General features: G+C 61.8%; 109 protein-coding genes, 4 tRNA genes and 2 pseudogenes (2 of these 115 only partly in view). 30 read left to right on the top strand and 85 right to left on the bottom strand.

Going from position 1 to position 112,856, the window contains the following annotated elements; translation table 11 throughout:
- The 4 genes and pseudogenes from HU737_RS02885 to HU737_RS02875 all read left to right on the top strand — a co-directional run.
- A protein-coding gene (locus tag HU737_RS02885; RefSeq protein WP_186555343.1) for an APC family permease crosses the window boundary here: on the top strand, positions 1–925 show its 3' portion. Its footprint begins 428 nt before the window's first position; only the last 925 of its 1,353 coding nucleotides appear in the window; its start codon lies beyond the left edge, outside the window; it ends in the stop codon at positions 923–925.
- A 61-nt stretch (positions 926–986) separates the two neighbouring features.
- Positions 987–2,255 (top strand): annotated as a pseudogene (locus HU737_RS26525) (methyl-accepting chemotaxis protein); the annotation flags it as partial.
- Between the two features lie 102 nt (positions 2,256–2,357).
- Positions 2,358–3,113, top strand: coding sequence for a methyl-accepting chemotaxis protein (locus tag HU737_RS26520; protein WP_372353331.1), 756 nt, complete (start codon positions 2,358–2,360; stop codon positions 3,111–3,113).
- 129 nt (positions 3,114–3,242) lie between these two features.
- Entirely contained in the window at positions 3,243–4,202 is a 960-nt protein-coding gene (locus HU737_RS02875; protein ID WP_186555345.1) for a cation diffusion facilitator family transporter, read from the top strand.
- A 6-nt stretch (positions 4,203–4,208) separates the two neighbouring features.
- Here the strand turns inward: HU737_RS02875 and HU737_RS02870 are convergent, their stop codons facing one another.
- The 3 genes from HU737_RS02870 to HU737_RS02860 are packed head-to-tail and all read right to left on the bottom strand — an operon-like array spanning position 4,209 to position 8,940.
- Entirely contained in the window at positions 4,209–5,558 is a 1,350-nt protein-coding gene (locus tag HU737_RS02870; protein ID WP_186555346.1) for a TolC family protein, read from the bottom strand.
- Positions 5,555–7,726, bottom strand: coding sequence for a peptidase domain-containing ABC transporter (locus HU737_RS02865; RefSeq protein ID WP_189661840.1), 2,172 nt, complete (start codon positions 7,724–7,726; stop codon positions 5,555–5,557). Before HU737_RS02865 ends, HU737_RS02870 begins: the two co-directional genes overlap by 4 nt.
- Positions 7,684–8,940 (bottom strand): HlyD family secretion protein, encoded by a 1,257-nt coding sequence (locus tag HU737_RS02860; RefSeq protein WP_186555348.1) that lies wholly within the window; start codon positions 8,938–8,940, stop codon positions 7,684–7,686. Before HU737_RS02860 ends, HU737_RS02865 begins: the two co-directional genes overlap by 43 nt.
- A gap of 290 nt (positions 8,941–9,230) precedes the next feature.
- On the opposite strand from HU737_RS02860, the gene HU737_RS02855 reads away from it, so the two are divergent.
- Entirely contained in the window at positions 9,231–9,425 is a 195-nt protein-coding gene (locus HU737_RS02855) for a hypothetical protein (RefSeq protein ID WP_186555349.1), read from the top strand.
- Between the two features lie 59 nt (positions 9,426–9,484).
- Here HU737_RS02855 and HU737_RS02850 read toward each other — a convergent pair.
- The 18 genes from HU737_RS02850 to HU737_RS02765 form a co-directional block, all read right to left on the bottom strand.
- Positions 9,485–9,560: transfer RNA gene (locus HU737_RS02850), tRNA-Lys, on the bottom strand.
- A gap of 62 nt (positions 9,561–9,622) precedes the next feature.
- Positions 9,623–10,297 (bottom strand): 7-cyano-7-deazaguanine synthase QueC, encoded by a 675-nt coding sequence (gene queC / locus HU737_RS02845; protein ID WP_186555350.1) that lies wholly within the window; start codon positions 10,295–10,297, stop codon positions 9,623–9,625.
- A gap of 11 nt (positions 10,298–10,308) precedes the next feature.
- Positions 10,309–10,956, bottom strand: a complete 648-nt coding sequence (gene queE / locus HU737_RS02840; protein WP_186555351.1) for a 7-carboxy-7-deazaguanine synthase QueE — start codon at positions 10,954–10,956, stop codon at positions 10,309–10,311.
- A gap of 159 nt (positions 10,957–11,115) precedes the next feature.
- Positions 11,116–11,925: a tol-pal system protein YbgF gene (ybgF, locus tag HU737_RS02835; RefSeq protein ID WP_186555352.1), complete on the bottom strand. Its 810-nt coding sequence runs from the start codon at positions 11,923–11,925 to the stop codon at positions 11,116–11,118.
- 5 nt (positions 11,926–11,930) lie between these two features.
- The gene (pal, locus tag HU737_RS02830; RefSeq protein ID WP_008090230.1) at positions 11,931–12,428 is read right to left on the bottom strand and encodes a peptidoglycan-associated lipoprotein Pal; all 498 of its coding nucleotides are present in this window, start codon (positions 12,426–12,428) and stop codon (positions 11,931–11,933) included.
- Between the two features lie 54 nt (positions 12,429–12,482).
- Positions 12,483–13,754, bottom strand: a complete 1,272-nt coding sequence (gene tolB / locus HU737_RS02825; RefSeq protein WP_189661848.1) for a Tol-Pal system beta propeller repeat protein TolB — start codon at positions 13,752–13,754, stop codon at positions 12,483–12,485.
- Positions 13,755–13,780: 26 nt separating this feature from the next.
- Positions 13,781–14,857, bottom strand: coding sequence for a cell envelope integrity protein TolA (gene tolA, locus HU737_RS02820; RefSeq protein WP_186555354.1), 1,077 nt, complete (start codon positions 14,855–14,857; stop codon positions 13,781–13,783).
- Complete coding sequence (tolR, locus tag HU737_RS02815; protein ID WP_008090221.1) at positions 14,857–15,309, bottom strand: protein TolR; 453 nt, start codon at positions 15,307–15,309, stop codon at positions 14,857–14,859. The genes tolA and tolR overlap by 1 nt, the downstream gene beginning before the upstream one ends.
- 14 nt (positions 15,310–15,323) lie before the next feature.
- On the bottom strand, positions 15,324–16,019 hold the full coding sequence (tolQ, locus tag HU737_RS02810) for a protein TolQ (protein WP_010952367.1): 696 nt from the start codon (positions 16,017–16,019) through the stop codon (positions 15,324–15,326).
- Positions 16,020–16,021: 2 nt separating this feature from the next.
- A complete protein-coding gene (ybgC, locus tag HU737_RS02805) occupies positions 16,022–16,474 on the bottom strand; it encodes a tol-pal system-associated acyl-CoA thioesterase (protein WP_186555355.1) in 453 nt (150 codons plus the stop codon).
- A 125-nt stretch (positions 16,475–16,599) separates the two neighbouring features.
- Complete coding sequence (ruvB, locus tag HU737_RS02800; protein WP_186555356.1) at positions 16,600–17,646, bottom strand: Holliday junction branch migration DNA helicase RuvB; 1,047 nt, start codon at positions 17,644–17,646, stop codon at positions 16,600–16,602.
- Positions 17,643–18,260 (bottom strand): Holliday junction branch migration protein RuvA, encoded by a 618-nt coding sequence (gene ruvA / locus HU737_RS02795; RefSeq protein WP_186555357.1) that lies wholly within the window; start codon positions 18,258–18,260, stop codon positions 17,643–17,645. Before ruvA ends, ruvB begins: the two co-directional genes overlap by 4 nt.
- Before the next feature lie 108 nt (positions 18,261–18,368).
- On the bottom strand, positions 18,369–18,893 hold the full coding sequence (gene ruvC / locus HU737_RS02790) for a crossover junction endodeoxyribonuclease RuvC (protein WP_186555358.1): 525 nt from the start codon (positions 18,891–18,893) through the stop codon (positions 18,369–18,371).
- Between the two features lie 107 nt (positions 18,894–19,000).
- The gene (locus HU737_RS02785) at positions 19,001–19,747 is read right to left on the bottom strand and encodes a YebC/PmpR family DNA-binding transcriptional regulator (protein WP_186555359.1); all 747 of its coding nucleotides are present in this window, start codon (positions 19,745–19,747) and stop codon (positions 19,001–19,003) included.
- A gap of 111 nt (positions 19,748–19,858) precedes the next feature.
- Entirely contained in the window at positions 19,859–21,634 is a 1,776-nt protein-coding gene (aspS, locus tag HU737_RS02780) for an aspartate--tRNA ligase (protein WP_186555360.1), read from the bottom strand.
- Between the two features lie 143 nt (positions 21,635–21,777).
- Positions 21,778–21,999 (bottom strand): FmdB family zinc ribbon protein, encoded by a 222-nt coding sequence (locus HU737_RS02775; RefSeq protein WP_186555361.1) that lies wholly within the window; start codon positions 21,997–21,999, stop codon positions 21,778–21,780.
- A 92-nt stretch (positions 22,000–22,091) separates the two neighbouring features.
- A complete protein-coding gene (locus HU737_RS02770) occupies positions 22,092–22,436 on the bottom strand; it encodes a ribbon-helix-helix domain-containing protein (RefSeq protein ID WP_405130235.1) in 345 nt (114 codons plus the stop codon).
- Positions 22,437–22,607: 171 nt separating this feature from the next.
- Positions 22,608–23,081: a Dps family protein gene (locus HU737_RS02765; protein WP_186555362.1), complete on the bottom strand. Its 474-nt coding sequence runs from the start codon at positions 23,079–23,081 to the stop codon at positions 22,608–22,610.
- A 280-nt stretch (positions 23,082–23,361) separates the two neighbouring features.
- Between HU737_RS02765 and HU737_RS26360 the strand changes: the two genes are divergently transcribed.
- The gene (locus tag HU737_RS26360; RefSeq protein WP_186555363.1) at positions 23,362–23,955 is read left to right on the top strand and encodes a cold-shock protein; all 594 of its coding nucleotides are present in this window, start codon (positions 23,362–23,364) and stop codon (positions 23,953–23,955) included.
- A 44-nt stretch (positions 23,956–23,999) separates the two neighbouring features.
- Here HU737_RS26360 and HU737_RS02755 read toward each other — a convergent pair whose 3' ends face one another.
- Together HU737_RS02755 and HU737_RS02750 are read right to left on the bottom strand one after the other, a co-directional pair.
- On the bottom strand, positions 24,000–24,206 hold the full coding sequence (locus HU737_RS02755; protein WP_186555364.1) for a SlyX family protein: 207 nt from the start codon (positions 24,204–24,206) through the stop codon (positions 24,000–24,002).
- Between the two features lie 4 nt (positions 24,207–24,210).
- Entirely contained in the window at positions 24,211–24,630 is a 420-nt protein-coding gene (locus tag HU737_RS02750; protein WP_186555365.1) for an HIT family protein, read from the bottom strand.
- Positions 24,631–25,397: 767 nt separating this feature from the next.
- Here HU737_RS02750 and HU737_RS02745 point away from each other — a divergent pair.
- The 3 genes from HU737_RS02745 (at position 25,398) to HU737_RS02735 (ending at position 29,565) form a co-directional block, all read left to right on the top strand.
- A complete protein-coding gene (locus tag HU737_RS02745; protein ID WP_186555366.1) occupies positions 25,398–26,714 on the top strand; it encodes an OprD family porin in 1,317 nt (438 codons plus the stop codon).
- 160 nt (positions 26,715–26,874) lie between these two features.
- Positions 26,875–28,590, top strand: coding sequence for a proline--tRNA ligase (locus tag HU737_RS02740; RefSeq protein WP_186555367.1), 1,716 nt, complete (start codon positions 26,875–26,877; stop codon positions 28,588–28,590).
- Positions 28,591–28,611: 21 nt separating this feature from the next.
- Entirely contained in the window at positions 28,612–29,565 is a 954-nt protein-coding gene (locus tag HU737_RS02735) for a hypothetical protein (RefSeq protein WP_186555368.1), read from the top strand.
- Between the two features lie 46 nt (positions 29,566–29,611).
- Here the strand turns inward: HU737_RS02735 and dinB are convergent, their stop codons facing one another.
- Positions 29,612–30,670, bottom strand: a complete 1,059-nt coding sequence (gene dinB, locus HU737_RS02730; RefSeq protein ID WP_186555482.1) for a DNA polymerase IV — start codon at positions 30,668–30,670, stop codon at positions 29,612–29,614.
- A gap of 219 nt (positions 30,671–30,889) precedes the next feature.
- Here dinB and HU737_RS02725 point away from each other — a divergent pair.
- The 5 genes from HU737_RS02725 to HU737_RS02705 all read left to right on the top strand — a co-directional run bounded on the left by HU737_RS02725 (position 30,890) and on the right by HU737_RS02705 (position 35,573).
- Positions 30,890–30,966: transfer RNA gene (locus HU737_RS02725), tRNA-Met, on the top strand.
- Positions 30,967–31,101: 135 nt separating this feature from the next.
- Positions 31,102–31,178: transfer RNA gene (locus HU737_RS02720), tRNA-Met, on the top strand.
- Positions 31,179–31,309: 131 nt separating this feature from the next.
- Positions 31,310–31,386, top strand: a tRNA-Met gene (locus tag HU737_RS02715).
- 252 nt (positions 31,387–31,638) lie between these two features.
- Entirely contained in the window at positions 31,639–34,281 is a 2,643-nt protein-coding gene (gene mprF, locus HU737_RS02710) for a bifunctional lysylphosphatidylglycerol flippase/synthetase MprF (RefSeq protein WP_186555369.1), read from the top strand.
- Positions 34,281–35,573 carry a virulence factor family protein gene (locus HU737_RS02705; RefSeq protein WP_186555370.1) on the top strand — a complete coding sequence of 431 codons (1,293 nt, stop codon included), beginning with the start codon at positions 34,281–34,283 and terminating at the stop codon, positions 35,571–35,573. Before mprF ends, HU737_RS02705 begins: the two co-directional genes overlap by 1 nt.
- A 131-nt stretch (positions 35,574–35,704) precedes the next feature.
- On the opposite strand, the gene HU737_RS02700 is transcribed toward HU737_RS02705, so the two are convergent.
- Entirely contained in the window at positions 35,705–37,603 is a 1,899-nt protein-coding gene (locus HU737_RS02700; protein WP_186555371.1) for a potassium transporter Kup, read from the bottom strand.
- A gap of 246 nt (positions 37,604–37,849) precedes the next feature.
- On the opposite strand from HU737_RS02700, the gene rimO reads away from it, so the two are divergent.
- From rimO to tsaA, 5 genes are all read left to right on the top strand, one after another.
- Positions 37,850–39,187, top strand: coding sequence for a 30S ribosomal protein S12 methylthiotransferase RimO (gene rimO / locus HU737_RS02695; protein WP_186555372.1), 1,338 nt, complete (start codon positions 37,850–37,852; stop codon positions 39,185–39,187).
- A gap of 320 nt (positions 39,188–39,507) precedes the next feature.
- On the top strand, positions 39,508–39,978 hold the full coding sequence (locus HU737_RS02690; RefSeq protein ID WP_186555373.1) for a GNAT family N-acetyltransferase: 471 nt from the start codon (positions 39,508–39,510) through the stop codon (positions 39,976–39,978).
- Between the two features lie 91 nt (positions 39,979–40,069).
- The gene (locus HU737_RS02685; RefSeq protein ID WP_186555374.1) at positions 40,070–40,780 is read left to right on the top strand and encodes an rRNA pseudouridine synthase; all 711 of its coding nucleotides are present in this window, start codon (positions 40,070–40,072) and stop codon (positions 40,778–40,780) included.
- A gap of 49 nt (positions 40,781–40,829) precedes the next feature.
- A complete protein-coding gene (locus HU737_RS02680) occupies positions 40,830–41,291 on the top strand; it encodes a YehS family protein (protein ID WP_186555375.1) in 462 nt (153 codons plus the stop codon).
- A 6-nt stretch (positions 41,292–41,297) separates the two neighbouring features.
- Entirely contained in the window at positions 41,298–41,993 is a 696-nt protein-coding gene (gene tsaA / locus HU737_RS02675; protein ID WP_186555376.1) for a tRNA (N6-threonylcarbamoyladenosine(37)-N6)-methyltransferase TrmO, read from the top strand.
- Between the two features lie 162 nt (positions 41,994–42,155).
- On the opposite strand, the gene fpr is transcribed toward tsaA, so the two are convergent.
- The gene (gene fpr, locus HU737_RS02670; protein ID WP_186555377.1) at positions 42,156–42,935 is read right to left on the bottom strand and encodes a ferredoxin-NADP reductase; all 780 of its coding nucleotides are present in this window, start codon (positions 42,933–42,935) and stop codon (positions 42,156–42,158) included.
- Positions 42,936–43,056: 121 nt separating this feature from the next.
- On the opposite strand from fpr, the gene finR reads away from it, so the two are divergent.
- Positions 43,057–43,983: a LysR family transcriptional regulator FinR gene (gene finR / locus HU737_RS02665; RefSeq protein ID WP_186555378.1), complete on the top strand. Its 927-nt coding sequence runs from the start codon at positions 43,057–43,059 to the stop codon at positions 43,981–43,983.
- Here the strand turns inward: finR and HU737_RS02660 are convergent.
- From HU737_RS02660 to HU737_RS02650, 3 genes are all read right to left on the bottom strand, one after another.
- Positions 43,980–44,342 carry a diacylglycerol kinase gene (locus HU737_RS02660; protein WP_186555379.1) on the bottom strand — a complete coding sequence of 121 codons (363 nt, stop codon included), beginning with the start codon at positions 44,340–44,342 and terminating at the stop codon, positions 43,980–43,982. The genes finR and HU737_RS02660 overlap by 4 nt on opposite strands.
- Before the next feature lie 73 nt (positions 44,343–44,415).
- Positions 44,416–45,066, bottom strand: a complete 651-nt coding sequence (erdR, locus tag HU737_RS02655; RefSeq protein ID WP_186555380.1) for a response regulator transcription factor ErdR — start codon at positions 45,064–45,066, stop codon at positions 44,416–44,418.
- A gap of 251 nt (positions 45,067–45,317) precedes the next feature.
- Positions 45,318–46,028 carry a tRNA-uridine aminocarboxypropyltransferase gene (locus HU737_RS02650; RefSeq protein WP_186555381.1) on the bottom strand — a complete coding sequence of 237 codons (711 nt, stop codon included), beginning with the start codon at positions 46,026–46,028 and terminating at the stop codon, positions 45,318–45,320.
- A gap of 222 nt (positions 46,029–46,250) precedes the next feature.
- On the opposite strand from HU737_RS02650, the gene HU737_RS02645 reads away from it, so the two are divergent.
- Entirely contained in the window at positions 46,251–46,673 is a 423-nt protein-coding gene (locus HU737_RS02645) for a quorum-sensing-regulated virulence factor family protein (RefSeq protein WP_186555382.1), read from the top strand.
- A 19-nt stretch (positions 46,674–46,692) separates the two neighbouring features.
- Here HU737_RS02645 and HU737_RS02640 read toward each other — a convergent pair whose 3' ends face one another.
- Positions 46,693–46,881 (bottom strand): hypothetical protein, encoded by a 189-nt coding sequence (locus tag HU737_RS02640; RefSeq protein WP_186555383.1) that lies wholly within the window; start codon positions 46,879–46,881, stop codon positions 46,693–46,695.
- A 352-nt stretch (positions 46,882–47,233) separates the two neighbouring features.
- Here HU737_RS02640 and HU737_RS02635 point away from each other — a divergent pair, with 352 nt between their 5' ends.
- A complete protein-coding gene (locus HU737_RS02635) occupies positions 47,234–48,364 on the top strand; it encodes an LOG family protein (RefSeq protein WP_186555384.1) in 1,131 nt (376 codons plus the stop codon).
- Here HU737_RS02635 and recX read toward each other — a convergent pair.
- From recX to HU737_RS02520, 23 genes and pseudogenes are all read right to left on the bottom strand, one after another.
- Positions 48,361–48,831, bottom strand: coding sequence for a recombination regulator RecX (gene recX, locus HU737_RS02630; RefSeq protein WP_186555385.1), 471 nt, complete (start codon positions 48,829–48,831; stop codon positions 48,361–48,363). The genes HU737_RS02635 and recX overlap by 4 nt on opposite strands.
- A 9-nt stretch (positions 48,832–48,840) precedes the next feature.
- Complete coding sequence (gene recA / locus HU737_RS02625) at positions 48,841–49,908, bottom strand: recombinase RecA (RefSeq protein ID WP_186555386.1); 1,068 nt, start codon at positions 49,906–49,908, stop codon at positions 48,841–48,843.
- A 103-nt stretch (positions 49,909–50,011) separates the two neighbouring features.
- The gene (locus HU737_RS02620) at positions 50,012–50,494 is read right to left on the bottom strand and encodes a CinA family protein (protein WP_186555387.1); all 483 of its coding nucleotides are present in this window, start codon (positions 50,492–50,494) and stop codon (positions 50,012–50,014) included.
- Between the two features lie 53 nt (positions 50,495–50,547).
- Positions 50,548–51,123, bottom strand: coding sequence for a hypothetical protein (locus HU737_RS02615; protein ID WP_186555388.1), 576 nt, complete (start codon positions 51,121–51,123; stop codon positions 50,548–50,550).
- Between the two features lie 159 nt (positions 51,124–51,282).
- Positions 51,283–51,783, bottom strand: coding sequence for a lysis system spanin subunit (locus HU737_RS02610; RefSeq protein WP_434726640.1), 501 nt, complete (start codon positions 51,781–51,783; stop codon positions 51,283–51,285).
- Positions 51,777–52,325 carry a glycoside hydrolase family 19 protein gene (locus tag HU737_RS02605; protein WP_186555390.1) on the bottom strand — a complete coding sequence of 183 codons (549 nt, stop codon included), beginning with the start codon at positions 52,323–52,325 and terminating at the stop codon, positions 51,777–51,779. The genes HU737_RS02610 and HU737_RS02605 overlap by 7 nt, the downstream gene beginning before the upstream one ends.
- Positions 52,326–52,456: 131 nt before the next feature.
- Positions 52,457–53,491 (bottom strand): phage late control D family protein, encoded by a 1,035-nt coding sequence (locus HU737_RS02600; RefSeq protein ID WP_186555391.1) that lies wholly within the window; start codon positions 53,489–53,491, stop codon positions 52,457–52,459.
- 15 nt (positions 53,492–53,506) lie between these two features.
- Positions 53,507–53,713: a tail protein X gene (locus HU737_RS02595; protein WP_186555392.1), complete on the bottom strand. Its 207-nt coding sequence runs from the start codon at positions 53,711–53,713 to the stop codon at positions 53,507–53,509.
- Complete coding sequence (locus HU737_RS02590) at positions 53,688–54,533, bottom strand: phage tail protein (protein ID WP_186555393.1); 846 nt, start codon at positions 54,531–54,533, stop codon at positions 53,688–53,690. The genes HU737_RS02595 and HU737_RS02590 overlap by 26 nt, the downstream gene beginning before the upstream one ends.
- 9 nt (positions 54,534–54,542) lie before the next feature.
- Positions 54,543–56,444, bottom strand: a complete 1,902-nt coding sequence (locus tag HU737_RS02585) for a hypothetical protein (protein ID WP_186555394.1) — start codon at positions 56,442–56,444, stop codon at positions 54,543–54,545.
- Positions 56,445–56,568: 124 nt separating this feature from the next.
- Positions 56,569–56,871: a phage tail assembly protein gene (locus tag HU737_RS02580; RefSeq protein ID WP_186555395.1), complete on the bottom strand. Its 303-nt coding sequence runs from the start codon at positions 56,869–56,871 to the stop codon at positions 56,569–56,571.
- An 11-nt stretch (positions 56,872–56,882) separates the two neighbouring features.
- Positions 56,883–57,392 carry a phage major tail tube protein gene (locus tag HU737_RS02575; protein WP_186555396.1) on the bottom strand — a complete coding sequence of 170 codons (510 nt, stop codon included), beginning with the start codon at positions 57,390–57,392 and terminating at the stop codon, positions 56,883–56,885.
- Between the two features lie 13 nt (positions 57,393–57,405).
- The gene (locus HU737_RS02570) at positions 57,406–58,572 is read right to left on the bottom strand and encodes a phage tail sheath subtilisin-like domain-containing protein (protein WP_186555397.1); all 1,167 of its coding nucleotides are present in this window, start codon (positions 58,570–58,572) and stop codon (positions 57,406–57,408) included.
- 86 nt (positions 58,573–58,658) lie between these two features.
- Positions 58,659–59,261, bottom strand: a complete 603-nt coding sequence (locus tag HU737_RS02565) for a tail fiber assembly protein (protein WP_186555398.1) — start codon at positions 59,259–59,261, stop codon at positions 58,659–58,661.
- A 10-nt stretch (positions 59,262–59,271) separates the two neighbouring features.
- Positions 59,272–60,240: a phage tail protein gene (locus HU737_RS02560; RefSeq protein WP_186555483.1), complete on the bottom strand. Its 969-nt coding sequence runs from the start codon at positions 60,238–60,240 to the stop codon at positions 59,272–59,274.
- A gap of 537 nt (positions 60,241–60,777) precedes the next feature.
- Positions 60,778–61,887, bottom strand: a pseudogene (locus HU737_RS02555) (phage tail protein); the annotation flags it as partial.
- Positions 61,880–62,488 carry a phage tail protein I gene (locus HU737_RS02550; protein ID WP_186555399.1) on the bottom strand — a complete coding sequence of 203 codons (609 nt, stop codon included), beginning with the start codon at positions 62,486–62,488 and terminating at the stop codon, positions 61,880–61,882. The gene HU737_RS02550 and the pseudogene HU737_RS02555, both read right to left, overlap by 8 nt.
- Before the next feature lies 1 nt (position 62,489).
- On the bottom strand, positions 62,490–63,371 hold the full coding sequence (locus tag HU737_RS02545) for a baseplate assembly protein (RefSeq protein WP_186555400.1): 882 nt from the start codon (positions 63,369–63,371) through the stop codon (positions 62,490–62,492).
- The gene (locus HU737_RS02540) at positions 63,368–63,694 is read right to left on the bottom strand and encodes a GPW/gp25 family protein (RefSeq protein WP_186555401.1); all 327 of its coding nucleotides are present in this window, start codon (positions 63,692–63,694) and stop codon (positions 63,368–63,370) included. The genes HU737_RS02545 and HU737_RS02540 overlap by 4 nt, the downstream gene beginning before the upstream one ends.
- 102 nt (positions 63,695–63,796) lie before the next feature.
- Positions 63,797–64,357, bottom strand: a complete 561-nt coding sequence (locus HU737_RS02535) for a phage baseplate assembly protein V (RefSeq protein WP_186555402.1) — start codon at positions 64,355–64,357, stop codon at positions 63,797–63,799.
- Positions 64,354–64,851, bottom strand: coding sequence for a hypothetical protein (locus tag HU737_RS02530; protein ID WP_186555403.1), 498 nt, complete (start codon positions 64,849–64,851; stop codon positions 64,354–64,356). Before HU737_RS02530 ends, HU737_RS02535 begins: the two co-directional genes overlap by 4 nt.
- A gap of 11 nt (positions 64,852–64,862) precedes the next feature.
- Complete coding sequence (locus tag HU737_RS02525; protein ID WP_186555404.1) at positions 64,863–65,201, bottom strand: phage holin family protein; 339 nt, start codon at positions 65,199–65,201, stop codon at positions 64,863–64,865.
- 463 nt (positions 65,202–65,664) lie between these two features.
- Positions 65,665–66,411, bottom strand: coding sequence for a LexA family transcriptional regulator (locus HU737_RS02520; protein WP_186555405.1), 747 nt, complete (start codon positions 66,409–66,411; stop codon positions 65,665–65,667).
- 187 nt (positions 66,412–66,598) lie between these two features.
- On the opposite strand from HU737_RS02520, the gene HU737_RS02515 reads away from it, so the two are divergent.
- From HU737_RS02515 to fdxA, 3 genes are all read left to right on the top strand, one after another.
- Positions 66,599–66,739, top strand: coding sequence for a hypothetical protein (locus tag HU737_RS02515; RefSeq protein WP_186555406.1), 141 nt, complete (start codon positions 66,599–66,601; stop codon positions 66,737–66,739).
- 111 nt (positions 66,740–66,850) lie between these two features.
- Positions 66,851–69,424, top strand: coding sequence for a DNA mismatch repair protein MutS (mutS, locus tag HU737_RS02510; RefSeq protein WP_186555407.1), 2,574 nt, complete (start codon positions 66,851–66,853; stop codon positions 69,422–69,424).
- A gap of 141 nt (positions 69,425–69,565) precedes the next feature.
- The gene (gene fdxA / locus HU737_RS02505; RefSeq protein WP_186555408.1) at positions 69,566–69,889 is read left to right on the top strand and encodes a ferredoxin FdxA; all 324 of its coding nucleotides are present in this window, start codon (positions 69,566–69,568) and stop codon (positions 69,887–69,889) included.
- 1,436 nt (positions 69,890–71,325) lie between these two features.
- On the opposite strand, the gene rpoS is transcribed toward fdxA, so the two are convergent.
- The 8 genes from rpoS to HU737_RS02465 form a co-directional block, all read right to left on the bottom strand.
- Positions 71,326–72,333, bottom strand: coding sequence for an RNA polymerase sigma factor RpoS (rpoS, locus tag HU737_RS02500; protein WP_186555409.1), 1,008 nt, complete (start codon positions 72,331–72,333; stop codon positions 71,326–71,328).
- Positions 72,334–72,441: 108 nt separating this feature from the next.
- Positions 72,442–73,299: a peptidoglycan DD-metalloendopeptidase family protein gene (locus tag HU737_RS02495; protein WP_186555410.1), complete on the bottom strand. Its 858-nt coding sequence runs from the start codon at positions 73,297–73,299 to the stop codon at positions 72,442–72,444.
- 193 nt (positions 73,300–73,492) lie between these two features.
- Positions 73,493–74,131, bottom strand: coding sequence for a protein-L-isoaspartate(D-aspartate) O-methyltransferase (locus HU737_RS02490; RefSeq protein WP_186555484.1), 639 nt, complete (start codon positions 74,129–74,131; stop codon positions 73,493–73,495).
- 38 nt (positions 74,132–74,169) lie between these two features.
- Entirely contained in the window at positions 74,170–74,919 is a 750-nt protein-coding gene (gene surE / locus HU737_RS02485; protein WP_186555411.1) for a 5'/3'-nucleotidase SurE, read from the bottom strand.
- The gene (gene truD / locus HU737_RS02480; protein ID WP_186555412.1) at positions 74,907–75,965 is read right to left on the bottom strand and encodes a tRNA pseudouridine(13) synthase TruD; all 1,059 of its coding nucleotides are present in this window, start codon (positions 75,963–75,965) and stop codon (positions 74,907–74,909) included. The genes surE and truD overlap by 13 nt, the downstream gene beginning before the upstream one ends.
- The gene (ispF, locus tag HU737_RS02475) at positions 75,962–76,435 is read right to left on the bottom strand and encodes a 2-C-methyl-D-erythritol 2,4-cyclodiphosphate synthase (protein WP_186555413.1); all 474 of its coding nucleotides are present in this window, start codon (positions 76,433–76,435) and stop codon (positions 75,962–75,964) included. Before ispF ends, truD begins: the two co-directional genes overlap by 4 nt.
- Positions 76,436–76,530: 95 nt before the next feature.
- Positions 76,531–77,385, bottom strand: a complete 855-nt coding sequence (gene fghA / locus HU737_RS02470; protein WP_186555414.1) for an S-formylglutathione hydrolase — start codon at positions 77,383–77,385, stop codon at positions 76,531–76,533.
- A gap of 8 nt (positions 77,386–77,393) precedes the next feature.
- A complete protein-coding gene (locus HU737_RS02465; protein WP_186555415.1) occupies positions 77,394–78,506 on the bottom strand; it encodes an S-(hydroxymethyl)glutathione dehydrogenase/class III alcohol dehydrogenase in 1,113 nt (370 codons plus the stop codon).
- 107 nt (positions 78,507–78,613) lie between these two features.
- On the opposite strand from HU737_RS02465, the gene HU737_RS02460 reads away from it, so the two are divergent.
- On the top strand, positions 78,614–79,510 hold the full coding sequence (locus tag HU737_RS02460) for a LysR substrate-binding domain-containing protein (protein ID WP_186555416.1): 897 nt from the start codon (positions 78,614–78,616) through the stop codon (positions 79,508–79,510).
- A 52-nt stretch (positions 79,511–79,562) separates the two neighbouring features.
- On the opposite strand, the gene ispD is transcribed toward HU737_RS02460, so the two are convergent.
- The 23 genes from ispD to rpsB form a co-directional block, all read right to left on the bottom strand.
- The gene (gene ispD, locus HU737_RS02455) at positions 79,563–80,270 is read right to left on the bottom strand and encodes a 2-C-methyl-D-erythritol 4-phosphate cytidylyltransferase (RefSeq protein ID WP_186555417.1); all 708 of its coding nucleotides are present in this window, start codon (positions 80,268–80,270) and stop codon (positions 79,563–79,565) included.
- Positions 80,267–80,548, bottom strand: a complete 282-nt coding sequence (gene ftsB, locus HU737_RS02450; RefSeq protein ID WP_186555418.1) for a cell division protein FtsB — start codon at positions 80,546–80,548, stop codon at positions 80,267–80,269. The genes ispD and ftsB overlap by 4 nt, the downstream gene beginning before the upstream one ends.
- 159 nt (positions 80,549–80,707) lie before the next feature.
- Complete coding sequence (eno, locus tag HU737_RS02445) at positions 80,708–81,997, bottom strand: phosphopyruvate hydratase (RefSeq protein WP_186555419.1); 1,290 nt, start codon at positions 81,995–81,997, stop codon at positions 80,708–80,710.
- A 155-nt stretch (positions 81,998–82,152) separates the two neighbouring features.
- Positions 82,153–82,998: a 3-deoxy-8-phosphooctulonate synthase gene (gene kdsA, locus HU737_RS02440; RefSeq protein WP_186555420.1), complete on the bottom strand. Its 846-nt coding sequence runs from the start codon at positions 82,996–82,998 to the stop codon at positions 82,153–82,155.
- 3 nt (positions 82,999–83,001) lie between these two features.
- On the bottom strand, positions 83,002–84,630 hold the full coding sequence (gene pyrG / locus HU737_RS02435) for a CTP synthase (protein WP_186555421.1): 1,629 nt from the start codon (positions 84,628–84,630) through the stop codon (positions 83,002–83,004).
- Positions 84,631–84,900: 270 nt separating this feature from the next.
- Complete coding sequence (gene tilS, locus HU737_RS02430) at positions 84,901–86,190, bottom strand: tRNA lysidine(34) synthetase TilS (protein WP_186555422.1); 1,290 nt, start codon at positions 86,188–86,190, stop codon at positions 84,901–84,903.
- Positions 86,191–86,384: 194 nt separating this feature from the next.
- A complete protein-coding gene (locus HU737_RS02425; RefSeq protein WP_186555423.1) occupies positions 86,385–87,332 on the bottom strand; it encodes an acetyl-CoA carboxylase carboxyl transferase subunit alpha in 948 nt (315 codons plus the stop codon).
- 105 nt (positions 87,333–87,437) lie between these two features.
- Positions 87,438–90,962, bottom strand: a complete 3,525-nt coding sequence (gene dnaE, locus HU737_RS02420; RefSeq protein ID WP_186555424.1) for a DNA polymerase III subunit alpha — start codon at positions 90,960–90,962, stop codon at positions 87,438–87,440.
- A gap of 111 nt (positions 90,963–91,073) precedes the next feature.
- Positions 91,074–91,697 (bottom strand): ribonuclease HII, encoded by a 624-nt coding sequence (gene rnhB / locus HU737_RS02415; RefSeq protein WP_186555425.1) that lies wholly within the window; start codon positions 91,695–91,697, stop codon positions 91,074–91,076.
- On the bottom strand, positions 91,698–92,825 hold the full coding sequence (lpxB, locus tag HU737_RS02410; RefSeq protein WP_186555426.1) for a lipid-A-disaccharide synthase: 1,128 nt from the start codon (positions 92,823–92,825) through the stop codon (positions 91,698–91,700).
- Between the two features lies 1 nt (position 92,826).
- Positions 92,827–93,603, bottom strand: coding sequence for an acyl-ACP--UDP-N-acetylglucosamine O-acyltransferase (gene lpxA / locus HU737_RS02405; RefSeq protein ID WP_186555427.1), 777 nt, complete (start codon positions 93,601–93,603; stop codon positions 92,827–92,829).
- Entirely contained in the window at positions 93,600–94,040 is a 441-nt protein-coding gene (gene fabZ / locus HU737_RS02400) for a 3-hydroxyacyl-ACP dehydratase FabZ (protein WP_011535269.1), read from the bottom strand. The genes lpxA and fabZ overlap by 4 nt, the downstream gene beginning before the upstream one ends.
- A gap of 113 nt (positions 94,041–94,153) precedes the next feature.
- A complete protein-coding gene (lpxD, locus tag HU737_RS02395; protein ID WP_186555428.1) occupies positions 94,154–95,209 on the bottom strand; it encodes a UDP-3-O-(3-hydroxymyristoyl)glucosamine N-acyltransferase in 1,056 nt (351 codons plus the stop codon).
- Between the two features lies 1 nt (position 95,210).
- Positions 95,211–95,714 carry an OmpH/Skp family outer membrane protein gene (locus HU737_RS02390; RefSeq protein ID WP_186555429.1) on the bottom strand — a complete coding sequence of 168 codons (504 nt, stop codon included), beginning with the start codon at positions 95,712–95,714 and terminating at the stop codon, positions 95,211–95,213.
- A gap of 44 nt (positions 95,715–95,758) precedes the next feature.
- Entirely contained in the window at positions 95,759–98,119 is a 2,361-nt protein-coding gene (gene bamA / locus HU737_RS02385) for an outer membrane protein assembly factor BamA (protein WP_186555430.1), read from the bottom strand.
- Positions 98,120–98,190: 71 nt separating this feature from the next.
- On the bottom strand, positions 98,191–99,543 hold the full coding sequence (rseP, locus tag HU737_RS02380) for an RIP metalloprotease RseP (RefSeq protein WP_186555431.1): 1,353 nt from the start codon (positions 99,541–99,543) through the stop codon (positions 98,191–98,193).
- Between the two features lie 46 nt (positions 99,544–99,589).
- Complete coding sequence (ispC, locus tag HU737_RS02375) at positions 99,590–100,780, bottom strand: 1-deoxy-D-xylulose-5-phosphate reductoisomerase (RefSeq protein WP_186555432.1); 1,191 nt, start codon at positions 100,778–100,780, stop codon at positions 99,590–99,592.
- On the bottom strand, positions 100,777–101,592 hold the full coding sequence (locus HU737_RS02370; protein WP_186555433.1) for a phosphatidate cytidylyltransferase: 816 nt from the start codon (positions 101,590–101,592) through the stop codon (positions 100,777–100,779). The genes ispC and HU737_RS02370 overlap by 4 nt, the downstream gene beginning before the upstream one ends.
- Positions 101,592–102,347 carry a polyprenyl diphosphate synthase gene (gene uppS / locus HU737_RS02365; protein ID WP_186555434.1) on the bottom strand — a complete coding sequence of 252 codons (756 nt, stop codon included), beginning with the start codon at positions 102,345–102,347 and terminating at the stop codon, positions 101,592–101,594. Before uppS ends, HU737_RS02370 begins: the two co-directional genes overlap by 1 nt.
- A gap of 16 nt (positions 102,348–102,363) precedes the next feature.
- Positions 102,364–102,921, bottom strand: a complete 558-nt coding sequence (gene frr / locus HU737_RS02360; protein ID WP_186555435.1) for a ribosome recycling factor — start codon at positions 102,919–102,921, stop codon at positions 102,364–102,366.
- A complete protein-coding gene (pyrH, locus tag HU737_RS02355; protein WP_084854362.1) occupies positions 102,918–103,661 on the bottom strand; it encodes a UMP kinase in 744 nt (247 codons plus the stop codon). The genes frr and pyrH overlap by 4 nt, the downstream gene beginning before the upstream one ends.
- A 181-nt stretch (positions 103,662–103,842) precedes the next feature.
- Positions 103,843–104,706, bottom strand: coding sequence for a translation elongation factor Ts (tsf, locus tag HU737_RS02350; protein WP_186555436.1), 864 nt, complete (start codon positions 104,704–104,706; stop codon positions 103,843–103,845).
- 186 nt (positions 104,707–104,892) lie between these two features.
- Positions 104,893–105,630, bottom strand: a complete 738-nt coding sequence (gene rpsB, locus HU737_RS02345; RefSeq protein ID WP_186555437.1) for a 30S ribosomal protein S2 — start codon at positions 105,628–105,630, stop codon at positions 104,893–104,895.
- Between the two features lie 346 nt (positions 105,631–105,976).
- On the opposite strand from rpsB, the gene map reads away from it, so the two are divergent.
- Genes map through dapC form a run of 3 tightly spaced genes read left to right on the top strand, consistent with a single transcriptional unit; the run spans position 105,977 to position 110,702 of the window.
- Complete coding sequence (gene map, locus HU737_RS02340; RefSeq protein WP_186555438.1) at positions 105,977–106,759, top strand: type I methionyl aminopeptidase; 783 nt, start codon at positions 105,977–105,979, stop codon at positions 106,757–106,759.
- Between the two features lie 21 nt (positions 106,760–106,780).
- Positions 106,781–109,483 carry a [protein-PII] uridylyltransferase gene (locus HU737_RS02335; RefSeq protein ID WP_186555439.1) on the top strand — a complete coding sequence of 901 codons (2,703 nt, stop codon included), beginning with the start codon at positions 106,781–106,783 and terminating at the stop codon, positions 109,481–109,483.
- A gap of 22 nt (positions 109,484–109,505) precedes the next feature.
- Complete coding sequence (gene dapC / locus HU737_RS02330) at positions 109,506–110,702, top strand: succinyldiaminopimelate transaminase (protein ID WP_186555440.1); 1,197 nt, start codon at positions 109,506–109,508, stop codon at positions 110,700–110,702.
- Positions 110,703–110,744: 42 nt separating this feature from the next.
- Here dapC and HU737_RS02325 read toward each other — a convergent pair whose 3' ends face one another.
- On the bottom strand, positions 110,745–112,391 hold the full coding sequence (locus HU737_RS02325; RefSeq protein ID WP_186555441.1) for a Na+/H+ antiporter: 1,647 nt from the start codon (positions 112,389–112,391) through the stop codon (positions 110,745–110,747).
- Between the two features lie 277 nt (positions 112,392–112,668).
- On the opposite strand from HU737_RS02325, the gene HU737_RS02320 reads away from it, so the two are divergent.
- Positions 112,669–112,856: the 5' portion of an ArsC family reductase gene (locus HU737_RS02320; RefSeq protein WP_186555442.1), read on the top strand. Its footprint extends 160 nt past the window's final position; only the first 188 of its 348 coding nucleotides appear in the window; its start codon is at positions 112,669–112,671; its stop codon lies off the right edge, out of view.

Below are 112,856 nucleotides of genomic sequence, written 5' to 3'. Positions count from 1 at the left end.
CAATATGCGCAGCATCAACCTGGTGGCGCACTTCAACGCCCTGTTCGTGGCGGTGCAGGTGGTGATCATCGCGGTGTTCATCTACCTGTGCGTGCGCGGCCTGGACCACGGCGAGGGCATGGGCACCGCCTGGAGCCTGGCGCCGTTCGCGGATGCGCAGACCCAGTTCAGTGCCCTGGCTGCCGGGGCGACGATCTTGTGCTTCTCGTTCCTGGGCTTCGATGCGGTGACCTGCCTGTCTGAAGAAACCCGCGACCCGGGCAAGACCATCCCACGGGCGATCTTCCTCACCGCGCTGATTGGTGGCGCGGTGTTCATCCTGGTGTCGTATTTCATCCAGGCGTACTTCCCGACCATGCAGCGCTTCCACGACCAGGAAGCAGCCCTGCCGGAGATTGCCCTGTACGTGGGCGGCAAGCTGTTCCAGTCGGTGTTCATCGCCTGCACGGTGATCAATACCATCGCCTCGGGCCTGGCCTCGCAGACCAGCGTGTCGCGCCTGCTGTATGTGATGGGTCGCGACAAGGTGATCCCCAGCGGGGTGTTCGCCCGCCTGCATGCGCGCTACCAGACCCCGGTACTGAACATTGCGGTAGTCGGCTTGATCGCGCTGTCGGCGATCTTCTTCGACCTGGTGACCGCCACCTCGGTGATCAACTTTGGCGCGCTGGTGGCGTTCAGCTTCGTCAACCTGTCGGTGATCAACCATTGCTACCTGCGCGAGAAGCGCAACAAGGGCCTGGCCAACCACCTCAAGTACCTGGTCCTGCCGACCATAGGTTTTTGCATCATCGTCTCGCTGTGGCTGGACCTCAACCAACACTCGCTACTGTTCGGTGGCGCCTGGGCGCTGGCCGGGCTGATCTACCTCGGTTGGCTGACCAAAGCCTTCCGGGTAGCACCGCCAAACTGCATCGCTGAATGACCACCCTGCCGACGCCCGCCTGATCGCGGGCGTTGCCCTTTTCTCGACAAGGAATGCTGCCATGCTGCTGCGCCGCCTCTCCATCCAGTGGAAGATCACCCTGCTCGCCGGCCTGTGCCTGCTGGTGATCGTCGCCCTGCTGGTGGCCACTTCGCTGACCCAGGCCCGACGCAGCGCGGCGCAGGTCTTCACGGCCAACACCGAATTGCTCGATCACAGCGCGCGCCTGCGCCTGCAAGCCCACGCTGAAACCCAAGCGCTGCGTATCCAGCGCTACTTCATGGATACTTATCAATACGGCAATGGCTTTGCCCGCCTGGTGCAGGTGCTCAAGCAGCGTGGCGACGCCGATCTGCGCGCCGAGCTGACCACTCAGGCCCGCGCTGCCTTGGCCGGCAACCCAGACCTGATCGGCCTGTACCTGGTGTTCGCGCCCAATGCGCTCGACCAGCGCGACGCCAGCTTCGTCAATCACGATGCCCAGGGCAGCAACGACAGCGGCCGCTTCTCGCTGTACTGGTCGCAGCCACGTCCCGGCACTCTGGAGTCAGAGGCCATGCCCGAATCGATGCTGGCCGACACCAGCGTCGGCGCCAATGGCTCGCCCTACAACCGCTGGCTGACCTGCCCGCAGGAAACCGCCAAGGCCTGCGTGCTCGATCCGTACTTCGATGAGGTCAATGGCCGCCAGGTACTGATGACCAGCATTGCCCTGCCCTTGCTGGAAAACGGCCAGGTAGTCGGCGTGGTTGGCCTGGATATCGGCTTGGACAACTTGCAGCAACTGAGCCTGGCGGGACGTCAGGAATTGTTCGACGGCCAGGGCCAGGTCAGCATCGTCAGCCCGGTCGGGTTGCTCGCCGGACACAGCCGCGACAGTGCCCAGCTGAGCAAGACCCTGGAACAGACCTTTGGCCCGCAGGCGCACGAATTGCTCGCCAGCATGCGCGCAGGCCAACCGGTACAGCGCCTGGATGACGGCCAGATGCGCATCTCCCACCCGTTCGCTCCGATCCCCGGCGCTGCGCCCTGGCAGGTGCTGCTGGAGCTGCCGGAAGCGGTGTTGCAAGCACCGGCGATTGCCCTCAACCAACGCCTGGACGCACACAATCAAGCCGCCAATGTCACCAGCCTGGTGATTGGCCTGGTGGCTGCGGTGCTGGGTCTGTTGCTGGTCTGGCTGACCGCCCGTGGCGTGACCCGGCCGATACTGGCCGTGGCCGAGCGCCTGCGCGACATCGCCAGTGGCGAAGGTGACCTGACCCGCCGCCTGGACTATGCCCGCCAGGACGAGCTGGGCCAATTGACTGGTTGGTTCAACCGCTTCCTGGACAAGCTGCAACCGGTGATCGCCCAGGTCAAAGGCTCGCTGCACGAAGCACGCGGCACTGCCGATCAGTCCGCCGCCATCGCCAGCCAGACCAGCAACGGCATGCAGCAACAACAACGCGAGATCGAACAGGTGGCCACCGCCGCCAACGAGATGAGCGCCACCGCCCAGGACGTCGCCCACAACGCAGCGCAGGCCGCGCAAGCGGCGCGCGGCGCTGATCAAGCCAGCCGTGAAGGCTTGCAGCGGATCTCCGGCACCCGCCAAACCATCGTCCGCCTGGCCAGCGATATGGACGCCGCCATGGACGAAGCGCGGGCACTGGAGAGCCGCAGCGAGCAGATCGGCTCGGTGCTGGAGGTGATTCGCGCGATAGCCGAACAGACCAACCTGTTGGCCCTGAACGCCGCCATCGAAGCCGCCCGCGCCGGCGAAGCGGGTCGCGGCTTTGCCGTGGTGGCCGATGAAGTACGCAACCTGGCCCAGCGCACCCAAGTGTCGGTGGAAGAGATTCGCCAGGTGATCGAAGGCCTGCAACAGGGGACTCGCGATGTGGTCGGGGCCATGCACGAGGGCCAGCGCCAGGCTCAGGACAGTGCCAGCCAGATGGAACAGGCCTTGCCTGCACTGCAGCGAATCGGTGAGGCTGTGGCGGTGATCACCGACATGAACCTGCAGATTGCCTCGGCTGCCGAGGAGCAGAGCGCAGTGGCTGAAGAGGTCAACCGCAACGTGGCGGGGATTCGTGATGTCACCGAGTCGCTGTCGGGCCAAGCCGATGAGTCGGCGCGGATCAGCCAGGCGTTGAACCGGCTGGCCAATCAGCAGCAAGCATTGATGGAACAGTTCCGCGTCTAGTCAGTGGCGGCCCTATCGCGGGGCAAGCCCGCTCCCACGCTCCCCCTGCCAAAGGGCTGCCCTGCCTTGGCCCCGCGATCGAGCTGCCACTGACACCCACAGCACTAGCGCCTTGAAAGAGTTTTAGTTATGGAAACACCAAGCAAACCGGCATTCTTCGACCTCACCAGCGAGCAAGGCCTGCTGCGCACTTCGATTGCCGTCACCCTGTTCATCGCCACTATCGGCATCGCCTTCGGCCTGGCCTCGGGCTCGTTCTCTATCGTCTTCGATGGCGTCTACTCGCTGGTCGACGCCAGCATGAGCGGCTTGTCGCTGGTGGTGGTCAAGCTGATCACTGCCCACGTCACTAGCAAACAAATGTCGCGCAAGCTGCGCGAGCGCTTCACCATGGGCTTCTGGCACCTGGAACCGATGGTACTGGCGCTCAACGGCATCCTGCTCAGTGGCGTTGCGGTCTATGCACTGATTAACGCCGTGAGCAGCCTGCTCGAAGGCGGGCGCCATCTGGAGTTCGGCATTGCCTTGATCTACGCGGTGCTGACGGTGATCGCCTGTCTCACCATCGCCGTGGTCGAAGCACGGGCCAACCGCACACTCAACTCAGACTTCGTGCGCATGGACGTCAAGGGCTGGGTGATGTCGGCCAGCATCACTGCCGCGCTGTTGATCGCCTTCTGCGTCGGTTTCGCCATCCAGGGCACTGAGTGGCAATGGATTTCGCCGTACATCGACCCGGCCGTGCTGGCCCTGGTGTGCCTGGTGATCATCCCGTTGCCGCTATCGGTGGTGCGCCAGGCCATGGCCGAGATCTTCCTGGTGACGCCAAGCGATCTGAAGCAACACGTCGACAGCGTGGCCCAGGCGTTCGTCGCCAAGCACGGCTTGCAGTCGTACCGCGCCTATGTGGCCAAGGTCGGGCGCTCGCGGGAAATCGAGCTGTACTTCATCGTGCCCACGACAATGGCCGCCAGAACCATCAGCGAGTGGGATGCCCTGCGCAACGAGATCGGCGACGCGGTCGGCGGCGAAGGGCCGGATCGCTGGATCACGGTCGTGTTCACTGGCGATCCGGAGTGGGCCGAATAGCCTTGCTCATTGCTGGCCCAATTGCCCAAGGTCGGCCGCCAGTTGCAGGCGGGCGGTGTACCAGTCGACCACCGCGGCAACCCGCCGCTGCCGCGCCGAGGCCAGATCGTTCTGGGCGTTGAGCAGCTCGATGATACTGCCGACCCCGGCCTTGTAGCGCCCCAGCGCAACCCGATGCGACTGGCTGGCGCTGCCAACCAAGCGGCGACTGATGGCCAGTGCGCGGGTTCGTGCATCGAGGGTCTGCCGGCTTCTCCATACACTTAGGGCAATCGCGCGCTCAGCCTGCTGCAAGTCCTGCTCGCGAGCGCCCGCTTCGTACTCGGCGGCGCGCGCCCGGCGCCGGGCGAGAAAGCCATCGAAGATCGGCACCGTTACTTGCAAGCCGACACTCCAGGTCTCGATCTGCTGGCGCGAGGCGACCTGCTCGACGGGCGTGTCGTCATGTCGGTAGCTGCTGTACAGGGCGATCCGCGGGCGGCCCTCGGCCCTTTGCGCTTCTGCCCTGGCCAGGGTTGAAGACCATTCGGCGCGCGCCCTTTCAACCGACGGGTGAGTCAGGCGGGCCTGCTCCATCAAGGCATCGACACTGACCATGAACGCCTCCTCCTGCCCTTCAGGATCGTTGAGCACCTCCAGCCGCAGCGGCGCTGAGGGCGACAGGTTCAGGGCACTGGCCAGCGCGCCCTGGGCGGTCGCCAGATCACCCTCGGCCAATACCCGCTCCAGCTGCGCCTGCTCGAAGGTGGTCTGCGCCTGCAATCGGTCGGCCTGCTCGCCTGCGCCGGCCTGGTGCTTGGCAGTGGTGACCTTGAGGCTATCGGCAGCCAGCGATTCGATGCTGCGACGGGCCTCCAGCAGCGCGCCAGTGGCCTGCACTTGGTAGAACGCCTTGCTGGTGTTGAGCACCACCTCCTGGATTTTCTCTACGCGGCTGCTGCTGGCGGCGTTGAGCAACTGGCGGGCGCTTTCGACCTTGGCCTTGCGCAGGCCGAAGTCATACAGCACCCAGCTCAGGTCCAGGCCATAGCTGCTGGTGCGCGCATCGAGGGTCGAATTGGCCTCGGGAAAGCCATCGTAACGAGTCTTGCGGTTGGCCCGGCCGCTACGGGCTACGCCTTGCACCGTCGGCCAGTACGCCGAACGCTCGGCATCCATGCTGGCCTGGCTGCTCAGCTGCGTGCGCCAGGCAGCCTCCACCTCGGGGTCGGCGCACAAGGCCATGGCCACTGCCTGCGACAGCGCCAGCGCCTGCCCAGCGCGCAGCGGCTCGGGGCAGGCCTGCACCGCCGCCGCTGCCGCTCCCGGCATACTCAACGAGGCCAGCATGCCCAGTAGCGCCCAGCGCCGATTCATGGGCTGCTGTCGGGCATCGGCCCGACGTGAGCAATGCGCCCGTTGTGCAACGCCAGCACCCGTTGCGCCGAGCGAATGGTCTCGGGCCGGTGGGCGACGATCACCCGGGTGATGTTCAGCGACTGCAAAGCCTGGTTGACTGCCGCCTCGCGGTGAATATCGAGGTGGCTGGTGGCCTCGTCGAGAAACAGCAGCTTCGGCCGCCGATACAGTGCGCGAGCGAGCAGGATGCGCTGCTTCTGCCCGCCAGAAAGCACCGTGCCCATATCACCGACCAGGGTGTTGTAGGCCATTGGCATGCGGGCGATGTCATCGTGTACTGCCGCCAGGCGTGCGCACTGCTCGACCCAGGCCTGGTCGGTATCGCTGGCGAAGAAACTGATGTTGTCGCCAATGGAGCCGGCAAACAGCACATCGTCCTGCAGCACCGTGCTGCTGATCTGGCGCAGGCGCTCGAGGTTGTTGGCGTCGATCGGCTCGTCGTCGAGCAGCACCTGGCCTTCGACCGGTGGCAGGATGCCAAGCATAACGTTGAGCAAGGTGGTCTTGCCGCATCCCGACGGGCCGACAATGGCCACTGACTCACCAGGTTCGATCGTCAGCGAGACGTCGTCGAGCACCCAGGGTTCATAATCGGAGTAGCGAAACCTGAGCTTGCGCACTTGCAGGCGCGGCACGCGCGCGCAGGCCGCGCTATCGGCGGGCAGCGGCGTTGGCCTGCGCTCGGCGCTTTGCAATACGATATCGGCCAGCCGCTCGCCATGCAGACGCAGCATCAGCACATCGACCAGTTTGTCGATCAGGCCCGCCACGCGGCCATTGAACTGATCCTTGTAGGCGTTGAAGGCAATCAGCATACCGGCGCTGAATGCGCCGTCGATCACCAGCTTGGCGCCCAGCCAGATCACCAGCAGGGTCACACTGCCGAACAGCAAACCGTTGAACGCGCGGTACAGCAGCTGGAGTTTCTGCGGGCGCAATCCGGCGTTGATCTCGTCGACCAGCAGGCCGCCCCAGACCGTGGCACGCTGCTCTTGATGGGCAAACAGCTTGATCGTGCGCACCCCGCGCAAGGTCTCGAGAAAGTAGCTCTGCTGCTTGGCAGCGCGCACCAGCTCCTCTTCACTGGCGCGGCGCAGCGGGCCGAACCAGGCCCAGCGCGCCAGCGCGTAGAGCAGCATGGCGGTGACGGCGATCAGCGCCAATGGCGGGCTGTAGAGAAACATCAGCACCAGCGTGACCACGGTCATCACGCCGTCGAGCAGCGCCTCGATGAACGAGGTGGTGAGGGTGCGCTGGATGGCCTTGAGCGAGCCGAAGCGGGAGATGATATCGCCCAGGTGACGGCGCTCGAAAAACGCCACCGGCAAGCGCACCAGGTGGCTGAACACATTGATCTGCCATTGCGCGCCGAGCAAGGTGCCCAGGTACATCAGTGCCCAGGAGCGTGCTAGCGACAGCGCCTGCTGGGCCACCAGCAACAGGCCAAAGCCGATGGCCAGTACCGCCAGCAGGTCCAGGTCGGCACTGACCAGCACCTTGTCGATCACCGTCTGCAAGAAAAACGGCGCGAGGATCATGCACAGCTCCAGCGCCGCCCCAAGCAGCAGGATGTGCCCGAGCACGCCGCCAAAACCCTGCACCCGCCCGAGCAGACGGCGCAGCGGCAACGGGGTTTTCGCCTGGCCTGGCTGGAAATCGGTTTCCGGCCATAGTTCCAAGGCGATACCCGTGAACGCCTCGGACACTTCCTGGCGGGTCAATCGACACAGGCCGCGGGCTGGGTCGTGAATGGTCACGCCACGCGGGCCGACCTCCTTGAGCACCACGAAGTGATTGAAGTTCCAGTGCAGGATGCAGGGCAGCTTGAGTTGATCGAGCGCTTCGAGCTCCAGGCGCAGCGGCCGAGTGGCCATCCCCAGCTGGCCGGCCATGGCCATCAGCTGCTTGAGGGTGGCGCCCTTCATCGAGGGCGAGAGCTTTTGCCGCAGGGAATACAGGTCGTGGACCTGGCCATGGTAGGCGGCGATCATCGCCAGGCAGGCCTGGCCGCATTCCGCCGCCTCGACCTGCAAAATCACCGGCAGCTTGCGACCCACGCCGAAGGTCAGGGATTGGGCAATGCTCACAGTCGTTTTCCTATGCCGCGCAGGGGTTCGAGCAGCCATTCATAGAGCGGCAGGTTTTCCAGCATGATGTCTGCGTCCAGCTGCATCCCTGAGCGCAGACGCTCTTCTCGCCCGCGGGCAAACAGGCTTTGTCGCTCCAAGGTGACCCTGACCCGATACAGCGGCCCCTGCTCGCGCAGCTCATCGGACACGGCGCCGACGGTCATGATCTCCTCAGCTGGCAGAGCGCTGCGCGACACCGAGGCGACCGTGCCGCGGGCCAGGCCGAAATGCTGGTAGGGGTAGGCTTGATAACGCAGCATCACTGAATGGCCTGGGCGCACGAAGCCTGCCGAGCGGCTTGGCACATAGAGTTCGGCATACAGTTGGCTGTGCTGTGGCACCAGGCTGAACAATGGCCGACTGACATCGGCGCGGGCGCCATTGACCACGCCGATGGCCGTAACTTCGCCGGCGGCCGGTGCGGTAATGACGATCTGCCGCTTGACCTCACTCTCCAGCAGGCTGCTTTCGCTTTCCAGCAGACGCCGCTCGAGGTCCGCCAATTGCTTGGTCTGGTTGAACGGCAGCTCGGCCAGTTCAGCGCGCAACGCGGCACTGTCGTTGCGCAAGGCCAGCAAGGATCGGTTGAGCTCTTCTGCGCGCAGGCGTACTTCCAATACCGCGTCCTGCTTGGCCTGGAGCAAGTCACGGGACACAAAATCCTGGCGTTGCAGCTCGGCATAGCGCTCGGCGATGCCTTGCGCCAGGGTCAGGCGCTGGCCGGTCAGGGCGATTTGCGCGCTGACCTTGTCCTGCTCGCTCTGCAGCATCGCCAGGCGCCGCTGCTTGCCCTCGCGCTCCTGCTGATGGAGCACACGGGTCTCGGCGATTTCATCGGTCAGGCTGCGGGTGCGCCGCTGGATCAGCCGACTGATGGCGACCTGATTGGCACCGGCCTCGCCGTTGTGGGTGTCACTGATCAGCGCCAGCAACGCGGCGCCCGCTTCCACCTGCTGGCCCTCGACCACCGCCAGGTCCTGGACCACGCCAACCTGCGGCGCGAACACCTTGATCAGCCCGGCCTCCGGCACCAACACCCCAGTAACCGCTTCGCGCCGGGTGTAGCTGGCAAAGCTGATGAACAAGGCCAAGACGATGCAGAACAGCAGCGCACACACCCCTGCCATTCGCAACGAAGGCGGCGAGACCAGCATGACGCTGCCCAGATCCTTGTCCCTGCCTGCTTGCAGAGCTTCCTTTCGAAATAGCATTCCCTGACCACGATCCTGGCGAACCCAAAAGTCGGCCTCGCGACAAGACGCAACTACGAGGCCCTGCCAGCCTAAACAAGGGCGCGCCAGTCGACACTAGTACAGGTGGGCTATTGCCGGGGGCTCAAAGCAGGTGCAGGCCATCGCCGAGCGCGGTGTGGCGCTGTGACATTAGGTCACCCGGGCTATTGCTGCACAGGCACTCGCCAGACACATTATTTCAGCAAGTCCTGGTGCAACAGGACTTCCATCAGACGGAACAACATGATCGAGAACGAGGAAGCTCTCAGATGAATACTGCACAGACTGAAATGCGTACGTTGGATGTCGAGGAACTGGATCAGGTCAGCGGGGGCCTGTCGGCCTTCGGTTACTACGTCAATGCCGACGTGGTGAACTACGGTGATGGCGACAAGCTGCACGTGAGTTGGGGCAAGGACGGCGGCAGTTACAACTTCAAAGAATTCAATCTGAACTGCCAGTAAGGCGCGACAACGAAAAAGCCCGCATCCGTAACCGGAAGCGGGCTCTTTCTTACTGCATATGGTGGGTCGTGTAGGATTCGAACCTACGACCAATTGGTTAAAAGCCAACTGCTCTACCAACTGAGCTAACGACCCGTTGGATGGCGCGTATAATACTGATTTCTAACGAGAAATCAACACCCCATCACACGTTTTTTTTAAAAATATGGGGTCGGATCTTCGACGCCAGCAGCCTTGAAGCCATCAGCCCGCAAGCGGCAGCTGTCGCACTTGCGGCACGCGCGGCCCTGGTCATCAGCCTGGTAGCAAGACACCGTCAGGCTGTAGTCGACACCACGCTCGACGCCAGCCTGGATGATCTGCGCCTTGCTCATGTTCTGCAGCGGCGCCTGGATGCGGAAGCCCTGCCCTTCTACCCCAGCCTTGGTCGCCAGGTTGGCCATGCGCTCGAACGCTTCGACGAACTCAGGACGGCAATCGGGATAACCGGAATAGTCCACGGCATTGACGCCGATGAAGATGTCGCGCGCCTCGAGCACTTCCGCCCAGCCCAGCGCCAGGGACAGGAACACGGTGTTACGCGCTGGCACGTAGGTCACCGGGATGCCCTCACCTGGCGTCTCAGGCACATCGATGCTGCTGTCGGTCAGGGCCGAACCACCAATACCGTTGAGGTTCAGGCCGATCACCTTGTGCTCGACCACTCCCAGGTCACGGGCGACACGCGCCGCTGCATCGAGCTCGGCGCGGTGGCGTTGGCCATAGTCGAAGCTCATGGTGTAGCAGCTGTAGCCCTCGGCCTTGGCCATGGCCACGACCGTGGCAGAGTCCAGGCCACCGGACAGCAGGATTACCGCGCGTTTGTCAGTCATGTAGTTTCCTCTCAGCGTCCGGGTTCGTCGTTCCACAGCAACTTGTGCAGTTGCAGTTGGAAACGTACGGGCAGGTTATCGGCAACGATCCAGTCGGCCAGGTCGCTGGCGTTGACCTGATGGTGGCTAGGCGAGAACAACACCTCGCCGGCGCGTTCTGCCAGGTTGTACTGAATCAACTTGGACACTGCCCAGTCGTAGTCCTCACGCGAGCAGATGACGAACTTGACCTGATCGTTGTTGGTCAGCAGTTCCATGTTCTGGTAAAGGTTGCGGTGCGACTCTTCCGAGCCAGGGGTCTTGAGGTCGACCACCCGGCTGACTCGCGGATCTACCCGGGAGATGTCCAGGGCTCCGCTGGTTTCCAGCGAAACCTCATAGCCGGCGTCGCACAGACGTTCTAGCAGTGGCAGTGCGTTAGGTTGCGCCAGCGGCTCACCACCGGTGACGCAGATATAGCGCGGACGAAAGCCGGCCACCTGCTCGAGGATCGAGTCGAGGCTGCGGATAGTGCCGCCGGTGAAGGCATAGGCGCTGTCGCAGTACTGGCAGCGCAGGGGGCAACCGGTCAGGCGCACGAAAACCGTGGGCAGCCCAGCCGTTCGCGTTTCACCCTGCAACGAGTAAAAGACTTCGGTGATGCGTAATGTATCTTGCATGATCGCCACGGGCGTGACAGCTAAACAGGCTGTCCGCCTCCGTCAGGCACTGTCGCGGACTCGACAAAGCGTTATCCGCGGCAGCGTATTTTGATAAAAGGGCCAAGATTCTAACGAAAAAACCCGCGACAAGCGCGGGTTTCTTTCAAGCGGTATCACTTAGAGCTTTTGCAGGTCGCGTTGCGCCAGTTGCGCGGCAGAAGTGCCGGGGTACTGGGTGACTACCTGCTGCAGGATGCCCTTGACCTTGTCGGTGTGGCCCAGACGACGCTCGACGTCGGCCAGCTTGTACAACGAGTCAGGCACCTTGCTGTGCTTAGGGTACGACTGGCTGACCTTGGCGAAGGCTTGGCCGGCACCTTGCAGGTCGCCTTTGGCCAGGTTCACTTCACCCAACCAGTACTGCGCGTTGCCGGCGTACTGGCTGTTGGGGTACTTGCGCAGGAAGGCGTTGAACGCCTGGCTGGCCTTGTCGAAGTCTTTCTGTTTGATCAGGTCGAAAGCGGCATCGTAATAGAGCTTCTCTTTCGCCGGATCACCCGGCTCGCTGCTCGTGGCAGGCGGCTGGGCAGCAGCGCCGCCATCGGTGGCAGGCGCACCAGTAGCGGGAGCGCTACCAGCGGGGGAATTCTCGGGGGTCGCGGCAGGCGCGGCACCACTGTTGATGCGACGGTCCAGATCCTGGTAACGCTCCAGGTTTTCCTGCTTCATGCGCGACACATCGTTTTGCAGCTCTTCGATGATGCCTTGCTGGCGGGAAATCTGATCCTGCATCTGTTGCAGCTGCATGAACAGCTGGCCCTGTGCAGAAGCAGGGGTTGAAGCCCCTGCTCCGGCATAGGCGCCGCTCGTGCCATAACCCGCGGGCGGATAACTGCTCGCGTTGTCATCTACTACAGGAACCGCAGCCCACGCCGTGAGGGGCAGGCTGAGTACGAGGACGGTCAAAGCACGGCGGCACGTACGCATAGGACTTACTTACGCAGTTCTACGCGACGGTTTTGAGCCCAGGATTGCTCGTCGTTGCCGGTAGCAACTGGACGCTCTTCACCGTAGGAAACCAGCTCCAGCTGAGCAGGGGAAACGCCCTGCAGAACCAGGTAACGCTGGACGGCCTTGGCGCGACGCTCACCCAGAGCCATGTTGTACTCGCGGGTGCCGCGCTCGTCGGTGTTGCCTTCCAGAACAACGCGGTTGCCGTTGGACTTCAGGTCCTTGGCGTGAACGTCCAGAGCGCGCATGGCTTCTGGCTTCAGGTCCGAGCTGTCGTATTCGAAGTAGAAGGTGGTGATTGCGCGCAGGGCGGCTTCTTCGCTCAGGCTGCCATCAACAGCGCCAGTGTTGGCACCGTAACCAGCGTTAGGATCTACAGCGCCTTCACCGGCGTTGTCGCCACCTTTCGAAGAGCAACCTACAGCTACAGCCATGGCCAGAGCCAGCGCAGCGAATTTACCAAACTTCAGCATTTCCATCGTGAAACTCCTAATGAAACCCCAGTGTGTTAAGCAAAACGTATTACGCCGCAATCAGTTCAGGTAAGGGGACCAGGACGGTTCTCTGACTTCGCCTTGCGCGGTAGGAAGCGGGAGCCTCACGCGTCCGTTGAGAGAGACGAGCATCAAGACTCCCCGGCCCTGCTGGCGGGTGGCGTAGATTAGCATGGTGCCGTTTGGCGCAACAGTGGGAGACTCATCAAGACTTGTATCAGAGAGAATCTTTACACTTCCACGTTGCAGGTCCTGGGCCGCCACTTTGAAGTTGGTGAAACCTTGTTGGCGATGGATCATCACCAGGGTCTTTTCATCCGCCGACAGTTTCGGGTTGGCGTTGTAGTTACCCACGAAAGTTACACGCTCGGCGCCACCACCACTGACCGAGGTCTTGTAGATCTGCGGCTTGCCGCCACGGTCGGAGGTGAAGTACAGGGTGTTGCCGTCTTTACCCCAGAACGGCTCGGTGTTGATGCCTGGGCCTGCGGTCACGCGGCTGATCTGACGCGAACCCATGTTCATCACGTAGATGTCCGGGTTGCCGTCCTTGGACAGCACGAAGGCCAGGCGCGAACCATCCGGCGACCAGGCCGGAGCACCGTTGAGGCCTTCGAAGTTGGTCACCTGCTCGCGGCGGCCGGTATCGATGTGCTGGACGAAGATGCGCGGACGGCGCTGTTCGAACGAGACATAGGCGATACGCTTGCCATCCGGTGCAAAGCGCGGCGACAGGATCGGCTCGCGCGATTGCAGCAGGGTCACCGCACGCGCGCCATCGTAGTCCGAGCGCTGCAGGGTGTAGCGGGTGTTGTTGGTCGAGAAGCGCTCGGCAGTCACGTACAGCATGCGGGTGGAAAACGCACCCTTGATGCCAGTGAGCTTTTCGAACGACTGGTCGGCGATGTAGTGCGACATGTCACGCAGCTGGTCGACAGTACCGGCGACGCTGCCGGTCAGCACTTGCTGCTCGGTGGCGACGTTGAACAGGGCGTACTGCACCTGCAGGCGACCACCGGATGGCACGATGCTGCCGACCATCACGTATTGCGCGCCCAGGGCCTTCCAGTCACGGAAGATGACTTCGCTGGCCTGGGTCGGCTGGCTGATCATGTTCTGGCGTGGAATGGGCGAGTAGTAGCCAGAGTTGCGCAGGTCATTGCCGATGATATCGGCCATGTCTTCTGGCAACACGCTGCCACCCTGCAGACCGAACGGCACTACCGCGATGGGCGTGGCCCGGTCGCTACCGCTGGTGACCAGGATGTTCTTTTCCTCTGCTACGGCCATACCTGCCACGCAGCAGAGCATGACCAGCAGTCCTCGAAGGAGTTTAATCACAACGCTAGATCCTCAGGTGTAAATGTCATCTTGAATGAACGATACGGATTGAACTCGTTCGGCTTCAAGCCCTGCATTTCGGTCAATCGACCAATGTTCTTCACTGCTGCCACCGCCGAGCTGTCGAACGGACCGTCTCCACTGGAGCGGGATACGCCGACGCTGGTGATGGTACCGTCCGGCAGCATGTTGATCTGCAGAACTACCGTCATGCCCTTGCGTGCGGAAGGCGGACGCGCCCAACCTTCGGCTGCGCGCATGCGGATCAGGTCGTCGAAGTCGCCGGCCACCTGGTCACCCTGCTCGTCAGCCAGCGCCTGCTGCCGCTCGGTGGTGTCGGACAACAGCTCGGCCAGGGCCTGGGCTTTCTTGTCTTCTGCCGCCTTGCGGGCTGCTTCCTGTGCTTTCTTCTTCTGGGCGTCTGCAGCGGCCTTTTTCTTGGCCTCTTCAGCTGCCTTCTTCTTCGCATCCTCGGCCGCCGCTTTCTTCTTGGCGTCCTCGGCTGCTTTTTTCTTGGCGTCTTCGGCGGCTTTTTTCTTCGCCTCCTCAGCTGCCGCTTTCTTGGCTTCTTCCTCGGCCTTTTTCTTGGCCTCGTCTTCGGCTTTTTTCTTGGCGATGTCGGCCTGCTGCTTTTCAGCGGCCTTCTTGGCTTCTTCGGCTTTCTTGACCTCGGCGGCCTTCTTGGCTTCGGCGGTCTTGGCCGCTTCCTCGGCTTTTTTCGCTTCGGCGGCTTCGCGAGCCTCCTCGGCCTTTTGAGCCGCATCGGCTTTCTTTTGTTCCGCGGCCTTCACGGCCTCCTGCTCGACCTTCTTCTGCTCAAGCTGCTCGACTTCGGTCTGGCGCGAGGCGGTTTTCTTCGCCTCCCCGGCAATCTTCTGATTGGTCTGGGTAGTCGCCTGGCTCTTGGACTTGAGCTGATACAGGGTAGCCTGGACGATCGGCTTGGACGGTGGCAGCTCCGGAGTCATGGCGAAGCTGACGAACAGCAGCGCGAACACCAGCACGTGCAGGCCGATGGCCCAGACACTGGGCCAGAAGTAGCTTTCCGAGGCGGATGGCTCTCGCTGCTGCATCAGGGCGCCTCGGTAATCAGGCCAACGTTACCGACACCGGCCTTCTGCAACCCGCCCATGGCACCCATGACCGCGCCGTAGTCGACAGCCTTGTCGCCACGAATGAAGACCTGGGTCTGCTTGCCCTGGTCACGACCGGCGGCGATGATCTTGGTCACGGCGCTGGTCATGTCCGGCAAGGTCATGGCCTTGTCCATCTGCTTGTCGGTGTCGACCTCGCTGCCAAGGTTCCAGTAGTAGGTCTTGTCGGCTTTGATCGAGATAGTGAGGATCTGGACGTTGTTGTCCTGCGGCAGGGCTTCGCTGGAAACCTTGGGCAGGTCGACCTTCACCCCCTGGTTGAGCATGGGAGCCGTCACCATGAAGATGACCAGCAGCACCAGCATCACGTCGATGTAAGGCACCACGTTCATCTCGGCGACCGGCTTGCGTTTGTGGCGAACTCGGGCCATGGGTTTCTACCTGATTACTCTTCGCTGGTGTGCACTTTGCGGTGCAGGATCGCCTGGAACTCGTCGGCGAAGGTGTAGTAACGACCGATCAGCACTTCGCTGCGCGCGGCGAAACGGTTGTAGGCGATGACCGCCGGGATCGCGGCGAACAGGCCGATCGCGGTGGCGATCAGGGCCTCGGCGATGCCTGGCGCTACAGTGGCCAGGGTTGCCTGTTGCGCCGAAGCCAGGCCGCGGAAGGAGTTCATGATGCCCCAGACGGTACCGAACAGGCCGATGTACGGGCTGGTCGAACCGACGGTGGCGAGGAATGGCAGGCTTTGCTCAAGCTTTTCTTCCTCACGCGAGATCGCCACGCGCATGGCCCGGCCAACGCCTTCCATGACCGCATCCGGATCGACACCCGGCTGCTGGCGCAGGCGCGAGAACTCTTTGAAACCGGCCCGGAAGACCTGCTCGACACCCGAATCCGGGTCCGGGTTGCTGCCCGCCTGGCGGTACAGCTTGGACAGGTCGATGCCCGACCAGAAACGCTCCTCGAAGGCATCCAGCGCACGACGACCGGCGCGCAGCATGGTGCTGCGCTGGAAGATCATGATCCATGAGGTGACCGAGGCGGCCACCAGGGTCAGCATTACCAGCTGTACTACCACGCTGGCATTGCTGACCAGACTCCACATGGAGGTATGGTCGACGACGTTAGCTTCCACGCTTATTCTCCTGCAATCGATTGAGTACCCGTGCCGTCCGCCAGGAAAGCGTCGCGCAGCTCTGGGGGGATGGCCCGGGGTTTGAAAGTGTCGGCGCGCACGGCGGCCACCAGGAACTGCCCCTCACAGAGCAGCGTTGCATCTTTTTCTCGCCAGACCTGCTGCACGAAACGCAGGCTGGCGCGATTCAATTCAGTTACTTGCGCGGTGACTCGCAGTTCGTCGTCCAGACGGGCCGGCGCGTGATAGCGCGCCTCGCTGGAATGCACCACGAACAACAGGTTCTGCCCGGCCAGTTGATGCTGGGAAAAGCCCAGGTGTCGCAGCCGCTCGGTGCGCGCACGCTCCATGAATTTCAGGTAGTTGACGTAATACACCACGCCACCTGCGTCGGTATCTTCGTAATAGACGCGACAGCGGTGTGCGAACGATTCCAGCTGATTTTGCGCGCGCATACTCTAGTGCTTACTCCTCAGCTTGCCAATCCGCCCCGGCAACTGTTTTTTCATCGATAATGTCGTATTGCCAGCGCGCCATCGGCATGCCAGCGATGAGACCACAAAAAGCCCGGTTTGATCTGTCATTCATCGGCAGAATCAGAAAAGTCAGCGCCCTCGCCCAATCGCCCAGGAATGTTCAGACCAAAGTGCAGGTAGGCATGCCGGGTGACCACTCGCCCACGCGGAGTGCGCATGATGTAGCCCTGCTGGATCAGGTAGGGTTCGAGCACGTCTTCGATGGTGTGCCGCTCTTCGCTGATCGCTGCCGCCAGGTTGTCGACCCCCACCGGACCACCGTCGAACTTCTCGATCATGGTCAGCAGCAGGCGGCGGTCGGAATGATCGAAGCCGCGCTCGTCGACATCCAGCAGGTTCAACGCCAGATCCGCCACCGCCTTGGTGATCTCGCCCTTGCCGCGCACTTCGGCGTAGTCGCGCACGCGGCGCAGCAGGCGGTTGGCGATGCGTGGCGTGCCACGGGCACGGCGGGCGATTTCAAAGGCGCCCTGGGCATCGATCACCAGGCCAAGGATGCCCGCCGAGCGGCTGACGATGGTGGCCAGGTCTTTGTCGCTGTAGAACTCCAGGCGCTGAACGATGCCGAAGCGGTCGCGCAAGGGATTGGTGAGCATGCCGGCACGGGTGGTCGCGCCAACCAGGGTGAATGGCGGCAAGTCGAGCTTGATCGAGCGCGCTGCCGGACCTTCGCCGATCATGATGTCGAGCTGGAAATCTTCCATGGCCGGGTACAGCACTTCCTCGACGATCGGCGACAGCCGATGAATCTCGTCGATGAACAGCACATCATGTGGCTCAAGATTGGTCAGCATCGCTGCCAAGTCACCCGGACGCTCAAGAATCGGGCCCGAGGTGCTTTTCACCGATACGCCCATTTCCTGGGCGATGATGTTGGCCAGGGTGGTCTTGCCCAGGCCCGGCGGGCCGAAGATCAAGGTATGGTCCAGCGACTCGCTGCGACCGCGCGCGGCCTGGATGAACAGTGCCATCTGCTCGCGCACCACCGGCTGGCCGATGTACTCATCCAGGCTCAGCGGGCGAATCGCGCGGTCCTGGACCTCTTCGCGGTCGCGTCCGGAGGCGGCGATCAGGCGGTCGGTTTCGATCACTTGCTAATCATCCCTTTAAGGCTGCTGCGGATCAGGTCTTCGCTGCTCATGCCGGCCTTGTCCTTGATTGCCGACACTGCCTTGCTCGCTTCCTGAGGCTTGTAACCCAGCGAAACCAGGGCGCTGACCGCATCGGCCTCGGCAGTGGAGGCGCTGCCGACCGGAGCTGGGCCATCGGACACCAGGGTGAACATGGCGGGGGAGGTTTCCCAGGCCTTGAAGCGGTCCTTGAGTTCGACCAGCAGACGCTCGGCGGTCTTCTTGCCGACCCCCGGCACACGCACCAACGCCGAAGCGTCCTGGGCCTGTACGCAGCGGATCAGATCGTTTACTTCAAGACCGGACATCAGCGCCAGCGCAAGCTTGGGGCCGACGCCGTTAAGGCGGATCAACTCACGGAACAGCTCGCGCTCACGGCGTTCGGCGAAGCCATAGAGCAGGTGAGCGTCCTCACGCACCACCAGATGGGTGTGCAAGGTCACCGGCTCGCCGACCTTGGGCAAGCGGTACAAGGTGGTCATTGGCACTTCAAGCTCATAGCCCAGGCCATTGACGTCGATAATCAGGTGCGGCGGTTGTTTTTCCGCCAGGGTGCCACGCAAACGTCCAATCACGTTCCGATCCTTCCTCTGGGGTGCCGGTCAGCGACCGGTCAACCCTATCAGCAAATGCGCCGGGTGAACGTCTCACCCGGACAAAATGTGTATCAGCGCATGAAGCGGCTACAGACGCAAGCGCCCGCCGCGTCGCCGCGCGGTAGTCAAGCCGTGGGGGATCAGGCTGGAGCGGGTGTGGGCATGGCACAAGGCGATGGCCAGGGCATCGGAGGCGTCGATCTGCGGTTTTTGCGTCAGCTTGAGCAGGTGCATGACCATCAGCATGACCTGCTCTTTATTCGCCCCGCCGGTCCCGGCCACTGCCTGCTTGACCTGGGTTGCGCTGTACTCGGCGATCTCCAGGCCCGCCTCGACCGCCGCGACGATTGCCGCGCCCCGGGCCTGGCCAAGCTTGAGCGCCGAGTCGGGATTGCGCGCCATGAACACCCGTTCGATGCCCATTGTTACCGGGCCATGCTGCTGGATGATCTCGCTGACACCGCGAAATACGATCTGCAGACGCTCAGGCAACTCGCCGGCACCGGTGCGGATACAGCCCGATGCCACGTACTCGCAACCACGCGCGGTCTGGCGTACCACGCCGAAACCGGTGATTCGCGAGCCGGGGTCGATACCTAAAATCAGAGTCATAACGCCTGCATGAATTGGGCGCGAAAGCGCCACTTGAAGAGTGAAGCGCGGCCTGTGCCCCGCGATGAGGGCGGCACAGGCGCCTGAAGCGTTACCTGCGCACTACCTTAACCCAGCTGCTCCATGATCTCGTCAGAGATCTGCGCATTGGAGTAGACGTTCTGCACGTCATCCAGGTCTTCAAGCATGTCGATCAGCTTGAGTACCTTCTGCGCACCATCGAGGTCCAACTCGGCACTCGTGGTCGGCTGCATGACGATCTCGGCGTCGGCGGCCTTGAAGCCGGCTTCTTCCAGGGCGTTACGCACCGCATAGAAGCTGTTGAAGGAGGTAAACACGTCGAACGAACCGTCGTCGTTGCTGACTACGTCATCGGCATCGGCTTCCATGGCCGCTTCCATCAACGCATCCTCATCCACGCTGGCGTCGAAGCTGATCTGCCCCTTGCGCTCGAACAGATAGGCGACAGAGCCGTCAGTGCCGAGATTGCCGCCGCACTTGGTGAAGGCATGGCGCACGGCTGCGGCGGTGCGGTTGCGGTTGTCGGTCATGGCTTCGACCATGATTGCCACGCCACCCGGGCCGTAACCTTCGTAGCTGAGCTCTTCGACGTTATCGCTTTCGTTGGTGCCCGCCCCGCGCGCAACCGCCCGATCGATGATGTCGCGACTCATGTTGGCGCCAAGCGCCTTGTCCAGAGCCAGGCGCAGACGCGGGTTGGACGCAGGATCTGGACCGCCCTGCTTGGCGGCGACGGTCAGCTCGCGGATCCACTTGGTGAAAACCTTGCCTCTCTTGGCATCCTGGCGCTCTTTGCGGTGCTTGATGTTCGCCCACTTGGAATGACCAGCCATAACGACTCCAAATCCTTGAAACAGAAACAGGTTCCGCCCCGAAGGGCGGAACGCGAAGAAATCTGCGCCGTAGCGCGGGGGTGCACCCTTGCAGATGCACCCCGGTCGCGCTTACTCGACCTTGGTCTGCTCGCGCAGACGGATGTGCAGCTCGCGCAGGGCCTTGGCATCGACCAGACCTGGGGCCTGGGTCATGACGCACGCGGCGCTCTGGGTTTTCGGGAACGCGATCACTTCACGGATCGACTGGGCGCCAGTCATCAGCATGACCAGGCGATCCAGACCGAAGGCCAGGCCGCCGTGTGGCGGTGCGCCGAACTTCAGGGCGTCGAGCAGGAAGCCGAACTTCTCTTCCTGCTCCGCCGCTTCGATACCCAGCAGGCGGAATACTGCCTGCTGCATCTCTTTGCGGTGGATACGGATCGAACCGCCACCCAGCTCAGTGCCGTTGAGCACCATGTCGTAGGCACGCGACAGCGCGGTGGCCGGGTTGGCCTCCAGCTCTTGCGGCGAGCATTTCGGCGCAGTGAACGGGTGGTGCAGTGCGGTGAAGCTGCCGTCTTCGTTCTCTTCGAACATCGGGAAGTCGACAACCCACATCGGCGCCCACTCGCAGGTGTGCAGGTTGAAGTCGTTGCCGACCTTGATGCGCAGGGCGCCCAGGGCCTCGCTGACGATCTTGAACTTGTCGGCACCGAAGAACACGATGTCGCCGTCAACCGCGCCAACGCGATCGAGGATCACGTTGAGGTTGGCCTCAGGGATGTTCTTGACGATCGGCGACTGCAGGCCTTCAACGCCTTTGGCGCGCTCGTTGACCTTGATGTACGCCAGGCCCTTGGCACCATAGATGCCGACGAACTTGGTGTATTCGTCGATCTTGCTGCGCGGCATGCTGGCGCCGCCTGGCAGGCGCAGGGCGGTAACCCGGCACTTGGGATCGTTGGCGGGGCCGGCGAAGACCTTGAAGTCGACATCCTTGAGCTGGTCGGCAACGTCAACCAGTTCCAACGGGTTACGCAGGTCCGGCTTGTCGGAACCATAACGACGCATGGCCTCTTCGAAGGTCATGTGCGGGAACTCACCGAATTCCAGGTCCAGCACTTCCTTGAACAGCTTGCGGATCATGCTCTCGGTCAGGCCCATGATCTCGGACTCGTCGAGGAAGCTGGTCTCGATGTCGATCTGGGTGAATTCCGGCTGGCGGTCGGCACGCAGGTCTTCGTCGCGGAAGCACTTGGCGATCTGGTAGTAGCGATCGAAGCCGGCCACCATCAGCAGCTGCTTGAACAGCTGTGGCGATTGCGGCAGGGCGAAGAAGCTACCGGCGTGGGTACGGCTTGGCACCAGGTAGTCGCGCGCGCCTTCTGGGGTGGCACGGGTCAGGATCGGCGTCTCGACGTCGAGGAAGCCGTTCTCGTCGAGGAAGCGACGGATGCTGCTGGTGATGCGCGAACGCAGACGCAGCTTGTCGGCCATTTCTGGGCGACGCAGGTCGATGAAGCGGTAGCGCAGGCGGGTTTCTTCGCCCACGTCGGAGTATTCGTTCAGCGGGAACGGCGGAGTCTCGGCTTCGTTGAGCACGGTCAGCTCATAGCCCAGCACTTCGATACCGCCGGACGCCATGTTGGCGTTGACCGCACCTTCAGGACGCTTGCGCACCTTGCCGGTGATCTGCACCACATACTCGCTGCGCACGCGGTCAGCGGCGGCGAAGGTCTCGGCGCGATCCGGATCGAACACGACCTGGGCCATGCCTTCGCGATCACGGATATCGAGGAAAATCACCCCGCCGTGGTCGCGGCGACGATGGACCCAGCCGCAAAGGGTGACTTCCTGGCCGTCCAGGCTCTCGTTCAGTTGGCCGCAATAATGGCTGCGCATCATGATGGTGGTTCGCTTCTCGTGATTCGTGTATTCAAGGAGGCCTTGGCCGCCCAAAGGGGCTTAGGGTTTGTACGAAAAAAAACCAGATCGGTGATTTTTCGTGCAAACCCTAATAGTGCAAGACCCGGACGTTGCAATTCAACTCAGTCGGCCTTGTCGCCGCCGGCCAGATTCTTTTTCGCCCCGGTCTTGAAGTCGGTTTCATACCAACCCGTGCCGCTTAGGCGAAAACCGGGTACCGACAGCAGCTTTTTCAATGCCGGCGCCTGACAGGCCGGGCAATCGGTCAGCGGCGCGGCGCTGATCTTCTGCAGCGCTTCGAACTGGTGTTCACAGGCTGCACATTGATAGTCATAAAGTGGCATGGGTGTCTCTCGTCAACCACAACGCTGGCTGCCAGGGCAGCAAAAACCGCGATTATATATGGTTAGAGAGTGCTGTGCAGCCCGCCCGGCGATCAATGCGTGGTTGGTGGATCAAGCAGCCAGGCTACACAAATCACCCGGATCAGACCACTGAAGTTCCTCACCCCACCCTGACGCAAGTGCACCTCGCGATCCACGTAGGACAATATCGCACTGACCGAGCAACCATTGGCTTCGGCGATTCGTTGCAGAATTCGCCAGTAGACCTGCTCCAGGCGCAAGCAGGTAGCAAAGCCGTTGAGCCGCACCGAGCGCGATACCGGCCGCACCTGGGCCATGTCGAAGTCCGCGCCAAAAGGGTCTATGCACTGCTTGCCCAGACACCCACCCTGGCTAGCATTGCGCTTGCCACGTGGCCCACTGATTTCCATTTCCATTGTTTCCACTCCATCGCCAAAAGAACTGCCCATGCGCCAGAACACGTGGACATGGCGTCCAATGAAGCGCTGCAACGGAGTTGAAAAGCAGCGGCAAAGCCTTCCTTGAGGAAACAAAAAGCCCGGCAACGCGAGGCGCAGCCGGGCTGGGTTCAGCGATTCAATAGGGAGTCACTTACCCTCGAGCAGCACTCGCAGCATCCAAGCGGTTTTTTCGTGCACCTGCATGCGCTGGGTCAGAAGGTCTGCGGTCGGCTCGTCACTGACCTTGTCAACGACCGGGAAAATACTGCGCGCGGTACGCGTGACCGCCTCTTGCCCTTCGACCAGCTGGCGGATCATTTCATCGGCAGGGGGTACGCCTTCCTCCTCCTTGATCGAGGAGTGACGTGCGTAGAATGCGTAGGAGCCAGGCGCTGGGAAGCCCAGTGCACGAATTCGCTCGGCGATTGAGTCCACGGCCAGGGCCAGTTCGTTGTACTGCTCTTCGAACATCAGGTGCAGGGTACGAAACGATGGGCCGGTCACGTTCCAATGAAAGTTATGGGTTTTCAGATACAGCACATAGGTATCCGACAACAGGCGGGATAGCCCATCTACGATGGACTTGCGATCTTCTTCACTGATACCGATATCGATTGCCATGAAGTTCCCCTTTCCATAAGGCTTGATGAGTCAAGCGGGCGATCCACACTGTAACAAGACTTGCCCCAGCGTGCATGTGACCTACGGCAACTCATCAGCTCGCCCGCCCCTCGGTTTGAGAAGCCTGCGCCTTTGCTGTTAAATAGGCAGCGTGCCACCCGTGCGGACTGTAAATGCCGGGTGCATAGGCTGGCCAGCCGCGTGACCGCGCTTTCTATCTCCTGCGCACCGCGCTGACAGCTCTTCCTGTGATCGGCCTTATCAATGTGAGCCTAACCAAATGTTCAAGATCGTCCATCTGGTGACGGGCGTTGCAGCTTTGCTGCTGTCGCTCATACCCAGCCTGAAAACCGAAGCAATACCTTTCCTGCAGCAACCGCAGGCCATCTACCTGGCCTTGCTCGGCCTGCTTAACCTGCTTCTGGCACCGGTGGTGCCGTTGTACTACAGAGGCGCGCGCCAACAGCTGCAACACCTGGCCAGCGCCCTGCTGGTGGTCGCGGTGATCCTGCAAACCGTGACCCTGCTGGCACGCCCGGAGCTGGGTGATCTACCCGCCCTGCTCTGCGCCGCCCTGGCCATCGCCCTGCACCTGGGCGCAGGCTTTGCCCGCAGCCCCAAGAAAGCTCGCGCCAACGCCAGCAGCACGCAAGATGCAGGCAAGCGCGATACCGGCACCGTCAAGTGGTTCAACACGTCCAAGGGGTTTGGTTTTATTTCCCGCGACTCCGGTGACGATATCTTCGTGCACTTTCGCGCCATTCGTGGCGAGGGCCACCGGGTCCTGGTCGAAGGCCAGCGCGTGGAGTTCTCGGTCATGCACCGCGACAAAGGCCTGCAGGCCGAAGATGTGATCGCGGTTTCTCGCCGCTGATCGGGTCTACCTTGCGGGAGCCATGCTCCCGCAAGTCCGCAGCCTCAATAATGAGGTGGCGGCGCCTCCTCCCCCTCGCTGCCGTACTGCCCGACCATTTCCTCGTAGCGCTTGATCAGCTCGGCCATCTGCAACTGCAGGCGATCGATCACCCGCCCCTGCTCGACCACCACATCATTGAGCGCCTGGATGGTGTCGTCCTGAAACGCCATGCGGGTTTCCAGGTCGATGATCTGCGATTCCAGCGACATACCTTCAAGCCTCCTTGTAGCTGGCGTTCAACACCGAACGCAGGCGCTGACGGATTTCATCCAACTGCTCCTGACGGTATTCGAGCGCAGGCACCTTGCCCCACACCGGCGCCGGCCAGGCGGCATCGTCATGGCGGCGCACGATCACATGCATGTGCAGCTGGCTGACCACGTTACCCAGGGTGGCAACGTTCATCTTGTCAGCCTTGAACGCCGACTTGAGCGCACCGGCCAGGTAGTTGGTTTCCTGCCAGAGCAACTGCTGGTCGGCTTCACTCAGGTCGAACAGCTCGCTGATCCCGGCTTGGCGTGGGACCAGAATGAACCACGGGTAGTTGGCATCCTTGCTGAGCAACAGCTGGCACAGCGGAAAATTTCCCAGGACCAGGGAATCCTGCTGCAGACGCGAATCCAGGACGAACACGGCAACGCTCCTTCTTTAATAGCGCAGCCCGTAGATCACGGGCATTGATGGGCGAAGGATACCCTGCTTCGCGTGCGCCGGCATGAAATGCCGCCCACAGGGGCGCTTGAGCACGGTTTTGGTTCACGCCACACGATTGCGAGCCCCAAGCCGGTAACACAGCGCTACTTTTCGCACCAAAATGAAGCCAAAAAATTCAGCAAACAGGACTCATTCACACTAAAACTACTCAGCGTGAACAGTTTGCGGTAACACATTGAGTTAGTTAGCAACCTTACAGTTTCACTTCGCCAGTATTACTGGCACACCATCAGACAGTCACGCCCCCGTGTTTCCGGCAGTTCTCCCCCGCCACCACGGGTGAATGTGAAAATTTCATCAAGGCCGTGTGAAATTGAGCACGCTTGTTGCATTCCATTTCCGCCATGTCGGCACGACACCTGCATTGGGCGGGTGGACGCGACAAATAACAACAGCGGCATTGGAAAACCAGGGAGTTTCAAAGCTTGAGTGTGTTCTTTACACATTCGTGACGGCGATTGAAGCAACGCTGGGGTGGACGTCCCTGATTCGGGACGTGATTTGCGACAAGGAATTAACCAAAAGCGACCCGTTATAAAGTTTCTGAAAAGTTGCTTTTTACATATCGCCAAGATCAGTCAGCGTGATATACATTTTCGCCGACATAACAAGAAAGAGCTGCCCCATATAACTAAAACTCTTGGGCGCAGCGGTACTCTTCCTAAAAACCAAAGGAGCAAATCACGATGCGCGTGATGAAGTGGAGCATGATCGCCCTGGCCGTTGCGGCAGGGACCTCGCAGATGGCCATCGCCTCTTCGCAAGATGAATCCAAAGGCTTTGTCGAAGACAGCCAACTGGGTGTAAAACTGCGTAACCTGTACTTCAGCCGTGACTTCCGTAACAACGACGACGACAAGAGCCGTAGCGCCGAATGGGGCCAAGGCTTCATCGGTACGTTCGAGTCCGGCTTCACCCAAGGCACTGTCGGCGTAGGCTTTGATGCTATCGGCCTGCTGGGCCTGAAATTGGATGGCGGCAAGGGCACCTCGGGCACCGGCCTGTTCCCGACTGGCTCCGATGGTCGTTCGCAAGATGACTACTCCGAAGCGCACGGTGCAGTAAAACTGCGTATTTCCGACACCACTCTCAAGTACGGTGGCCAGTTCACCGCACTGCCGGTATTCGCTACCGACGATAGCCGCTTGCTGCCAGAAGTTGCCGAAGGCTTCTTGCTGACCAGCAAGGAAATCAAAGGCCTCGAGCTGAACGCGGGTCACTTCACTCGCCTGAACGCCCAAGCCCAATCCTACAAGGACAGCATCGGCGGCAAGAACCGCACTACTGGCATCAAGAACCCAGGCCTGACCGAAGCCAACGTCTTCGGTGGCACCTATGCCGTGACTGACAGCCTGAGCACCAGCCTGTACTACTCGCGCGTGGAAGATCACTTCCGCAAGTGGTACGGCAACATCAACTGGGCGCTGCCGATCAGCGACAATCAGGGCCTGGTGTTCGACTTCAACATCTATGACACCAAATCGATCGGCGACAACCGTACCGGCGCCGCAGTTGCCAAGGCCGATGGCAGCCGTGATCTGGACAACATCGCAGCAAGCCTGTCGGCGGCCTACAACATCGGCGCCCACACCTTCACCCTGGCCTACCAGAAAGTCAGCGGCGACGGTGACTATGCCTACGGCATCGACGGCGGCGGCACCGTGTTCCTGGCCAACTCCATCGCGCGCTCCGACTTCAACGCCGAAGACGAGAAATCCTGGCAGGCTCGCTACGACCTGAACTTCGCCGAGTTCGGCATCCCTGGCCTGACCTTCATGACCCGCTACGCCCGTGGTACCGGTGCAACCACCGAGACCACCAACAACGGCAAGGAATGGGAACGCGACATCGACGTGAAATACGTCCTGCAGGAAGGCCCTGCCAAGGACCTGAGCTTCCGTGTCCGTCAAGCCACCTACCGCTCCAGCGATGGCGTCTACTACGGTTCGAGCTCGATCGACGAACTGCGTCTGATCGTCGAGTACCCGCTGAGCATCCTGTAAGCCTGGCTTGCAGTGCCCCGCACTTGAAAAAGCCCGGCGATCACGCCGGGCTTTTTCTTGGCTGACAAGCGCCCCGCTCTGGGGCATCCTGTACGCTTTCGTTTCGCCCCCGTAGAATGCGGGGTCATTTCAACGTCTTAGGCAATCGACACGGCTCCCCATGCGCACCAGTCAATATTTGCTCGCCACCCAGAAAGAAACCCCTGCAGATGCAGTGGTCATCAGCCACCAGCTCATGCTGCGTGCCGGCATGATCCGCAAGCTGGCCTCCGGCCTGTACACCTGGCTGCCGATGGGCCTGCGGGTAATGCGCAAGGTCGAAGCCGTGGTGCGCGAAGAAATGAACGCTGCTGGCGCCCTGGAAGTGCTGATGCCGAGCATCCAGCCTGCCGAACTGTGGCAGGAATCCGGCCGCTGGGAGCAATACGGCCCTGAGCTGCTGCGCCTCAAGGACCGTCACGGCCGTGAGTTCTGCGTCGGCCCGACCCACGAAGAGGTCATCACTGACCTGGCCCGCAACGAGCTCTCCAGCTATAAACAGCTGCCGCTGAACATGTACCAGATCCAGACCAAGTTCCGTGACGAAATCCGTCCACGCTTTGGCCTGATGCGCGGCCGCGAATTCATCATGAAGGACGCCTACTCGTTCCATGCCGACCAGGCTTCCCTGCAGGAAACCTACGACCGCATGCACCAGGCGTACTGCAACATCTTCACCCGCCTGGGCCTGGATTTCCGTCCGGTGCAGGCCGACACCGGCTCCATCGGTGGCAGCTACTCGCACGAATTCCACGTGCTGGCCTCCTCCGGCGAAGACGACGTGATCTTCAGCGACACCTCCGACTACGCCGCCAACATAGAGAAGGCCGAGGCCATCCCGCGTGAAACCGTGCGTCCTGCCCCTACCGAGGAGCTGCGCCTGGTCGACACCCCGGACGCCAAGACCATCGCCCAGTTGGTCGAGAACTACAACCTGGCGATCGAGAAGACCGTCAAGACCCTGATCGTGCGCGGCGCCGAAGAAGGCAAGCTGATCGCCCTGGTGGTACGTGGCGACCACGAGCTCAACGAAATCAAGGCCGCCAAGCTTGAGCAGGTCGCAGATCCGCTGGTCATGGCTACCGATGCCGAACTGCGTGACGCCATTGGCGCCGGCGCAGGCTCGCTGGGCCCGCTGAACCTGCCGCTGGAATGCATCATCGACCGTTCGGTCGCCCTGATGAGCGACTTTGGCATCGGCGCCAACATCGACGACAAGCACTACTTCGGCGTCAACTGGGAACGTGACCTGCCCGTTCCACAAGTGGCCGACCTGCGCAACGTGGTTGCCGGCGACCCAAGCCCAGATGGCCAGGGCACCCTGGTGATCAAGCGCGGCATCGAAGTGGGCCACATCTTCCAGCTCGGCACCAAGTACAGCGAGGCGCTCAAGTGCCAGGTACTGGGTGAAAACGGCAAGCCAGTCGTGCTCTCGATGGGCTGCTACGGCATTGGCGTGTCGCGCGTGGTCGCTGCTGCCATCGAGCAGAACTTCGATGATAAAGGCATCATCTGGAGCGACACCTTGGCGCCCTTCCAGATTGCCCTGGTACCGCTGCGCTACGAGACCGAGCAGGTTCGCGAGGCAACCGACAAGCTGTACGCCGAACTGACCGCTGCAGGTTTCGAAGTACTGCTGGACGACCGTGACAAGAAGACCAGCCCGGGCATCAAGTTCGCCGACATGGAATTGATCGGCATTCCACACCGGATCGTGGTCAGCGACCGCGGCCTGGCCGAGGGCAACCTGGAGTACAAGCACCGCACTGAGCAGGAAGCCCAGCCTCTGCCGCTCAATGACGTGCTGACCTTCCTGCAAGCCCGCATCCGTCGCTGATAGCCCAATGCGCGAGTGATCATGTACAAGCGAAGTACCATTACCCTGGGGGGCGCCGCACTGTGCGGCGCCCTGTTCGTCAGCGGCTGCGCCAACCAGATGTCCCAGCGCAGCGAGCATGAGGAACGCGTCGAGCGCAAGCTGCTCGAACACAGTCTGCAGATCGACGTCGGCGAGCCCAAGGTGATGGAGCTGCCCCAGCGACGAGTACGCGTCCACGAGCAGCAGCGCTTCGAAGTCACCGAGTTCGAAGTGACCCGCCGTTACGACCGCTATACCCCCTACCAGCCTTGGCGGGAGATCTACGAGATCCCGCTGGGTGCGGTGGCGGTAGTTGCAGGTGTAGGCGCCAACGTGGTCAATGTGTTCGCCCTGGGCAATCTGCCGGACAGCGTCACCCATGACTGGCTGAGCTACGGCGTGGCCGGGCTCAACCCGTTCATGAACGTGCAGTCCAATGGCCGCGCGCAGCAGAACCTGGCGGGTATCAGCGAGGTGGAGAAAGCCAAGCGCGAAGAGTCCACCAGCCTGCCCTGGAGCGAACGCCTGGTCGAGGTCAAGGCTGGCAAAGCCAGCCATGAGCTGACGACCGACCGCAACGGCGTACTGCGCCTGAACCTGTTGGATACGCCATTCTCCGAGCAGAATCTCAGCCGCGTCGGCACCTTGCACTTGCAAGTGGTCGATGAGGACAACGGGATTCGCGGCGACGCCAGCCTGCTGGTCAGCGGCAATCTGCGCAGCAAGCTGCTGGAGGCCCACCACCTGATCTTCGATGACCTTGAGGACGATGAAGTCGGCCAATGGGTGCACCGGGTCAAGCGTCTGTCTGAGCTGGGCCTGGAAGAGGAAGCCAGTGAACTGGAGCAGAGCCTGATCGAGCTGACGCGCAACGATCCGGAGCTGCAGCAGGAGTTTTTACAGGCGCTGACCAAGCAGACCGGCCGGCTTGTGGCGGATCCTGGGGTCCAGTAAAGATCCAAAATCCTGGGGCCGCTTTGCGGCCCCAGTACTGCTGATTTCAGCAGCCAGGGAAGAGCTCCAACTGCTCATGCGCCCCACGCAAATCCCTTAACCGCACCCCCACCCCCAACAACCTCACCGGCTTGCCACCGCGAGCGAATGCCTGGCTGAGCAACTGCCGATAACTTTCCAGATCGCGCCCCGCCCCGGCCTGCTCTAGTGTCGTCTGGCTGAAATCGTGAAACTTGACCTTCACGAAGGGTTTGTCCGCCTTGTAGCTACTGTCCATGCGCGCAACCCGCTCATTGAGACTGTCCAGCAGCGCCGGTAGCTTCTCCAGGCAAGTGTTCAAGTCCGGAAGATCGGTATCGTAGGTGTTCTCGACGCTGACCGACTGCCGGCGGCTGTCGTTGTGCACCACGCGCTCATCTATGCCCCGCGCCAGCCCCCACAACCGCTCGCCAAAACTGCCGAACTCGCGCACCAGGGCCAGCTTTGACCAGTCGCGCATGTCCATGCAGGTATCGATGCCCAACCGCGTCAGCTTATCGGCGGTGACCTTGCCCACCCCATGCAACCGCGCAACCGGCAAGGCCGCCACAAAAGCCTCGACTTCACCCGGGGTGATGACAAACAGGCCATTGGGTTTGCGCCAGTCACTGGCAATCTTGGCCAGAAACTTGTTCGGCGCAACGCCCGCCGAGACGGTGATGTGCAAGGTCTTGGCCACCCGTCGACGAATATCTTCGGCGATCCGCGTGGCACTGCCGGCAAACCATTGGCTATCACTGACATCCAGATAGGCCTCATCCAGCGACAGCGGTTCGATCAGCTCGGTGTAATCGCGGAAAATCGCATGAATTTCGCGTGAGGCCTCGCGGTAGGCCTCAAAGCGCGGCTTGACGATCAGCAGGTCTGGGCACAGCTTGAGCGCATGACGTGACGACATGGCAGAGCGCACGCCATAGGCCCGCGCCTCGTAGTTGCAAGTGGCGATCACCCCGCGACGATCTGCCGAGCCACCCACCGCCATCGGCCGACCGGCCAGAGTGGGGTCGTCACGCATCTCGATGGCTGCGTAAAAGCAGTCGCAGTCGATGTGGATGATCTTGCGCAGGGACATGGATGACCGTTAGCACTGTAAATTCATACAGATATTACCGTAAGCGCCCTACAGTGAAACAGCCACACCGTGTCACTCTCGATAATCGGCCTGCAAGCCCCGCCGTTACTGCCCCGCAGGCCAATCGAGGCGCTAACAGATTGAACGGAAAAGAAATTTCCCCAGAAATAGCTTGACTATGCGGCGCAAAACCGTAGAATTCATCTCAACAGGCGCGGGATGGAGCAGCCTGGTAGCTCGTCGGGCTCATAACCCGAAGGTCGTCGGTTCAAATCCGGCTCCCGCAACCAGATTCAGAAAAAGGCCACTGTCTAGACAGTGGCCTTTTTCATTGTCCGTAAAAAACTTAACCTGAAATAAATCTAGAGAAATCAAAGGTTAACGTTTGACTCTGCGGCAGATGTCCGTATAGTGCACCCCACTGACGCGGGATGGAGCAGCTTGGTAGCTCGTCGGGCTCATAACCCGAAGGTCGTTGGTTCAAATCCAGCTCCCGCAACCAGATTCAAGAAAAGGCCACTGTTGATACAGTGGCCTTTTTTATTGACTACGAAATGGCCTGACAGAAATTTACCGCAAATCAAAGATTAACCTTGACGCCGCGGTGGATATCCGTAGAATGCGCCCCACTGACGCGGGATGGAGCAGCCTGGTAGCTCGTCGGGCTCATAACCCGAAGGTCGTCGGTTCAAATCCGGCTCCCGCAACCATATTCGTCAGAACAAACCCCGCCTGCTTTCAGCAGTGCGGGGTTTGTTGTTTTCAGGGTTTGTATCCCTGCCGGTCAAGCCCCTCCTCCGCCCCTCCCCTCTGGCAGGCCCCCCGCCTGGATGAACTATCTTTAACCGTGCCAAACGGCTGAAAGCGACTCCGTCAGGAGTAACATCTGGATACGTTTTCCAAAGGGACTTCCACTTGGCCGCACCTTCCCCCTACCTCGCGCTGTCCGCCCGGGGTACTGCATGACCGCCCACAACTGCGAACCTCAAACGCCTCTGGCTGCGGCGCTGCCGGTTGCTGCCCAACGCCTGCCCTGGGTTGAACGGCTGAGCCGCTACCGCCAGCCGATTGGCCTGGCATTGACCCTGCTGTTGTTCGGCATGGCCTTGGTCGCTTGTCGCCATCTGCTCAGCGAGCTGGACATCTACGCGCTGCATGACGCCATGCTCAGCGTGCCTAGCCAATCGCTGTTCGGCGCCCTGCTGGCGACTGTGCTGGGCTTCGTCATTCTGCTCGGCTACGAATGGTCGGCCAGCCGCTACTCCGGCGTGCAATTGCCTGCCCGTACCCTGGTGCTGGGTGGCTTCAGCGCTTTCGCCATCGGCAATGCGATTGGTCTGTCGATGCTTTCCGGGGGGTCGGTGCGCTATCGTCTGTATGCCCGCCAAGGCCTGGGAGCTGCTGAAGTTGCGCGGATGACGGTGTTCGCCAGCCTATCACTGGGCTGTGCCCTGCCACCGCTGGCCGCATTGGCGACGTTGAGTAATCTACCCGCAGCCTCCACTGCCCTGCGCATGCCGGCAGGTTGGCTGGCCGGCATTGCAATCGCCGTGCTGGCCCTGACCGCCTTGCTGGTGGTTGGCCTGTATCGCCGCCGCCTGGCCGAGCAACCCTTGCGCGACAGCCTGCTGGTGCAGCTCGGCCGACGCACCTTGCGCCTGCCTAGTGGTCGCCTTGCGGCACTGCAATTGTTGATCACTGCGCTAGATGTCGCCGCCGCGGCCACGGTGTTGTACCTGCTGTTGCCCGAGGCACCGCCCTTCGCCGCTTTTGTGCTGGTCTACCTGCTGGCCTTGGCCGCTGGGGTACTCAGCCATGTGCCGGGTGGTGTCGGTGTGTTCGAGGCCATCCTGCTGGCGGCCTTCGCCGATCAACTGGGAGCTGCGCCACTGGCTGCTGCCCTGCTGCTGTATCGCTTGATCTATGTAGTGCTACCGCTGCTGCTGGCCTGCGTGCTGCTACTGGCCAACGAGGCGCGACGCTTGCTGGTGGCCCAGCAGGCGATCAAGGCCGCCTCAGGGCTGGCCGCGCCGGTATTGGCCATCCTGGTGTTCCTGTCTGGCGTGGTGCTGCTGTTCTCAGGGGCCACTCCAGAGATCGACACACGCCTGGAACACATGGGGTTCCTGGTGCCGCATCGGCTGATCGATGCCTCGCACTTTGGCGCCAGCCTGATTGGCGTACTGTGCCTGCTGCTGGCGCAAGGGCTGCGCCGGCGCCTGTCTGCTGCCTGGCTGCTGACTACGATCCTGCTGCTGGTCGGCGCGCTGCTGTCGCTGCTCAAGGGCTTTGACTGGGAAGAAGCCTGCGTGCTGACCTTTACCGCAGCGCTGCTGGCGCTGTTCCGGCGCTCATTCTATCGGCCCAGCCGCTTGCTGGAGCTGCCGTTCTCGCCGGTCTATCTGGTTGCCAGCGCCTGCGTCGTGGGCGCTTCGGTATGGCTGCTGCTGTTTGCCTATCAAGATGTTCCCTACAGCCATCAGTTATGGTGGCAATTCACCCTGGACGCCGACGCCCCACGCGGCCTGCGGGCAGCCATGGGCAGTGCGGTGCTGCTGGTGTTCGTGGTCCTGACCTGGCTGCTGCGCACTGCCAGGCCGGTGATCCACCTACCCAATGAACACGAGCTACAGCGCGCCAAGCAGATCCTGCTGAGCTCCGATCAGCCCGACGGTGGCCTGGCCCTGACCGGCGACAAGGCGCTGTTGTTCCACCCCAACGACAACGCTTTCATCATGTATGCCCGTCGTGGGCGCAGCTTGGTGGCCCTGTACGACCCGATCGGCCCGGCCCAGGAGCGCGCCGAGATGATCTGGCAGTTCCGCGACCTGTGCGACCTGCACCACGCCCGCCCGGTGTTCTACCAGGTGCGCGCAGAGAACCTGCCGTTCTACATGGACATCGGCCTTACCGCGCTCAAGCTCGGCGAAGAAGCGCGGGTCGACCTGCGCCGCTTCGACCTGGAGGCCAAGGGCAAGGAGATGAAAGACCTGCGCTACACCTGGAACCGCGGCGGCCGTGATGGCTTGACCCTTGAGCTACACGAACCCGGCCAAGCGCCACTTGAAGCACTCAAGCAGATCTCCGACGCCTGGCTGCAAGGCAAGAACGTACGCGAGAAAGGCTTCTCTCTGGGCCGCTTCAGCCCCGACTACCTGCAGCACTTTCGGATCGCCCTGATTCGCTTCCAAGGTCGCCCGGTAGCGTTTGCCAACTTGCTGGAAACGCAGAGCAACGAGCTGGCCAGCCTCGATCTGATGCGGGCGCACCCGGAGGCGCCGAAGCTGACCATGGAATTCATGATGATCGGCCTGATCCTGCATTACAAAAGCCATGACTACGGGCGCTTCAGCCTCGGCATGGTGCCGCTTTCCGGTCTGCAGCCACGGCGTGGCGCCCCCTTGACCCAACGCCTGGGTTCGATGGTGTTCCAGCGCGGCGAGCAGCTTTACAACTTCCAGGGCCTGCGGCGCTTCAAGGACAAGTTCCAGCCGGACTGGGAACCTCGTTACATGGCTGTGCCAGCCGGGCTCGACCCGCTGGTGGCGCTGGCCGACACTGCCGCCCTGATCGCGGGCGGCCTGACTGGATTGGTGAAACGTTGATGATCCGACGCTATTGGCAGTACGTATTGATTGCCTTGCTGGTGGCCCTGGCGGCTGCGGCAGTAGGGTTCTGGCTGTGGACCCGCCCAGCGCCGGAGGCGCACATTGAGCACCTGGCGCTGACCGATGGCAGCAGCCTGGTTCGTGCCACCCCAGGTGTGCACGCCAAGGCCCGCGTGGCCATCGGCGTACCTGAGGATCAGGCACTGAGCGATAAACAGTTGCTCGACCTGAGCCAGGCCGGTGAGGCGCAACTGGTGCAAGTGATCCTGCCACCCAATGACTGCGCCAAGCAGCAACAGGCCCTGGACCAGGCCATCAGCCATTTGTCCGCTGCGCCCACCCTGGTGGCAGGCATCGGCCCTGGCGGTGCCCAGGCCTGGCGTTGGCTGGCCAGCCAACGCGACGACAAGGCGCGCGCCATCTCGGTTGACTTCAACCTCGAACAACCCGGCTGCCCGGCACTGCCCAAGGCTGCTGCCCACGGCCATTGGAACGTGGCCTGGAACGACAACCCGGACGACGCCAGCGCCGCCTTCGTGCGTGACCAGGCCAATGCCGAGACCAGCATCAGCGACTACGACATCCACCTGCCACAAGTGCTCAAGAGCCAGCTGACCCAAGCCCTGGTCGGCCATGACGGCAATGCCTTGAGCATCCCAGTGGTAGAAGTGCCGGCGGGCCAAACCACCGATACCGTGACCCTGTTCCTTTCCGGTGACGGCGGCTGGCGTGACCTCGATCGCGATGTCGCCGGCGAGATGGCCAAGCTCGGCTACCCAGTGGTGGGTATCGATACCCTGCGCTACTACTGGCAGCACAAGACGCCCGAGCAAAGCGCTGCCGACCTGTCCGAGTTGATGCAGCACTATCGGCAGAAATGGGGTACCAAGCGCTTCGTGCTCACCGGCTACTCGTTCGGCGCCGATGTGCTGCCAGCGATCTACAACCGCTTGCCAGTAGAAGACCAGCAACGGGTCGACGCGGTGATCCTGCTGGCCTTCGCCCGCAGTGGCAGTTTTGAGATCGAAGTCGAGGGCTGGTTGGGCAAGGAAGGCCAGGAAGCGCCGACCGGGCCGGAAATGGCCCGCATGCCGGCGGCCAAGGTGGTGTGCATCTATGGTGTGGAAGAAAGCGACGAGAGTGGCTGTACCGATCACACTGCGGTCGGCGAGCGCCTGAAACTACCGGGCGGGCATCATTTCGATGAGAACTACCCGGCGCTGGCCAAGCGCTTGATCGGCGAGATCGAGACGCGCCAGGGCAAATCGAGCGTCGCAGAGCAGAACTGATCGAAAGCGGATAAAAACAGTGCTGCTGTGTCAGTTCAGGCCTCTTCGCGGGCAAGCCCGCTCCAATAGGGAATCTTGTGGGCGCGGGCTTGCCCGCGAAGAAGGCAGGACTGACACAACCCACGCAGCGTTCAAATCTCGACCTGGGTCCCCAGCTCGATCACCCGGTTCAACGGCAAATTGAAGAAGCGCAGATTACCGTTGGCATTCTTCAACAAGAAAGCGAACAACGTGCCACGCCAGCGCGCCATCCCTTCCAACCGCGAGGCGATCACCGTCTCTCGGCTTAGGAAGTAGGTTGTGCGCATGGGGCTGAAGTCCAGCTCTTCCAGATGGCACAGCTTCAGTGCCTGGGGCACATCCGGCTCATCCATGAAACCAAAGTGCAGCAACACTCGGAAGAAGCCATCGCCGTAGGCCTCCACTTCGAAGCGCTCCTGTTCCGGGACCCGCGGGCGGTCCTCACTGACCACCGTCAGCAGCACCACCTGGCTATGCAGTACCTGGTTGTGCAGCATGTTGTGCAACAGCGCGTGCGGCACTGCATCCGGCCGCGCGGTCAGAAACACCGCCGTGCCTTCGACCCGATGCGGCGGCTGCACACGAATGCTGCTGATAAATACCGGCAACGGCAGCGCCGCCTCATCGATGCGCTCCACCAAAATTTGCTTGCCGCGCTTCCAAGTGGTCATAAGCAAGAACAGCACGCTGCCGGCGAGCACCGGGAAAGCGCCACCCTGCACGACCTTGGGCAGGTTGGCGGTGAAAAACAGCGCGTCGACCAACAAGAACCCCAACAGGATCGGCACCGCCAGCAGCGGTGGCCACTTCCACAACAACAGCATCACCGTCGAAACCAGCAGCGTGGTCATCAGCATGGTGCCGGTGACTGCCACGCCATAGGCTGCCGCCAGCGCGCCGGACGACTCGAAACCGATCACCAGCAGCACGACCGCCACCATCAGTGCCCAGTTGACTGCGCCGATATAGATCTGCCCCTGCTCATCGCTGGAGGTGTGCTGGATCTGCATGCGCGGGATGTAGCCCAGCTGAATCGCCTGGCGGGTGAGCGAGAAGGCCCCGGAAATGACCGCTTGAGATGCGATTACCGTGGACAGGGTGGCCAGCCCGATCAAAGGCAGCAGTGCCCAGGACGGCGCCAATAGATAGAACGGGTTACGTGCTGCCTCAGGATCGTGCAGCAACAGCGCGCCCTGACCGAAGTAGTTCAGCACCAGTGCCGGCAGCACCAGGATGAACCAAGCCCGAGCAATCGGCTTGCGGCCAAAATGGCCCATATCGGCATACAGCGCCTCGGCACCGGTCAGCGCCAACACCACCGCGCCAAGGATCGCCACGCCCATGCCGGGATGCACGATAAAGAAGCGCACCGCCCAGGCCGGATCGAAGGCTCTGAGCACTTCCGGGCTGTGGGAAATCCCATGCAGGCCCAACGCCGCCAGGACCAGGAACCAGGTCACCATCACCGGGCCGAACAGAATGCCGATCTTCGCCGTGCCGTGCTTTTGCACCAGAAACAGCGCCACCAGCACCACCACGGCAATCGGCACCACCCAATGGTCAATGCCATCGAAGGCCAGCCCCATCCCCTCTACCGCCGACAACACCGACACCGCCGGGGTGATCATGCTGTCGCCATAGAACAATGAGGCGCCGATCAGGCCACAGCCGACCATCAGCATGCGCAACTTCGGATACGGCGCCGAAGCCCGCCGGGCCAAGGCGGTCAGGGCCATGATGCCACCTTCGCCCTGGTTGTCGGCACGTAGGATGAAGGTCACGTACTTGACCGACACCACCCAGATCAACGACCAGAGGATCAACGACAAGATGCCCAGCACCCCATCATGGTTGACCGGCACCCCGTAACCGCCGGAGAAGACTTCCTTGAGGGTGTACAGCGGGCTGGTACCGATATCGCCGTAGACCACCCCAACAGCTGCCACCAGCAGGCTCAGCGGCCGTGCCGCGCCCTGCCCGCCTTCGGCGTGACTGCTTGCCTGAACCATCGACCACTCCCGCAGATGGCCTCGTCGGACCGATAGAATTGGCACGCCTGCCAGGGCATCGCAGATACGTCGTAGATACCGGCAGGCAATGGCGCAAAGCTTAGCGCAGCGTTCGTCGCTTTTCTGCTGGTCAAGCGACCTTGCGCTCGCTAGAATTGCGCACTTTTTGATCAGAGGCGCCGAAAGCGCCCGTCGGGATTGCCCTCGCCATTGCCAGGGCAACCGCTTTCAATGCCGAGGTTAGCTATGTCCACCACCCCCGCTCCTACCACGCCGAAGGTAGGGTTTGTCTCTCTCGGATGCCCGAAGGCATTGGTCGATTCCGAGCGCATCCTGACCCAGCTGCGCATGGAAGGCTATGAAGTCGTGCCGACCTACGAGGACGCCGACGTAGTGGTGGTCAACACCTGCGGCTTCATCGACAGCGCCAAGGCCGAGTCGCTGGAAGTGATCGGCGAAGCGATCAAGGAAAACGGCAAGGTCATCGTCACCGGCTGCATGGGTGTCGAGGAAGGCAGTATCCGTGACGTGCACCCAAGCGTGCTGTCGGTGACCGGCCCGCAGCAGTACGAGCAGGTAGTCAACGCCGTGCACGAAGTGGTGCCGCCGCGCCAGGACCACAACCCGCTGATCGACCTGGTGCCACCTCAAGGCGTCAAGCTGACCCCACGTCACTACGCCTACTTGAAGATTTCCGAAGGCTGCAACCACAGCTGCAGCTTCTGCATCATTCCATCGATGCGCGGCAAGCTGGTCAGCCGTCCGGTAGGTGAAGTGCTGAGCGAGGCCGAGCGCCTGGTCAAGGCCGGCGTCAAGGAGATCCTGGTGATCTCCCAGGACACCAGCGCCTATGGCGTCGACGTCAAGTACAAGACCGACTTCTGGAACGGCCGCCCGGTCAAGACGCGCATGCTCGAGCTGTGCGAGGCCCTGAGCAGCCTGGGCGCCTGGGTGCGCCTGCACTACGTCTACCCCTACCCCAACGTCGACGACGTGATCCCGCTGATGGCGGCCGGCAAGATCCTGCCGTACCTGGACATCCCGTTCCAGCACGCCAGCCCGAAAGTGCTCAAGTCGATGAAGCGCCCAGCGTTCGAAGACCGCACCCTGGCGCGAATCAAGAACTGGCGCGAGCAGTGTCCTGAGCTGGTGATCCGTTCGACCTTCATCGTCGGCTTCCCTGGCGAAACCGAAGAAGACTTCCAATACCTGCTCGACTGGCTGACCGAAGCCCAGCTCGACCGCGTTGGTTGCTTCCAGTACTCCCCAGTCGAAGGCGCCCCGGCCAACGACCTGGGCCTGGACGAAGTGCCGGACGACATCAAGCAAGACCGCTGGGAGCGCTTCATGGCCCATCAACAGGCGATCAGCGCCGCGCGCTTGCAGATGCGCATTGGCAAAGAGATCGAAGTGCTGATCGATGAGGTCGAGGAACAGGGCTCGGTTGGCCGCAGCTTCTTCGATGCCCCTGAGATCGATGGCAGCGTGTTCATCGATGGCGACCATGGCTTCAAGCCCGGCGACAAGGTCCGTTGCCGCGTAGTCGATGCCGACGAATACGATATGTGGGCTGAGCCTGTCTGAGGCATTTTCCCACCGCGAGCCCCGCCAACTGGCGTAATGCTGTTCACTTAAGGTTTTGGGGCTGCTTTGCAGCCCTTCGCGGGCAAGCCCGCTCCCACAGGTAGAGCGCTTGATCAGAGAACAGCGCAATCACTGTAGGAGCGGGCTTGCCCGCGAAGGGCTGCGAAGCGGCCCCAAAGCAGACGACACATGTCTTGAGTGAGCAGCGTACGCCAACTGGCGGGGCTTTTTTTTGCATCTATGGTTCATGAGAGGGCCGCCAGGCCTGCCGCCTCCCGCAGAGGCTGCGATCGAGACAACGCACTCGGAGGATCACAGGGATGCGCTCGGCATTGACGCTGCAAACCCCGCATGTAAGCGACTACCCCGAGCTGGTTCGAGTCTGGGAAGCCTCGGTTCGCGCCACCCATGACTTCCTGCCCGATGCCTACATCCTGCTACTGCGTGAGCATGTCCTGCGTCAGTACCTGGATGCGGTAATGCTGATCTGCTGTAAAGACCACGCCCGGCGCATCCTTGGTTTTGCCGGGGTGGCCAACGGCCGCGTCGATATGCTCTTCGTCGCCCCCGAGCAGCGTGGCAAAGGCGTCGGCAAGCGTCTGCTGCACTACGCCATCGATGAGCTGAACGCCGAACGGCTGGACGTCAATGAGCAGAACCCGCAAGCGCTGGGCTTCTACCTGCATGAAGGCTTCGAAATTGTCGGACGCTCGGCTACCGATGGTTTGGGCCAGCCCTACCCTCTGCTGCATCTGCAATTGCATCCGCGCAAACGCGAGCAACCCCGTTAGGAAACAGGGCAAATGGCACAGATTCCCAGCCCCAAGCACGTCTTGGCAGGTACAATGGCCGGTCTTTCCCTGCCTTTAGCGAATCGTCTCCATGTCTGAACCCGTGCGCCTGTCCAAACGCCTCATCGAGCAACTCGGCTGCTCCCGCCGCGAGGCCGAGCAGTACATCGAGGGCGGCTGGGTGACAGTCGATGGCGTGGTGGTCGAACAGCCCCAGTTCAAGATCGACGGCCAGCAGGTCGCCCTGCTCCCTGGCGCCCGCGCCGAGGCGCTGGAGCCGGTCACCCTGCTGATCAACCAGCCTGCCGGTATGGACGCTGAAAGCGCCCGCGCCAGCATTGGCATGGACAACCTCAGCCAAGCCCACAGCCAGGACGTGCGGCCGCTGCACGGCCACTTTGCTCGGCTGGCCTGCGTCGCGCCGCTGGAGCGCGGGGCGACTGGCCTGCAGCTGTTCACCCAGGACTGGCGGGTATCCGGCAAGATCGAACGAGACCTGCGCAAGCTGGAGCAGGAATACATCATCGAGGTACGTGGCGAGGCCACCCCGCAAGCGCTGGAGCGCTTGGCCCGGGGCATCACCCGCAATGACCGCGAACTGCCCAAGGCCAAGGCCAGCTGGCAGAACGAAACCCACCTGCGGCTGGCCTTGAAGAACCCCCAGCCCGGCCAGATCAGCGAACTGTGTGCCAGCCTGCGGCTGGAGATCGTCAGCATGCGTCGGATCCGCCTGGGCGGTGTGTCGATGGGCAAGTTGCCCCTGGGCCAATGGCGCTACGTCGCCGTTACCGAACGCTTCTAAGCGATACCGCCGCGCAGCCTGTGCGCGGCATTGAACAGGATTTGCCGCAATGAACCACAACGACGTCCTGCGCAGCGTGCGCTATATGCTCAAGCTCAATGACCCGAAGATCGCCAAGGTCATCGAGTTGTCTGGCTTGGCAGTGTCCACCGAGGCAGTCGCCAGCTACATGAAGAAGGAAGAAGAACCCGGCTTCGTGCGCTGCCCAGATGAGGTCATGGCGCACTTTCTCGATGGCCTGGTGATTCATCGCCGTGGCCGCGATGACAGCCGCCCGCCGCAGCCACTGGAGCTGCCGGTGACCAACAACACCATCCTCAAGAAGCTGCGGGTGGCGTTCGAGCTCAAGGAAGAAGACCTGCACGCCATTCTCAAGTCGGTTAATTTCCCGGTGACCAAGCCTGAGCTCAGCGCGCTGTTTCGCAAGGTCGGCCATGAGAACTATCGCCCCTGCGGCGATCAGTTGCTGCGCAACTTCCTCAAGGGCCTGACTTTGCGCGTGCGCGGCTGAGTGGTCATGCAGCATACCGTCTCGCCCGTCGGCATCGTGCGCTCCTGCTTCAAGGAGAAGTTCGCCATCCCGCGCCAGCCACAGCTGGCCCCGGCTGCGCGTGGCGTGCTGGAGCTGCTGCCGCCGTTCGACCAGGGCGATGCGGTGGCGGGCCTGGAACAGGTCAGCCACGTCTGGCTGTTGTTCCTGTTCCATCAGGCCCTGGAAGACAAACCGCGGCTGAAGGTGCGTCCGCCGCGCCTGGGCGGCAACAAGAGCATGGGCGTGTTCGCCACTCGCGCCACCCATCGCCCCAATGGCATCGGTCAGTCGGTGGTCCGCCTTGAGGGTGTTGAACCGGGGCGTTTGCTGCTGTCGGGGATCGACTTGCTCGACGGCACCCCGGTGCTGGATATCAAACCGTACGTGCCCTACGCCGACAGCGTCAGCGGCGCCAGCAACCTGATGGCCGACAGCGCCCCTGTGGCGATTGCCGTGGACTGGGCCGACAGTGCCCTGCTTCAGGCAGGCGAGCATGCCCAGCGCCTCGGCGAGCCACTGGTGGAGCTGATCGAGCAGTGCCTGGCACAAGATCCGCGCCCGGCCTATCAAGTGCCGCCGGTTGAGCGGGTGTATGGGGTCAAGTTCTGGGATGTGCAGGTGCGCTGGCATTATCCGCAGACCGATCGGATTCGGGTGCTGGAAGTAGCGCTCGACTGCTGATCCGCTGCCTGTACTGGCCTCATCGCGGGGCAAGCCCGCTCCCACGAGCGCTGCAACCAACGTGGGAGCGGGCTTGTCCCGCGATGGGGCCAGTGCAGGCAGCACAATTAAGGCATAAAAAAACGCGAGGCAAGGCTCGCGTTTTCTTTTGCTGCTTTCGCCTTACTTCTCGACGAAAGCACGCTCGATCAGGTAGTCACCCGGCTCACGCATACGCGCCGAAATCTTCAGGCCGAAGCTGTCGAGCACTTCGCTGGTTTCGTCGAGCATGCTCGGGCTGCCGCAGATCATGGCGCGGTCGTCCTGCGGGTTGATCGGTGGCAGGCCGATGTCGCTGAACAGTTTGCCGCTGCGCATCAGGTCGGTCAGACGGCCTTGGTTCTCGAACGGCTCACGGGTCACGGTCGGGTAGTAGATCAGCTTGTCACGCACCGCCTCGCCGAAGAACTCGTTCTGCGGCAGGTGCTCGGTGATGAACTCGCGGTACGCCACTTCGTTGACGTAGCGTACGCCGTGAACCAGGATCACCTTTTCGAAACGCTCGTAGGTTTCTGGGTCCTGGATGACGCTCATGAACGGCGCCAGGCCAGTGCCGGTGCTCAGCAGGTACAGGTGCTTGCCCGGGTTCAGGTCATCGAGAACCAGCGTGCCGGTAGGCTTCTTGCTGATGATGATCTCGTCGCCTTCCTTCAGGTGCTGCAGCTGGGAGGTCAGCGGACCGTCAGGCACCTTGATGCTGAAGAATTCCAGATGCTCTTCCCAGTTCGGCGAAGCGATGGAGTAGGCGCGCATGAGCGGACGACCGGTCTCCTGCTGCAGGCCGATCATCACGAACTGACCGTTCTCAAAGCGCAGGCCCGGATCACGGGTGCACTTGAAGCTGAACAGGGTGTCGTTCCAGTGGTGAACACTGAGGACACGTTCGTGGTTCATGTTGCTCATCTAAGGTGACTCCTGAAGAAATACGCAGCGCGGACCAAGCGCACAGTTGCGCGATAGTTTAGGGGCAGCGACAATATCTGTTAAATGGATTATCAAGATATGTCTTATCGGTTATATAGATATGCGATTCACCTTACGCCAGCTTCAAGTGTTCGTCGCCGTGGCTCAGCATCAAAGCGTGTCCAAAGCCGCCGGTGTGCTGGCGTTGTCGCAATCGGCCGCTAGTACCTCGATTACCGAACTGGAGCGCCAGTCCAGCTGCCAGCTGTTCGACCGCGCCGGTAAACGCCTGAGCCTCAACGCCCTGGGCCATCAGTTGCTGCCCCAGGCCGTTGCCCTGCTCGACCAGGCCAAGGAGATCGAAGACCTGCTCAATGGCAAGTCCGGCTTTGGCTCACTCTCGGTCGGCGCCACCCTGACCATCGGCAACTACCTCGCTACCCTGCTGATCGGCAGCTTCATGCAGGTGCACCCAGAAAGCCAGGTCAAGCTGCATGTGCAAAACACTGCGCACATTGTGCAACAGGTAGCCCACTACGAAATTGATTTGGGTCTGATCGAAGGCGATTGCAACCACCCCGATCTTGAAGTGCAACCCTGGGTCGAGGACGAGCTAGTGGTGTTCTGTGCGCCGCAGCATCCCTTGGCCAAGCTCGGCCGGGCGGACATCGAAACGCTGTCCCAGGAAGCGTGGATCCTGCGCGAGCAGGGCTCCGGCACCCGCCTGACCTTCGACCAGGAAATGCGCCACCAGCGCGCCAACCTCAATATCCGCCTGGAGCTGGAGCACACCGAGGCGATCAAGCGCGCCGTCGAGTCGGGCCTGGGTATCGGCTGCATCTCGCGCCTGGCCCTGCGCGATGCGTTCCGCCGCGGCAGCCTGGTGCCGGTGGAAACGCCCGAGCTAGACCTGTCGCGCCAGTTCTACTTCATCTGGCACAAGCAGAAGTACCAGACTTCCGCCATGCGCGAGTTCCTGGAACTGTGCCGCAGCTTCACCGCCGGGGTAAGGCGTAGTGACGAGATCGTATTGCCGCCAATCGCCTAGAGCAGGATCACGCCCCAGACCAGCGCCACCATGACCAGTGACACCAGCTGCGCAGCGCTACCCATGTCCTTGGCATTCTTCGACAGTGGGTGGCGCTCCAGCGAGATGCGGTCGATAGCAGCCTCAACTGCAGAGTTGAACAACTCGACGACCAAGCCCAGCATGCACACGGCGATCATGATGGCTCGCTCGGCGCGGCTGACCGGCAGCCAGAAGGCGGTCGGAATCAGCAGCACATTGAGCAGGACCAACTGGCGGAAAGCGGCTTCGCCCTTGAAGGCCGCGCGCAGGCCGTCCAGCGAATAGCCGGCGGCATTGAAGATACGTTTGAGGCCGGTCTGGCCCTTGAATGGCGACATGTGCGTCACTTCACCGATGAAAGGCCAGCAGGCTATAGGAATACGGGTCAAAAAAGCGTGAAGCTCGCGCGCTTTAGCTGCTGGCAACTGATTCAAGCTGTTGCAAGAGCAGCGCGGCCTGGGTCCGGGTACGTACGCCGAGTTTGCGGAAGATCGCCGTCACGTGGGCCTTGATGGTCGCCTCCGAGACGCTCAGCTCATAGGCGATCTGCTTGTTCAGCAAACCTTCGCAGACCATGGTAAGCACGCGGAACTGCTGCGGAGTCAGGCTGGCCAGGCCCTCGCTGGCGGCCTTGGCTTCAGCCGAGACATCGACCTTGTCAAAGGCCTGCGGCGGCCACCACACCTCGCCGTCGAGCACCTTCTGCACGGCGTCCTGGATCACCTCCAGCGGGCTCGACTTGGGAATGAAGCCGCTGGCGCCGAACTCGCGCGACTTGACCACCACCGCGGCTTCTTCCTGGGCCGACACCATCACCACCGGAATCTGCGGGTACTGCCCGCGCAGCAGGACCAGCCCGGAGAAGCCATAGGCCCCCGGCATGTTCAAGTCGAGCAGGACCAAGTCCCAGTCGGACTTTTCGGTCAGGCGGGTTTCCAGCTCGGCGATGCTCGCCACTTCTACCAGGCGTACATCCGGGCCAAGGCCGAGGGTAACGGCTTGGCGCAGGGCGCTGCGAAACAGCGGGTGGTCATCGGCAATCAGGATTTCGTAAGTGGCCATCGATCTGTTGATCCTGTTCTGTGCCAGGCGCGTGAGGGATAGGTGCGCCGCCTGACAGGCAACTCAAGGCGCGAACGGCAGGGCCGCCGGCCGGTAAGGCACGGCGAAGTCCGGGGTAACAGCAGCTTCGTCGTGCCCGAAACGGCGCCAAGAATGCCGAGCACGGTCCGGGTGGTCAAGCCCGCCGTACCCGCCCACCCTGGCTGCCAGCGTGGTCATTATGAACCAATATGCCATCCCTGCCCCTTGGACTATAGGAAGGTATGCAAACGTTGATGAGGGTCATCCTGCATGTCCAGCGGCAAATGGCGCTTGGCACTCAAGTAATGCAGGCTGAACACATCCAGGTAGGCATCCAGGGCTTGCGAGGCCTGGCCATCACCTGCCAGATCCAGGCACATCGCCGCCACTTCCGCGGTGCAGAAGTGGTCATCGCGCTTGGAGCGGCGCAGGCGGTAGCGCGACATCTGCTCGGCCTCAAGGCTAAGCACCGGGAAGCGATCCAGGTAGGGACTTTTGCGAAACATCTTGCGCGCCTCGGTCCAGGTCGCGTCGAGCAAGATGAACAGCGGCCGTTTGCCCGGCGCCAAGCTGACTTCACTGACCACGCGCTCCTGGGCGACGAACTCGCCAGGGAAGACGATGTAGGGCTGCCACTGCGGCTGATCGAGCAGCGCCAGCAAGCCTGGGTCGACCGCCGTGCGCTGCCAGCCAAAGGCCGAGGTGTCTTCGACCAGGTCGGCAATCAACCAACCGGTGTTAGTCGGCTTCAGTGGCTCGGTGTCATGCATCAGCAGGCATACGCCAGCATTGGCATTGACCTTGGGCTTCAAGGCGCACAGGCAATGGCTGGCGATCACTCGGCAATCGTTGCAGCGTACCGCTCGCGAACCACGCGCAACGAAGGGTTTGATGCTGCGCGCCAGACGCTCGGCGCGCAGGCGCGCGACCGCGTGACTCATGACGGCAAGCCTGGGGACAGGGAAGGAATGGACACTTCGACAACTCGGGGCGAATAAAGCGACAGTCTACCAGAGCGCAGGTCATTTGCCGTGCAGGTGTGCCAGCGGCTCCCTTATAATTGGCGCTTTGGCGGCCTGGATTAACCCCGCGCAGGCGAGGTTTGATGGAACGCCGCCCGCCGGCGCAGGTCAAAGCGCCAGTCATCGAACCAGGAGAGATTCATGCTGCGTCTTATCGTCCCGACCCTGAGCCTTCTGCTCACCCTGCCCCTGGCGGCCCAGGCGGCTTCCAAGCAGGACTACGAGCTGAACCAGTTGCTGCAGAAGGTCGCCAAGGAAAGCAGCGTTGGCACCCCGCGTGCGATCAACGAAGACATCCTCGATCAGGGCTACACCGTTGAAGGCAAGGCGCTAGTCAATCACCTGAGCGTGCGTCAGGAACATGCCGAACGCATGCAGTCCAACCCGCAACAGGTGCGCAGCCAGCTCGGCGACAGCGTGTGCAGGAACAACGGCTATCGCAACCTGCTGTCCAAAGGCGCAGTGCTGGTCTATCGCTTTACCGTGTACAAGAGCAACAGCCCGGTCATGGATCAAGCGTTCGATGCCGCCAGCTGCGCGGCTGGCAGCAAAAAGAGCAAGTGATCCAGGCCATCTGATCGCTTCACTTGGCGCGCCGCTGCTCTTCCTCGGCGCGCAACTCAGCCAACAAGGCCTGAAGGTAGCGCGAATGTACTTCGCCGCTACCCAACCTGCGCCGGCATTCTGCTTCAAGGCTCAGGTGATGAGCCCGGGCCGCGTTCTCCAGCAGCTTGTACAACTGCTGATCCACTTCGATGACCAAACGATGCATGTGGCCACCTCCCGCATCGAGCCCTCTGCCCCCAGTTAACCAAAGCCGCACAGCGGTTGGAGGCCATCCGACCAGCGGCGATCAGCCAGCCATTGCGGCACGATCATGCGCCAGCGTCTAGATTGATAACCAACACCTGCGAATTTCCGGCGAGCATGGCCGGGCACGCGGCGTTGCGTTACTTGCAGTACAACAACGAGATGGACTTACCACCACTGCATCATGGCCTTGAAGGCCTACTGCAACGCTCGAGGGGCACACTCGAGCCACAGCAGCCAGCGACACACGCAGTGTCGCGGCCGGGCATCACCATCGGCCCGGTCAGAGGTTTTGCTGCAGAAGGAGACGTTGAATGCCTTACCAACCCAATGAGCTTCTGTTCAAACACTTCAGGGACAACGGGATCGACCTGAGCAAGATCGACGAGCAACTGCAACTGGTTGCACCTACCAGCGCCAACCTGCCGCTGTACCGCGACATGATGCTGACCATCCTGCGCATGGCCCATGACGACAGCAATCGCTGGAACGCCAAGATCACCCTGCAGGCCCTGCGCGAGCTGGATCATTCTTTCCGCATCCTCGAACGCTACCGCGGGCGGCGCAAAGTCACCGTGTTCGGCTCTGCCCGTACCCCTATTGAACATCCGATGTACGCCTTGGCACGCGAGCTGGGGGCAACCTTGGCCCGTTCGGATTTGATGGTGATTACCGGTGCCGGCGGCGGCATCATGGCTGCCGCCCACGAGGGGGCTGGCAGTGAGCACAGCCTGGGGTTCAACATCACCCTGCCCTTCGAGCAGCACGCCAACCCGACGGTGGATGGCACCGACAAGCTGCTGCCGTTCCACTTCTTCTTTATCCGCAAGTTGTTCTTCGTCAAAGAGGCCGATGGCTTGGTACTGTGTCCGGGCGGCTTCGGTACGCTCGATGAGGCGCTGGAAGTGCTGACCCTGATCCAGACCGGCAAGAGCCCGCTGGTGCCAGTGGTATTGCTCGATTCCCCAGGTGGCAGCTTCTGGCAAGACTGTCTGAACTTCATCAGCCGACAACTGGAGGAGAACCGCTACATCCTTCCCACCGACCTCAAGCTGGTGCGCCTGGTGCACAGTGCCGATGAGGCAGTGGAAGAGATCAACCAGTTCTACAGCAACTATCACTCAAGCCGCTGGCTGAAAAATCAGTTCGTGGTCCGCATGCACCATCCGCTCAGCGAAGCGGCGCTGTACGACATTCAGGAGGGATTCGCTGACCTGCGCCTGAGTGGCAAATACCACCAACAGCCAGATACCAACGTGGAACATGAGGTGGGCAACTACAGCCATTTGACTCGGCTCACGTTCGCCTTCAACGGCCGTGATCAAGGTCGCCTACGGGAGCTGGTGGACTTCATCAACCTGCCAGAGAACTGGGCCAAACCGCAGCCGATGCATACCACCCAGAGGGCGCGGGAAGCGCTTAAAGTCAGCCAAGCAGCAAACTAGTAGTCATCCAAATCTCGGCCGCTCAACAGGCGGCCGATCATCTCCATGGAAAACCCACGGTAGGCGAGAAAGCGTGTCTGCTGGGCACGACTGCGCGGATCGACGGGACGCTGCCCGGCAAACTTGCGCTGCCAGACATCCTGCAAGCGGGCCGCCCAGTCCACTCCGCTTTCGCGCAGGGCCTGTTCAACATCGCCTCGATCCAGACCACGCTGGCCAAGCTCCTCACGAATACGTGCGGGGCCATAACCGGCGTTGGAGCGATAGGAAATGAAACTCTCGAGATAACGGGCTTCACTGAGCAGCCCTTCTTCGGCGAGCCGATCGAGCGCGGGCTCGATCAACTCATCCGAAGCGCCGCGCTGACGCAGTTTGCGCGTCAGTTCGACCCGACCATGCTCGCGACGTGCGAGCAGGTCCATGGCTGTCCGTCGGACGGCGACGGGGGTGTCGAGTACGACGGACATAGCGGTAGATCAATAACCCGCTTCGGCGTCAGCCAGGTCATCCGCACCGGCATCAGCGGCAGCAGCCTTGCCTGCAGCGGCAACGGCACCGACGTTGAGCAGCTTGTCGCGGATCTGCTTCTCGAGTTCGGCACCGATGGCCGGGTTCTCTTGCAGGTACTTGGCCGCGTTCGCCTTGCCTTGGCCAATCTTGTTGCCTTGGTAGCTGTACCAGGCGCCGGATTTCTCCACGAAGCCGTGAGCAACACCCAGGTCGATAATCTCGCCGTTGCGGTAGATGCCCTTGCCGTAGAGGATCTGGAACTCAGCTTGGCGGAATGGCGGCGAGACCTTGTTCTTGACGATCTTCACGCGGGTTTCGCTACCCACCACTTCGTCGCCTTCCTTGACGGCGCCGGTACGGCGGATGTCCAGGCGCACCGAGGCGTAGAACTTCAGGGCGTTACCACCGGTGGTGGTTTCCGGGCTGCCGAACATCACGCCGATCTTCATACGGATCTGGTTGATGAAGATGACCAGGCAGTTGGCGTTCTTGATGTTACCGGTGATTTTACGCAGCGCCTGGGACATCAGACGGGCCTGCAGGCCCACGTGCATGTCACCCATTTCGCCTTCGATCTCGGCCTTGGGTACCAGGGCAGCCACGGAGTCGACGATGATCACGTCAACCGCGTTGGAGCGCACCAGCATGTCGGTGATTTCCAGGGCTTGCTCGCCGGTGTCCGGCTGCGAGACCAGCAGGTCGTCGACATTGACGCCCAGCTTGCCGGCGTATTCAGGATCGAGGGCATGCTCGGCGTCGACGAAGGCACAGGTAGCGCCATTTTTCTGGGCTTCGGCGATGACCGACAGAGTCAGCGTGGTTTTACCGGAAGACTCCGGGCCGTAGATCTCGACGATACGGCCTTTTGGCAGACCACCAATGCCCAGGGCGATGTCCAACCCCAGCGAGCCAGTGGAGATAGCCGGGATACCGGTACGTTCCTGATCGCCCATGCGCATGACTGCGCCTTTGCCGAATTGGCGTTCGATCTGACCCAGGGCCGCAGCCAAGGCGCGCTTCTTGTTGTCGTCCATTGAAATCCTCACGTGATCGACTGGCCCTGTATGGCCGGAATAACTGTATAAGTAGCCAGTATTATTCCACAGGGATGCATTTCCGCAAACCCCTGTTGTCGAATTACTCGGCACCAAGCTGTAACAAGCCGTCTAACGCGGCGATCACCGTTTGTCGGCGCACCGCTTCGCGGTCGCCGTCGAAGTGGCGGCGCTCGCTGCATACACGGCTGCCGTCGGCCCAGGCCAGCCATACGGTGCCTACCGGTTTGGCCGGTGAGCCGCCGTCGGGCCCGGCCACGCCGCTGACCGCCACGGCAAAGCGTGCCCCGCTGGCGGCCTGGGCGCCACGCACCATGGCCTCGACCACTTCCTGGCTGACCGCCCCAACCTGGCCGAACAACACCTCGGGCACGCCCAGCTGGCGGGTTTTCTGTCGATTGGAATAGGTCACATAACCTGCTTCGAACCAGGCCGAACTGCCGGAGACACGCGTGATGGCCTCGGCGATGCCACCGCCCGTGCACGACTCAGCCGTGCTCACCTGGGCATTGAGGCGGCGCATGTGCTCGCCAAGACGGGCGGAAAGAACAGTGATCGGGTCCATGACGGGCTCCTGTGAAGATTAGCCACTACCCTAGCAGACAGTTTCCGGGCTGGTTACTGCGAGATCTTGCCCAGACGCTGCGCCAGCCAGCGGGCCGGAAAATGAATGAAAAGCAGGTAACTGATTAACAGCAAGTACTCGAGCGCCAGCAGCATGCTCGAGGCAAACACCGCGAATAGGAGTGGGTGGCGACCAAACAGACGGAACTTGGCGCGATGCTGGGCGAAGTCGACATAGGTGAAGTAGTTGTAGTGAATCATGAAGCCGACCAACAAGGCCCACCCCACGTAAATCAGCAGGTAGCGATGCCACGCCAGGACGGGCAGCCGGGCCGGCAATGCGCCAACGGATCGACACAACAGCAGTGCCAGAACGACGGCAAACAGCGGTGCGGCGAGCGCGATGTAATTGCCGATGGCCATGGCTTGGAGCGGAAAGTTGGACGACCAAGGCCCCACCCGGCCCAGCAGGTGTTGCTCCAGAACCTGCTGCAGCACCAGCGCCAGCTCGCCCTGGGCGTGGGCCTGGGTAGGCAAGCACAGCGCAATGGCATAGATAGGCAAGGCGCTGGTGACAATGATCAGCCACTGGGCGCGATTGAGCGATACAGCCTGGGTGTTGGGCTTCATGACATCCTGTTCATTACACGCAAACCAAGCGACGCACGCACAGCGTATTTACGCGAACGTCATTAGGGCGCGCCATGGTATCGCCCGCCGAGGCCTTGTCAATTGAAGCGCAAGGATGAAGGCCCCAGGCGCGTGCCAATGTTCGACGCGCAAGACTGATCAGTGCTGCAAGCCCCGAATGTAGTCCTGACAGGCGCGCAGGGCGATCAGTCCGCGATCACCGTCGTCGCTGATGGCGATAATTCTTCGAGCATGCGCCGGGTCAAGTCGGGCGCGTACGGGGCCATGATCCATGCCGCCGGGGGCGGCGGTGGCAGGCACGCCGGCACAGGCGGCGTCGCGCTCGACCAGGACCGACAAGCGCAGATCGGCAGTAGCAAGGCGATCACGCAGGCGTACTTGAGTCTGCTGTACATCGGCAAGCTCCTGGAAATGTCTCGATTCACTGTCATGCAGGCGTTGTTCAAGCCCCAGGCGCTGGTCACGCTCGGCCAGCAACTGGCGATTGATCAGCAGCGCCTGCTCGCGCAGCTGCTGCTCATTCCGCTGGGCCTGCTGCGCCAGTTGCCCGCCATAACGCCAGGCCTGGACTTGCCAGGCCAGCGCCACACAGAACACAACCAGCAGCGCGTACAGCCCGAACTGCACACGGTTCAACACAGCACCTCGCGGGCACGCGCCCACAGCTTGAGGCGGTCATCCAGGCCATTGAGGCCGCCGTTGATGTGGCGGGTAATGCGGTTGAACTCACCGCGATCGGCCAGCGCATTGAGCCCGCGTGAATGCCAGAACCAGGCCGCCGACTCACAGGCCCAGCGTGGCTGCTCGAGCATCTGCGGTTGTGCCAGCAAGCGCTCGTCGCCGAACAGGGCTCGGCTGCAGGCTTGGTAATTGTTGCGCCCGGTGACCTGGATCAGGCCACGGCCGCAATACAGCTGGCCATCGCCATCGGCCTGGGGCGTATTGCCCAGGCGCAGGGCCAGGCTGCCGGTGTCATAGCGTGCCAGATAGCGATCGCTCCCCAGCTCTTTTACGTAACGCAGCTGGCCGGACTCATGGCCAACCTGGGCGAGAAACGCGGCAATTCGCTTGGGATGATTGATCTCCCAACGGGCCATGGCCTCGTTGAGTGGTGCGAGAAACGCGCCGGCTCGTTGGCCGACGAGAGGATAAATCTGTTTGAGTTGGCTCTCCGTGAGCATGGGGTACCTCCTGGTGGACAACAACGAACAAAGCCCAAGCCCAGCCTGGGCTGATGATGTGACTTGAATGCGCTCGACAATAGCCAGGGTTGATCACCATGGGCACAGGGAAACCCGTGCAAGGGTACGTACTAAGCCTTGACCGAGGCGGTCCGCCGCGACGCCGCACCCTTGGCCTGCGCCTTGCCCGCCTTGCCACCATTGCACTGCACCGTGGTGCGCCAGCCTGAGCTGGTGAACACCTGCTCCACCGACTCGATCAGGTACAGGCCATCTAGCCCGGCGATAAAGCCCGTGGCCTCGATGCTGCGCTCGGCAAACAAGTCGGTGCGCCCGGGCATGTCCAGGCGCACGCTGGCAGTGGCGCGATTGAAGCTGGCCAGGCGTGCCTTGGCGGCCTGCTCGGCAGCGTTGCGGTTGGGGTAGACATGGCGATCGGTGTGCACCGGCTGATCACCCGGCGGCACCTCGCTGTTGTTCAGCTCGACCACTTGCAGGGCGCCGCTGGCACTGTCCTGGTGACGGGTGCGCACCGCTTTGTGGGCGTGCTTGTTATCCAGCCTGAACTGCCACTGGCTGACCGCGCTGCGCTCAAGGGTAACCACCCCCAGTGGCTTGCCACTGGCGCTCTGCCCGGCTTGGCGGGGAAGCACCAGCAGTTGGCCGTTGGCAAGCTTGGCGGTGCAGTCGTACAGCCGTGCCAGGCGGGTGATGAAATTGAGATCCGACTCGCTGTATTGATCGACCCGGTCGACGTGGCTGAGCACCGGACACACCGCCTGCCAGCCGTTGCGCGCGGCGATCTGGGCGACGATCTGTTGCACTGAGACGAACTCCCAGCTGCCGCTGCGAATGGTCTTGCCGCTGCCGCACAGGTCACTGGCCTTGCCACGGATCACCAGGCTGTCGGGCGGGCCGGACAGTTCTACCTCGTCGACCGTGTAGCGGCCCAGGCGAGTCAGTGGCTGTCCCGCGTACCCCAACTGCACCTCGATCGAGGCACCCCGCGCAGGCAGGGCCACGGCGCCATCACGGGCATCGATGCGCAACTCGAAGTCGTCCGATTCCATGCCCGGTTTATCCGTGGTGCGCAGCAGGAGCAGGCGGTCGTTGATCAGTGCGGTGATGTCGTGACCATCGGCGACGATGCGAAAGATCGGTTGCATGACAAGACTCCTCTATCAATCCCACAGCAGCAGCGTGCCGCTGGTTTGCGCCGCCAAGGCTGGCAGCAGGATGAGCACACCGGCGCGAAACGGTTGGGCCTCGTCCGCCAGGCCCTGATTGGCGGCCAGCACGGCCTCCAGCGTGCCATTGAGATGGCCGTAGTAGTGGTGGCAGAGGCTATCGAGCAGATCGCCCTCAGACGTCATGCAGGTCTTGGCCATAGCTGACGAACTCCAGTGAGAATCCTTGTTTGCGTGGAATACCGCCGGCCAGCAAGCTGGCCTGGTCTTCCTCGATACTGGTCAAGCACCAGGTGCCAAGCACCTCGCCGTAGCCGGTGATCAACGACAGCGGCAGCAACTGGCGGCCAATACCGCGCAAGGTCTGCAGCTGGCCCAGGCCACCTTTGAAACCAGGGAAGATCGCACCACGAATGCTGATGGTCTCCTCGCCGCGGCTGACCGCCTGCTGCGCGTTGTCGCGGCTCAGGCGCTCCTGGCCGGCCCAGCGAAAACGCGTCTGCCGGCGTAGTTGATCGAACGCGGCGGTATCGAGGTTGAAGTAGTACGGTGCAGCGCCAGGCTTGAGTGGTTGCAGCACCAGCAGGTGGGGAAACGGTTTGATCGCCTGCGCTGCGGGTGTGGTGTCAGGCGCAAAGCCCAAGGTCGACAGCGCGTCACTGACCGTCGTACGTACCTCGCCCACCACCCGACGAATCGCCGCTCCCGCCTTGCCCGCATGTTCGGCAAAGGTATCGATGCGCTCACGCACCTGGCGTACTACGCCCAGCGTTTGGTCGTATTTGCCAATCGCCTTGTCGACCCTGGCCTGGGCTGCGGAGATCGCACGCAAGGTGCGCTGCAGCCGCAGTCCAATAGCCGGCCCGACTACCGGCAGGCCTTCAAGATCTGAGGCCGCACTCTGCACGTGGTCGATGGCCTGGTTGAGCGGGTCAAGCATGGCATCGGCACGCTGGCGCCCAGCCTCCCCCGCCTTGACCAAGGCATATAGCCCGGCTTGTAGCTGTTGCAGGTAAGTCATGAAGCGTCCTCAGGCAACGTGGGGGGTGTCGGCCAACTGCACCGACTGCGCCCGCTCCATCAACTCGCTCAGGGTGCGCCGGGCAATTGCCTCCATTTGCTGGAGCACCGAGGGGTCATCGAGGGAGGTGTTCAACGTCAGGGGCATGTTGGCGGTGAAGGTGAACTGCTGATTGATCGGCGGGCGGGGGCTGGTTGCTGGAGTCGGCACTGTCGAAGCGGGTATCGATGGCTGCTCAGTGGCGGTATCCAGCCTGCGCGCCGCTTCACCCACGGAGGTAGGTGCCTGGCGCTGCTCGCTGACAGTGGCTGGTGGATTTTGGCTGAAACCCATGGACACGTTTCTGGCCAGCCAGCCGCCGACGCTTTCTCCGCCCATGCTGCCCAGCGCCCCACCGATCAGGCCTCCGATCGCCGTACCAATGACCGGCACTACCGAGCCGATGGCGGCGCCAGCTGCGGCGCCGGCCAGGGTGCCACCCAGCCCACCCACGGCAGTGCCGTAACCTTCGAGCTTTTCTTGCGAGCTGCCTTCACTGCTGAAGGTTTGGGCAATCTGCAGACCCGCATCCACCAGAGCGCCACCTGGGACACGCTTGAGCAATCCTTTTGCCAAGGGGCTCGCGCCACTGACCGCCTTGAACATCGATGACTGGCCTGACACAGGAGATTGGCTGCCTGCACCAGGGTTCCTGGACGCATGGGTTTGTTTCATAGATTGCGCCGGGATGATGTCGCCAGCGGCAGTATCGCTGCCCATCTGCGCAAGCCGGTTTGGCGCAGCAGAGCCAAGCCGTGGGGTGCTTGAAGCGTTGTTTCGGTTAGCCTCACCGGTAGGGGTAGCATCTGCGAAGACGCTTACTGGCGGTTGAGCAAGCGCGGTGATCGAAGTGGAGTTCTGCGCCCGTTGCTGCTCTTGGCCGCCCTCTTGGTCTTCGAACTCTTCCTCCTCTTCCTCTTCTTCTATTGCCAGTCCGGGTGCATCCGTTTGCTGTCCTCCAGCACCCCGGGAAAGCGTTGTCGGCACTTTTCCTGGGCCTGGCTCTGGCTCTGGCGAATCCTTGCCAGCAAAAAATCCGTAGAGACTTTCACCGGCCATGCCACCGAGCTTCTCCCCGACGTAGCCGCCGACCAACTCGCCGATGTCGTCAGCCTTTTTCTTGCCAATCACGCCACCCAGTGCGGCGCCTAGCAGGCTGCCGCCCAACTCACCCAGTGCGCCGCCAATCCCCTTGGCGGTCTCTTTGCCGTTTTCAGCAAAGGTCAACGAGTCAACGACCTTCAAGCTTGCCGAAGCCGCAGCCATGTTGCGCCTGCTTTTTACCGCTTCTGTGGCTCGCTGTTGTTGATCAGGTGAAAGCTGCAGGTACGCCTCGTACCCTCCCCAACCAGCGGCGACTGCGGCGCCCGTGGCAGCAGACAAGGTCAGTCCGGTCTTGAGGGCTTCGAAGCTTGACCCCACCAGGGGCTGCTCCGTGCGCTTGGCAGTCGTCGCAGTGCCATCCTTCGGCGCTGAGGCGGGAGCAGACGTTGCTGCATGTGCTGCCTTGGCCTGGGTCGCTACAGGCAGCGGCATGGGGATCTGCCACGGGCCAGGCGCAATCAGCGCCTGGCGTGCCAAGATCTGGTAGCGGCGCTGCAAGCGCTCGACGGCAGCGGCCTCCCGCTCGAGCCTGTCGATCTGCGCCTCGTGCGTTTGAGCCTGATCAATCGCTAGCGCACCCTCCACTTGACCGGTCTTGTCCAGTTCAAGCCCCAGGCGAAACACCTCTGAGCTGATCCGCCCTAGGCGGATGCTATCCGCTTGCTTGCGCAGCGGCGCCAGCCGTTGGCGCAGCAGGTCGAAGGTGATGCCCAAAGTCTGAGCAAGCGTGACGGCGGTGCCGAGCGCGGATACTTGTGTATCGGCCATCCGTTCCTCCTTTTACTCCGAAAGCCACCAGACCATGTCGCTGTGCGACATGGTCATGATTTCGCTCGCGGAAAAGTTCAGCTCCTTGGCCAGCCGCTTGGCAGCGGCTTTCTGCCGGGCCGGGTCAAAGCTCGTCGTCCTGCACCAGGCGAAAGTAGCCGCTCTGCAAGCGGCTGTAGTCTTTCAGGGCCAGGCCTTCGAGGTCCTTGACGCCGACCTCGGCCAGCGAGGCGAACAGGTTCAGTTCACGCTGCTCGTCATCGCCCGCGCCACCCGCTTGGGCATTGCGGATGTCACGCACAGTCGGCGCACGCAGCGACAGGCTGTCGACCTGCACGCCGTTGGCTTCGCTGGCACGAGACAAGCGCACCGTCACCCGCTCAGCGTTCAGGGTCAGCCATTGCGGAAGCTTTTTCGCTTGAGCCATGTCGGTTCTCCTTACAGGCCAAGGGCTGCACGTTGCGCGGCCAGTTGGTCGACACCGTCGATCACGCGCTTCATGCCCAGGGCATCGATCTCGTAGACCAGGCGGCCATCGACTTCGAGTTTGTAGTAGGTGACGGCGACGCTGTGTTTGATCTCGGCCTTGTCGCCAGATTTCCAGTCGCCCATGTCGACTTCCTTGAGCGAGCCACGCAGGGTGACCACCACTGGATTGATCTTGCCCTTGAGGCCCTTGAAGGCGCCGCGGAAGGTGCCGTTGAAGGCACTGGCATCGGCCAGGCCGAAGAACTTCAGGGCTTCGCGGCGCACACCGGTCGTGGTGAACGCGGCTTCCTGTTTCTCCATGCCCTGGTCCATCTCGACCGGCATATCCATGCCGCCGGGGCGGTGCTCTTCCATCTTCAGAGTGAGTTTGGGCAGGGTCAGGCTGGGTACATCGCCCTGGAAGCTGACGCCGTCGACGAACAGGTTCAGGTTGGCCAGGGTTTCGGGAATCATTGCCATGTAGATGCGCTCCTTAAGCGGCGGAATCGAGGACTTCGGTCAGCCACTGGTTGGTGACTTCGACGCGGAAATTGGGGTTTTCGGCAGGCGGGACATCGGTGAAGCGGATGTTCCAGTACACCTTGCCCTGCTCCAGTTGGCTGGCGGTGTTCAGTTCAGGGTCGGCGTAGACCTCGAAATTGATGATCGCGCCCTGGTTCTTCAGGTCGCGCATGAAGGCCTGCAGGCCCTCGGTGACGTCCTTGACGTAGGTGGCGGTGATCGCCCGGTCGACTGCCCATTTGTGGCCGTAGAGAATCGCGTCCATGACGATGTCCATGGTCCGCACACGGGTGACGAAAGCCCATTTCGGGTCGCTGGACAGGGTTCGGTTACCCCACAGGCGGAAGCCGTCGTCGCGAATGATGGTGGCGATGTTGGCGTTGTTCAGCAGGTTGGCGCGGCAGCTGTCGTCGCCATCGAGGAACTCCACCGGACGGCGGGTACCCGTGATACCGACGAACTCCTTGTTCGACGGCGAGGCCCAGAAGCCGTATTCGCTGTCAGTCCAGGCGAACAGGCCGGCGACCCAGGCCGAACCTGGTGCATCGACGGTGGCCTCGGCGTCGTTGTCCCAGTAACGCACGCCTGGGTCGACCAAAAAGGCTCGCTTGGCGCCAAAGTTGCCAGCGTAGGCGATGGCCGCCTCGTCGGTGGTGTTCGGCCCATCGATGATGGCGATGGCGCGCAGTTTGTCGGCCAGAGCGACCAGCGCGGTGCCAACGGCCTCGACGGCACTGTGCTGGGGCGCCACCAGCAGGCGTGGCTGGGCGTTGAAGCGGCTCTTGCCGTCGAGTAGCGCTTGCAGGCCGGTGCGTTTGCCGTCCGCTTGAACCGCGCCGATGATGGCTGCGGTCTGCTCGGCTGCGTCTTCGACCTTGGCTACGCCACAGGCGACGATGACGGCCTTGGCGCGGCTGTAGATTGCCCGGCAGGCCTTGGTGATGGCGGCGTCCTGGCCGAATGCCGCGACCGCTTCGCGCTCACTGGTGATCAGCACCAGCTCGTTGGCCTTGGCGCTGATGCCAGCGCCTTCGCTGAAGGTGTCGACCAGGCCGATGATCGACGAAGAAGGCAGCGCAATGCTGCGCGCGCCGGTATCGACATTAGTAACGGTGACGCCGTGGAAGAATCCACTCATGTGTTAGTACTCCAGATATGAAAAGACCCCGCGATGCGGGGTCTGGATGGGGTGCAGAAAAACGAACCTTCTACCCAGGCAGGAGGTTATTGAGGTGGGTTGGTGGTGGAGGCAATCGCCTGGTCAGGACTGACCGGCCAGCGAATGGCCAAGGGGTAATCGGCTTGCTGGTTCACTCGGTTGAGCTCGATGCGATAGCGCTTCCAGGCAAGCAGTGCGGCAAGCTCCTGCTCACTCGCTTCGCCAACATCGGCGGCATCTTCCAGTGGCACGATACGGATCGCTGCCTCAGCCAGCTTGCTGTCGCGCAAGGCCAGCGCCAGGGCCACGGCCTTGTCACGTTGTGCATCGACATCGGCCACCCAGGCACTGCCATTCCAAGTGTGCAGCGGGCCTGGGAAAGGCTCGCGGGTCAGCGTGTCTGGCAGCGGACCCAACAGCAGATACTCCTGGGCATCGCCAGTGGCAGTGCTATAGACGGTGCCACGATTGTCTTGAACCAACTCCCAGGTGTCAGTTTGCCTGTTGCGCACTATCGCAAAGCCGGGGCTGGAGGCTGGCGGGGAGTCGGCGAAGGCGAGTGCGGGCACCAGCCAGTTGCCCTCCTCCAGCGGATCGGGATCAGCCAGGCCTTGGCCAATGTACTCCAGGGTTTCAGGATGAGCGTTATAGGTCGTAGGTGCGTCCATGTTTACCTCGTCAGTATTTGATGCATGCGAGCAGCGCGATGTTGCGCGGACGTGCTTCATTGCCACCGCTAGCACCGATCGTCACCACGTGGCTGTGGTCACCGGCACTGGCAGCGGTGCCGGAAATAGTGTGGGTATGGGCACCGGCCGGGTTGGTGGCTGCGGTCGTGCCGTTCTGCAAGTTGGCGGTGGTGAAGTTGGGCGAGCCACCACCGACGTTGTTGTTCTGCGCACGAGGCGCGGTATGGCTATGCTCGCCGGCGGCCAGGGCGGTACCGCTGATGGCGTGGGTATGCGCACCTGCCGCCGCGGCAGAACCTGCGTGGGTATGGCTGAGGTTCTGCCCAGCCTGTACCGAACCCAGGCCTCGACCGGCGTCCAGCCCGCGCCCGTCATCGACGCCTCGTATGAACTCGCCGCGCAAGTCCGGCAGGTTGAACGTGGTACTGCCATCACCTGCGCCGAACGTCGTACCGATCTGGGCGAACAACCCGGCATAGAGCACTCGACCCACCGCAGCACCATTGGCCTTGATGTAGCCAACTGGCGGCGTATTGCCTGCCACATGGATGATGCTGCCTGGGGGGACACCGTTGTCGAGCCTGGCCCAGGCAGTCCATTGGTTGTTGTATTGGCTACGGGCATACACTGCACTGCCACCGGAATACTGAATCGCCAGCTGGCTGCGGTTGGAAGTCGAAGCAATCGTCGAGTAGAAGGTTGTCGTTATGTGCCAGTACCAGACTGGGTCGGGCGTATTGGCATGATTACTGAGGATGACCTGGTTGACCGCAAGATTAGGGTCCTGGTTTGTCGCTCCTTGGGCTAAACCACTGGCGGCATTCACCGCAGCGGCCAAGCCGACCACTTCACTGATGGCATGTGTGTGTGTTGTTGGCGCTGCGCCCAAGGTAGTACGCGCCGCCTGCGCATTGGCGTCATCGAGCAAGGTGCGGCTGAACGCCGACAACGGCGCCATGGCGAACGTGTCGGCCGCCGTGCTGTAGATCAGTTGGTCAGCGGCTGAGCTCAAGCCGGCAAGGGCGGTCAGCGTTGCATCCAAAGGCTGTTTGCCCGCCAGGGCATTGGTCATGGTGGTAGCAAAGTTCGGATCGTTGGCCAATGACGCAGCCAGCTCCTTGAGCGTATCGAGGGTGCCCGGAGCCGAGTCGACCAGGCCCGCAATCGCTCCCTGGACGAAAGCGGTGGTTGCCAGCTGCTGGGTATTGGTGCCTTTCACCGCTGTCGGCGCCGTTGGCGCGCCGCGCAAGGCGGGCGAATCGGTGATGCTCAATTCCGCCCAGGCCGACCAGACATTGGAGTAGCACGAGCGGCTGTAGACCCGGCCGCTGTTGTAGGTGGTGTAGAGCTGACTGCAAATCGCCGGGCTGGCACATTGCACCAACAGGGTGCCGGCGACTGCCTCGGGATAATTCAGGGCCAGGGTCGCGTTGGCATTGGCCGTCTGCCCGTAGGAACCTGGGGTAGTCATGCTGTTGAGATTGGACCCGGCAGGTAGATTGCTGCCGGATACTCCTACACTGCCCCAACCCAAAGAGCCCAGTAACTGTTGCGTGAACTGGGTAGTGGCAATACTCGTGTCGTTGCTAGCGATCGCCGCTGTCGGGGCTTTCGGTGCACCGCTCAAGATGGGAGAGGCAAGGTCGGCCTTGAGTGCCAAGGACGCGTCGACCTGCGCCTTGGTGTAGACGTCTGTGAGCCCGTAACCTGCGACCGTAGTCGGGTTGCTGGCCGCCACCACGCGGCCATACTTGTCCACCGTGACGCTACGATAAGTACCTGCCGCGACGCCGCTCCGGCCGTAGGCCATTTCGAACGCCAGCGCGGTTACGCCTACGGAAATAAGGCCGTCAGTTACCAGTTGCCAAGCGCTATCGGCATTGACGCTGCCTTGTTCGACATGCACCAGTAGCCCCGGAGTGACCTTGGTGGAACTGTCAGCATCGCTGCAGCGTGTCCAGGCGCCGCTAGCGGCGAGGTAGAGGCCATTGTCCTTCGCGGCAGCCTGGTTCTTCACCAGAACCCGCGCGCCAGCTGGCAGCGCAACCCCGTCGATACCCTGCAATCCGCTTAAGGTAATAGCCGCAGTGGTCGCAGCCAGCACCGAATGCTTGAAGTCCTGCCTGGCCAACTCTTCTGTCACCCATTCACGGGTGGCCAGCACCACGCTGGGATCAATTTTCAGTTGCACATTGCTGGCACTGCTGACGACCAAGTTCATCCTCACGATCTGGGTACGACCCGATCCCTGGCTCAACAGCGGCTTGAAAGTCGGTGCGCAATTGGCCACGGCGATCATGTCGCCATCGGCGTCATACAGCGCGATCTCGCGGATCCAGCGGCCACCGACATCGGCAGGAATAACCTGCTCGGCGATGATGATGGCGCTGTTCTTGTCGTCGACCTTGAGCTGGTTCAGCGGCGCCCGGCGCCATTCGTTGAGCAGCTTGGTCTGGTTGGCACTTGGCGTCGGATCGGTGCCGTTGGCGTCGCCGACGCCCATCTGGGTGATTTTCCACGCGATGCCCAAGGCATCCGCGTTGGCCTGCTTCGCCGCCCCCACATTGGTGAGAATGGCGTAGAACTGTGAATTCTGGTCAACCATGTGCAATGTCCAAGGTATCGATTGAATGTTCGCGGCCACCGCGACCGATGACGCCAATAACGTCTATGTCACGTGCCGCCAAGGGGTAGATGTCCAGCTCGTCGCCTTCTTGGCATGCGCAGCCGACATGAAAAGCGCCGCGGCTTTCGAGGCTGATGACCAGGCCGGTCAAATGTCGACTGACGGGCCTGGCGTCATCGATCAGCGACGACAGCTGCTGATAGGTTTGTTCGTTGATGCCTGCGTCGGACACGCCGATCTTCAAGGCGAAGGTTCCGGGCACTGCTGCGGGTTCGGCCTGCCACCACTCCTCTACCTCGATCAGATAGCCGAATGGCTCGACCACCCGCCTGAGTGCGCCGAGGGTGCCTTTGTGGGCGTGGACGAAGAACGCCGAGCGGATCACCGAACGCTTGATGGTGTCGCTCCAGCTATCGTCCCAGCGGTCGACCGACCACGCCCAGGCCAGCTGATAGAGCAGGTGTGATGGGCAATTGTCGGGGTTGTAGAGCAAACGCAGGTCGACCATGAGGTCCTCATCCCCGGCCACCTCGATGGCCCGCTCCAGGGGCGAACGATTGAGCGGTAGAAGGCTATGCATATCAGCCTCCGCGCTTGAGTGAAAAACCCGTGCACCAGGCGGCCTGGGCCTTGCTCGGACGGATGTCGGTCCAGTTGCCCAGTTCGACCCGGCTGACACCGCCGATATGCAACTGGGCATCGATACCGGAGCGGGCAACTTCCAAGCCCAGGCGTCGTCGTGGGTTGATCCAGGCCTGCAAGCGGCGCTGGCATTCGGCAAGGATCGCCTCTGATTCCGGACCGTTGTCAGCCATGTACAGCAAAGCATCGATGCGATACGCCAGCACCTCGGCGCTGCGCACATTGACCCGGTCAGCCACGGGGCGAATGTCGTCGTCGTTCAAATAGGCCGCAACATCTGCCAGCAATTCAGGGCTGGCGACACCGTTGCCATCCAGGCTCAGCACCGTGACATCGACGACAGCCGGCGACGGGCTCTCGGCGGTCGCGTCAGCGACCAGCCCCGACGCGTTACGGGCATGCAAGATGTAGCTGTTGCGCGGCCCTGCCGTGGTCAGCCCTTCGTAGACCAGTTGCACCCGCTCGCGCAGGGCATCGTCGGACTCAAGCTGCGCCTCTACAGGCGGCACACGTGTCGGGTCTGCCGCCTGGATCACCAGGCGCTGCAAACTGACATTAGCGGCCAGCTGGTCCAGATCACTGCCCTGCGCATAGGCCAGCAACAACGCCTTGGCCGCATCGTTGATACGCGCCCGGTTGAGCAGTTTGCGATAAGCCCCGACCTCCAGCAGCTTGGTGACCGGATCGCTTTCGAGCTGCGCCGTCCAGTCATCCCCCAGGTGGGCGCGGAAGGTCTCTAGGTCAGCTTGGTAAAGGTCTTCGTAGTTAAGGTCTTCGAGTAGCTGCGGTGCGGGCAAGCGGGAGAGGTCTACCTGGCTCATACGCTCACCTCCAGCAGGGCTTCGTCGCCCAGGTAGCGGCCACTCAGGAGCAGGCTGACCTGGCCATCGAGTACCGCTACCACCTTGACCCGCTCAAGCTTCAGGCGCGGTTCCCAGCGGCCCAGGGCACGAGCGACCTCGGCTTGCACGGCGCTCTTCCAGCCTTCGTTGACCGGCATGTCGACATAGCGACGCAATTGGCTGCCGTATTCGGGGCGCATGCGGCGGCTGCCAAGCGGGGTGGTGAGAATGTCGTCGATCGATTGGCGAAGGTGAGCGATGCCGGCCAAGGGCTGGCCGCTGCGGCGGTCCATGCCGATCATGGGGCACCTCCTGCCGCGGACCAGCCTGCACAGGCAGGCGCATGCTGATGGAGTTTCATAGTTGCCTCCTGATATGAAAAAGCCCGCAGCAGCGGGCTTCGTTCAATGTTTGTGATTGGCCGTATTCCCGGCCGTATCGATGATCCGGCCGCTGCCGTGGATATCGCCGCTAACCTGCAGCGGGCCGTTGATCGCGACGCTGCCGGTGAGGGTGATGGCTGCAGCATCGAGCGTGATGGCGCCATCGCTGACCTGTACGGTGCTGGCGCCGACTGTGACCGTGGCGTTACCACTGGGCAGGTGGATGTCGTAGCGACGCGCTTGCCAGTCATAGGCCAGCGAGCCGCCATCGTCGAAATACCACGCCGCCACGTGATCGCGGTTATCCGGCGGGCTGCCCGCATTGCCATACAGGCCTGGCACGAAGGTACCCTGGGCCGGCTCCCCGCTGGGGCTGACCAGTACGCCCTGCTCGCCCAGGCTCGGCGCCCGCCAATGCCGAGCCTTGCCAGCGGCGAGGGAATGCCAGCGCAGCCAAGCGCTAGTCCAGCCACTGCCGTCGGCAACCCGCACTCGCGCTGCCGCCAGGTCGACCGCTACCACCCGGCATGGGATCAGCAAGCTGGCAAGCATGCGATCGTGCATGGCACTGGCGTAACTCATGCCAGGTCCTCCGGGGCGAAATAGCGGCTCTGATTACCAGGCCCGGTATCTGGATCGATGCCCAGCAGCAAGCTACCTGCGGGCTGATCCGGCCAGGGCCATTGGGGCTCGCCGAGCAGCACCGGCTGATCCCAGCGCACTTTCCAATCGCCCGCTTCGAACTGTGCTTGCACATTGCGGCTGGCTTCGACGAAATCCAGCCCCCAGAACTGTTGGCGCAACAGGTCCATCAATTGCGCCGCCAGCAGGCTGCCTTGCAGGCGAGCCTCAGGGTTGAGGGTGTCGGCGGTAATGTCAGCCTCGAAACTGGCGATCAGCACCGAGCGTCCATCGCGCGGCGCAGCGTCAGCTGTCATGCGCACGATGCCATGGCGCAGCGCCGGCAAATCGGGGTTATTGCCTAGGGTTGAATGTGCATCGACTGACGCCAGCTCGGGCATCGCCTCACGGATCGTGGCGGTCAACGCCGCATATAAAGTGGTCAATTCGCTCATGCCATGCGCTCCTACCGCTCGTCCGTGGGGGATGCGTCGCGCAGCCCAAGTCGCTTCGCTGCCCAGCGCTCGTAAAGGCCGATGGCGACATCGGCGCCGGCCATGGCGGTCAAGCAGCCAAAGGCGCTAGCCGTCCAGATCGACATGCCGGTGGCATACAGCAGCATCACGGTGGATACCCCACATACCATGCATGCCCCAGAGCGCAGCGCCAGCCGCCGCACCAGCGACCAGCCGCGGGCGCCAGCTTTGTCGGCGCGCCACATTTCGCCAGAAATACCCCCCAGCAATGCCAGGACGATTACCAGCCAGAGCGGCATCTCCAGCAACGCTTGTTGCTCGTTCGTCACTGTCCTGTCTCCTGTGTGATGCCCGCCGGCAACTGCCGGCGGATCGATTACCGTTGATCGCGGCATTCCAAAAAGCCCGGCCCGCCAGGCTTTTCAGTAATGCGTTGGCAAACCGCCGGCCACGACTGGTGACGCCGCACGGTTACGCTTCAAATTGGTGACTCCGACCGCGGCCGCCTGCCCGCCGGATAACTGTTCGTGGTGCTTTACGCTGCACACCCGGGCCAGTTGCCAACCCTCTGAACAGTTGAGGCCTGTTCATCGCTGCCTGTGTAACAACCGGTTGCTGACCGGCTTGAGACACAGATTATGCATTGATGCATATGCAGTCAATGCATTTATTCAAATTTCTATGCACGCGAATTTGCTGATATGCATGCAAGCTATGCGTCGCGCAGGTTGTAGGAGTTTTCACAAGGCGAAAAAAAACCCGCTTAGGCGGGTTTTCTGTCGAGCAGGTTATTTAGCGAGCATACATGCCCCACCAGAACACATGGCCGAGCAGGCTGATCTGCTCCTCCTGCATTTGCTGGAAGCTGTAGTCTTCGTCGGGATGCTCATCGCGGTTGAAGCTGCGCAGCCGAATCCCGGTGGGCAGGCGGTAGACCTGCTTGACCCGCAGTTGGCCGTTATGATTGATGGCATAAAGGTCGCCGTCGACGATGTCACCGATCGAGCACTTGCCGGTATTGACCCCCACCGTGGCGCCATCGCGCAGCACTGGCAGCATGCTGTTGCCGCGCACTGTCACACACTTGGCATTATCGAACTGCACGCCGTTGTGGCGTAGGCTGCGCTTGCCGAAACGCAGGCGCGCGCGCTCGCTTTCCTCGATGACGAATCTTCCTGATCCTGCTGCCAATTCGACCTCACGAAGAAAAGGTACCGACACCTCGTCATCCTCGACGGGGGTTTCATCGTCCCACAGGCTGATGTCACTGAGCTCGGCATGCCCATGGGCCGGTTGCGCCGCTTCACGCGACTCGCCCAGCTCGACACGGCCACGCAACTGATCGGTGCTCACGCCAAAATACTCGGCGATCCTCGACACGTGCTTGTCCGAAGGATCGACGATCTTCTCGCTGAGAATCCGCGACAGGGTGGATTGGGGAACGCCCGTGCGCCGGTACAGCTCCGTCGGGGACAGGCCGTGGCGGTCGAGCAAGGTTCTGAGTACGGAGGCTACGTTGCGTTTTTGCATAACATGCATAATGCAGCCAGCGCAATTGAAATGCAATCGATGCTGATGGGCAAAAAACTTGCATCCCTCCCTCGCCACTCGCTAACGTCGCGTCCGAGCTGAAACGCAGACAGGAGCGCCCGCGTTGAACATGCATAAAGTGCATAGATGGCTAGGAACCGCCATCAAATTGATTCTGGTTACCTTGGTGTGCTGGATGATCAGCCCACAAGTTTTCGATGACTACTCATCGAACCATCCACGTCGGGTATTCAGCCCGGGATTCATCATGCTGTGCACGCTAGTGGTGGTGTTCGAACTGCTCCTGCTCCAGCACCTCTATGGCCATCGCAGCTAATCATTGCCTGCGCAGATTTGCCCTACCCCAACCTCCTGCAGCGCTGGAAAAAAGCCTGTACCATTGCCGGTTTGAAAATCGCCAACCGAATCACCCGCTGTAAGGCCCCGAATGTCTGATCTCTCCGCACACACACCGATGATGCAGCAGTACTGGAAGCTGAAGAATCAGCATCCGGACCAGCTGATGTTCTACCGCATGGGCGATTTCTACGAGATCTTCTACGAAGACGCGAAGAAAGCCGCCAAACTGCTGGACATCACCCTGACCGCACGCGGTCAGTCGGCCGGCCAGTCGATCCCGATGTGCGGGATTCCATTTCATTCGGCGGAAGGTTACCTGGCCAAGCTGGTCAAGCTCGGCGAGTCGGTGGTGATCTGCGAGCAGATCGGCGATCCGGCTACCAGCAAAGGCCCAGTCGAGCGTCAGGTAGTGCGCATCATCACCCCGGGTACGGTGAGTGACGAAGCACTGCTCGACGAGCGCCGCGACAACCTGATCGCTGCCTTGCTCGGTGACGAGCGACTGTTCGGCCTGGCGGTGCTGGACATCACCAGCGGCAACTTCACCGTGCAGGAGATCAAAGGCTGGGAAAACCTGCTGGCCGAACTTGAGCGGATCAACCCGGTCGAGCTGCTGATCCCCGATGACTGGCCGCGCGATCTGCCGGCCGAGAAGCGCCCAGGCTGCCGCCGTCGTGCACCGTGGGACTTCGACCGTGATTCGGCACGTAAAAGCCTCTGCCAGCAGTTCGCGACCAAGGACCTCAAAGGCTTTGGCTGCGACAAGCTGACCCTGGCCATTGGCGCGGCTGGCTGCCTGCTGAGCTACGCCAAGGAAACCCAGCGCACCACCCTGCCCCATCTGCGCAGCCTGCGCCACGAGCGCATGGACGACACGGTCGTGCTCGACGGTGCCAGCCGGCGTAACCTGGAACTGGACATCAACCTGGCCGGTGGTCGCGACAACACCCTGCAGTCGGTCATCGACCGCTGCCAGACCGCCATGGCCAGCCGTTTGCTGAGCCGCTGGCTGAACCGCCCGCTACGCGACCTGAAAGTGCTGCAAGCGCGTCAGGATTCGATCCGTTGCCTGCTCGATGGCTACCGCTACGAGAAACTGCAGCCGCAGCTCAAGGAAATCGGTGACCTGGAACGGATCCTCGCCCGAATCGGCCTGCGCAACGCGCGTCCTCGTGACCTTGCCCGCCTGCGCGATGCCCTTGGCGCCTTGCCCGAGCTGCAAAACGCCATGGCAGAGTTGGAGGCGCCGCACCTGGCCCGCCTGGCCGCGATTACTGGCACCTACCCGGAACTTGCCAGCCTGCTGGAACGAGCGATCGTCGACAATCCGCCAGCGGTGATCCGTGACGGTGGCGTGCTCAAGACCGGCTATGACAGCGAACTTGATGAGCTGTTGGCCATGAGCGAGAACGCCGGCCAGTTCCTGATCGACCTGGAAGCACGCGAGAAAGCCCGCACGGGTCTGGCCAACCTCAAGGTCGGCTACAACCGCGTGCACGGCTACTTCATCGAACTTCCGACCAAGCAGGCCGAGCAAGCCCCTGGGGACTACATTCGCCGCCAGACCCTCAAGGGCGCCGAGCGCTTCATCACCCCAGAGCTCAAAGCGTTTGAAGACAAGGCACTGTCGGCCAAGAGCCGTGCCCTGGCGCGCGAGAAGATGCTCTACGATGCGCTGATGGAAACCCTGATCGGCCACCTGGCGCCGTTGCAGGACAGCGCCGCGGCACTGGCCGAGCTGGACGTCTTGAGCAATCTGGCCGAGCGCGCCCTGACGCTGGACCTGAACTGCCCAAGCTTCGTCGACGAGCCATGCCTGCGTATCGAGCAAGGCCGCCACCCGGTGGTCGAGCAAGTCTTGACCACCCCGTTCGTGGCCAACGACCTGGGCCTGGACAATGGCACGCGGATGCTGATCATCACCGGCCCGAACATGGGCGGTAAATCGACCTACATGCGTCAGACCGCGCTGATCGTGCTGATGGCGCACATCGGCAGCTTCGTCCCGGCGGCGCGCTGCGAGCTGTCGCTGGTCGATCGCATCTTCACCCGTATCGGCTCCAGCGACGACCTGGCCGGCGGGCGCTCGACGTTCATGGTCGAAATGAGCGAAACCGCCAACATTCTGCATAACGCCACCGACCGCAGCCTGGTGCTGATGGATGAAGTCGGTCGCGGCACCAGTACCTTCGATGGCCTGTCGCTGGCCTGGGCCGCTGCCGAGCGCCTGGCGCAGCTGCGTGCCTATACGCTGTTCGCCACGCACTACTTCGAGCTGACCGTACTGCCGGAGAATGAGCCGCTGGTGGCCAACGTGCACCTGAACGCCACTGAGCACAATGAGCGCATCGTGTTCCTGCACCATGTGCTGCCTGGCCCTGCCAGCCAGAGCTACGGCCTGGCCGTGGCGCAGCTGGCCGGTGTCCCGGCGCCAGTGATCCAGCGTGCCCGCGAGCACCTGGGCCGCCTGGAAACGACCAGCCTGCCGCATGAGGCGCCGGTGACCAAGGCCGCCAAGGGCGAGCCGCAAGCGCCGCACCAAAGCGATCTGTTCGCCAGCCTGCCTCACCCAGTCATCGAGAAGCTGGGCAAGCTGGACTTGGACGACATGACGCCGCGCCAAGCTATCGAAATGCTATATCAACTGAAGAACCTGTTATAACGGCCGCCTGCGCAAGCTGGTAGAATCCCGCGCGGTTTGCTGGTGCTGCAGGTTATTAGCCTGGCCTGCAGCCACATACCTGTGAACCGCGCTGCCCTGCAAGGAAGGGCACGCTGCCGTTGCCTGAGGAGAAAATTAGAAATGACCTTCGTCGTCACCGACAACTGCATCAAGTGCAAGTACACCGACTGTGTTGAAGTCTGTCCGGTGGACTGCTTCTATGAAGGCCCGAACTTCCTGGTCATCCACCCGGACGAGTGCATCGACTGTGCACTGTGCGAGCCAGAGTGCCCGGCTCAAGCCATTTTCTCGGAAGACGAAGTGCCTGCGGGCATGGAGAACTTCATCGAGATCAACGCCGAACTGGCGGAGATCTGGCCGAACATCACCGAGAAGAAAGACGCGCTGCCGGATGCTGAAGAGTGGGATGGCAAGACCGGTAAGATTGCTGATCTGGAACGCTGATACGCTTGGCGTTTCGGTTCAAGGAAGGTGGCCTTAGGGCCGCCTTTTTTATTGCCTGGGATTTGATCAGCAACGAAAACGCCCAAGGCTGAGCTTGGGCGTTTTCTGGAAGCTGGGTGAGGATTGCTCTGGCACTGAACGGCAGGCAAAAAAAAGGGGCGGTTTGACCCGCCCACATTTTTTCCGTAGTCCCTGTTTGTCCCAAACATCGTCCTGATGAATCGCTTTCCTGCGATGTCCTTGGCCTTCTTCCTGAGGGCCTGTGCCTGTCCGTCGGCACAGTTCGAATACTAGCGATTTCATTTTGGGAGACAAGCGTGGCAGCTTTCAAAACGTTACTACGGAAACACTTCTTCATATTTAATAAATCATTAACTTTCAATTGGTTAGGAAACGGATAGGTTTGAAAAGGACAATGATTTACTGACCCGTAGGTCGATGACTTACAGCATGTGTGAGCAATTTCTTACACGGGATGCAACTGGGGTAGCAGTCGACACATTCCTTTACTTGCAAATGGGGATGCTTTGGGGGCTTTGGGCTTTGGTATTGCGGGCTTATCCATTGTTTGTGGCGATGCCACTGGCCCCTTCCGCCTTTACGGCGGCTTACTTTTCTCTTGGGAAAAGTAAGCAAAACCGCTCGCTCCTGCATCCGGCCCTACGCTGCGCTTCGGGTTCCCTCGCTGCGGGCTTGCTCCCGTGAGGACCGCGCTGTACGGCCCCTCCTGGGCCGCAGCGCTTGACGGCCATCCATGGCCGTCACCTCACTCCGCAAACCCTCCGCTCGGCCTCCTGACGTCGCGAATCTGTAGCGTCTGAACCTGCGCGCACTAAGATCAAAAGCAGGCGCATCGCTACGCTCTCGCAGAAACCAAAGCCAAAGCCAAAGCCAAGTATCGAATTTTTATTTTGTGTTGTTTGTTCAGGCCTCTTCGCGGGCAAGCCCGCTTCCACAGGCTCACCGCCAGCCGGGAGAACAGTGCGCTACCTGTGGGAGCGGGCTTGCCCGCGAAGAGGCCGGAGTATCCAGCGCAGATGCCACTATCGCCAGATAACGCCAGCCCAGGCGCCGCCACTAACTTCGCGACGTCAGTAGGCCGAGCGGAGGGCTTGCGAAGGGAGGTGACGGCCATGGATGGCCGTCAAGCGCTGCGGCCCAGGAGGGGCCGTACAGCGCGGCCCTCCCGGGAGCAAGCCCGGAGTGAGGGGACCCGAAGCGCAGCGTAGGGCCGGATGCAGGAGCAGGCGGTTTTGCTTACTTTTCCCAAGAGAAAAGTAAGCCGCCGTAAAGGCGGAAGGGGCCAGTGGCGTCGCCACAAAGAATGGATAAGCTCCCGATTCAAGAACTCAAGAAACTCAAACTCCCCGCAAAACAAAACGCCCCGAGATTATCGGGGCGCTTAGCGAACAAACCGTAAAACCAAAAAACACTACTTACTGAAACAACGACTCACTAGACAGCCCATTCTTCTCAAGAATCTCCCGCAGCCGCTTCAGGCCTTCAACCTGAATCTGCCGCACTCGCTCCCGAGTCAGGCCAATCTCCAACCCCACATCCTCCAGCGTACTGCTCTCATGCCCCCGCAGCCCAAACCGACGTACCACAACCTCACGCTGCTTGTCGGTCAACTCTCCCAGCCACTGGTCAATGCTCTGCGACAGGTCGTCATCCTGCAGCAACTCACACGGGTCGGTAGGTCGATCATCCGTCAGGGTATCGAGCAGCGTCTTATCCGAATCCGGCCCCAGTGAAACGTCCACCGACGACACCCGCTCATTAAGCCCAAGCATACGCTTGACCTCAGCGACCGGCTTCTCCAGCAGGGTGGCGATTTCTTCCGGGGACGGCTCGTGATCGAGCTTTTGCGTGAGCTCCCGCGCAGCACGCAGGTAAACGTTGAGCTCCTTGACCACGTGGATCGGCAGGCGAATGGTACGGGTCTGGTTCATGATCGCCCGTTCGATGGTCTGGCGAATCCACCAGGTCGCATAGGTGGAGAAACGGAAACCACGTTCCGGATCGAATTTCTCCACGGCGCGAATCAAGCCCAGGTTGCCTTCCTCGATCAGGTCGAGCAACGACAAGCCACGATTCACATAACGGCGGGCGATTTTCACGACCAAGCGCAGGTTGCTCTCGATCATGCGTTTGCGACCGGCAGGGTCGCCTTTTTGCGAGAGGCGTGCGAAGTGCACTTCCTCTTCGGGGGAGAGCAGCGGCGAGAAGCCGATCTCGTTCAGGTACAGCTGGGTAGCATCAAGCGCCCGGCTGTAATCGATGTACTTGTGTTGCTTGAGCGACGAGGCCTGTTTGGCCTTGGTCCGAACCGAAGGTACAGCAGGTTCGTCTGACACCACATCCGTTTCCAAAACGATGCCCGTCTCCATCAGGAGGAGGTCATCGTCGATGTCAAACTCCGGCACTTCTTTACTGAGAGCCATTGTTATAGTCCTTTGCTGAGTTCGAACTCAGACTCTAGCGACGCCTGATTCCCTGGCAGCGCTGGAGCCTGTCCCCTCTACATCCAAGGAACAGGCCGGGTACAACGATCAACGACGTGGCAAGAACTGGAGCGGATCGACGGGTTTGCCCTGGCGGCGAATTTCAAAATGCAGCTTAACCCGATCAGTGCCCGTAGACCCCATTTCAGCGATAGCCTGCCCTGCCTTGACCTGCTGCCCCTCCCGAACCAAAAGCCTGCGGTTATGACCGTAGGCACTGACGTAGGTATCGCTGTGCTTGATGATGATCAGTTCGCCGTAGCCCCTCAAGCCACTCCCGGCGTAGACCACTGCACCACCAGACGCAGCAAAAACAGGCTGTCCCAAATCACCGGCGATATCAATGCCTTTATTCAAACTACCGTTTGAAGCGAATTTTCCAATCAGCACGCCGTTGGCCGGCCAGGTCCAACCACCGGCTGTACGCTCTGCGGCAGGCACTGTGGTGACCACTGGGGTAGTGGTTGCCGGGGTTGTTACAACGGGTTTACCGCTGCTCGCGGGTGGCGTTGTGGTGGTCCCAACCGGGCGCCGGATGACCGTGGTCTTGCTCGACGAAGAAGGGCTGGAGACCACTGTGGTACTACCGGTCGAACCACTGCTGAAACGAATCGGTTGCCCCGGGCGGATGGTATACGGCGCACTGATATTGTTGCGTGCGGCCAGCTCCTTGTAGTCCCAACCGTAGCGGAAGGCGATCGAGAACAGCGTGTCGCCCGGTTTGACGATGTACTGCCCCGACGTCACGGTCGGGCGCTTGGGCGCCGCGTTGTTGCGGTCGACCACCCGCGCGCCGCTCGAGCCGGTGCTGGAACAGCCCGCCAGCAGGGTGCCCATGGCCAGTGCAACCAGCAGGAGCTTGAAACCCGACCGATCCTTGCGCTGCAGACTGATTGTGTGACCCACCCGCGCTCCCCTCATGGTGCCGAAAACCGATATGACGAAACGAAATGCAATATTGTTTCAATTATAACCGAGCCCACGGCCATTGGGTGGGCTGGAGAAAGATCCGACGCCGCTTCAGGACTTACGGACACCCCGCCAGATAGACACAGCCACGCGGCAAGAATTCGTCAGCGCGGTAAATATTCGGTGTGGATCAAGCCAGCGGGCCATTGAGCAGGGGCACGAAGCGCACCGCACCGAGCACCCGTCGGGAGAAGCCATGCTCCTCGCGCACGATCAGCATCAGTTGCTGGGTCTCCCCTGCCGGCCCCACCGGGATCACCAAGCGTCCACCGGGCGCCAGCTGATCGAGCAACGCCTGGGGTACCTCAGGTGCAACCGCGGTGACGATGATGCCGTTATACGGCGCCAGCGCCTGCCAGCCGTCGCAACCGTCGCCCCAGCGGAACACCACGTTGCGCAGGTTGAGCTCAAGCAGGCGCTCCTTGGCCCGGTCTTGCAGAACCTTGATCCGCTCCACCGAGAACACGCGCTCCACCAGTTGCGCCAGGATCGCGGTCTGGTAGCCCGAGCCAGTTCCGATCTCCAGCACCTTGTCCAGAGGCCCCGCCTCCAGCAGCAGCTCACTCATGTGCGCAACCATGAAGGGTTGGGAGATGGTCTGGTTATGCCCGATCGGCAGCGCGGTGTCCTCGTAGGCCCGATGGGCGAGCGCTTCATCGACGAACAAGTGACGCGGCGTACGGCGAATGGCCTCGAGCACCTTGGGGTTCGAGACGCCCTCCTCGCACAAGCGCTGGATCAACCGCTCCCGGGTACGCTGGGAGGTCATGCCGATACCGCGGCGCAGCAGATCGTCTTGTTCGCGCATCAGAGCACGCCCTCCAGCCAGCCATCGAGCTGCTCGAAGGCATCGTTGAAGGTGCGGTCAAGCTGCAATGGGGTGATCGACACATAGCCTTGCATCACCGCATGGAAGTCTGTCCCCGGCCCGCCGTCTTCGGCGTCACCGGCCACGGCTATCCAGTAGCCTTCCTTGCCGCGCGGATTGACCACCTTGGTCGGTGCCGCCGCCCGCGCTCGATGCCCGAGGCGGGTGAGCTGGATGCCACGGATGTGCTCCAGCGGCAAATTCGGGATATTGATATTGAGAACGGTGCGTGCTGGCAGTTGCAGACGCGACTGCGCCTCGACCAGGCGCCGGGCGATGTAGGCCGCAGTCGGCAGATTGTCTGGCGCGCGCGACAGCAGCGAGAACGCCAGCGAGGTGCCCCCCAGGAAGCGCCCCTCAAGGGCCGCAGCAACTGTACCTGAGTACAACACGTCATCGCCCAGGTTCGCGCCCAGGTTGATACCCGAGACGACCATGTCAGGCGTCTGCGGCAGCAGGCCGTTGAGCCCCAAGTGCACACAATCGGTCGGCGTGCCATTAAGGCTGATAAAACCGTTGGCCAGCACCTGTGGGTGCAGCGGGCGGTCCAGCGTCAGCGAACTGCTGGCGCCGCTTTTGTCTTGATCCGGGGCGATCACCACGCACTCGGCATAATCGGCCAGCGCAGCATGCAGCGCGGCAAGGCCGGGTGCGGTAACACCATCATCATTGGAAATCAGAATACGCATGGGCTGTCCGTCTGCCCTACCGGCACCAGATCGACAAGCTCGCGCACCACCACGGTGGCGAAGCATCCGGCCGGCAGGACGAATTCCAGTTGCAGGATATCAGGCTCGGGATAATGCCACGTCAGGCCGCCAATAGGGAGCCGCAGGATGCGCCGTTCGTGACTCATGCCCGCTCGTGCCAGCCAATTGCACAGATCGGCATGCCGTTCAGCGATGCTCGACTCCAGCTCGGCGGTCGCACCGCCGGCGGGCGAGGCGCCTTCGCCCCACATCGGGCCGGTCGGATGCAGGTCGAGAATGGCCAAGCGCGGATCGGAACATTCAGCCTCACCCGCAGGAAAGAAGCTACGACTGTCGGTGAAGGCCAGCAGATCGCCAACCTGTGCCTGCTGCCAGCTGCCATCGGCGACCCGCGCGGCCAGCACTTGGTTGAACAGGTAGCTACGCCCAGCTGAAAGCAGACGTGAGCGGACATTGCGCTGCTCAGGCAGGGCAGCACGCGCAGCCCACTGCTGCGCATCATGCACGTTGCCGCCCGCATGGCCGAAGCGTTGGCTGCCGAAGTAGTTGGGCACCCCTTGAGCCTTGAGCTGCTGCAGACGCACATCCAGCGCCGCGTGATCAGCTGCCAGGGCAGTCAGGCGCAGGGAAAAACCGTTGGCCGAGTGGGCGCCGCGTTGCAGTTTGCGCTGGTGGCGCACCTGCTTGAGGATACGCAGGGTGTCGTCTTCGGCGCGCGTCAGGTCGGGGTCGGCCTTGCCCGGCAGATGCAGGCTGAACCACTGGCGGGTCAGGGCCTGGCGATCCTTGAGGCCGGCATAACTGATCGAACGTACTGGCACGCCAGCGGCGCGCGCCAGACGGCGAGCGGCTTCCTCGGTGTTCAGGTCACGCTTCTCGACCCACAGCCACAAGTGCTCACCCTGGCCAGACAACGGAATGTCGAGCACTTCGTCGACCTGGAAGTCTTCGGCCACGGCCTTGAGCACTGCGCTACCCAGCGCCGCACCAGAGGCCCGGGGGCCGAGCAGTTCGAGTTCGGTCATGCTGGCAGCAACAGGGCGACCGCGTGCACGGCGATACCCTCCTCACGGCCGGTGAAACCGAGCTTCTCGGTGGTCGTGGCCTTGACGTTGACCTGGTCGAGTTCAACCTGCAGGTCTTGGGCAATGAATTGGCGCATGGTTTCGATATGCGGGGCCATCTTCGGCGCCTGGGCGACGATGGTGGCATCGATGTTGCCGACCTTCCAACCCTTGGCCTGGACGATGCCAACGACATGGCGCAGCAGCACCCGGCTGTCGGCGCCCTTGAACTGCGGATCGGTATCGGGGAAGTGCTTGCCGATGTCGCCCAACGCGGCTGCGCCGAGCAGTGCATCGCTCAAGGCGTGCAACACCACGTCGCCGTCGGAGTGGGCCAGCAGGCCGTATTTGTGAGGGATACGCACCCCACCCAAGGTAATGAAATCACCGTCGGTGAAACGGTGCACATCGTAGCCATGGCCAATACGCATAGAAAAACGCCCTGATTAAGTCAGGGCGGGATTCTACCTGCTTTGAACCACCTTGGGCGTATGCTTTTGGGACCGCAGCACAGCCCCAATTATTTTCAGACTTGGCCTAAAGCCACGGCATGATGGCGCAGATGCTCATCGATAAAGCTGGCGATGAAGTAGTAGCTATGGTCATACCCCGGCTGCAAGCGCAACACCAGCTCATGACCAGCCTTGCGCGCCGCCTGCTCCAACGCCTCAGGCTTGAGCTGCTTCTCGAGAAAATCATCGCGATCGCCCTGATCCACCAACAGCGGCGGACACTGTCCGGCCGGCGTTTCGGCCAGCAGCACACTGGCATCCCACTCCCGCCAGCGCGCACGGTCTTCACCCAGATAACGCGAGAACGCCTTCTCGCCCCACGGGCAATCCATCGGATTGCTGATCGGCGAAAACGCCGATACCGAACGGTACCGCCCAGGGTTACGCAAGGCGCACACCAATGCACCATGACCGCCCATCGAATGGCCACTGATGCTGCGCTGATCGGAGGCAGGGAAATGCGCCTCGACCAGGGCTGGCAGTTCCTCTACCACGTAGTCATGCATGCGGTAGTGCTGGGCCCAGGGCTGCTGGGTAGCATTGAGGTAAAAACCTGCCCCCAGACCGAAGTCCCAGGCGCCGTCCGGGTCACCCGGCACCTGTTCGCCACGCGGGCTGGTATCGGGGGCGACGATGATCAAGCCCAGCTCAGCGGCCAGGCGCTGGGCGCCGGCCTTTTGCATGAAGTTCTCGTCGGTGCAGGTCAAGCCGCTGAGCCAGTACAGCACCGGCAGCTTGGCGCCCTGCTCTGCCTGCGGTGGCAGGTAGACGGCGAACACCATGTCGCAGCCCAGGACCTTGGAGTGATGCCGGTAACGCTTGTGCCAGCCGCCGAAGCTCTTCTGGCAAGAGATGTTTTCCAGGCTCATGGCTGACCTCAGAAGTGGATCACGCTACGGATGCTCTTGCCTTCATGCATCAGGTCGAAGGCTTTGTTGATGTCCTCCAGGCCCATGGTGTGGGTGATGAAAGTATCCAGCGGGATCTCGCCCTTCTCGGACATTTCCACGTAGCTGGGCAGCTCGCTGCGACCGCGCACGCCACCGAACGCCGAACCACGCCAGACGCGACCAGTCACCAGTTGGAACGGACGGGTAGCGATTTCCTGGCCGGCACCGGCGACACCAATGATCACCGATTCGCCCCAGCCCTTGTGGCAGCATTCAAGCGCCGCACGCATCAGCTGGACATTGCCCACGCATTCGAACGAGTAATCGACGCCGCCGTCGGTGAGGTCGACGATGACTTCCTGGATGGGACGGTCGTAGTCCTTGGGGTTGACGCAGTCGGTGGCGCCGAGCTGACGGGCGATCTCGAACTTGCTTGGGTTGATATCGACGGCAATGATCCGCGAAGCCTTGGCCTTCACCGCACCGATGATCGCCGACAGGCCGATACCGCCCAGGCCGAACACTGCCACCGTGTCACCGGGCTGGACCTTGGCGGTATTGAGCACGGCGCCAATGCCGGTGGTGACGCCACAGCCGAGCAAGCAGACCTTCTCCAGCGGTGCTTCTTTCTGGATCTTGGCCACGGAAATTTCCGGCAGCACGGTGTACTCGGAGAAGGTCGAGGTGCCCATGTAATGGAACAACTGCTGGCCTTTGTAGGAGAAGCGGGTAGTGCCGTCCGGCATCAGGCCCTTGCCTTGGGTAGCGCGGATGGCCTGGCACAGGTTGGTCTTGCCGGAAAGGCAGAATTTGCACTTGCCGCACTCGGGGGTGTACAGCGGGATGACATGATCGCCGACTGCCAGCGAGGTGACGCCCTCGCCCACTGCCTCGACGATTGCCCCGCCCTCGTGGCCGAGAATCGACGGGAAGATGCCTTCCGGGTCGGCGCCAGACAAGGTGTAGGCATCGGTATGGCAGACACCGCTGGCGACCACGCGCAGCAGCACTTCACCGGCCTTGGGCATGGCCACGTCGACTTCGACGATTTCCAGGGGTTTCTTGGCCTCGAAGGCTACGGCAGCACGGGACTTGATCATCAGGGTCTCCAGACAGAGGGTCGATTCGATTCATCCAGTGTAATTCACCACTGTTTGATGAATAATCCAGGCAAAGACAAAACATTATTGCCATATAGGGATAATCGATGAGTAATCGCTGGGAAGGCATCGACGAATTCGTCGCGGTGGCCGAGTCGGGCCAGTTCACCGCAGCCGCCGAACGCCTGGGGATTTCCTCCTCTCATATCAGCCGGCAGATCGCCCGCCTGGAAGAACGCTTGCAGACCCGCCTGCTGTATCGCAGTACCCGCCGGGTCACTCTGAGCGAAGCGGGACAGACGTTCTTGCAACATTGCCAGCGCTTGCAAGATGGCCGCGAAGAAGCGCTGCGGGCCATGGGCGACCTGGCCAGCGAGCCCAAGGGCCTGCTGCGCATGACCTGCGCGGTGGCCTATGGCGAACGTTTCATCGTGCCACTGGTGACGCGCTTCATGGCGCTGTATCCGCAGCTACGGGTGGAAGTGGAACTGAGCAACCGCACCTTGGACTTGCTGCATGAGGGCATGGACCTGGCGATCCGCCTGGGCCGCTTGCAGGACTCAAGGTTGGTTGCCACCCGCTTGGCGCCGCGGCGGATGTTCCTGTGCGCCTCGCCGGGCTACCTGGAGCGGTATGGTCGACCGCACAGTTTGTCTGAGCTGGCGCGACACAATTGCCTGATCGGCAGTTCGGATATCTGGGCGCTGAAGCAGGACGGGCGCGAATTCAGCCAGCGAGTGCAAGGCAACTGGCGTTGCAACAGTGGCCAGGCGGTGCTGGATGCGGCGCTGCAGGGGATGGGCTTGTGTCAGCTGCCCGACTACTACGTGCTCGAGCACTTGAACAGTGGTGCGCTGGTGTCGTTGCTTGAGGCGCATCAGCCGCCCAACACGGCAGTGTGGGCGCTGTATCCGCAGCAGCGGCATCTGTCGCCGAAAGTGCGGCGGTTGGTGGATTATCTGAAGCAAGGGTTGGGGCAATTGCCGGAGTACGCCAGCCACTAAGCAAGCAGATGAAGCTCCCACGTTGCCAGGCGATGCCTCGCTCTGGGGGCAATCAGCGGCGAGAAGCCCAACGCTGGCGCAACCACTCCAGATCTTCCGGGCGGGTAACCTTGATGTTGTCACTGCGCCCCTCGATCAGGCGCGGTGCCAGCCCCGCCCATTCCATGGCCGAGGCCTCGTCAGTCACCGCCACATCAGACACCAGGCACTCGGCCAACGCCCGATGCAACGCGCCGAGCCGGAACATCTGCGGGGTAAATGCCTGCCAGATGGTGCTGCGATCAACCGTAGCGCTGACCCGGCCATCGCCATCGGCTCGCTTGAGCGTGTCGCGCGCCGGCACTGCCAGCAAGCCACCCACCGGATCATCCGCCAGCTCCGCCAGCAGCCGGTCCAGATCGCTACGGGCCAGGTTTGGCCGCGCAGCATCATGCACCAACACCCAGTCACCGTCCGCCGCCCCTTGGGCATGCAACAGCAACAAGGCATTGAGCACCGAGTCAGCCCTTTCGCGCCCGCCGCCAGCGCGCTGGATGCGCGCATCGCTGGCGCAAGGCAGGCCCGGCCAGTAAGGATCATCGTCAGCAATACTGACCACCACGCCCTTGAGCGCAGGATGGCCGAGGAAACAGTCGAGACTATGCTCGAGAATGGTCTGCCCACCCAATTGCAGATACTGCTTGGGCCGATCGGCAGCCATTCGGGCACCGACGCCCGCCGCGGGAATCACGGCCCAGAAAGCCGGTAGTAATGGGGTCATTTTTGCGGCAGCTGGTAGAGGGTTTCGCCCTCCTTGACCATCCCCAATTCATGACGGGCCCGTTCCTCCACGGTCTCCATACCTTTCTTCAACTCCAGGACTTCTGCATCGAGCACGCGATTACGCTCCAGCAGCCGCTCGTTCTCGGCATGCTGTTCGTCAATCTGCTGCTTGAGCTCGGTCACTTGCGCAAGGCTGCCGCTGCCGACCCAAAGGCGGTACTGCAGGCCACCGAGCAACAGGAGCAAGATGAGAAACAACCAATAAGGACTGCGCATCAAAGTATCCAGGGTTAAAAGGCCGCAGCCACGAGGCTCCCGATAGCACGAAGCCTGGCCAAGGCCAGGCTTCGTCGACAGAAACCCCGTAGGAGGTGTCTGAGGGTTCAGTACGAACGTTCAGACATCCTCGGCTGCTGCCTTTTTACCATCTCTTGCTTAGCCGCGAAACTCGGCACGACCACGGTACACCGCCTTGGCGCCCAGTTGCTCTTCGATGCGCAGCAGCTGGTTGTACTTGGAGACGCGGTCGGAACGGCACAGCGAACCGGTCTTGATCTGGCCAGCAGCGGTACCCACGGCCAGGTCAGCGATGGTCGAATCTTCGGTTTCGCCCGAACGGTGCGAGATGACCGCAGTGTAGCCAGCGGCCTTGGCCATCTGGATAGCTTCCAGGGTCTCGGTCAGCGAGCCGATCTGGTTGAACTTGATCAGGATCGAGTTACCGATGCCCTTCTCGATACCTTCCTTGAGGATCTTGGTGTTGGTCACGAACAGGTCGTCACCGACCAGTTGCACCTTCTCGCCGATCTTGTCGGTGAGGATCTTCCAGCCAGCCCAGTCGGACTCGTCCAGGCCATCTTCGATCGAGATGATCGGGAAACGCTCGGTCAGGCCTTTGAGGTAGTCAGCGAAACCTTCGGCGTCGAACGACTTGCCTTCGCCGGACAGGTTGTACTTGCCGTCTTCATAGAACTCAGAGGCGGCGCAGTCCAGGGCCAGGGTCACGTCGGTACCCAGCTTGTAGCCAGCGTTGGCGACAGCTTCGGCGATAGCGGCCAGGGCATCTTCGTTGGAGGTCAGGTTCGGCGCGAAACCGCCTTCGTCACCGACGGCAGTGTTCAGGCCACGGGCCTTGAGCACAGCTTTGAGGTGGTGGAAGATTTCGGTGCCCATGCGCAGGCCATCGGAGAAGGTCTTGGCGCCAACGGGCTGAACCATGAACTCTTGGATGTCGACGTTGTTATCGGCGTGCTCACCACCGTTGATGATGTTCATCATCGGAACAGGCATGGAGTACTGGCCAGGGGTGCCGTTGAGGTTGGCAATGTGCGCGTACAGCGGCAGGTCCTGGTCCTGGGCGGCGGCTTTGGCGGCAGCCAGGGACACAGCCAGGATAGCGTTGGCGCCCAGCTTGGCCTTGTTCTCGGTACCGTCCAGCTCGATCATGGCGCGGTCGAGGGCTTTCTGGTCGAGTGGATCCTTGCCCAGCAGCAGGTCGCGGATCGGGCCGTTGATGTTGGCAACGGCTTTCAGCACGCCCTTGCCCATGTAACGGCTCTTGTCGCCATCACGCAGCTCCAGCGCTTCGCGCGAGCCGGTGGAAGCACCGGACGGCGCGCAAGCGCTGCCGATGATGCCGTTGTCGAGCAGTACATCGGCTTCCACGGTGGGGTTGCCACGCGAATCGAGAACTTCACGACCTTTGATGTCGACGATCTTTGCCATTGTTGTAAGCACTCCAGAATTGACGAAAACAACGCAGCTTAGGGAATTCGAGCCTTTCACCAGGCGAATATGCAGAGGGCAGGCCTGGCGAAGGGGGAGCCCCTGACCGGAAGGTCAGGGGTAGAACGGGCGGTACTTTACCCGAGAAATGAGCTTTACGCGGTTTCTACCGTCGGAAAACTTTTCACCAGGTCGTCCAGCTGCTTGAGCTGAGCCAGGAACGGCTCCAGCTTGTCCAGACGCAGGGCACACGGGCCATCGCACTTGGCGTTGTCCGGATCCGGATGGGCTTCCAGGAACAAGCCCGCCAGGCCTTGGCTCATACCCGCCTTGGCCAGGTCGGTAACCTGCGCACGGCGACCACCGGCGGAGTCGGCGCGACCACCCGGGGTTTGCAGGGCGTGGGTCACGTCGAAGAACACCGGGTACTCGAACTGCTTCATGATGCCGAAGCCGAGCATGTCGACCACCAGGTTGTTGTAGCCGAAGCTCGAACCACGCTCGCAGAGGATCAGCTGGTCGTTACCCGCTTCGACGCACTTGTTGAGAATATGCTTCATCTCTTGCGGTGCGAGGAACTGGGCCTTCTTGATGTTGATCACCGCGCCGGTCTTGGCCATGGCCACCACCAGATCGGTCTGCCGCGAGAGGAAGGCAGGCAACTGGATGATGTCGCACACCTTGGCTACCGGCTCGCACTGGTACGGTTCGTGGACATCGGTGATCACCGGCACATTGAAGGTCTGCTTGATCTCTTCGAAGATCTTCAGCCCTTCTTCCATGCCAGGACCACGGTACGAGGTGACCGAGGAACGGTTAGCCTTGTCGAAGCTCGCCTTGAACACGTAGGGGATACCGAGCTTCTCGGTAACCCGCACGTACTCTTCGCAGACCTTCATGGCCAGGTCACGCGATTCCAGCACGTTCATGCCGCCGAACAGGACGAACGGCTTGTCGTTGGCGATCTCGATGTTACCGACGCGAATGATCTTCTGGGTCATGGATCAGGCCTTGTTCTTCTGCGCCAGAGCTGCCTTGACGAAACCACTGAACAGCGGGTGGCCGTCACGCGGGGTCGAGGTGAACTCTGGGTGGAACTGGCAAGCGACGAACCATGGATGATCCTTGGACTCGACCACTTCGACCAGCGCACCGTCGCCGGAACGACCGGAGATCACCAGACCAGCATCGACCAGCTGTGGCAGCAGGTTGTTGTTGACTTCGTAGCGGTGGCGGTGACGCTCGACGATCACATCCTTGCCGTAGCAGTCATGGACTTTCGAGTTACCGCTGAGCTGGCATTCCTGTGCACCCAGACGCATGGTGCCGCCCAGGTCGGAGGCCTCGGTACGGGTTTCGACGGTACCGGTGTTGTCGGCCCACTCCGTGATCAGGCCAACCACCGGATGACCGCTGTTGCGATCGAACTCGGTGGAGTTGGCGTCGGTCCAGCCCATGACGTTACGGGCGAACTCGATCACGGCGACCTGCATGCCCAGGCAGATGCCCAGGTATGGCACTTTGTTCTCACGGGCGAACTGCACAGCCTTGATCTTGCCTTCGACGCCGCGCAGACCGAAACCACCCGGAACCAGGATGGCGTCAGCGCCTTCGAGCAGGCTGGTGCCTTGGTTCTCGATGTCTTCGGAGTCGATGTAGCGCAGGTTGACCTTGGTACGGTTCTGGATACCGGCGTGGCTCATCGCTTCGATCAGCGACTTGTAGGCATCGAGCAGTTCCATGTACTTGCCGACCATGGCGATGGTGACTTCCTGCTCTGGGTTGAGCTTGGCGTCTACCACCTTGTCCCACTCGGACAGGTCGGCACCGTTGCACTGCAGGCCGAAGCGCTCGACGACGAAGTCGTCCAGGCCCTGGGCATGCAGTACGCCTGGGATCTTGTAGATGGTGTCGACGTCTTCCAGGGAGATCACCGCACGCTCTTCAACGTTGGTGAACAGTGCAATCTTGCGGCGCGAGGAAGCGTCGACCGGGTGGTCGGAGCGGCAGATCAGCACGTCAGGCTGCAGGCCGATGGAGCGCAGCTCCTTGACCGAGTGCTGGGTCGGCTTGGTCTTGGTCTCGCCAGCGGTGGCGATGTACGGGACCAGGGTCAGGTGCATCAGCATGGCGCGCTTGGAGCCCACTTCGACGCGCAGCTGGCGGATGGCCTCGAGGAACGGCTGCGACTCGATGTCACCCACGGTACCGCCGATTTCCACCAGGGCCACGTCGGCATCGCCGGCGCCCTTGATGATGCGACGCTTGATCTCGTCGGTGATGTGCGGGATGACCTGGATGGTCGCGCCCAGGTAATCACCACGGCGCTCTTTGCGCAGCACGTGCTCGTAGATACGGCCGGTGGTGAAGTTGTTGTTCTGGGTCATCGTGGTGCGGATGAACCGCTCGTAGTGGCCCAGGTCAAGGTCGGTCTCGGCGCCGTCGTGGGTGACGAACACCTCACCGTGCTGGAACGGGCTCATGGTGCCCGGATCGACGTTGATGTACGGATCCAGCTTGAGCATGGTGACCTTCAGGCCCCGCGCTTCCAGGATGGCCGCCAGGGAAGCCGAGGCAATGCCTTTCCCCAATGAAGAAACAACACCGCCCGTGACGAATATGTAGCGCGTCATGAAAAACCCTAGAAGTCTGCGTTAAAGCGGCCAGCGCCGCCGGAGAAAGCGAAGGAAGGCCGAAGCCCCCGATCACCTGCGTCAATCACAGTGCATCTCGAAAAACTGCCGCGTCTGTACAGACCAGGGGTTTCCCCGGCATGGAGCTCGCTCGTCATTTTAAGAAATCAGCCCAGCAAAAAACTGCTTGGTAATCGGCAACTGCTGTGTTTTCGATGAAGCCACAGAAGTTGTATCAAGAAGGGAGGGTAGTCTACCGGAATGTACCCTTCAGCTCAAACCTTGCGCGTTCGTCGGCATCTGCCAATGCAACTGGCAGTCGCCCTGCCCCAGTGCAGGCAAATTGGCCACTGCCAGCAAACGCTCGCCCTGATACAGCAAAGGCAAGCGTGAACGCAGGAAATGCGGGACCTGCTGCTCGTTGAGCAGGCGCTTGAGATCGCGCCGGCCTCGCCCGGCCAGCTCCAGCACTTCACCGCCCTGGCGATAGGCGATATGCAGGTTTTGCAGGGGTGGAGCGCTGCACAGGCGCACGCTGCCATTGCCTGGCAGGTGCAGCGGTTTGCTGGGATCAGCCCATGGCTGGGTACCCTCAGGAGTTTGGAGCCAGTCGCCGCTCAGCCACCAGATGCGGCCATGGCTGCGCTGCAGCACACCGTCGGTCAGACGCCACACTGGCTGGGCATCGACAGCGGCATCACGCAGGGCCTCCCAGCCTACCCAGTGCCGTGCGTCGGGTAACCGCGTGCGCGCACTGAGCCAATACTGCAAGGCGTTGCGCTGACGAGTGACTGACAACGCCCGCAAGGCATCCAGGGCCAGTGAATCCAAGCCCTGCCATGGCGTCGATGCACTTTGCTCGGCGCCAGCAAGGTCATCGCGAGCGAGCTCGTCCAGCAAGCCCAGCGCTTCGCTCAGGTGTTCGGCACTGCGCGCCAGGTTCTGCTCAGCCTGCGGCCAACGCTGATGTAGCAGTGGCAATACTTCCCTGCGCAGGTAGTTGCGCGCGAACGTGGTATCGCCATTACTGGGATCTTCGATCCAGGCCAGCCGGGCGTGTTCGGCATACGCTTGAAGCTGCCTGCGCGACAGGTTCAGCAGCGGCCTGACCAGCCGACCCTGCCCTACCGGCCGGGATGCGGGCATGCCGGCCAGACCGCGCAGCCCTGCCCCGCGCAACAAGCGAAACAGCAAGGTTTCAGCCTGGTCGTCGCGGTGCTGCCCGGTGAACAGCACATCGCCTGGGCCGAGGGTATCGATGAAGGCCTTGTAGCGCGCATTACGGGCTGCCTGTTCGAGGCTGGCGCCGGGAGCGACCTGGACGTGGATAACCTGCAGCTCGATAGCCAGGCTGTCGCAGATGGATTGGCAATGGGCGGGCCAGCCGTCGGCAGCAGGCTGCAGGCCGTGGTGGACATGGATGGCGCGCAAGGGCGGTGTGGCGTGAGTGCTGGCGTAGTCAGCCAGAAGGTGCAGGAGGACAGTGGAGTCCAGGCCACCGGAGAAGGCGACGTACCAGTTTGCGCTGTTCAGCCATGGAGACAGAGCTAACTTGATCATCGGTTTCCCGCCTGGTAGCGCACTGGGGCCGCTTTGCGGCCCTTCGCGGGCAAGCCCGCTCCCACAGGGATAACGCCGAACTTGAGAGCGCGCTGTACCTGTAGGCCCACAGAATTAGCGCTTGCCTCGAGCACCTCGCTAACCTTGTGGGAGCGGGCTCGCCCGCGAAGGGCCGCAAAGCGGCCCCCAGCAGATCAGAGACCGTAGCTCATCAGGCGATCATAACGGCGCTTGAGCAGGGCTTCGTTATCGAGCTTGCCGAGCATATCCAGCTGCTCGACCAGGTCGGCACGGATGCTTTCGGACATTTTCGCAGGGTCGCGGTGGGCGCCGCCCAGCGGCTCCTGGATGACCTTGTCGACGATGTTCAGGCTCTTCAAGCGCTCGGCAGTGATACCCATCGCTTCAGCGGCATCGGCAGCCTTGTCGGCGGTCTTCCACAGGATCGAGGCGCAACCTTCCGGCGAGATCACCGAGTAGGTGGAGTACTGCAGCATGTTCAGCTGGTCGCACACGCCAATGGCCAGTGCGCCGCCCGAACCACCTTCACCGATCACGGTAGCGATGATCGGCGTCTTCAGGCGGGCCATGACGCGCAAGTTCCAGGCAATCGCCTCGCTCTGGTTGCGCTCTTCGGCGTCGATACCTGGATAGGCGCCCGGAGTATCGATGAAGGTCAGGATCGGCATCTTGAAGCGTTCGGCCATTTCCATCAGGCGGCAGGCCTTGCGGTAGCCTTCCGGACGCGGCATGCCGAAGTTGCGGCGCACCTTCTCACGGACTTCACGGCCCTTCTGGTGACCGATGACCATCACCGGCTTGCCATCCAGACGCGCAGTACCACCTACGATGGCGGCGTCATCGGAGAAGTGACGATCACCGTGCAGCTCTTCGAACTCGGTGAAGATGTGCTGCAGGTAGTCCAGGGTATAAGGACGACGCGGGTGACGTGCCAGGCGGGCGATCTGCCAGCTGGTCAGATTGCCGAAAATGCTTTCGGTGAGGGTGCTGCTCTTGTCTTGCAGACGGGCAATCTCATCGCTGATGTTCAGCGAGTTGTCGTTACCGACCAGGCGCAGCTCTTCGATCTTGGCTTGCAGGTCGGCAATCGGCTGTTCGAAATCGAGGAAATTCGGGTTCATAGGCATCCGTCTTGGGTCTACGGCCAGGCGGCCGGCCGGTTGATCCGTTTGGCGCCCTACCTTAAGGGATCAGGCGCGTTCAGGTCGAGATTAAAATTCGTCGCTTTAGCGGTATTGCAGGAAGACGTTCTCACGCCCGAACTGGTCACGCAGGGCCTGAATCAGGCCATCGGCTGGGTCAATTGACCATTCGTCGCCAAAGCGCAACATGGCTTTGGCATCACTGCCGGTATATTCCAGGGTGATCGGGCACCCCCCGCGATGGCGGGTGATCAATTCACCCAGCCAGCTCAGCCGATCGCCCTTGAGGGCGTCATGCGCCACTTTAAGGCGCAGGCTTTCGGCCAGCCGCGTGCGCGCATCTTCCATGGTCATCACTTGCTTGACCCGCAGGCGCAGGCCGCCGGAGAAGTCGTCGTTACTGACCTCGCCTTCGATCACTACCATCGCATCGGTCTGCAACAGCGCTTGCGCGGCCATGAAGGCGTCGGCGAACAGCGAGGCCTCGATCCGCCCAGAGCGGTCGTCGAGGGTGACGAAGCCCATCTTGTCGCCCTTCTTGTTCTTCATTACCCGCAGAGCAATGATCATGCCGGCCACCGTTTGCACTTCACGGGACGGCTTGAGGTCGATGATGCGCTGGCGGGCGAAGCGGCGGATCTCGCTTTCGTATTCGTCGATCGGGTGACCGGTGAGGTACAGGCCGAGGGTGTCTTTCTCGCCCTTCAAGCGCTCCTTGAGGGTCAGCTCACGGACCTTGTGGTGGTTGGCGTAGACGTCGACATCTTCTTCGACGAACAGCCCGCCAAACAGGTCGACGTGACCGCTGTCGGCCGTACGCGCGGTCTGTTCGGCCGATTTCACCGCTTCTTCCAGTGCCGACAGCAGCACGGCCCGGTTGCGGTCGATGTTGGCCTGGTAGGCCTTGATCTCGTCATGGAAGTGCGGGCCGAGACGGTCCAGCGCACCACTGCGGATCAACGCATCGAGGGTACGCTTGTTGACTCGCTTGAGGTCGATACGCTCGCAGAAATCGAACAAGTCCTTGAACGGCCCGCCCTTGGCCCGCGCCTCGACGATCGCTTCCACCGGCCCCTCCCCGACGCCCTTGATCGCGCCCAGGCCATAGATGATGCGGCCATCGTCGTTGACCGTAAACTTGAACTCGGACATGTTCACATCCGGCGCATCGAGGCGCAGCTTCATGCTGCGCACTTCCTCGATCAGCACCACCACCTTGTCGGTGTTGTGCATATCCGCCGACAGCACCGCAGCCATGAACGGCGCCGGGTAATGCGTCTTGAGCCAGGCGGTCTGATAGGAAACCAGACCATAGGCCGCCGAGTGCGACTTGTTGAAACCGTAGCCGGCGAACTTTTCGACCAGGTCGAAGATGTTCCCCGCCAAGTCGCCATCGATGCCGTTGTTGGCACAACCTTCGATGAAGCCCCCGCGCTGCTTGGCCATCTCTTCGGGCTTTTTCTTACCCATCGCTCGGCGCAGCATGTCGGCGCCACCGAGGGTATAGCCGGCCATGACCTGGGCGATCTGCATCACCTGTTCCTGATACAGGATGATGCCGTAGGTCGGTGCCAGCACCGGCTGCAGGCCTTCGTACTGGTAGTCCGGGTGCGGGTAGGCCAGCTCGGCGCGACCATGCTTACGGTTGATGAAGTCATCCACCATGCCCGACTGCAGCGGGCCTGGGCGGAACAGCGCCACCAGTGCGATGAGGTCTTCCAGGCAGTCGGGCTTGAGCTTTTTGATCAGCTCTTTCATGCCGCGCGATTCGAGCTGGAACACCGCCGTGGTTTCGGCCTTTTGCAGCAGCTCGTAGGTCTTCTTGTCGTCCAGTGGGATGAAGTCGATATTCAGGTCGGGCAGGCCGCTCTTGGCCTGCTCACGGTTGATCGTCTCCATCGCCCACTTGATGATGGTCAGGGTCCGCAGGCCGAGGAAGTCGAACTTCACCAGGCCAGCAGCCTCGACGTCATCCTTGTCGAACTGGGTTACCAGGCCGCCGCCTTCTTCGTCACAAGCAATGGGCGAGAAATCAGTGAGCTTGGTCGGTGCGATAACCACACCACCGGCGTGCTTGCCGGTACCCCGGGTAACCCCCTCGAGCTTGAGGGCCATGTCCCAGATCTCGCGGCCATCCTCGTCGCCCTTGAGGAAGTCACGCAGGATCTCTTCCTGCTCGTAGGCCTTCTCCAGGGTCATGCCGACTTCGAACGGAATCATCTTCGACAGACGGTCGGCCAGGCCATAGGACTTGCCTTGCACCCGCGCAACGTCGCGCACCACTGCCTTGGCCGCCATGGTGCCGAAGGTGATGATCTGGCTGACCGCGTTACGCCCGTAGGCATCGGCCACATACTCGATCACTCGGTCCCGACCGTCCATGCAGAAGTCGACGTCGAAGTCGGGCATCGATACCCGTTCCGGGTTGAGGAAACGCTCGAACAGCAGGTCGTAGGCCAGCGGGTCGAGGTCGGTAATCTTCAGCACATACGCAACCAGCGAGCCTGCACCCGAACCCCGGCCTGGACCTACTGGCACGCCGTTGTTCTTGGCCCACTTGATGAAGTCCATAACGATCAGGAAGTAACCGGGGAAGCCCATCTGGATGATGATATCCAGCTCGAACTTCAAGCGGTCGAGGTAGACCTGGCGCTTGGCCTCGTAATCTTCAGTGGTGTCCTTGGGCAGGATGACCGTCAGGCGCTCTTCCAGGCCTTCATGGGAAACATGGCGCAGATAGTCGTCGATACCCATGCCGTTGGGCGTGGGGAAGTCAGGCAGGAAGTGCTTGCCCAGCTGCACCTGGATGTTGCAGCGCTTGGCGATCTCGACGGTGTTGGCGATGGCATCCGGCAGGTCGCTGAACAGCTCGGCCATCTCTTCCGGGCTTTTCAGGTACTGCTGGTCGCTGTACATGCGCGGACGACGTGGGTCGTCCAGGGTCCAACCCTCGCCGATACAGACGCGCGTCTCGTGGGCATCGAAGTCGGTTTGCTTGATGAAGCGCACATCGTTGGTTGCCACCAGCGGCGCACCCAGCCGGTCGGCCAGGGCCACGGCAGCGTGCAGGTACTCTTCGTCGCCGGCACGATTGGTGCGCTGCACCTCGACATAGAAGCGCTCAGGGAACATCGCCATCCAGTCGCGCAGCAACGCCTCGGCGTCATCGGTGCGACCGCCAAGCAAGGCCATGCCGATATCACCCTCGCGGGCCGCAGACAGGGCAATCAGCCCTTCGCTGGCCGGCGCGATCCAGTCACGCTGGATGATCACCAGGCCATTGCGCTGACCATCGACCCAACCGCGCGAGATCAGCTCGGTGAGGTTGCGATAGCCCTTGGGGTTCATGGCCAAAAAGCAGATGCGCGACAGCGGTGCTTCCGGGTCTGCACCGGCCAGCCACAGGTCGGCGCCGCAGATCGGCTTGATCCCGGCGCCCATGGCGTTCTTGTAGAACTTCACCAGCGAGCACATGTTGCTCTGGTCGGTAATCGCCACCGCCGGCATGTTCATCCCGGCCAAGGCCTTGGCCAGCGGCTTGATCCGCACCAGGCCATCGACCAGGGAGAACTCGGAGTGCACGCGAAGGTGAACGAAGGAAACCGACATGGAGGGTCCTATAGCAGAGCAAGACAACAAGCGCGGGATTGTACCGCAACAGGCAAAGATTGAGTGGCGCGGTGAAACAATTGGGGCCGCTGCGCGGCCCCAATAAGCGGATCAGATCAGCGAGGTAGAGACGCCCTCACGCGCCTCCCAAGCCGCACGCACCGGCGCGAACGAGCGCCGGTGAATCGGCGTTGGCCCTAACCGTGCCAGCGCTTCCAGATGCACCGGAGTCGGATACCCCTTGTGCCCGCCCATCCCATAACCCGGATAGATCAGCTCGAACGCGCTCATCTCCCGATCACGGGTGACCTTGGCCAAAATCGACGCCGCAGCGATCGCCGGCACCTGGGCATCGCCCTGCACCACCGGCGCCGCTGGCACGGCCAGCTTGGGGCAACGATTGCCGTCGATCAGCGCCAGTTTCGGCGTGATGCTCAAGCCCTCGACCGCGCGCTGCATGGCCAGCATGGTCGCCTGGAGAATGTTCAGGCGGTCGATCTCTTCGACCTCGGCGCGAGCAATGCAAAAGGCCAGGGCCTTTTCACAGATTTCGTCAAACAGCGCCTCGCGCTTGGCCTCGGTGAGCTTCTTCGAGTCGTTCAGGCCCAGGATCGGCCGCTTGGGGTCAAGAATCACCGCAGCGGTGACCACCGCGCCGCACAGCGGGCCGCGACCGACTTCATCGACACCGGCGACCAGCTCTTCGACCAGGTTGAAATCCAGTCCCATCTGCATCTAGCGTTGCTCCAGCAAGGCAAGCACCGCCTCTGCCGCCTGGTTCGAGGCGTCACGACGCAAGGTGCGGTGAATCTGATCAAAGCTTTCGGTTTGCTGGCTGCCATCGGCCACCAGTGGGGCCAGGGTCTGCGCCAGGGCCTCGCTGGTCGCAGCGTCCTGCAGCAGTTCGGGCACCAACAGGCGCTGAGCCAGCAGGTTGGGCAACGACACGTACGGGCTCTTCACCAGGCGCTTGAGGATCCAGTAGGTCAACGGTGCCAGGCGATAGGCGACTACCATCGGCCGTTTGTACAGCATCGCCTCCAGCGTCGCCGTGCCCGAAGCGATCAACACCGCGTCGCAGGCTGCCAGCGCTTGGTGCGACTGACCGTCAAGCAAGGTCAACGGCAGGTCGCGGCCTTCGAGCATCTGCTCAACCTGGGCGCGACGCGCCTGATTGGCGCATGGCAGCACGAAGCGCACCCCCGGCACCAACTGGCGCAGGCGCTCGGCGGCATCCATGAACAACGCGCCCAAACGGCCGACTTCACCGCCGCGGCTGCCCGGCATCAACGCGACCAGTGGCCCCGCGCTCAAGCCAAGTTCAGCGCGCGCGGCTTGTCGATCAGCATCCAGCGGGATGGTATCGGCCAGCGGATGACCGACGAAGCGCACCGGTACGCCCTGCTCTTCGTAGAACCGCGCCTCGAATGGCAGCAGCGTCAGCATCAGGTCGCAACCTTCACGGATCTTCAGCACCCGCTTCTGCCGCCACGCCCACACCGAAGGGCTGACGTAGTGCACGGTCTTGATTCCGGCCTGACGCAGCTTGAGTTCGATATTGAGGGTGAAATCCGGCGCATCGATGCCGATGAACACATCCGGCTTCTCGGCGATCAGTGTCTGGATCAAGGCCTTGCGGCGCTTGAGCAGCTCGCGTAGGCGCCCCAGCACTTCCACCAGGCCCATCACCGCCAGGCGCTCCATGGGGAAGTACGACTGCATGCCTTCGGCTTCCATCAACGGACCGCCGACGCCGATGAACCGCACCTCGGGATGACGCGCCTTGAGCGCACGCATCAAGCCCGAGCCAAGAATGTCGCCGCTGGCCTCGCCCGCGACCAACGCTACGCAGAGCTGGCCCATGTCAGCGGGTGATGCCGCGAGCGGAATTCACGATCGACTCACGGAACAGCGCAACCTCAGGGTGTTGGCTGGCGAGCTCTTCGAGCTCTTTGAGCGCGTCTTCAACCGTCAGGCCTTGGCGATAGACCGTCTTGTAGGCGCGTCGCAAGGCATGGATCACTTCATCGCTGAAACCACGACGACGCATACCCTCGAAGTTCATGCTGCGCGCTTCGGCAGGGCTGCCGAACACGGTGACGAAGGCTGGCACGTCTTTGCCGATCGCGGTGCCCATGCCAGAAAACGCATGCGCGCCAATATGGCAGTACTGATGCACCAGGGTGTAACCAGACAGGATCGCCCAGTCGCCAACGTGCACATGGCCCGCCAGGGCAGTGTTATTGACCAGGATGCAATGATTGCCGATCACGCTGTCGTGGCCGATGTGGGCATAGGCCATGATCAGGTTGTGATCGCCCAGGGTGGTTTCCGCGCGGTCCTGGATAGTGCCACGGTGGATGGTCACGCCTTCGCGAATGACATTGTGGTCGCCAATCACCAAGCGCGTGGCCTCACCCTTGTACTTGAGGTCAGGGGTGTCTTCACCAATCGAGGAAAACTGGTAGATGCGGTTGTGCTTGCCGATCCGGGTCGGCCCTTTGAGCACAACGTGCGGGCCGATGACGGTGCCCTCCCCGATTTCGACATCGGGCCCTACGATCGACCAGGGGCCCACCTCGACGCCATCGGCCAGCTTGGCCGAAGGGTCGATGATCGCCCGCGGATCAATCGAATTCATAGGGAACGTTCCGCGCAGGTAATTTCAGCCGAGCAGACTGGCTTGCCATCGACCAGGGCGCGGCACTCGAACTTCCAGATCATGCTCTTGCGGCTGAGGAACTTGGCTTCCAGCACCAGTTGATCGCCCGGCAGTACCGGCTGACGGAAACGCAGCTTGTCGGAGCCGACGAAATAGTAGAGCGTGCCATCGGCAGGCTTGGCGTCAAGCATCTTGAATCCGAGAATCCCGGCCGCCTGGGCCATCGCCTCGATGATCAGCACGCCCGGCATGATTGGATGCGCGGGGAAATGGCCATTGAAGAACGGCTCATTGATGCTGACATTCTTGTAGGCACGAATGCTCTGGGCCTCGAAGTCCAGCTCCGTCACACGGTCCACCAACAGGAACGGGTAACGGTGAGGCAGGTATTCGCGAATCTCGTTGATGTCCATCATTTCGGGGGGAAGCCTGTAATAAGAATAGGGAGCGCAGGTGCTGACCACACGCTCCTTTTGCAATCCAAAGAGGAGCCAGCTAGCGACGGTTCACTCTTGCTCAGGAAATGGTATCAGCCTTCTGATGTCGGCTGGCCACCTGAGGTCACGGTATCGACACGTTTTTCCAGTTGCTGGAGACGCTTGGCCATCTCGTCCAGCTGACGAATGCGCGCCGCGCTCTTGCGCCAATCGCCCAAGGTCTGCATGGCGGTACCCGAAGAATAGCCACCCGGCTCGGTGATCGAACGGGTAACCATGGTCATGCCGGAGACGAATACGTTGTCGCACACATCGATATGACCGACCATGCCGACGCCGCCGGCGATGGTGCAATGCTTGCCGATGCGGGTGCTGCCAGAAATGCCGACACAGGCCGCCATCGCGGTGTGGTCGCCAATTTGCACGTTGTGGGCGATCTGGATCTGGTTATCCAGCTTGACCCCGTCGCCAATGCGCGTGTCCGACAGCGCGCCGCGGTCGACCGCAGTGTTCACACCGATCTCGACATCGTCGCCAATGGTCACGCCGCCGATCTGGGCGATCTTGCGCCACACACCCTTCTCGTTGGCAAAGCCGAAGCCTTCACCGCCGATCACGGCGCCGGACTGAATGGTCACGCGCTGGCCGATGGTCACGTCGTGATACAACGTGACCCGCGGCGCCAACCAGCCACCTTCGCCAATCACGCAGCGAGCACCGATGAAGCAGTGCGCGCCGACGGTTACGTTGGCCGCGATCTGCGCACCACTCTCGATCACCGCGAACGGGCCGATGCTGGCGCTGGCGTCCACCTGGGCATCTTCGGCAACCACGGCGCTGGGATGAATACCCGCCACAGCCTTGGGCTTGGGATCGAACAGATGGGAGATGCGTGCATAGGCAAGGTAAGGATCAGCAACGATCAGCGCATTGCCCGCGTAACCTTCGGCATCCGCGGCCTTGAGCAGTACCGCCGCAGCCTGGGCGTTATCCAGGTACTTGCGGTACTGCGGATTGGCCAGGAAGCTCAACTGCCCGGGACCGGCCTCCTGCAAGGTGGCCAGGCCGGTGATTTGCAGCGACTCGGGCCCCTTGAGGGTGGCGCCGAGCGCCTCGGCCAGTTGGCCGAGCGTCATGGTCAGGGTCATATCAACGGGCTTGGTTCATGCGCTCGATGACTTGGCGAGTGATGTCGTACTGCGGTTTGACATCGATCACTGCGCCGCGCTCGAGCACCAGGTCAAAGCCACCCTTCTTGATCACTTCTTCCACAGCGCCGTCCAGCTTAGGCTTGAGCTGCTTGAGCATGTCGCGGTCGGCAACGGCCTTGGCTTCGTTGAGTTCCTTGGACTGGAACTGGAAGTCACGTGCTTTTTGCTTGAATTCGAGCTCCAGGCGCTCACGCTCTTGCTGCTGCATCTTGTCGCCGCCCTTGATCAGACGGTCCTGGATGCCCTTGGCGCTGCTTTCCAGGCTCTTGAGCTTGGTCAGTTGTGGGCCGAATTTCTTCTCCGCATCCACTGCGTACTTTTTCGCAGCGTCCGACTCGAGCAGTGCCATCTGGTAGTTCAGCACGGCAACTTTCATTTCGGCGAAAGCCGGGGTGGCGACCAGCGCCGCGGCCATAACGGCCATTTGAGTCAACTTACGCACGATGCACTCCTGAATAAACCGTTGTCGTTAAGCAAGGGCCGACCTTAGAAGGTCTGGCCCAGAGAGAATTGGAACACCTGGGTGTCGGCTTCGTCCGGCTTCTTGATCGGCATCGCCAGGCTGAAGCTCAGCGGGCCCAAGGCCGTAATCCAGGTCACGCCCAGGCCGACCGAGCTGGCCAGGCCAGACAGGCCGACTTTCTCGCAATCAGGCTTGGAGCCGCAATTGGTGTCGAACACGTTACCCACGTCCCAGAACACGGAAGTACGCAGCGAGCGCTGGTCCTTGACGAACGGCAGCGGGAACAGCAACTCGACACCACCTTGGACGAGGACGTTACCACCGAATGGCAGCGGATCCTGATCCGGGTCGGCGACAGTGCCTTGGTTGCCGGTAACGCCCGCACCACGGCTTGGCGTACTACGTGGACCCAAGCTGCTGTCCTTGAAGCCACGCACCGAGTTGAAACCACCCGCGTAGTAGTTCTCATAGAACGGCAGGCCGGAAGTGCCGCCGAAGCCGTCGCCGTAACCCAACTCAGTGTGCAGACGCAGGGTGTAGTCGTTGTTGATTGGCTTGAACAGCTGGCCGCGGTAGTCGAGCTTGTAGAACGACAGGTCGCTGCCCGGCACGGTTGTTTCCAGGGTCAGGCTTTGCGAATGACCACGGGTTGCCAGCACGCCTTTGTTCAGGGTCGACTCGGACCAACCGACCGACGCCTTGAAGTTGAGGAAGTTATCGCCTTCCTTCTCGACGAAGTCGAAGATCTCGTCAACGGTGTAACGGCCAGTCTTGAGTTTGTCCTGCTGTACGGTCAGGCCATAGGTCAGACGCGAGGTTTCGCTGATCGGGTAACCGATGCTGACACCGGCGCCCAGGCTGTCTACTGCGTAGCTGGCTACGTCGACGTCGAGGTCATCGTAGTCGGTGCTGCGGTAGAAGGCGTTGTAACCCAGGCTGACGCCATCGGCAGTCCAGTAGGGGTCAACGAAGCCGAAGTTGTAGCGGGTCTGGTATTCGCTTCGGGTCAGGCCGATCGACACCTTGTTACCGGTACCGAGGAAGTTGGTCTGGCTGATCGAACCACCGAGGATCAGGCCCGCGCTCTGGGCGAAACCGACGCTGGCGGTGATCGAGCCGGAAGCCTGCTCTTCAACGCTGTAGTTGACGTCGACCTGGTCGTCGGTGCCTGGCACTGGCGGGGTCTCGACGTTGACTTCCTTGAAGAAGCCCAGGCGCTCCAGACGGGTCTTGGACTGGTCGATCAGGTAGGTCGACGCCCAGCCGCCTTCCATCTGGCGCATTTCGCGACGCAGCACTTCGTCTTCGGTCTTGGTGTTACCGCGGTAGTTGATGCGGTTGACGTAGGCACGCTTGCCCGGGTCGACCACGAACATGATGTCGACGGTATGGTCTTCATCGTTCGGTTGCGGTACGCCGTTGACGTTGGCGAAGGTATAGCCTTCGTTACCCAGGCGACGGGTGATCAGGTCGGACGTGGTGGTCATCACCTTGCGCGAGAACACCTGGCCAGGCTGCACCAGCAGCAGCGACTTGACCTGGTCTTCCGGCACCTTGAGGTCGCCGGACAGCTTCACGTCACGAACGGTGTACTTCTCACCTTCGTTGATGTTGACGGTGATGTACACGTGCTTCTTGTCCGGGGTAATCGATACCTGGGTCGAAGCGATGTCCATGTTGATGTAGCCGCGGTCCAGGTAGTAGGAACGCAGGCGCTCCAGGTCACCGGAGAGTTTTTCGCGAGCATACTTGTCGTCGTTCTTGAAGAACGACAGCCAGTTGGTGGTCTTGAGCTCGAACAGCTGACCGAGTTCTTCATCATCGAACACGGTGTTGCCCACCACGTTGATGTGCTGGATGGCAGCGACCGTGCCTTCGTTGATCTTGATCTTCAGGCCAACGCGGTTGCGCGGCTGCGGCACCACCTCGGCGTCGACTTCAGCCGAGTAGCGGCCCTGGGCCACGTACTGGCGCTGCAGCTCGTTACGCACACCTTCAAGGGTGGCGCGCTGGAAGATTTCGCCTTCAGCCAGGCCCGACTGCTTGAGACCTTTCATCAGGTCTTCGGTGCTGATCGCCTTGTTGCCTTCGATCTCGATGCTCGACACCGACGGGCGCTCGACCACGTTGATGATCAGGACATTGCCGTCGCGGCTCAGCTGGATGTCCTGGAAGAAGCCGGTCTTGAACAGCGAGCGGGTGGAATCCACCAGGCGACGGTCGTCGGCCTGATCGCCCACGTTCAGGGGCAAGGCGCCGAACACGCTGCCGGCGGACACCCGCTGCAGGCCGTTGACACGAATATCGGAGATGGTGAAGGACTCGGCGTGAACTTCAGCGATCATCAGTGCGGAGAGGACCGCAGTTAGCAGCAGACGTTTCATGAAGTCCTTTTATTCCAACTGGCAATAAACAACCTGCCGCGAAAGGGCGGCAGGTTCGCAATGCGAAGCTTTTATAGTCGACCCAGATCGTTGATCAGGGCGAGCAACATCACCCCTATGACCAAACTGATACCGATCTGGACCCCCCAACCTTGCACCCGATCCGACAGCGGACGACCGCGCGCCAACTCGATCAGGTAGAACAGCAAATGCCCCCCATCCAGTACTGGAATGGGCAGCAGGTTAAGAACCCCCAGGCTTATGCTCAGGTAGGCCAGGAAATTCAGGAAATCCCCAACGCCCGACTGGGCTGAAGCGCCCGCCACTTTAGCAATGGTTATCGGTCCGCTCAAGTTTTTTACCGAGAGCTCCCCGAACAGCATTTTCTTCAGCGATTCAAGGGTCAGTATGCTCATGTTCCAGGTACGCGAGAGGCCCTCGCCCACCGCTTCGAGCGGCCCATAGCTGACTTCGCGGAGCATGTTGGCGGGCCATTCGCCACCTTTGACGCCAGCCCCGAGGTAGCCACCGGAGGCTTGACCTTCACCTTTACGGGCCAAGGTCACCGGGATATCCAGCACCGCGCCGTCACGCTCGACGCGCAATTGCACCTTGGCCTCGGGACGGGCACGGACACTGTCGACCACTTGTTGCCAGTCGTTCAGGGCAACGCCATCCAGGCTCAGCAGCTTGTCACCGGTCTTGAGCCCGGCAGCCGCAGCCGGCCCCTTCGGATCGATCTCGGCCAGCACCGGGCTGATCACTGGACGCCATGGGCGCAAGCCCAGCGACTGGATCGGGTCAGGCTCATCCGCGCCTTTGAGCCATTGATCGAGCTTGATCTCGTGCTGACGCTCGGCTGTGGCGCCTTCATCGAGAACGCCAACACGCAGCACACCGCTTTCGCCAAGACGCCGCACCAGCTGCAGATTGACCGCTGACCAACCATTGGTCGCCTTACCGTCAACCGAAACGATCTCTTGACCTGCGACCAAGCCAGCAGAAGCGGCCAGGCTCGCCGGCTCAACGGCACCAATCACCGGGCGCACCTGCTGGGTGCCGAGCATGGCCAGGGCCCAGAAGAACACGATGGCCAGGAGGAAGTTGGCAATAGGTCCGGCGGCAACGATGGCGATACGCTGCCCGACCGGTTTGCGATTGAACGATTGATCGACCAGCGCAGGCGGCACGTCGCCCTCGCGCTCGTCGAGCATCTTGACGTAGCCACCCAGCGGAATCGCCGCGACGACGAACTCGGTGCCATGGCGGTCATGCCAGCGCAGCAGCGGCGTGCCGAAACCGACCGAGAAGCGCAGCACCTTGACCCCACAACGGCGGGCCACCCAGAAGTGGCCGAACTCATGGAAAGTGACAAGTACACCCAGCGCCACCAGGGTGCCGATAATCATGTAGAGCGCAGTCATATCCATCTCCGAATGACGTTCAGCACAACTCTGGAGCCACTACGCATCAGCGAGCGTGACGCCGCAACCATTCACGGGACAGCTCCCGGGCACGCTGGTCGGCGGCAAACACCGCATCCAGCGAGGGCAATGACACCACCGGCTCCTGGTCGAGCACCTGTTCGATCATACCCGCGATCTCCGGGAAGCGGATACGCCGCTGGAGAAATGCCTCGACCGCCACTTCATTGGCCGCATTGAGTACCGCCGGGGCGCTATTACCCGCCTCGGCAGCCTGACGCGCCAAGCGCAGGCAAGGGAAGCGCTGCTCGTCGGGAGCCTGGAAGTCCAGGCGAGCTACCGCGAACAGATCCAGTGGGGCAACCCCGGAGTCGATCCTTTGCGGCCAGGCCAGGGCGTTGGCGATGGGGGTGCGCATGTCCGGGTTGCCCAACTGGGCCAGCACCGAGCCATCGACATAATCCACCAGCGAGTGGATCACGCTCTGGGGATGCACCACCACTTCCACCTGGGCTGGCGCCGCATCGAACAGCCAGCAGGCTTCGATCAGCTCCAGGCCTTTATTCATCATGCTCGCCGAATCGACGGAAATCTTGCGCCCCATCGACCAGTTGGGATGCGCGCACGCCTGCTCTGGAGTGACGTGCTCAAGCTCGGCTGCCGACGTCTCGCGGAACGGCCCACCAGAGGCGGTCAGCAGGATGCGTCGCACCCCCACAGCACTCAAGCCCTGGGCATAATTGCCCGGCAGGCACTGGAAGATGGCGTTGTGCTCGCTGTCGATGGGCAGCAATACCGCGCCACTGCGCCGCACGGCGTCCATGAACAGCGCGCCGGACATCACCAGGGCTTCTTTATTGGCCAGCAAGACCTTCTTGCCCGCCTCGACCGCCGCCAGGGTTGGCCGCAGGCCGGCAGCGCCGACAATCGCCGCCATCACCGCATCCACGTCGCTCGCGGCGGCCACTTGGCACAGCCCTGCCTCGCCTTCCAATACTTCGGTGGCGCTACCCGCGGCACTTAGACCTGCACGCAAACGGCTAGCAGCCTCGGCACTCGGCACCACGGCGTAGACCGGGCGATGACGCAAGCACAGGGCCAGCAACTCATCCACCTGCGAGTAACCGCTCAGGGCGAACACCTGGTAACGCTCAGGATGACGGGCGATCACATCCAGCGTGCTAAGGCCAATCGAGCCGGTGGCACCCAGCACCGTAATGCGTTGCACTCGGCTCACATGACACCCCATTCAGCAGCCCAGAGCAGCACGGCGAACATCGGAATCGCGGCGGTCAGGCTGTCGATGCGATCGAGCACGCCGCCATGGCCAGGCAGCAGATTGCTGCTGTCCTTGATCCCTTCGCGGCGCTTGAACATGCTTTCGGTGAGGTCGCCGACCACCGAGGCCATGACTACCACCACGGCGCCCAGCAAGCCCAGCAGCAGCTGGCCGATGCTCCACTCGCGCACCAGGCCGACACCCAGCGCAATCAGCAGGCTGACGGTGAGGCCACCATAGACGCCCTCCCAGCTCTTGCCTGGACTGACCTGCGGGGCCAGCTTGCGCTTGCCAAAGGCACGACCGGAGAAATACGCGCCGATATCGGCGGCCCAGACCAGCACCATGACCGACAGGATCAGGCCGTTCCCCAGCGGCCAGTGCTTGAGCAACACCAGCCCCTGCCAAGCCGGCAGCAACACCAGCAGACCAATCAACAGACGGCAAGCGGCACTGCTCCACAGCTCGCTGCTACGCGGATACGTCAGTACCAGCCAGGTGGCCAACCCCCACCAGATCACCGAAGCGCCGAGCACCCAGGGCGCCAGGTCCGGCATCAGGTACAGCAGCATCAGCGCCCCAGCAACCACTGCGGCGTAGGCAATGCGCAGCGGCTGGGCCATCAGTCCAGCCAAGCGTGCCCATTCCCAGGCGCCAAGCGTTACTACGAAGCCGATGAAGAGGGCGAAATCCCCGCCATTGAGCAGGAAGAAGCCACCCAGCGCGATCGGCAGCAGGATCAGCGCGGTAATGATGCGTTGTTTAAGCATTAAGCACGAGCTCCAGCCTCGACCTGCTCGCTGGTCTTACCAAAGCGGCGCTGGCGCGAAGCGAAATCGGCCAGGGCGGTACGCATGGCCTCGTGTTTGAAGTCCGGCCAGAACAGGTCGGAGAAGTACAGCTCGGCATAGGCCAGCTGCCACAGCAGGAAATTGCTGATGCGGTGTTCGCCACCGGTACGGATACACAAGTCAGGCAACGGCAGATCACCCGTCGACAGGCAGGTCTGCAACAAGCCAGGGGTGATGTCGTCCGGGCGCAGATGACCGGCCTGGACCTCACGAGCCAACCGCTGGGCGGCCTGGGCGATGTCCCACTGACCACCGTAGTTGGCGGCGACCTGGAGAATGAAGCGATTACTCCCCGCAGTCGCAGCCTCGGCCTCACGCATGGCTGCTTGCAGTTCCGGATGGAAGCGCGAGCGATCACCAATGATGCGCAGGCTGATGTTGTTCTCGTTGAGGCGCCGAGCTTCGCGGCGCAAGGCCGTGAAGAACAGCTCCATCAACGCGCCGACTTCTTCCGCCGGACGCTGCCAGTTTTCACTGGAGAAGGCGAACAGGGTCAGCACCTCGACCCCAGCCTCGGCACAGACCTCAATCACCGCACGCACGGCATCGACGCCTGCTTTGTGACCGGCAACGCCGGGCAGCAGACGCTTCTTCGCCCAGCGATTGTTGCCGTCCATGATGATCGCAACGTGGCGCGGCACCGAGGACGGTGCCGCTTGCTTGGTCTTATCCATGAAGAAAACCCTGGCCTCAGACGGCCATCAGGTCCTTCTCCTTGGCCTTCACGGCAACTTCGATCTCGGCCACGAACTTGTCGGTCAGCTTCTGGATGTCATCAGCGGCGCGACGCTCTTCGTCTTCGCTGATTTCCTTTTCCTTGACCAGGTCCTTGAGCTGGCTCAGGGCGTCACGACGGATGTTACGCACAGCGATACGACCGTCTTCTGCCGCATCACGCGCCTGCTTGGTGAAGCCCTTACGGGTTTCTTCGGTCAGCGGCGGCATGTTGATCAGCAGCAGTTCGCCAAGGTTGGTCGGGTTCAGGTTCAGACCTGCACTGGCAATCGCCTTGTCGACCGCGCCGAGCATGTTGCGCTCGAAAGCGACGACCTGCAGGGTGCGCGAATCCTTGACGGTGATGTTGGCCACTTGCTTGATAGGGGTGTCGGCGCCGTAGTAAGGCACCATCACACCTTCCAGAATGCTCGGGTGGGCGACACCGGTGCGGATACGGCTGAACGCGTGCTGGAGCGACTCCAGCGACTTGGTCATGCGTTCCTGAGCATCTTTCTTGATTTCGTTGATCATGCTTGGCCTTCCTCGATCAAAGTACCTTCAGCGCCACCCACCACGATGTTCAGCAGGGCGCCAGGTTTGTTCATGTTGAATACCCGCAATGGCATCTTGTGGTCGCGGCACAGGCAGATTGCGGTCAGGTCCATCACACCAAGCTTGCGATCCAAGACCTCATCATAGGTGAGGTGATCGAACTTCTCGGCATGCGGATCCTTGAATGGATCGGCAGTGTACACACCGTCGACCTTGGTCGCCTTCAGCACCACATCAGCATCGATTTCGATGGCACGCAGGCAGGCTGCGGAGTCGGTGGTGAAGAACGGGTTGCCGGTACCGGCGGAGAAAATTACCACATCCCCGGAGTTGAGGTGGCGAATAGCTTTGCGACGATCGTAATGATCGGTGACGCCAACCATGGAAATGGCCGACATGACCAGGGCCGGGATGTTCGAACGCTCGAGGGCGTCGCGCATGGCCAGGGCGTTCATCACGGTGGCAAGCATGCCCATGTGGTCGCCAGTAACGCGATCCATGCCGGCTGCGCTGAGTGCTGCACCGCGGAACAGGTTGCCGCCACCGATGACCAGGCCTACCTGGACACCGATACCGACCAACTGACCCACTTCCAGGGCCATACGATCCAATACTTTCGGGTCGATCCCGAACTCTTCCGAGCCCATCAGGGCCTCGCCGCTAAGTTTGAGCAAAATGCGTTTATAGCGAGGTTGGCGACCACTCACCTGCTGAGCCATTGCGAGTCTCTCCTGCGGCGTCTTTAAGAAAATTCTGCGCGGGCTGGATACAGCCTGCTAACTGTAGCGTGGCGCTGCTTCAGCGCCAGCGGAGCCAGGTCGGATAAACCTGGCACCGGTTTGACAAAGAGGCTGCGCGCGTGAGCGGGCAGCCTCTTTGGGGCGACAGACGGAGTCTGTCTTACTGCTTGGCAGCAGCCAGCTGAGCGGCAACTTCTTCAGCGAAGTTGTCAACTGGCTTCTCGATGCCTTCGCCGACTTTGAAGTAGGTGAAGGAAACGATTTCAGCACCGGCTTTCTTGGCCAGTTCGCCGACCTTGATCTCCGGGTTCATGACGAAGGCTTGCTCTTTGAGCGAGGCTTCGGCTTTGAACTTGGTAATACGACCGTTGATCATGTTCTCAACGATGTTCTCAGGCTTGCCAGCGATTTTGTCGGCGTTCAGCTGCAGGAAGACAGCCTTCTCGCGCTCGATGGCCTCATCGGAGATTTCCGACGAATCCAGGAACTCTGGGTTCGACGCGGCAACGTGCATGGCGATTTCTTTGGCCAGTTGGACGTCGCCGCCCTTCAGGACCACTGCCACACCGATCTTGTTACCGTGCAGGTAGGTACCGACCACGTCGCCTTCGACGCGCACCAGGCGACGAATGTTGACGTTCTCACCAACCTTGGCAACCAGGGCTTCGCGAGCAGCTTCGCGGGAAGCGATCAGCGGCGCAGCGTCGGTCAGTTTCTCGGCAAAGGCTTGCTCAACGCTTTCAGCGACGAAGTTCTTGAAGTCGTCTTGCAGAGCCAGGAAGTCGGTCTGCGAGTTCACTTCCAGCAGGACTGCGGACTTGTCGTCAGCCTTGATGGCGATGGCGCCTTCAGCGGCAACGTTGCCAGCCTTTTTAGCTGCCTTGATGGCACCCGAGGCGCGCATGTCGTCGATGGCTTTTTCGATGTCGCCGCCGGCCTTGGTCAGGGCCTTTTTGCAATCCATCATGCCTTCGCCGGTACGCTCGCGCAGTTCTTTTACCAGCGCTGCAGTAATCTCTGCCATTTCAAAATCCTCTTGGAAAGTTTTTCAACCATTCCACCCGCTCGTCACGGGCGTTCAATTCTGTAAATCCACTGCCATCTCGCCTGCGAAACACATGATGCGGCGCTAATGCTGACAGGAGGATTTCAGGTGGCAAAAAGGGGGCCAAGCCCCCTTTTCGCGTGCTAAGTAGACGCCAGGCGTCAATTACTCAGCAGCTGGTGCCGCCGCTTCTTCAGCGTAGACTTCGGTGCCGCCAGCAACGTTGTTGCGGCCGCGGATGACAGCGTCAGCCATCGAAGTCATGTACAGCTCGATGGCGCGGATGGCGTCGTCGTTGCCTGGGATGATGTAATCAACACCTTCCGGGCTGCTGTTGGTATCGACAACGCCGATAACCGGGATGCCCAGCTTGTTAGCTTCGGTGATCGCGATGCGCTCGTGATCAACGTCGATAACGAACAGAGCGTCAGGCAGACCGCCCATATCCTTGATACCACCCAGGCTGCGGTCCAGCTTCTCCAGATCGCGCGAACGCATCAGAGCTTCTTTCTTGGTCAGCTTGGTGAAGGTACCATCTTCGGCCTGGGTTTCCAGGTCACGCAGACGCTTGATCGAAGCGCGGATGGTTTTGTAGTTGGTCAGCATGCCGCCCAACCAGCGGTGATCAACGTATGGCGAACCGCAACGAGCTGCTTGCTCGGCGACCAGTTTGCCGGCGGAACGCTTGGTGCCGACGAACAGGATCTTGTTCTTGCCCTGGGCCAGGCGTTCTACGAACGACAGAGCGTCGTTGAACATTGGCAGGGTTTTTTCCAGGTTGATGATGTGGATCTTGTTACGCGCGCCGAAAATGTATTTACCCATTTTCGGGTTCCAGTAACGGGTCTGGTGACCGAAGTGCACACCGGCCTTCAGCATATCGCGCATGTTGACTTGGGACATGATAGTTCCTTGATAAGTCGGGTTGGGCCTCCACGTATCCCAATGACCAACCCGCGAAGCCGAAGCGTTCGGGGCACCCAGGTCATCGTGTCGACACGTGTGTGGGTTTAAGCTTGCCGGGACCTCCCGGAAAGCGGCGCATTTTATACCACAGACCGCGCACGAACGGAACCCGAATACTGTCTCGTCCGTCAGCGGCTTTTGCAGCCAGCGGCCAATCGCGCCAAAATGCCTCCAATAGACCGCAGCAACAGCGCCTTTATCCCGACAGATCGACGCCCTGCTCTGCTAGAATCCGGCCTTTCCCGTTTGTTCGCGCCCCATGGGGCGCCGTAGAGAGCCTGTAATGACCGTTACCATCAAGACCGCAGAAGACATCGAGAAGATGCGCATCGCCGGCCGCCTGGCCGCTGAAGTGCTGGAAATGATCGAAGAACACGTCAAGCCCGGTGTCACCACCGAAGAGCTCGACCGCCTGTGCCATGACTATATCGTCAACGTCCAACAGGCCATCCCGGCGCCGCTCAACTACAAGGGCTACCCCAAGTCGATCTGCACCTCGATCAACCACGTGGTCTGCCATGGCATCCCCAATGACAAGCCCTTGAAGAACGGCGACACGTTGAACATCGACGTCACCGTGATCAAGGACGGCTACCACGGAGACACCAGCCGCATGTTCCATGTCGGTACGGTACCGGTTTGGGCCGAGCGCCTGTCGCAAGTCACCCAGGAATGCATGTACAAGGCCATCGAGCTGGTCAAGCCAGGCTGCCGCCTGGGTGACATTGGCGAAGTGATCCAGAAACACGCCGAGAAGAACGGTTTCTCGGTGGTACGCGAGTTCTGCGGCCACGGCATCGGCAAGGTGTTCCATGAAGAGCCGCAGATCCTGCACTACGGCCGCGCCGGTACCGGCATGGAGCTCAAGGAAGGCATGACCTTCACCATCGAGCCGATGATCAACCAGGGCAAGGCTGACACCAAGGTGCTGGGCGACGGCTGGACCGCCATCACCAAGGACCGCAAGCTCTCGGCGCAGTGGGAGCACACCCTGGTGGTGACGGCAACCGGTTACGAAATCTTCACCCTGCGCAAAGACGACACCATCCCCCGTACGTCGGCCTAATACCTTCAGGAAAGCGACTCGATGCCCCAGGTGGATCCCGAGCTGTTCGACCGCGGCCAGTTCCAGGCGGAACTGGCGCTCAAGGCAAGCCCCATCGCTGCCTTCAAGAAGGCCATCCGCCTGGCCCGCGAGGTGCTCGACAAGCGCTTTCGCGAAGGCCGCGAGATCCGCCGACTGATCGAGGACCGCGCCTGGTTCGTCGACAACATCCTGCAGCAGGCCTGGAACCAGTTCCAATGGCATGACCCTAGCGGCATCGCCCTGATCGCCGTGGGCGGTTACGGACGCGGCGAACTGCACCCGTTCTCCGACATCGACCTACTGATCCTGCTCGATGGCGCCGAACACGAGCAGTACCGCGAAGCCATCGAAGGTTTTCTGACCCTGCTCTGGGACATCGGCCTGGAAGTCGGCCAGAGCGTACGCAGCGTCGAGGAATGCGCCGAGCAGGCCCGCGCCGACCTGACGGTGATCACCAACCTGATGGAAAGCCGCACCATTGCCGGCCCCGAGCCCCTGCGCCAGCGCATGCTCGAGGTGACCAGCACCGCCACCATGTGGCCGAGCAAGGAGTTTTTCCTGGCCAAGCGCGCCGAGCTCAAGGCCCGCCACCACAAGTACAACGACACCGAGTACAACCTGGAGCCCAACGTCAAAGGCTCACCCGGCGGCCTGCGCGATATCCAGACCGTGCTCTGGGTCGCCCGTCGCCAGTACGGCACGCTCAACCTGCACGCCCTGGCTGGCGAAGGTTTCCTGCTGGAGAGCGAGAACGAACTGCTCGCCTCCTCCCAGGCCTTCCTCTGGCGGGTGCGCTACGCCCTGCACATGCTCGCCGGACGCGCCGAAGACCGCCTGCTGTTCGACCACCAGCGCAGCATCGCCGCGTTGCTTGGCTTCAGCGATGAAAACCCCAAGCGCGCCATCGAGCAGTTCATGCAGCAGTACTACCGGGTGGTGATGAGCATCAGCCAGCTGTGCGACCTGATCATCCAGCACTTCGAGGAAGTCATCCTCGCTGACGACGACAGTGGCACCACCCAACCGCTCAACGCTCGCTTTCGCCTGCACGATGGCTATATAGAAGCGGTCAGCCCCAACGTGTTCAAACGCACGCCGTTCGCCATGCTGGAGATCTTCGTGCTGATGGCCCAGCACCCGGAGATCAAGGGCGTGCGCGCCGATACCGTGCGCCTGTTGCGCGAGCATCGCCATCTGATCGATGACAACTTCCGCAACGATATCCGCAATACCAGCCTGTTCATCGAGCTGTTCAAGTGCGAGATCGGCATCCACCGCAACCTGCGCCGGATGAACCGCTACGGCATCCTCGGCCGCTACTTGCCGGAGTTCGGCCTGATCGTCGGGCAGATGCAGCATGACCTGTTCCACATCTATACGGTCGATGCGCACACCCTCAACCTGATCAAGCACCTGCGCAAGCTGCAGTACACCCCGGTGTCGGAGAAATTCCCGCTGGCCAGCAAGCTCATGGGCCGCCTGCCCAAACCCGAGCTGATCTACCTGGCCGGGCTCTACCATGACATCGGCAAGGGTCGTCAGGGCGATCATTCCGAACTCGGCGCGGTCGACGCCCAGGCCTTTGGCGAGCGCCACCAGCTGCCAACCTGGGATACCCGGCTGATCGTCTGGCTGGTACAGAACCACCTGGTAATGTCGACCACTGCCCAGCGCAAGGACCTGTCCGACCCGCAAGTGATCAACGACTTCGCCCTGCACGTGGGCGACGAGACGCGCCTGGACTACCTGTATGTGCTGACCGTGGCCGACATCAACGCCACCAACCCCAGCCTGTGGAACTCCTGGCGCGCCAGCCTGCTGCGTCAGCTCTATACCGAGACCAAGCGCGCGCTGCGCCGAGGCCTGGAAAACCCGCTGGACCGCGAAGAGCAGATCCGCCAGACGCAGAGCGCCGCGCTCGACATCCTGATCCGCGAAGGCACCGACCCGGACGACGTCGAGCAACTGTGGTCGCAACTGGGCGATGACTACTTTCTCAAGCACACCGCCGCCGACGTGGCCTGGCACAGCGATGCGATCCTGCAGCAGCCAGCCGATGGCGGCCCGTTGGTGCTGATCAAGGAAACCACCCAGCGTGAATTCGAGGGTGGCACGCAGATCTTCATCTATGCACCCGACCAGCACGACTTCTTCGCCGTGACCGTGGCGGCGATGTCCCAGCTCAACCTGAACATCCATGATGCGCGGATCATCACCTCGAGCAGCCAGTTCACCCTCGACACCTACATTGTCCTGGACAACGACGGCGGCTCGATCGGCGACAACCCGCAGCGGGTCAAGCAGATCCGCGAGGGCCTGACCGAGGCCCTGCGCAACCCCGAGGACTACCCGACCATCATCCAGCGCCGGGTGCCGCGCCAGCTCAAGCACTTCACCTTTGCCCCGCAGGTGACCATCCACAACGATGCCCAGCGTCCGGTGACCATCCTCGAGATCATCGCCCCTGATCGCCCAGGCCTGCTGGCGCGGATCGGGCGGATCTTCCTGGAGTTCGACCTGTCGCTGCAAAACGCCAAGATCGCCACCCTCGGCGAGCGCGTGGAAGACGTGTTCTTCATTACCGACGCCGACAACCAGCCGCTGTCTGATCCGCAGCTGTGCAGCCGCCTGCAGGAAGCGATCATCCAGCAGTTGCAAAAAGGCCAGGCCAGCGACGCCAGCCCTACCCGCGTGACCTTCTAACGATTGACGAGACCTTGCGCCGATGAACCATGCCTTGACCCAGCTTCAGCCCTACCCGTTCGAGAAACTCCGCGCCCTGCTGGGCAGCGTGCAGCCGGCGGCGGACAAACGTGCCATCGCCCTGTCGATCGGCGAGCCGAAGCACGAATCGCCGGCGTTCGTCGCCAAGGCCCTGGCCGACAACCTCGACAAGCTGGCGGTGTACCCCAGCACCCTCGGCCTGCCGGCGCTGCGCCAGGCGATTGGCCAGTGGTGCGAACAGCGCTTCGGCGTGCCAACCGGCTGGCTGGATGCCGACCGCCATATCCTGCCGGTCAACGGCACCCGGGAGGCGCTGTTCGCCTTCACCCAGGCAGTGGTCAACCGCGCCGATGACGGCCTGGTGATCAGCCCCAACCCGTTCTACCAGATCTACGAAGGCGCAGCCCTGCTTGCCGGTGCCACCCCGCACTACCTGCCGTGCCTGGAAGACAACGGCTTCAATCCGGACTTCGACGCAGTGCCGGCAGAGGTATGGCAGCGCTGCCAGATCCTGTTCCTGTGCTCCCCAGGCAACCCCACTGGCGCCCTGGTGCCGATGGACACCCTGAAAAAGCTGATCGTCCTGGCCGATGAGCACGACTTCGTGATTGCCGCCGACGAGTGCTACAGCGAGCTGTACTTCGACGAAGACGCGCCACCACCAGGCCTGCTGAGCGCCTGCGCCGAGCTTGGCCGTAGCGATTTCAAACGCTGCGTGGTGTTCCACAGCCTGTCCAAGCGCTCCAACCTGCCGGGCCTGCGCTCGGGCTTCGTCGCCGGTGACGCCGAGATCATCAAGCCATTCCTGCTGTACCGCACCTACCACGGCTGCGCCATGCCGGTGCAAACCCAGCTGGCCAGCGTCGCCGCCTGGCAGGATGAAGCCCACGTACGCGCCAACCGCGACCAATACCGGGCCAAGTACGACGCGGTGCTGGATATCCTCCAACCGGTAATGGACGTTCAGCGTCCGGACGGCAGCTTCTACCTGTGGGCCAAGGTGCCGGGCTGTGATGCCAAGTTCACCCGCGACCTGTTCCAAGCACAGCACGTGACCGTGGTGCCGGGTTCGTACCTGTCGCGAGAGGTCGATGGGGTCAACCCAGGTGCAGGCCGAGTGCGCATGGCGCTGGTTGCGCCGCTGGCCGAGTGCATCGAGGCGGCTGAGCGGATTCGGGACTTCCTGAGCAAGCGCTGACTTCAGCAGCGAGCAAGGGGCCGCTTTGCGGCCCCCTTCTCCCTATTTGACCTGCCCCAGGTTCGCCTCACTCATATCCAGCTCACCCAGCACCTGGCGCACCACCTCATCGCCTACCAGATGCTGACGGTGCAGGTTGTACAATTCCAGACGCTGCGCCCGTAGTGCTTTCACCCGCAGGCGACGCTCCAGCAGGTCCATCTGCTCAGCCAGCGCGCGCGCTTCGGCACTGTCGTTGTAGCTGTCCAGCTCATCCCGATACTCAGCCATCAAACGTGCCTTGAGCTCGGTGGCCAAAGTCGCCTGCGCGGCGTCCTGCGGCGCATTGGCGTCGATCACCTCTTCGGCTTCCAAGGCATGAATGGCCGCCGCGGCCGTGCGCCGCCAGGCTTCTTGTACTTCTTGCTGCAAACGCTCGTCCGGGCTTTTGGTCACACCGCGCAACAGGATCGGCAAAGCAATACAGGCGCCGATCAACGACAGCAGGATTACCCCCGCCGCAATGAAGATGAGCAGGTCTCGCTCAGGAAACGCCTGGCCCGCCCCCATCAGCAGCGGGACCGACATCACGCCCGCCAGGGTCACCGCGCCGCGCACGCCACCGATCGTCAGCAACCAACACGACCGAGCGGTGGGCATCAGCACCAGCTCGGGCTTACCGCGCCAGCGGCGCACCACGCCAATCGCGCGCCAGATGCTCTGTACCCAGATGAAGCGCAACAGGATCAGCGCGGCGAAGATCGCCAGTACGTCGAGGCAGCGATAGGCCAGGGTCGGCCAGATGGTCGCCTCATGGCTGACCACAGCCTTGATGATGTCCGGCAACTGCAGGCCCAGCAGCAAGAAGATCAGCCCATTGAAGGCGAACTCCAGCAGCGACCAGACGCTACGATTGAGCAGACGTGTGCTGGTCTGGCGTGGCAGCAGATCGAGCCAGCTTTGCATCATCCCCGCCGCCACCGCCGAAAGAATGCCCGAAACGCCCAGGCGCTCGGCCAGTACATAGGCAGCGAACGGCAGCAAAAGCATGAACACCACGTGGGTGGCAGGGTCATCCCAGCCACGGGCGATCATCCAGGCACGCAGGCGACCGATCAGCCAGCTCAGCGCAACCCCCACCGCGAGGCCTCCCAGCGCCACCAGCACGAATGTGAAACTGGCCTCGGCCAACGAGAAGGCACCGGTAATCGCCGCCACCAGGGCGAACTTGAAGGTCACCAGGCCCGTGGCATCGTTCATCAGCGCCTCGCCCTGAAGCATGTGCATCAACGGCGTAGGCAAACGGTCCTGGGTAATCGCCGAGACTGCCACGGCATCGGTAGGCGACAGCACGGCGGCCAAGGCGAAGGCCACCGGCAGCGGGATGCTCGGCAACAACCAGTGAATGAAGTAGCCAGCGCCGACCACCGTGAACAGCACCAAGCCCACCGCTAGCGCAACCACCGGGCCACGTATACGCCACAGCTCACGCTTGGGGATGCGCCAGCCATCGGCGAACAGCAGCGGCGGCAAGAACAGGAACAAGAACAACTCCGGCTCCAGCGCCACATGCAGGCCCAGGCTCGGCCAGGCCAGCAGTGCCCCGGCCGCGATCTGCACCAGCGGCAGAGGCAGCGGGATCATCCGCCCCACCAGTTTTGACACGCTTACCAGCGTCAGCAGGATAAGGACGGTATAGGCTGACTGCATCAGCAAGCTTCCTGTGTAATTCGAAAAACCCTGGCGGGGCAAAACATCGCCATTGAAACAATATGTTAGCGGCGTGCAGTAATAATGCACCGCTGCACCATAGTCGCAGGCGAGCGGAGAATATGTAACACAATGCTACCCGACATCAGGTGACACGCTTCGCCCATGCGCGCTCGGCAGCCAGCCGTGGCGCCAGGCTCGTCGATGTCGCATAATCGCCCTCACCTTTTCTTCACGGAGTATCGGGACGCCTACCCCAAGGCGCCCCAGGCATTCAATGGCTTACACTCTCTACGGCATCAAAGCCTGCGACACCATGAAAAAAGCCCGTACCTGGCTCGAAGAAAAAGCCATCGGCTATCAATTTCACGACTACAAGACTCAAGGCATCGACCGCGACAGCCTGAATCGCTGGTGCGACGAGCACGGCTGGGAAGTCATCCTCAACCGTGCCGGCACCACCTT

The organism is Pseudomonas urmiensis (assembly GCF_014268815.2).
GTDB classification, from domain to species: domain Bacteria; phylum Pseudomonadota; class Gammaproteobacteria; order Pseudomonadales; family Pseudomonadaceae; genus Aquipseudomonas; species Aquipseudomonas urmiensis.
Note: the sequence above shows the minus strand (reverse complement) of the source record. Positions and strands in the feature narration are given on the sequence as shown.

What these genes read in the sequence shown, in the direction of transcription:
- HU737_RS26520 (WP_372353331.1), top strand. Translation starts at nt 2,358, where the DNA reads ATGCAGCAACAACAACGCGAGATCGAACAGGTGGCCACCGCCGCCAAC.
- HU737_RS02875 (WP_186555345.1), top strand. Translation starts at nt 3,243, where the DNA reads ATGGAAACACCAAGCAAACCGGCATTCTTCGACCTCACCAGCGAGCAA.
- HU737_RS02870 (WP_186555346.1), bottom strand. Translation starts at nt 5,558, where the DNA reads ATGAATCGGCGCTGGGCGCTACTGGGCATGCTGGCCTCGTTGAGTATG.
- HU737_RS02865 (WP_189661840.1), bottom strand. Translation starts at nt 7,726, where the DNA reads ATGGCTGCTCGAACCCCTGCGCGGCATAGGAAAACGACTGTGAGCATT.
- HU737_RS02860 (WP_186555348.1), bottom strand. Translation starts at nt 8,940, where the DNA reads ATGCTATTTCGAAAGGAAGCTCTGCAAGCAGGCAGGGACAAGGATCTG.
- HU737_RS02855 (WP_186555349.1), top strand. Translation starts at nt 9,231, where the DNA reads ATGAATACTGCACAGACTGAAATGCGTACGTTGGATGTCGAGGAACTG.
- queC (WP_186555350.1), bottom strand. Translation starts at nt 10,297, where the DNA reads ATGACTGACAAACGCGCGGTAATCCTGCTGTCCGGTGGCCTGGACTCT.
- queE (WP_186555351.1), bottom strand. Translation starts at nt 10,956, where the DNA reads ATGCAAGATACATTACGCATCACCGAAGTCTTTTACTCGTTGCAGGGT.
- ybgF (WP_186555352.1), bottom strand. Translation starts at nt 11,925, where the DNA reads ATGCGTACGTGCCGCCGTGCTTTGACCGTCCTCGTACTCAGCCTGCCC.
- pal (WP_008090230.1), bottom strand. Translation starts at nt 12,428, where the DNA reads ATGGAAATGCTGAAGTTTGGTAAATTCGCTGCGCTGGCTCTGGCCATG.
- tolB (WP_189661848.1), bottom strand. Translation starts at nt 13,754, where the DNA reads ATGCTCTGCTGCGTGGCAGGTATGGCCGTAGCAGAGGAAAAGAACATC.
- tolA (WP_186555354.1), bottom strand. Translation starts at nt 14,857, where the DNA reads ATGCAGCAGCGAGAGCCATCCGCCTCGGAAAGCTACTTCTGGCCCAGT.
- tolR (WP_008090221.1), bottom strand. Translation starts at nt 15,309, where the DNA reads ATGGCCCGAGTTCGCCACAAACGCAAGCCGGTCGCCGAGATGAACGTG.
- ybgC (WP_186555355.1), bottom strand. Translation starts at nt 16,474, where the DNA reads ATGCGCGCGCAAAATCAGCTGGAATCGTTCGCACACCGCTGTCGCGTC.
- ruvC (WP_186555358.1), bottom strand. Translation starts at nt 18,893, where the DNA reads ATGACTCTGATTTTAGGTATCGACCCCGGCTCGCGAATCACCGGTTTC.
- HU737_RS02785 (WP_186555359.1), bottom strand. Translation starts at nt 19,747, where the DNA reads ATGGCTGGTCATTCCAAGTGGGCGAACATCAAGCACCGCAAAGAGCGC.
- aspS (WP_186555360.1), bottom strand. Translation starts at nt 21,634, where the DNA reads ATGATGCGCAGCCATTATTGCGGCCAACTGAACGAGAGCCTGGACGGC.
- HU737_RS02775 (WP_186555361.1), bottom strand. Translation starts at nt 21,999, where the DNA reads ATGCCACTTTATGACTATCAATGTGCAGCCTGTGAACACCAGTTCGAA.
- HU737_RS02770 (WP_405130235.1), bottom strand. Translation starts at nt 22,436, where the DNA reads ATGGAAATGGAAATCAGTGGGCCACGTGGCAAGCGCAATGCTAGCCAG.
- HU737_RS02765 (WP_186555362.1), bottom strand. Translation starts at nt 23,081, where the DNA reads ATGGCAATCGATATCGGTATCAGTGAAGAAGATCGCAAGTCCATCGTA.
- HU737_RS26360 (WP_186555363.1), top strand. Translation starts at nt 23,362, where the DNA reads ATGTTCAAGATCGTCCATCTGGTGACGGGCGTTGCAGCTTTGCTGCTG.
- HU737_RS02755 (WP_186555364.1), bottom strand. Translation starts at nt 24,206, where the DNA reads ATGTCGCTGGAATCGCAGATCATCGACCTGGAAACCCGCATGGCGTTT.
- HU737_RS02745 (WP_186555366.1), top strand. Translation starts at nt 25,398, where the DNA reads ATGCGCGTGATGAAGTGGAGCATGATCGCCCTGGCCGTTGCGGCAGGG.
- HU737_RS02740 (WP_186555367.1), top strand. Translation starts at nt 26,875, where the DNA reads ATGCGCACCAGTCAATATTTGCTCGCCACCCAGAAAGAAACCCCTGCA.
- HU737_RS02735 (WP_186555368.1), top strand. Translation starts at nt 28,612, where the DNA reads ATGTACAAGCGAAGTACCATTACCCTGGGGGGCGCCGCACTGTGCGGC.
- mprF (WP_186555369.1), top strand. Translation starts at nt 31,639, where the DNA reads ATGACCGCCCACAACTGCGAACCTCAAACGCCTCTGGCTGCGGCGCTG.
- HU737_RS02705 (WP_186555370.1), top strand. Translation starts at nt 34,281, where the DNA reads ATGATCCGACGCTATTGGCAGTACGTATTGATTGCCTTGCTGGTGGCC.
- HU737_RS02700 (WP_186555371.1), bottom strand. Translation starts at nt 37,603, where the DNA reads ATGGTTCAGGCAAGCAGTCACGCCGAAGGCGGGCAGGGCGCGGCACGG.
- rimO (WP_186555372.1), top strand. Translation starts at nt 37,850, where the DNA reads ATGTCCACCACCCCCGCTCCTACCACGCCGAAGGTAGGGTTTGTCTCT.
- HU737_RS02690 (WP_186555373.1), top strand. Translation starts at nt 39,508, where the DNA reads ATGCGCTCGGCATTGACGCTGCAAACCCCGCATGTAAGCGACTACCCC.
- HU737_RS02685 (WP_186555374.1), top strand. Translation starts at nt 40,070, where the DNA reads ATGTCTGAACCCGTGCGCCTGTCCAAACGCCTCATCGAGCAACTCGGC.
- HU737_RS02680 (WP_186555375.1), top strand. Translation starts at nt 40,830, where the DNA reads ATGAACCACAACGACGTCCTGCGCAGCGTGCGCTATATGCTCAAGCTC.
- tsaA (WP_186555376.1), top strand. Translation starts at nt 41,298, where the DNA reads ATGCAGCATACCGTCTCGCCCGTCGGCATCGTGCGCTCCTGCTTCAAG.
- fpr (WP_186555377.1), bottom strand. Translation starts at nt 42,935, where the DNA reads ATGAGCAACATGAACCACGAACGTGTCCTCAGTGTTCACCACTGGAAC.
- finR (WP_186555378.1), top strand. Translation starts at nt 43,057, where the DNA reads ATGCGATTCACCTTACGCCAGCTTCAAGTGTTCGTCGCCGTGGCTCAG.
- HU737_RS02660 (WP_186555379.1), bottom strand. Translation starts at nt 44,342, where the DNA reads ATGTCGCCATTCAAGGGCCAGACCGGCCTCAAACGTATCTTCAATGCC.
- erdR (WP_186555380.1), bottom strand. Translation starts at nt 45,066, where the DNA reads ATGGCCACTTACGAAATCCTGATTGCCGATGACCACCCGCTGTTTCGC.
- HU737_RS02650 (WP_186555381.1), bottom strand. Translation starts at nt 46,028, where the DNA reads ATGAGTCACGCGGTCGCGCGCCTGCGCGCCGAGCGTCTGGCGCGCAGC.
- HU737_RS02645 (WP_186555382.1), top strand. Translation starts at nt 46,251, where the DNA reads ATGCTGCGTCTTATCGTCCCGACCCTGAGCCTTCTGCTCACCCTGCCC.
- HU737_RS02640 (WP_186555383.1), bottom strand. Translation starts at nt 46,881, where the DNA reads ATGCATCGTTTGGTCATCGAAGTGGATCAGCAGTTGTACAAGCTGCTG.
- HU737_RS02635 (WP_186555384.1), top strand. Translation starts at nt 47,234, where the DNA reads ATGCCTTACCAACCCAATGAGCTTCTGTTCAAACACTTCAGGGACAAC.
- recX (WP_186555385.1), bottom strand. Translation starts at nt 48,831, where the DNA reads ATGTCCGTCGTACTCGACACCCCCGTCGCCGTCCGACGGACAGCCATG.
- recA (WP_186555386.1), bottom strand. Translation starts at nt 49,908, where the DNA reads ATGGACGACAACAAGAAGCGCGCCTTGGCTGCGGCCCTGGGTCAGATC.
- HU737_RS02620 (WP_186555387.1), bottom strand. Translation starts at nt 50,494, where the DNA reads ATGGACCCGATCACTGTTCTTTCCGCCCGTCTTGGCGAGCACATGCGC.
- HU737_RS02615 (WP_186555388.1), bottom strand. Translation starts at nt 51,123, where the DNA reads ATGAAGCCCAACACCCAGGCTGTATCGCTCAATCGCGCCCAGTGGCTG.
- HU737_RS02605 (WP_186555390.1), bottom strand. Translation starts at nt 52,325, where the DNA reads ATGCTCACGGAGAGCCAACTCAAACAGATTTATCCTCTCGTCGGCCAA.
- HU737_RS02600 (WP_186555391.1), bottom strand. Translation starts at nt 53,491, where the DNA reads ATGCAACCGATCTTTCGCATCGTCGCCGATGGTCACGACATCACCGCA.
- HU737_RS02595 (WP_186555392.1), bottom strand. Translation starts at nt 53,713, where the DNA reads ATGGCCAAGACCTGCATGACGTCTGAGGGCGATCTGCTCGATAGCCTC.
- HU737_RS02590 (WP_186555393.1), bottom strand. Translation starts at nt 54,533, where the DNA reads ATGACTTACCTGCAACAGCTACAAGCCGGGCTATATGCCTTGGTCAAG.
- HU737_RS02585 (WP_186555394.1), bottom strand. Translation starts at nt 56,444, where the DNA reads ATGGCCGATACACAAGTATCCGCGCTCGGCACCGCCGTCACGCTTGCT.
- HU737_RS02580 (WP_186555395.1), bottom strand. Translation starts at nt 56,871, where the DNA reads ATGGCTCAAGCGAAAAAGCTTCCGCAATGGCTGACCCTGAACGCTGAG.
- HU737_RS02575 (WP_186555396.1), bottom strand. Translation starts at nt 57,392, where the DNA reads ATGGCAATGATTCCCGAAACCCTGGCCAACCTGAACCTGTTCGTCGAC.
- HU737_RS02570 (WP_186555397.1), bottom strand. Translation starts at nt 58,572, where the DNA reads ATGAGTGGATTCTTCCACGGCGTCACCGTTACTAATGTCGATACCGGC.
- HU737_RS02565 (WP_186555398.1), bottom strand. Translation starts at nt 59,261, where the DNA reads ATGGACGCACCTACGACCTATAACGCTCATCCTGAAACCCTGGAGTAC.
- HU737_RS02560 (WP_186555483.1), bottom strand. Translation starts at nt 60,240, where the DNA reads ATGGCGCCGTTGTCGGCGTTCAGCCGCACCTTGCTCGATGACGCCAAT.
- HU737_RS02550 (WP_186555399.1), bottom strand. Translation starts at nt 62,488, where the DNA reads ATGCATAGCCTTCTACCGCTCAATCGTTCGCCCCTGGAGCGGGCCATC.
- HU737_RS02545 (WP_186555400.1), bottom strand. Translation starts at nt 63,371, where the DNA reads ATGAGCCAGGTAGACCTCTCCCGCTTGCCCGCACCGCAGCTACTCGAA.
- HU737_RS02540 (WP_186555401.1), bottom strand. Translation starts at nt 63,694, where the DNA reads ATGATCGGCATGGACCGCCGCAGCGGCCAGCCCTTGGCCGGCATCGCT.
- HU737_RS02535 (WP_186555402.1), bottom strand. Translation starts at nt 64,357, where the DNA reads ATGAGTTACGCCAGTGCCATGCACGATCGCATGCTTGCCAGCTTGCTG.
- HU737_RS02530 (WP_186555403.1), bottom strand. Translation starts at nt 64,851, where the DNA reads ATGAGCGAATTGACCACTTTATATGCGGCGTTGACCGCCACGATCCGT.
- HU737_RS02520 (WP_186555405.1), bottom strand. Translation starts at nt 66,411, where the DNA reads ATGCATGTTATGCAAAAACGCAACGTAGCCTCCGTACTCAGAACCTTG.
- HU737_RS02515 (WP_186555406.1), top strand. Translation starts at nt 66,599, where the DNA reads ATGATCAGCCCACAAGTTTTCGATGACTACTCATCGAACCATCCACGT.
- mutS (WP_186555407.1), top strand. Translation starts at nt 66,851, where the DNA reads ATGTCTGATCTCTCCGCACACACACCGATGATGCAGCAGTACTGGAAG.
- fdxA (WP_186555408.1), top strand. Translation starts at nt 69,566, where the DNA reads ATGACCTTCGTCGTCACCGACAACTGCATCAAGTGCAAGTACACCGAC.
- rpoS (WP_186555409.1), bottom strand. Translation starts at nt 72,333, where the DNA reads ATGGCTCTCAGTAAAGAAGTGCCGGAGTTTGACATCGACGATGACCTC.
- HU737_RS02490 (WP_186555484.1), bottom strand. Translation starts at nt 74,131, where the DNA reads ATGACCTCCCAGCGTACCCGGGAGCGGTTGATCCAGCGCTTGTGCGAG.
- surE (WP_186555411.1), bottom strand. Translation starts at nt 74,919, where the DNA reads ATGCGTATTCTGATTTCCAATGATGATGGTGTTACCGCACCCGGCCTT.
- truD (WP_186555412.1), bottom strand. Translation starts at nt 75,965, where the DNA reads ATGACCGAACTCGAACTGCTCGGCCCCCGGGCCTCTGGTGCGGCGCTG.
- ispF (WP_186555413.1), bottom strand. Translation starts at nt 76,435, where the DNA reads ATGCGTATTGGCCATGGCTACGATGTGCACCGTTTCACCGACGGTGAT.
- fghA (WP_186555414.1), bottom strand. Translation starts at nt 77,385, where the DNA reads ATGAGCCTGGAAAACATCTCTTGCCAGAAGAGCTTCGGCGGCTGGCAC.
- HU737_RS02465 (WP_186555415.1), bottom strand. Translation starts at nt 78,506, where the DNA reads ATGATCAAGTCCCGTGCTGCCGTAGCCTTCGAGGCCAAGAAACCCCTG.
- HU737_RS02460 (WP_186555416.1), top strand. Translation starts at nt 78,614, where the DNA reads ATGAGTAATCGCTGGGAAGGCATCGACGAATTCGTCGCGGTGGCCGAG.
- ispD (WP_186555417.1), bottom strand. Translation starts at nt 80,270, where the DNA reads ATGACCCCATTACTACCGGCTTTCTGGGCCGTGATTCCCGCGGCGGGC.
- ftsB (WP_186555418.1), bottom strand. Translation starts at nt 80,548, where the DNA reads ATGCGCAGTCCTTATTGGTTGTTTCTCATCTTGCTCCTGTTGCTCGGT.
- eno (WP_186555419.1), bottom strand. Translation starts at nt 81,997, where the DNA reads ATGGCAAAGATCGTCGACATCAAAGGTCGTGAAGTTCTCGATTCGCGT.
- kdsA (WP_186555420.1), bottom strand. Translation starts at nt 82,998, where the DNA reads ATGACCCAGAAGATCATTCGCGTCGGTAACATCGAGATCGCCAACGAC.
- pyrG (WP_186555421.1), bottom strand. Translation starts at nt 84,630, where the DNA reads ATGACGCGCTACATATTCGTCACGGGCGGTGTTGTTTCTTCATTGGGG.
- tilS (WP_186555422.1), bottom strand. Translation starts at nt 86,190, where the DNA reads ATGATCAAGTTAGCTCTGTCTCCATGGCTGAACAGCGCAAACTGGTAC.
- HU737_RS02425 (WP_186555423.1), bottom strand. Translation starts at nt 87,332, where the DNA reads ATGAACCCGAATTTCCTCGATTTCGAACAGCCGATTGCCGACCTGCAA.
- dnaE (WP_186555424.1), bottom strand. Translation starts at nt 90,962, where the DNA reads ATGTCGGTTTCCTTCGTTCACCTTCGCGTGCACTCCGAGTTCTCCCTG.
- rnhB (WP_186555425.1), bottom strand. Translation starts at nt 91,697, where the DNA reads ATGCAGATGGGACTGGATTTCAACCTGGTCGAAGAGCTGGTCGCCGGT.
- lpxB (WP_186555426.1), bottom strand. Translation starts at nt 92,825, where the DNA reads ATGGGCCAGCTCTGCGTAGCGTTGGTCGCGGGCGAGGCCAGCGGCGAC.
- lpxA (WP_186555427.1), bottom strand. Translation starts at nt 93,603, where the DNA reads ATGAATTCGATTGATCCGCGGGCGATCATCGACCCTTCGGCCAAGCTG.
- fabZ (WP_011535269.1), bottom strand. Translation starts at nt 94,040, where the DNA reads ATGATGGACATCAACGAGATTCGCGAATACCTGCCTCACCGTTACCCG.
- lpxD (WP_186555428.1), bottom strand. Translation starts at nt 95,209, where the DNA reads ATGACCCTGACCATGACGCTCGGCCAACTGGCCGAGGCGCTCGGCGCC.
- bamA (WP_186555430.1), bottom strand. Translation starts at nt 98,119, where the DNA reads ATGAAACGTCTGCTGCTAACTGCGGTCCTCTCCGCACTGATGATCGCT.
- rseP (WP_186555431.1), bottom strand. Translation starts at nt 99,543, where the DNA reads ATGACTGCGCTCTACATGATTATCGGCACCCTGGTGGCGCTGGGTGTA.
- HU737_RS02370 (WP_186555433.1), bottom strand. Translation starts at nt 101,592, where the DNA reads ATGCTTAAACAACGCATCATTACCGCGCTGATCCTGCTGCCGATCGCG.
- uppS (WP_186555434.1), bottom strand. Translation starts at nt 102,347, where the DNA reads ATGGATAAGACCAAGCAAGCGGCACCGTCCTCGGTGCCGCGCCACGTT.
- frr (WP_186555435.1), bottom strand. Translation starts at nt 102,921, where the DNA reads ATGATCAACGAAATCAAGAAAGATGCTCAGGAACGCATGACCAAGTCG.
- pyrH (WP_084854362.1), bottom strand. Translation starts at nt 103,661, where the DNA reads ATGGCTCAGCAGGTGAGTGGTCGCCAACCTCGCTATAAACGCATTTTG.
- tsf (WP_186555436.1), bottom strand. Translation starts at nt 104,706, where the DNA reads ATGGCAGAGATTACTGCAGCGCTGGTAAAAGAACTGCGCGAGCGTACC.
- rpsB (WP_186555437.1), bottom strand. Translation starts at nt 105,630, where the DNA reads ATGTCCCAAGTCAACATGCGCGATATGCTGAAGGCCGGTGTGCACTTC.
- map (WP_186555438.1), top strand. Translation starts at nt 105,977, where the DNA reads ATGACCGTTACCATCAAGACCGCAGAAGACATCGAGAAGATGCGCATC.
- HU737_RS02335 (WP_186555439.1), top strand. Translation starts at nt 106,781, where the DNA reads ATGCCCCAGGTGGATCCCGAGCTGTTCGACCGCGGCCAGTTCCAGGCG.
- dapC (WP_186555440.1), top strand. Translation starts at nt 109,506, where the DNA reads ATGAACCATGCCTTGACCCAGCTTCAGCCCTACCCGTTCGAGAAACTC.
- HU737_RS02325 (WP_186555441.1), bottom strand. Translation starts at nt 112,391, where the DNA reads ATGCAGTCAGCCTATACCGTCCTTATCCTGCTGACGCTGGTAAGCGTG.